Here is a 115,343-nt window from a genome sequence, read left to right as displayed (position 1 = left end):
GTTAATGATAGAAAAGAATTTTTTAATACAGGTTCTATCATTCAGAATAATGTTTCATACGGAGATAAAAACTTCTTCTTAAGCTTACAGGATGCAAACATCAAAGGAATTGTTCCTGATGACAAAAACCGTAGAACAGGTATACGTTTAAATGCATCTAGAGAATATGGCCGTTTAAAAGTTGCTTTGAATACAAACTATATTCAGCAAAACTATAATATCTTCGATGCAGAAGGTATGTCTGACTTTAACGCTTCTCAGAACATCGGTTTAAATCAGGGTTTAATGAACTTGTTGTTTAACACCGCTGGTTATATTCCTCTTAATAACTATAAGGATTTTAAAAACGATCCTTATGCTTCATATAACTATTATTACACAGATTACGGGTTGAATCCTTATTTCGCTATCGATAACTGGCGTAAAACAGGTAAGAGAGCAGATTTAGTTACCAACTTAAATTTAGATTTTAAAATTACCGACTGGGTTAGCTTAAGCTACCGTGCTGGATTAACTACTCAGGCTACAGACGAAAGAAGAACTTCTCAAGGTGAACAACCAAATGCATTTGGTGTAGCAACAAGAGGTTTTGGAACAATTTCATCAAATGTAGAAGAGCGTTCGTTCAGATCAGAAAGATTATCATCAGAGTTATTTGCTAATTTTAACAAACAGATTAATGATGATTTCAAAATCACTGGTGTTTTAGGTACGTACGTTCGTCAGGATAAAGCGCGCGATACACGTGTTGGTGCTGTTCAATTGGTAGTTCCTGATTTATATAATATTTCTCAACGTGTTGGTGAATTAACAGGAACTTCTCCATCAAGACAAAGCCGTTTATTCGCACTTTATGGTAGTGCTGCTTTGAGTTATAAAGGATGGGCTAATATTGAGGTTACAGGAAGAAATGAGCAAACATCTGTTTTAGCAAATACTCTAAATAGCTATTTTTACCCAGGTGTTACTGCTTCATTTATCGTAACAGATGCGATTGACGCATTAAAAGGAAGTAAAGTACTTTCATATTTAAAGTTAAGAGGTGGTTGGAATAAAACAGGTAATGCTGATATTTCTCCTTACCAATTAGCAGCAACTTTCTCTCAGGGTGGTGGTTTCCCATATGGAACAACACCTGGATATAGTGCTGATAATACTATTTATAACCCATTATTAAGACCAGAATTTATTAAGAGTATTGAAGCTGGTTTTGAGGCAGGATTTTTAAATAACAGAATTAGTCTTGAGGCAACATATTTCCACCAAACAATGACTGATCAAATTATCCCGATCAACTTATCATTGGCTACTGGTTATTCAAGTGCTTTCGTTAATGCTGCATCTTTCATCAACAAAGGTGTTGAGATGGATTTAGGATTAACTCCACTAGTAGATTTAGGTCAGGTGAGGATTAACTTTAAGGTTAATGCAACTTATAACAATAGTAATGTTACTGAAGTTTATCCTGGTTTAGATCAAATCTCTATCGGTGGTTACACTTCAGCAGGTAACTATGCTATCAAAGGTTATCCAGCTTTTATGGTTAGGGCAACAGATTATTTAAGAGATGAACAAGGAAGGGTAATTGTTAGTGCATTAACAGGTGCACCAACTGCAGATCCTAATACTAAGATTTTCGGAAACTCAATGCCTAAATGGATTGTTGGTTTAAATCCGTCTATCCGTTGGAAAGGCTTAAACATTTCTGCATTGTTTGAGTATAAAGGTGGTTACATGGCATACAGTGATATAGGTAACGCAATGTCTTGGACTGGTGTTTCTGCGCTTTCTGCTATTAATAACCGTGAGAGATTTGTTTTCCCTAACTCTTCTATATTAGTTAACGGTCAATATGTAGCAAACACTAATGTTACCTTAAACAACCCTGAAACATTCTTTACAGGTGTTGCAAGAAATGTGTCAAGTAACTATTTGTTTAGTGCTGCATCTTGGAGATTCCGTGAATTATCTATCGGTTATGATATTCCAGTATCTGTTTTCGGTAGTCAAAAAGTAGTTAAAGCATTAAATGTTGCATTAACCGGAAGAAACTTATTTTTATGGTTGCCAAAATCAAACATGTACACAGATCCAGATTTTACATTTAGCCCGGCCGCAAGCAATTTCGGTAGCGGAAGTACAACTGGCGTAACAACAGGAAATCAAAGTGGTATTAGTAACTCAACCATTAATCCTCCTGTAAGAACTTTTGGTGGTAGTGTTACAATTACATTTTAGTGATTAAATTAAACAGAAAAGAGATGAAAAAAATAATAATTCCAATTTTTGCAGCAGCTGTTCTACTTGGTGCGGGCTGTAAGAAAGAATTTTTCGATATAAATACAAGTCCTAACTCACCAACTGAAGCTTCGGTAACTCCTCAGGTTCTTTTACCTAGAACACTTCATAATGTTGGATTGAGGGTAGGAACAGGATTTGATTATGCGGCTGATTGGACGGGTTATTGGAGCCGTTCAGGTTCGTATGGACAATCAATCGAACTTGAGTCGTATAACATTACCTCGACTACATTAACAGCACAATGGACCAACTGGTATGATATCTTAACAGATGTTAACTTAATGGAGAAAAAGGCACAGGCTTCAGGCTTACCTTTTTATCAAGGTGTTGCGAAAACAATGAAAGCAGTTGGTTTCATGTACCTTGTAGATCAATATAATAACGTTCCATATTCTAAAGCATTCGACTTTGTTGGAAATATCACTCCAGGTTATGATAAAGGAGAAGATATTTATGCAGATCTTTTTGTGCAGTTAGACGCAGCAGGAAAATTGTTTGCTTCTGTTACCACAATGGACGCAGCGACTCAGGCTTCTGATGTTATGTTTAAGGGCAATCTTACCTTATGGCGTAAATTTGTAAATACCATGAGATTAAAATTATTAATCCATGAGTCACAAGTTGTATCATCTGCTACTGTAACTGCGGTAGTGGCCCAAATTACGGCAGATGGTTCGGGTTATCTTGGTGCTGGTCAATCGGCTTTGGTAAACCCTGGTTATGTTCAGGTTGATACCAAACAAAATCCTTTTTATAATACCTATAAATTATCTGCCTTAGGTGTAAAGGATACTTACAACAGAGCTAACAACTATATATTGAAAAAATATTTTGGTCCAGACGGTCACGCTGATAATGCTGTAACACCAGGTACTGATGATGATCTTCGTTATAAAGCTGTTTTTAGTGTGGTTGATACTAAATTAGCTGCATTCCCAAGTGCAACATATGATTATGTTGGTACTAACTTTGGAGAAGTTGTTCCTAATAGTGATCCGTTCAGAGCGGTTAATCAATCGGATGTTGCTGGTCCAGGTCTTGCTAAAAGCCCAACTCAGTCTCAACCTGTATTAACATCAGTAGAAAGTTTATTCCTTCAGGCAGAAGCTGCTCAACGCGGCTGGATTACTGGTACACCGCAAACATTGTTGACAAGCGCTGTTAGAGAGTCGTTTACTTACCTGGGCGTTTCGGGGGGTGCTGGTGCTGCAGATGCTTACTTAGCACTTGGTATTCCTATCGTTGATTATACAGGAGCGGCAAATAAAGTTAACTTTATAGTAATGCAGAAATATTTGGCATTAATTGGGTTGGCAAACTTTGAAGCTTATGTAGATTATAGAAGATTAGGCGTTCCTACAGATTTGCCATTGTCATTAAATGCAAACAGAATCAATAATGTAATTCCATTGCGTTTACAATATCCTCAAAGTGAGTTTAACTTCAACGCAGCGAATGTTGCCGCTCAAGGAACAATTAACCCACAGACTTCAGCAATTTTTTGGGATAAATAGATTTGACTTATAAAAGAAATTGAAATGAAAAAAATAACAAACATATTATTGCTCGCAGGCTTAACTTTAAGCTTGTCTTCTTGTCTGAAAGATAAGGGAGCCGAGTCAAACTTGTATGGGATTAATCCATCATTAGAGGATAATAAAGTGGTAAACATTCCTACAGCAGGTACTACTTTTACTGTTTCGGGTACATATCCGCTTACAGGTACACCTGCTACCACTCCTGTAACCATTACTATTCCTGTGCATCTTTCGGCGAAAGATGTTGCAAGCGAAGAAGTGAATGTTACTTTGGCAGGCGATCCAACTGATGCCCGAATTACAGCTTATAACGCTACTATTGCAACTAATCCAAAATTCATCAGGCTTCCTGCTGATAAATATGTTTTATCAAATGGTGGTGTAGCGAAAATTGCTCAGGGAAGCAGAGATGCATCTGTTACCTTAACTTTTACACCTTCGGCATTAACACCAGGTGTTCGTTATGCGCTTCCTGTTAGTATTGCAAGTATAGATAAGTCGGGTTATATTATCAGTGGAAATCAAGGATATCGCATGTTTCTTCTTACAATAAGATAATCTTGTTTTCATACAGAGAATTAAAATTCTTATAAAAAACGGCCGTTTGTAATTGTACAAACGGCCGTTTCTTTTTGTAGTAGTATTTGCAATTAGGGATAAAAAATAGCATTATAAAGCATTAAAGTGATCAAATAAAATTGTTAGATCACCATCCTTTTTTATGTTTAATTTGTTGCTGGATATATAGCTGTCAACTTCAGCTTTATTTTGAGATAGAATAGGGTATATGGCACTTTTCTCTCTCTTAATTTTCTCTAATTTTCCTGCTTTTTCAATAAAATAGGTGTCTATAGGTTTCATTTTTTTTACAGAATAAAGCATTCCTGCTTCTCTTTCATCTACCCTTTTCATCTGCACTCTTTTCAATAAAGTGGTTTTCCCCTCCGATAGAATTTCGTAAAAAGTTTTTTCGTTTCCGCCGTCTATTGAAGGATACCCAGATTTAAATTTTTTACTGGCTCCGCCATTTTCTGGAGATGTAATGGTAAATTCTTTCACTGCAAGTTTAAACAATTGAGGTAAGCCATTATCTGCTTTAAATATCAAACGGTCGTTGCTTAAATCATACATGAGGTTCATTCCTTTGTATAAACTATCATTAGATAATTTTACCGATCCTTTGTTCCATGTTTCGTATAAATATGAAACATCATTATTTCCTTTGGTTGTGTTTCCTGAATAATTTACATCATTATTTGCCAGTTGCAGGTTTACCCCTAATTGTGCATGACTTGCTAAATAAGGCAATACAAGAACTGATGACAATACGATTGTTTTTTGAAAGAGATTTTTCATGTTAATATGATTATTTATATAAACTTACAAATAATCATATCCTTTTTCTATTGAATGCAGATTGTAATTTATAAAAAGTAATTTTTTTTAACGATTGAAGATCCTGAACAAAACATTTCCCTGTCTTCAGCACATTGTAGTTAATTGTTTTTTGAAAGAAGCCTGAAAATTTTTGCTTTAGCTAAAACAAATCGTTAACTAAATAGTTAGTACTAAAATTTAACTGAAACACCGTAATTAAAATGTCATAATTTAGTTAAAGTCACGATTTATATGGATTTCGAGACTTAAAATTTGAACTGCGCTTCAATTATTTTATAAATTCGAACCTCATTAATTCAATTATCCCTAACTAACTTAAATTTCATGAAAAAACTTCTACAAAGTTTGTTCGTGCTTTTGTTAATCGCATCATCTGCAATTGCACAAAACCGAACAGTCTCAGGTACAGTTACTTCAAAAGAAGATGGTTTACCTCTTCCAGGAGTGAGTGTAAAAGCGAGTGGCACAAGTGCTGTTACTCAAACCAACGTTGATGGTAAATACACAATCAGTGTTCCTTCTACCGCAAAAACATTAGAATTCTCTTACATTGGTTATACTAAACGAACGCTTGCCATAACAAGTGTACTAAATGTTTCTTTAGTTGCCGATAACCAATCACTTCAAGATGTTGTGGTAACGGCTTATGGTACGGTTAAAAGACAAAACTTTACTGGTACTGCTGCAACTGTTGGTAGTACGCAGATTAAAGATCAACTGGTAAGTAATATTGGTAACGTATTGCAAGGTCAGGCGAGCGGTGTTATTGCTGTTAACAGTACTGGCCAGCCGGGTGCAAACCCAACAATCCGTGTACGTGGTATTGCTTCTGCAAATGCTTCTGCAGATCCTTTAATTGTTTTAGATGGCGCAATATATGGCGGCCATTTAAATAACATTAATCCGAATGATATCGAAAGCATTACCATTGGTAAAGATGCGACCGCAACATCATTATACGGATCGAGAGCAGCAGCCGGTGTTTTGTTTATTACATCAAAAACAGGATCGGGCAAGCCGAAAATAGATATAAATATTAACAGTGGTTTTTCTAACAGAGCTGTTAAAGATTATGAGTACCTGGGTTCTCAGGGGCTTTACGAAACTACCTGGGAAGGTCTTCGTAATCAAGCATTAATTACCCCAACTTTGGTTACTTCTTCTGGTTCTGCATCTGCAGCAGATTATGCCAGCAAAACCGTTGCCCCTACATTAGTGTATAATCCATATAACATTGCTCAGCCAGTTGGCTTAGACGGTAAATTGGTTGCCGGAGCTAATGCATTATGGAACCAGGATTGGGCTGATGCTTTATTAAGAACTGGTAAAAGAACAGATATCAATGGCGCTGTTTCAGGTGCTTCTGATAAAACACGTTATTATATTGGCGGTGGTTACCTAACAGATCAGGGTTTAGCAACAGAGTCTCAGTTTAAAAGATATAGTGGCCGTGTTAAATTAGATAACCAAACCACTAGCTGGTTAAAAGTTGGTGCAAACGTAAGTGGGTCTTTTTCTACTCAAAATTATCCAAACCAGGCGGGTTCTGGTTACTCTAACGTAATTTCCTGGATCCGTACGGTATCAAGCATTTATCCTGAATACCTTTTGACTCCAACAACTGGTCAGCCGATTTTAGATGCCAACGGTAATAAACAATACGATTTTGGTAACAATGGTCCATTGCTTCGTCCGGTATTAAGACCAGGTAACCCAGCGGCTACTACCTCAATGAACCCTACTACTTACGATCGTTATTTAACTTCACTTAACGGTTACGCAGAAGCTAAAATCATTGATGGTTTAACTATCCGTTCTCAATATGCTTTAGATTACTATCAATATGCATTTGATCAGTATTATAACCCGTTTGTGGGTGATGGTGCTGCTTATGGTGGCAGAAGTGAAAAATACAGAGAAACAACGATTACGCAAACTTTAACCAATACCGCTACATACGATAAAACATTTGGTGTTCATCATCTTAACTTATTGGCGGGCTGGGAAGTTTATAAATATAAAGACAATTACACTGATGCAGAAGCAAGAGGTTTTACTTTTCCAGGTACTACCGAGCTTTCTTACGGTGCAACACCTTATACTGCAAGCTCAAATACTTATCTGAACAGACAGACCAGTTTCTTCGGTAGAGCAAGCTATGATTATAAAGATAAATATCACGTAACGGGTTCGGTTCGTGGTGATGGAAACAGCCGTTTTGCAGAAAATGTTCGTTGGGCAACTTTCTACTCAGTTGGTGCTTCCTGGAACGTTAACCGCGAAAGCTTCCTTTCGGATGTTAAAGTGCTTAGTGATTTAAAATTAAGAGCAAGTTATGGTACAACTGGTAATCAGGCGTTATTAAACAGTGCTGGTAACCAAAGTTATTTCCCATACTTAGGCGTATATACTGGTGGAGCAAACATTGCAGGATATAGCGGTTCTTACATTTTAAGTGCAGCAAACGATGTTCTTACCTGGGAGAAACAAACGGATCTGGATTTAGGGATCGATTTCGGTGTTTTGAAAAATAGAATTTCAGGATCATTTACTTACTTCGACAAAAAATCAAAAGGATTATTGTTCAACAGGCCATTAGCTCCCTCAAGTGGTTTAAATGGTGTTAACGATAATATCGGTCAATTATCGAACAAAGGTATTGAGGTTGAATTAACCACAAGAAACTTTGCCGGCAAAGATTTCCAATGGACAACCTCGATCAATTTTACGCACATCAGAAATAAAATTACATCACTTCCTCAGCCTACAATTACCGGAAGTAACTTCTCTCAGCTTTCTGTTGGAGAATCATTATACAATTTCTACCTAAGAGATTATGCTGGTGTTGATCCTGCTGATGGTCGCCCAATGTGGTATTTAGATCAAACAGATGCTAATGGTAATGTTACACAAACAACCACTAAAACCTATAGTGCTGCAACCCGTTACTATAAAGGAACAGCGTTACCAAATGCTACAGGCGGTATTAACAACACATTCAGCTACAAGAACTTCGACTTGAATGTACTGGCATCGTTCAGCTTTGGTGGAAAAATTTATGATTCTGATTATGCAGGCTTAATGCACGCAGCTATTGGTACAAACCCAGGTTATAACTGGAGTGTTGATATTTTAAACAGATGGCAAAGTGCAGCTAATCCTGGTGATGGTGTAACTCCACGTTTAACCGGTACAACAGATGATCAGGCAACTTCGGCTTCAACCCGTTTCTTATATGATGCGAGTTATGGCCGTATCCGTAACATTACTTTAGGTTACCGCTTGCCTCAGCGCTGGTTAGATAAGGTTAAATTTGCCCATGCCAGAATTTTTGCAGATTACCAAAACCCATTTACCATTTTCGGTCGTAAAGGTTTAGATCCGGAGCAAGGTATCGCTGGTGTTACCAATAATGCTTCTGTTGTTTACAAAACCTTATCATTCGGTGTCAACTTCGGATTTTAGCAGGCCTATTTAAAAAAGATTATTATGAAATTTAAAAAATATTTATTGATCGGTTTAAGTGCTATAGCACTTTCATCATGCACCAAAGATTATCTTAATGAGCCTCAGCCTGCTGATGGTAATGTTTCGGATGTATTGGTCTTTAATTCTAAAGTTGGTGTAGATAACGCCATGACAGGTATTTATTACCTGATGCGTAACTATCAAGGTGCTCAGCAAAATATGTACGGTTGGAAAACGGTACAATTGAACTTTGATTTAAGGGGTAATGATATGATCTCTGATGCCAGCAACTGGTGGTTATACGAAAATAACTGGAGTGATAATACTTACGGCCGAATTGCTACCGCATCACGTAATACCCAGATCTGGAACCTTTGTTATAAAGTAATTAACAATGCCAATGCTATTATAACAAACATTAATAAGTTACCGGAATCTGATGCTGTAAAAAATGCTTTTGTTGCAGAAGCCAGGGCTTTAAGGGGTTGGGCTTACTTTCAACTGGCAAGAGTGTATCAGTTTACTTATGCTAAAGATATAAATGCAGCAGGTGTGCCAATTATGTTAGAGGCTACAACAGCTACTACAACAGGCAAACCACGTTCTTCAATGAAAGATGTTTATGCACAGGTAGTGTCTGATTTAGAGTATGCAACTGCAACATTAACCACCACACGTGTTGATAAATACCGCATTAACAAAAGTGTAGCTCAGGGTATTTTGGCTGAAGTTTATCAGGAAATGGGAATGGCAGATGCTTCTTTATGGACAAAAGCGGTTTCTAATGCACAGGCAGCCAGAACCGGTTTTACTTTAATGACTGCCGCAGATTATAAAGCGGGTTTTAATACTGTTTCTAATGCAGAATGGATGTGGGGCTTACAATTTAATGCATCACAATCATTATCTTATGCATCTTTCTTTGGTTATATCGAACCTTTAAATACACCAAATACTTCTTTCAAAGCAAGATATAACGATTTATACATCAATAATACATTTGTAAGCTTATTTACAGCTACTGATATTAGAAATACTTTCTTAGCTGCACCAGGACAATCAAGCGCCTTAACCTGGAAAAAATTTGTAACCTACAAATTTCAGGATAATGCGACCCAAACAGGCGATTTTGTAATGATGCGCGCTGCTGAAATGTACCTGATCGAGGCAGAAGGCGATGCGCAGCAAGGTTTATTAGAGCCTGCTAAAGATGTACTTTTTGTATTGCAAAAACAAAGAGATCCTAATGCTGTTCGTTCTACTGCTACAAGTAAAGATGCATTAATTAATGAGATTCTGGTAGAACGCAGAAAGGAATTATACGCGGAGATGGGCGTTGAATATTTTGATTTAAAACGTTACCAGAGAGGTTTAGTTCGCAACGGTATCCAGTGGAGTTTATTAAATATCGCTGCAACCGATAACCGTTGGAGATGGCAGATTCCACAAACAGAAATGGACAATAATAAGAGCTTAACCAGCGCTGATCAAAATCCATTATAGATTTAAAATATAAGTTTCAAGCCCTGTAATCAAAAGTTACAGGGCTTTTTTTTGGAAATAACTCTTGATTATTTTTAACTCCGGTATTGTTTTTCGTTCTTTTGATATTTTTCTTTCTGTAGCCAATCATTTCTAAGATGGGCTATTCGTTTTTATCAAAATTATTTTCTGACCTTTACCGGATTTTCATACGTTATTTTGATTGTGATGTTCATCTTCAAATTTTCTACTGATTATATATCGCTCTATAATCATAATTTTTCTAATCCCATTTTAATGTAATTGTATCTTTTTAAATAGATTATTGGCTGCTAATAGTTTAATTATGCTGCCTTTTTAGCCTTTTTAGCTGTTTTTAACAGGTTTTGTGAGTGGTTTTTAGCTTCTTCCTTAATAATCACAAAAAAAATAAATCATTTTTTATTTTGTAAAATTTGCATGACGTTTTTCTAAATCCTATATTGGATTATTAAACGGAAACTAAACTATTATTTATGAAACAACTCACGCAGAGTTTGTTCTCATTGATGTTCATTGCAACAGAAGCAAGGGCGCAAGAAAGAACAATCAGAAGCACTGAAGTGGTCAAAGAAGGCTACAAAGATCCCCCGGAACCAGGTGTTAAAATTAAAAATGCGACCTAAAGAACCACCATTGGCGCAATTGAAAGTTTAACTTAAATCACCCTATTCATTTACTCAAAATAACTCAATCATTAACTTTTAATATTTAATCTTTAAACAGGCAATAAAAACAGGTGCAGTTTTTATTGTTGAATTGTATTGCAGAATACAAACCCATTGCACGATTATTAACTAAACTAAACTAATTTTTTTTATGAAAAAACTTCTACAAAGTTTGTTCATATTGCTATTTATTGCCTCTTCGGCAATAGCGCAAGAAAGAACAATCACTGGTACAGTTACGGGTAAGGAAGACGGAATGCCGCTTCCTGGTGTAAGTGTTAAAATTAAAGGCGCAACAGGCGGAACCACAACTGGCGCAGATGGTAAATACACAGTCCGTGTAACATCAAGATCAACAACATTAGAATTTTCTTACATCGGTTACAGCACTCAATCAAGAACGATTGGTGGTGGATCAGTAATCAATGTGGCTTTAGAAAGCGACTCTAAAACATTAACAGATGTAGTGGTTACGGGTTATGGCGTAACCAAGAAAAAAGATTTTACCGGATCTGCTTCCAGCGTTAAGGGTGATGATTTAAAAGATAAACCAGTACAAAGTTTTGTACAGGGCTTAACAGGTCAGGCTGCCGGAGTGAGTATTATCCAGCCAAATGGTTTGTTAAACAATCCTCCGGTTATCCGTGTAAGGGGGGTAAGTTCAATCTCTTTAAGCTCTTTCCCTTTGGTCATCGTAGATGGTATCCCCTTTCCGACTGGTGACGCTTCAGCCAACTCTGCAGCAAATAACCCTTTGGGTGATATTAACCCAGCGGATATCGAATCAATTGATATCTTAAAAGATGCTGCCTCAACCGCGTTATATGGTTCTAGAGCTGCAGCAGGTGTATTGGTAATTACTACTAAAAAAGGAAAAACCGGCGATGCCAAAGTAACCTACGATGGTTGGGTGGGTGTAAATAATGCTGTTCGTTTACCAGAAGTGTTAAATGCTCAGCAATATATCGATTCAAAAAATGCTGCTGTTAAAAATGCATTGGCAATCAATCCTAATGCGCTTACTGCTGCCCAAAGAGATGCAAACGGATTGAGTTTCTTCCCGAGCTACAACGCAGATGGTTCATTGGTAGATACTAAATGGTATGATGAGGTTTACAGAACGGCTTATTCTCAAAATCATAACGTAACCATAAGCGGAGGAACAGCTAAAACAACTTATTATATTTCAGGCGGTATTACTGATCAGGACGGCTTCTTAAAAGCAAACTCTTTTCAAAGAAACTCGGCCCGTGCTAATTTAACGCATAAGGCAACAGAATGGTTAGAGTTAAACTTAAACCTGAATTACAACAACAGTTTCAATAAATCACCACAAAGTGGATCTGCTCCTGGTTCAGCATTTTCATCTTCTGGTTTGGGCCGTATTGCTGTTGCTGCTGCACCAAACGTTTCGGTATATAAACCAGATGGTAGCTATAACTTAAGCGGCCAGTACATAGGTAACAATGCCAACCTTATTGCAGGAACATGGGCACACCCAACCGTATTAGTAGAAAAAGATTTAAACACATCAGAAAATACCCGTTTTTTAACTAACCTGGGTGCAACTTTCAAAATTGTAGATGGATTAACTTTTAGGTCAAACTACTCATGGGATAGAAGTAATACCGAAAATATTCAATTCTGGAATCCTTTATCTGGTGATGGTTTTACTTATACTGGTTATGCATACAATAATACTGCACGACGCAATAACTGGAACTGGATTAACACCGTACAGTATAACAAAACTTTTGGTGGTGACCATAATTTAAATTTAACCTTAGGTTCGGATGTTCAAAAAACAAGAACAGTAAACTGGGGGGCTATCCGCCAAGGCTTGGGTGATCCTACTTTCTTCAATCAGTTTCAAGGTACTTATGTAACCAATGTTCCCGGAGGAAACAGCATTAACCAAATTTCTTTCGAAGCTTATCTGGCAAGCGTTAGCTATAACTACAAGGGTAAATATTTCTTAAGTGGTAATTTTAGAAGAGACGGTAATTCTGGTTTAGCACAAGAAAACAAATGGGGTAATTTTGGTGGCGGATCAATCGGATGGTCTATCTCTCAGGAAGATTTCTTCAAAAATTCATCTTTAGCAAATACAATCAGCAATTTACGCATCCGTGCAAGTTATGGTAGAGTTGGGAATGCAAACGTAGGTTCGTACAACGAATATACTACCTACAGTCCTGCTTTATATGGTGCTATTCCTTTTGCCTGGTTGTATGGACAGGCTGGAAACAAGGATCTGAAATGGGAAACCAGTAATCAAACCGATATCGGTTTAAATATCGGGTTCCTGAAAGACAGACTTACCTTTGAAGCCGATTACTTCCATAAAGATATCAACAACTTAATTTTGGATGTTCCTCAGGCACCATCTAAAGGTATCCCTGGCGGAAGTATCCTTGCTAACGTAGGTTCGATGTATAACAAAGGATTTGAATTTGCAATCTCAGGTATTCCTGTAAAAACAACAAACTTCACCTGGACTACAAACCTGAACTTTACCACGATTAAAAATGAGGTAACTGCATTAGATCCTAACGTAAAACAGATTATCGGTACTACAAGTACTTTGGAATCGGCAAGTATTACCACTGTTGGACAACCAATCGGAAGTATATATGCTGTTAGAACAAATGGTGTTAATCCGGCTAACGGACGCAGGATTTTCATTAATGGAGCAGGTCGTGAAGTTCAATACTTACACCTTGGAGGTACAAATGCATGGACGTATTTAGATGGCACCCCAGCTTCGTCTCCGGCAGGTGATGCTCAGGTAATTGGAGGAACTTTACCTAAATGGTACGGTGGATTTAACAATACATTTGCTTATAAAAACTTCGACTTAAACATCATGTTTACCTATTCTGGCGGAAATTATATCTATAACGGTTCGCGCGCAGGATTATTAGACCAACGTTTCTGGAACAATTCAACCGAGATCTTAAACGCCTGGACTACACCTGGTCAGGAAACCAATATTCCAAGAGTGGTTTACGGGGATAACGTTTCCAATGGTTCATCATTCCCTATTGATGCCAATGTTGAAAAAGGAGACTTTCTCCGTTTGCAGGCGGCAACCCTGGGATACAAAATTCCAAAATCTGTATTTGGTAAGATCGGTATCAACAGCGCAAGGGTTTATGCTTCTGTAAACAATGCTTTTATTATTACGGGCTATACAGGTGTTGACCCAGAGATATCTACCAACGGTAACTCAAACCTTGCGAGTGGTATCGAACGTAATAGTATTCCTCAGGGAAGATCTTTCACCTTCGGAATTAGTTTAGGATTATAATTTTAACTACAAATCAACATGAAAATTTTTCATATCAATTCATACAAACAGAAGGTTGCTATATTGGCAGTAACAGCATTGCCATTAATAGGTTTTGTATCTTCTTGTAAAAAAGATTTTTTGGTGGCTGCACCAGAATTGACCCTTCCCGATCAAGATGCATTTGCCAATCCAACAAGGATTTTAGGACAGGTAAATGGTTTATATGTATCACTTAAATCTGGCTCATTTCTTGGTGGCAGATACGAAATTTACAACGACATCAGGGCCGAGGAATTTACGAACAGATTAAGTAATAATGTTACCGGTTATGATGTTTATGGGGGTACAAACAACTCCACAAATACCTATATCGCCAGTTTTTGGTCGCAGGGTTATTTAACCATTAACAGGGTAAACCTATTTTTAAAAGGGATAGAAACCAATTCTACTGTTTTAACTCCCGCTTTAAATGCCAACTACATCGGCGAGGCTAAGTTTGTCAGGGCATTGAGCTATTTTTCTTTAATACAGATTTTTGCTAAACCTTATGTTCAGAATAACGGTGCATCGCGTGGTTTACCATTGCGTTTACAGCCTGAAACATCACTGGCCAATAATGCGTTAAAAAGCAGTACGGTTGCAGCAGTGTACGCACAGATTTTAAAAGATCTGGATGATGCAGAAGCTGGCTTGCCTGATACTTATTCTGCGTCAGGTGCCGCAGAAACAGCACTTCTCCGTACAACACGTGCGCATAAAAACACGGCAATTGCATTAAAAACGCGTGTTTATTTAGCTATGGGGAACTATGCAAAAGTAATTGAAGAAGGTAATAAACTGGTTCCGCAAGTTGCTCCTTTTATCAACGCAGCAAGAACACCTCATGCTTTACAGGCAAACGTTGCTAATGTTTTTGCAGCTCCATATACCACTTCCGAATCGATTTTCTCTTTACCAATGGCAGATACCAATGCGCCTGGAACGCAGAATCAGCTTGGGTATTACTATAATAGTAACGTAGAATATTTCCTAAACCAAACCGGTGCGGGTATATATGTAGATGCAGCATGGCCTGCAACTGATGCCAGAAAATCTAGTTTAACAGGGAATGTGGCCTTATCTTCTACCAGTACAGTACGCAGGGTAATTAAATTCTCAGGAACTTCACCATTTATTGATTATGTTCCAATTATTCGCTATGCAGAAGTATTGCTTAATGTTGCTGAGGCTGAAGCTTTGGTTACTGGTGGTAATTTAGTTCGCTCGAGAGCCATATTGCAAGCTGTGCGTACACGTTCTGATGCTGCTTATGTATTTGGTGTGTTTGCTACTTCAACCGATCTGGTAAATGCAATTCTGAAAGAAAGAAGAATTGAGCTACTGGCAGAAGGATTTAGGTATAATGATTTGGCCAGGAAAGCCACACCACTTCCTTCTTTTGGTATCGGTGCAGCTGTTCCTGTTACAGATGATCGTTATACTTTCGCAATACCGCTTGCAGAAATTAATACCAACTCAGAAGTTAATAACTTTTAATTACAAGAATAATGACGGGGCTATCTGAAAAGATAGCCTCTTTTTATCCCTCCTTCTCTGATCTGAAAATAGCTCGTCAAAGCTAGATTTTATAATATTTCGGTCGCCGCCAGTACTTGGCTAGTTTTACTCTCTAGCCCCTGATCCTCAGTTTATTTCATGTTTTAAGTTGTTTTAGAAAATAGTGTAAAATTTTTATTTTGTAAAATTTGTATTACAAAATACTAAACCTTATCTTGTACTATTATTAACTAAACTAAACTATTTTTTTATGAAAAAACTTCTACAAAGTTTGTTCATATTGCTATTTATTGCCACCTCAGCAATAGCGCAAGAAAGAACAATCACTGGGACAGTTACGGGCTCGGAAGACGGAATGCCGCTTCCTGGGGTAAGTGTTAAAATTAAAGGAATATCCAGTTCTGGTGTTTCTACCAATGCCACAGGAAAATTTTCAATCAAAGTAAATGCCGACGCTAAAACTTTAACCTTTTCTTCTGTTGGATATTCGACACAGGAAATCGCTATTCGGGGAAGCGTAATCAATGTTTCTTTGGAAGCTGATTCAAAATCTTTATCAGAAGTTGTGGTAACGGCATTGGGTCAAAAAAGAGAAGCTAAATCTTTAGGTTATGCAGCCACTACTGTTGATGCCTCCAAATTAACGGCAGGCCGCTCTACCAATGTGGTAAATGCATTGGCGGGTAAAGTAGCGGGTGTAAAAATTCTGTCTACCGGTGGCGCAACAGGAGCATCATCAAACATCAATATCAGGCAGGCCACAACCTTTACCGGATCGAACCAACCGTTATGGGTATTAGATGGTATTCCAATTGATAATGGTGGAGGAACCCAATCTGTAAATACAGGCAGTACAAATTCGAACAGGGGGATTGATTTAAACCAGGATGATATTGAGTCGGTAACGATTTTGAAAGGACCAGCTGCCGCCGTACTTTATGGCTCCAGGGCTGTTGCCGGGGCAGTGATTGTAACCACTAAAAAAGGAAGTAAAGGGCAGGCCGGAAAAGTAGAATTAAGCAGTAACTATAATTATATAGAAGTTAACCGTTTACCGGATTATCAAAATCAATATTCTCAGGGTGCCAATGGATTATATGATTCTTTTTCACAAATGTCGTGGGGGGCTAAAATAACAGGGCAAACGGTTACCAATTACCTTGGTAATCCAGAAACCCTAACGGCTTATCCAGATAATGTTAAGGATATATTTAAAGGAGGTTATAACCTGCAGAATAACGTTACTTTTTCTGGTGGTACTGAAAAAACAGCGTATTACTTTAATTATGGAAATTTTAAAGAAAGTGGATATATCGATAATAATACTTTAGCTAAAAATAACTTTACCGTTAATGCCAGTACACAATTGAGTAAAAACCTAACCATTAGTTCTTCCATTCAGTACATCCATAATAATTCTGTGGGTACCCCTACAGGTAATGCAAGGTCTAATCCTTTATTCGATGGTATGACTTTACCACGGACCTATAATCTTGCAAATTATCCATTTGAAACGGCAGCAGGTTTAAATAATATACCAAGCAACCGTGTTAACAATGCAGGTTATACCTATTATAATGTTTTAGGTACAGATAACCCGCTATGGTCAATTAAATATGTTCTATTTAAACAAAAGATAGATCGTGCTATTGGTAATGTTGGTTTAGATTATAAAATAGCTGATTGGTTAAGTGCCAATTATAAAATCGGTATCGATCAATATACCAATGTCTCTAAAACAATTAACGAAAAATCGGCAAACAATAATCAATCTGCCAGTAGATCCGGCTCTATTATCGATAACACCACCAATAGACGTGAGGTAAGTTCTTATTTCAATTTAGTAGCTAACAAAAGGTTTTTAAAAGACTTTGGTGCCAGATTTTTATTGGGTAACGAGATTAACTATAGAAGATTAGATCAGCTGCAGGTTACGGGTAATGGAATACAGGCAGCGCATAATTACAATATCTCTAATACCTTAACTTACGTTCCGGCTCAAGCCATAACAGAACAAAGTTTGGTAGGGGTATATGCTGATATTAGTTTAGATTATAAATCTTTTGCATACCTTTCATTTACAGGTCGTAGAGATGTTTCTTCAACTTTCGCGCCTGATAAAAGAAGTTATTTTTACCCTAAAGTAGATGCCAGTTTTATTGCTACAGAGGCTTTCCCTGAGTTAAAACAAAATGATATTTTAACTTATTTGAAAATCAGGGCCAATTATGCAAAAGTGGGTAGAGAAGCATCAGCTTACAGTACTGGTACCTATTTTGGTACTGTGGGTCCTTCTGATGGTTTCGGACCAAATCTGATCTTTCCATTTAACGGAGTAAATGGTCAAACTTTTTCAAATGCAGCAGGTAACATTAATATCAAGCCCGAATTTACAGCTTCAAGAGAAGTTGGTTTAGAAGCAAAATTTTTAAAAGACAGATTGAGTATTGATGTTGCTTATTATAGCACCAAAAGCACCGACATTATATTTGCTGTTCCCAGTGCGCCGTCTTCGGGCTTTACCAGTACCCTGTTAAATGCCGGAACATTAAAAGCTCACGGTATTGAGTTGTTGATCAGTGGAACACCGGTAAAATCAACAAACTTTAACTGGGATTTATCTGTAAACTTTACCAAAGGAAGAAACGAAGTAGTAGAACTGGCTCCTGGTGTACCATTTATTGGCAACGGTGGTTTTACCAATCCACAGGGACGTATTGTTACCGGATATCAGTATGGAACCTTATTCGGTCAGGTATTTAAAAAAATTAATGGCAAAGATGTGGTTGATGCGAATGGCAGGTTAAGTTCTGGTCAGATCAATACCGCAGAATTGCAGCCGATTGGCGATCCAAACCCAAAATGGACGGGCGGTGTAAATACCACCTTCTCTTATAAAGGTTTATCATTAAGTTTATTTGCCGATATCCGTTATGGTGGCGATATTTATTCGAGAACAATTACCGATTTAAGAAGATATGGTGTTGCTGCAGAAACAGGCAACAGAGATCGTTTATATGTGCATAATGCAGTATATGCCGATGGTACGCCAAACAATACCTTAATTACGGCTGAACAATACTATAGTGATTTGTATTCTTCTGCAGCCCAGGAGTATGCGGTTTTCGACGGTTCCTGGATCAGGTTACGGGAAGCGACATTATCTTATCGCATCCCGGGCAAATTATTAAACAAACTAAGCTTTATAAAAGGAATTAATGTTGGATTAACAGGAAGGAATCTTTTGATGTATGCGCCAAATTTCCCTCACCTGGACCCGGAGAATAACCTTTTAGGTGTTGGTAACGGACAGGGGATTGAGTATAACGGCCAGCCTCAAACAAGAACCTATGGTGGATTTTTAAAATTATCATTTTAGTATTAGGAGAGTTTAAATATGAAAATTAATATAAAGAAAATAGTTTTTGGATTGGCATTGGCCATGACAGGACTGAGCTCGTGCAAGAAATTTGTAGACATTAATGATGATCCTACGCGATTAAAAGATCCTGATGCAAGTTTGGTTTTACCTGCGGCGGAAGGTAATCTTGGCTTTACAATGGGTTCTGATATACACCGTTTTACGGCGTTATGGGTGCAGCAGTTTGCGGCGCAGGGCGGTGGTGCAGCCCAGCCCACGCAATATGATAAATATGCCATAGGCGAAAGTGATATCAATAATACCTGGGCAGCAACTTTTGCAGGTACTTTGGCTGATTTGCAAAAGGTGATCGAAAAAACCAAAGCAACAAGTCCAAAATATGCAGGTGTTGCAGAATTGGTAAAAGCGTATGTTTATCAAACCCATGTTGATGCGTTTGGAGATCTGCCTTATACAGAGGCTATTGGCTATGAAGCGAATTTAAAACCTAAGTTCGATGGATCTTCAGCTATATATGATAATGTATTTGGTTTAATTGATGAGGGCATTGCAGATATCAAAAAAGCATCTTTATTGGCCCCTACAACTGATGACCTTTTTTATGGCGGTGATATGGATAAATGGGAACGTTTTGGAAATGCTTTAAAACTGAGAATGTATATCCACTATTTTTCTACCAATGGAACGGCTGCGGATGCAACAAGAGCTAAAACAGGTATAACCGCTATACTGGCTGCCAATAAACTGTTAAGGGCAAATACCGACAATTTTCAAATGCGGTTTTTAACTTCAGCCAATCAAACTAACCCTATTCACCAATTTGAAGGATCAAGACCAAACCAGTTTTTTCCGAGTAAAACTTTGGTTGATATCATGAATGCAAAGAGCGATAGCAGGAGAAATTCATTTTTTACCTTACTGGGAACTACGTATGTAGGAGCCACTAATGGAAATGGTGATATAGTAGTAAGTACTTCCTTTTCGCGCATGAGCACTTACCTTAGAGGAAAGCTTTCAGCAGGTGCATATTCTGGCGAAGCACCAATAAGAATGTTAACTTTTGCTGAGCAAAATCAGATTTTAGCTGAATATTTTGCCAGAACAAACGGAGGAAATGATTTAACTACGGCAGATACTTATTATAAAGCAGGTATAAACGCTTCATTTGCAAGTGCGATTGAGTTTTCAGATGGAACAGAAGCTGGGGCTGTAACCGCTGGTTTGGCTACTTATCTGGCTTCAACAAATGGAACTTTGCTTACCGGGAATGCCCTGCAAAAAATTATCGAAGAAAAATTTGTCTCTAACTTTGGAGTTGCCATAGAGCCGTGGACGGACTGGAGAAGAACAGGGTTTCCGGCACTATCGCCGGTATCTCCTTCAACTGCAATTCCGCGCATATTGCCATATTCATTCAACGAAAGAAGCTACAATCCTAACACACCAGCCCGACCTTCAGTATTTGTAAAATCTGTATTCTGGGATAAATAATTATAACTATGAAAAGAATTTTAATCATATTATTTGCATCAATTTTAGGCCTGGCCTCATGCAAAAAAGATCCAAAGCAGCCTGAAACACTTGATACGGCCGCTACCATTACTTTTGATGGTAACTTAAACACGGTATCGGGTACATATTCAAGTTATGCCGCAGCTACTCCTACCGTAAAAGGAACAGGAACTGTAAATATTGTAATTACTTACAGTGGAGATGTGAAAACACTTTCATTTACTACGCCAACAGGTACGGTTATTAACAACCTGGGCACCGCGACAGTAAGTGGCGGTTCTTATACCTTTACTAAACTGGTAAAAGATTTACGTGGTGCGGCTGATGCTCCGCTCCCTACCTCTGGTACAAGTGGAGCGGTTGTTTTAACAGTTACGGCCACCCTTGGCAATGGACAGACGGTAAAACGCTTTTTTACCATTAACATTACCGGATAGGTTGATAAAAAAGGGCCTGGAAATTTTTCAGGCCCTTCTTTTTATTGAGAACAATTAAGTTTACTTTTTATCCACACTATACTTTCCGGGGCCGATAAAAATCAAACCGAAAAATACAATGCCTAATTCTATTGCATGACTGGCGCCGCCTAATCCATCTCCTTTGCCAAAATGCACTAAAGCCGCAATAATCATGGTGAAGATCAACAAAATCAGAGCAGGCCGGAAAAACAGACCTACAATTAAAAGAAAACCTCCAAAAGTTTCTGTAGCTGCGGCCATAAATCCCCAAAATATCGGTAGAAAATCAATGCCGATTACTTTCATACTTCCACCTAGGTTTGTCCAGCCGTTTGGTCCACCAGCCAACTTCGGAAAGCCGTGAATAATAAACATTACACCTATGCCTAAACGCAAAAGTAATAGTCCGGTATTGCGGTATTTTCCTAAATTATCTAAAATCGCCATCTTATAAATATTTAAATTGAACGTTATTGGTTTCTACATTTAATGCTACTTCAGCACCTAAAGTCATGCATAGGTTGTTTTCAATATGCCCGGTAGGGAAATTAAAGCAAACCGGATAGTCATATTCCTTAACAATGTCCCAGATTACCTCATCAGCTGTTTGCCCGAATGAAATTTTTTCTTCCGCTATTTCATTAAAAGCACCAACAATTAGGCCTTTTAACTTTGATAGTTTACCAGCCCTTTTCAACATGCGCAACATTCTGTCAATACTGTATTCGTGTTCACCAACATCTTCCAGGAAAAGAATTTTGCCTGTAAAATCCATCTCCGAAACCGAACCTTGCATCATGGCCAGTAAAGTGAGGTTGCCACCGATTAAAATTCCACTGGCTTCTCCCGCCCTATTTCTAAATGTACTTTGATAATTATACTCCTGTTTTTCGCCAAATAAGGCTTTCTGTAAAGATATTAAAGCTTCAGCGGTAGATTCTTCAAAAGTATAAGGCATTTGTGCATGCAGGCATTGTGTGTGGCTTTGCGCAATCAGGTGAGAAAGGAGTACTGTGATATCGCTGAAACCTACAAACCATTTCGGGTTTTTGTCAAATTCAGTAAAATTAAGGTCATCAATGATACGGATGGCTCCATAGCCTCCACGACCAGAAATAATCGCTTTTATAGATGGATCATCTAAAAATCGCTGAATGTCTTTGGTTCTTAAATGGTCGCTTCCGGCAAACTGGTGGTGACTTGCATATACACTATCGCCTAAAATAACCTCTAAACCCCAGCTTTTTAATATTTCAATGGCATGGTCTATAGGTTTAGGTAATTTTTTTGCCGGACAAACGAGGGCAATTTTATCTCCTTTTTTTAAATACGGGGGCTGCTTAATCATCTTCAAAACACTTATCTTTGCCAAATTAATAAAAATTGTTTTGGATAATAGTAAAATAAAAAGATATACCGTAACTGCAGCCCTTCCATATACTAATGGACCGGTTCATATTGGGCACCTTGCCGGTGTTTACATTCCTGCAGATATTTATGCCCGTTACTTAAGATCGAATAAACGTGATGTGAAATTCATCTGCGGATCTGACGAAAACGGCGTTCCAATTACTTTAAAGGCCAAAAGAGAGGGAATTACCCCTCAGGAAGTGGTAGATAAGTACCACAAAATTATTGGCGATTCTTTTAAAGAATTTGGGGTTTCTTTTGATATTTATCACCGCACCTCTTCGCAAACCCATCACCAAACTGCCGCCGATTTCTTCGAAACGCTTTACGAAAAAGGTGTTTTTACAGAAGAAATTACCGAACAATATTACGATGCTACGGCGAAACAGTTTTTGGCCGACCGTTACATCACGGGTACCTGTCCAAAATGTGGCAATGAAAATGCTTATGGCGATCAGTGCGAAAATTGTGGTTCTACACTGAATGCTACTGATTTAATTAATCCAAAATCTACCCTATCTGGCGATAAACCTATTCTGAAAGAAACTAAAAACTGGTTTTTACCGCTTGATAAATATGAGGACCGTTTACGGACTTATATCGAAAGTCACAAAGAATGGCGTCCGAATGTTTACGGACAATGCCAAAGCTGGTTAAATGCAGGTTTACAGCCAAGGGCGATGACGAGGGATTTAGATTGGGGTGTACGCGTTCCGCTTCGCGATGCAGAAGGTAAAGTGCTTTATGTGTGGTTTGATGCACCAATTGGCTATATTTCTGCTACCAAAGAGCTTTGTAACTATGCTAAGCTAGATGTATGGAATCCAAAGGCTGAAGAATATTACATTAGTAGCTACGAAAACGATAAATGTGGCTGGGAAGAATACTGGAAAAGTGACGAAACCAAGTTAGTCCACTTTATTGGTAAAGATAACATCGTTTTCCACTGTATTATTTTTCCTGCAATGTTAATGGCGCATGGCGAATATACTTTAGCCGATAATGTACCTGCAAACGAATTCCTGAATTTAGAAGGTCAAAAAATATCGACTTCTAAAAACTGGGCTGTTTGGCTGAACGAATATTTAAGGGAATTTGAAGGTAAACAGGACGTTTTGCGCTACGTATTAACGGCAACGGCACCTGAAACTAAAGATAACGATTTTACCTGGAAAGATTTTCAGGCCAGAAACAATAACGAACTGGTGGCCATCCTGGGCAATTTTGTAAACCGCGTAATGGTGCTTACACATAAATATTTTGGCGGCTCAGTACCCACCTGCATGGAAATTACCGAGGTAGATCAGGCAGTTATTGATGAATTGGCTGGTTATCCTGCTAAAATCTCTGCTTCTATCGAAAATTATCGTTTTAGAGAGGCCTTATCAGAAGTAATGAATGTTGCGCGTTTAGGTAATAAGTACCTGGCAGAAACAGAACCATGGAAACTGATTAAAACCGACGAAGACCGTGTGAGGACGATTTTGCATATTGCGCTTCAAATTGCAGCCAATATTCAGATCCTGATTGAGCCTTTCTTGCCATTTACTGCAGAAAAACTAATGAAAATGCTTAAAAATGGTGGGCATGACTGGGAAAATGCAGGTACGGTTAGCTTGTTAAAACGTGGTCATGAGATTGGTGAGGCTGTTCTTTTATTCGAAAAAATAGAAGATGCAGAAATTGATTTCCAGATCGAGAAACTAAACCAAAGCAAGGCGAGTAATGCGGCGAGTACAGCAGTTGCTGTTCCGGCAAAAGAGAATATCCAGTTTGACGATTTTTCTGCCATGGACATCCGCGTAGCGACCATTGTTGCTGCCGAAAAGGTGGAAAAAACAAAAAAACTGTTAAAATTAACAGTAAATACGGGTATTGATGAAAGAACAGTGGTTTCTGGCATCGCCGAATATTATAAACCTGAAGATATTGTGGGTAAACAAGTAAGCATGATCGTAAACCTGGCTCCACGCGAAATTAAAGGGATTTTATCGCAGGGAATGATCCTGATGGCTGAAAATGCTGAAGGAAAACTCACTTTTGTGGCTCCTGTAGAGAAGTTTCAAGAAGGTAGCGTAATCCGGTAAGACTATCAATCAAAATAAAAAGCCATTTAATCGTTAGATCAAATGGCTTTTTTTATGGGGATAAGAACCGAATTAAGGATTCATCCTGTTAAAATATTCACTTATCGTGTCATTATTCGCTTTTGCCCTATCTTCACTTGTACCGAAGGTCAGTTCTGTTTTACCTTCCTTCATCTGTTCAAAAACCGATTCAACAAAATCGCTCACTGCAGGATGTGCATCATGGATGCCTTTTCCGCCCAAATCAGTATTCAAAGCTGGGGGGATCATTTCAATTACCTCTATTTTCGAGTCTTTAAGACTATGGCGCAATGAGAGTGTAAAAGAACGCATAAAGGCTTTTGTTCCACAATAAACCGGTATTTGAGAAAAAGGCACAAAAGCCAGACCTGAAGTAACATTAATAATTGTATCTAAAGAATCCAGCTCAGAGAAGAGTTTTGTTAAATGAATTGGCGCCACAACGTTGGTCGTGATTTCATCATTTGCTTTTTCGTAGAAATCATCATCACCAATTTTCATCCAGTTTTGGATACCTGCATTGTTTACCAGTACATTTAAATCGCTATGATTTTCGGCAATCCAATTGTAGAGTTCAATCCGGTCGGTTTCATTGGCCAAATCGCATGCTTTAGTTATTACTGAAGGTAATTTTTCTTTTGCCTCCTGTAGTGCCGATTCGCGTCGGCCACAGATGATTACCGTGTTGTTTTCTTTTATAAATCTTTCGGCCAGCCCGAAGCCTATGCCACTTGCGCCGCCTGTGATCAGGATTTTGTTGTTTGCTAATTTCATATTCTGATAAATTGATGGGTCAAAGATGAAGCTATTAAAAAAATTTATTATGGTGAGTAGTACAGTTTTTTCGTAGGCACTTAAAAGATAGCGTTCACTAAACAAAACAGATTTAATCCTCCAATGGTAACCATTAATGCTTGTTAAAATGAATTCTCTTGAGACGAAACTTTTGTTATATTTGCGCAATCAAAATAAAATGGTCCCGTAGTTCAACGGATAGAATAGAAGTTTCCTAAACTTTAGATATGAGTTCGATTCTCGTCGGGACCACTTCCTTAGATTCAAACCAGAACATTGTCGTGCAAATCGTTGATTTTCAAGACTTTGTTTTGGTTTTTATAACACATTAAGACCCGTTTTTGACCATTCTGAATGGTTAATTTTGGTGAGTCGAAAACTGATGATTTTTTGTAAAATACTGTAAGTCAGTAGATTGATTGAGATATCAAAACCGGAATTATTCCGAAATGTTCGGGTGCTGCATTATTTTGTAAGATATTGATTTACAGCTCGTTCGACTGACGAACATCTTGATGACTCACTGGCTCAAATGTACATTTGTTTAATTTTAAATGTATCATTATGAGTTACAATTTTCATCTTTTATTCTATCTGAAAAGACCAAAAAATTTTATCAAGGGCGAGATGATGCCCATCTATTTACGGATTACCGTGAAAGGAAAACATTCGGAATATTCTGTCGGCAGGGAAATTATTCCCAGCTTCTGGTCTGCGCTTAAAGGAAAAGGCACTGGCCTGCGCGAGGAGATCCGGGAACTTAATGATTATCTGGACACGCTGGCCTCAAAAGTCCGGCGGTTTCATACCACTCTTGTTGAGAAAGAAGATGAGGTGACAGCGGTGATCTTACGGGATCATCTTACCGGTAAGAATACGTCTAACCATAGCCTGCTGAGAGTTTATCAGAAGCACAATGACAATATGGAAAAACTGATTGGTAAAGGATACAGTTATAGCACGTTTCAAACTTATCAAAGTTCCATCAGGCATGTTAAACAATTTCTTCAGCTCAAATATGAGGTTCAGGACATTAACATCAAAAAGGTGGATTTTAAATTTATCACCGATTATGAGTTATTTCTTAGAATAGATCGAGGAAATAATGCAATGTCTGCCCGGAAATATATTGTTCACCTGAAAAAAATCATTCTGTATTGCCTTGGTGCGGGGTGGATCGTTGGTAATCCATTTATAAATTATCGCAATACTGCTAAAGCTAAGGCTAGGACTTTTCTAAATATGGAAGAGTTGGATAGGATCAAAAGCAGGGAATTTCCACTTGAGCGCTTAAACATCGTTCGTGACATTTTTATTTTCAGTTGCTATACAGGCCTTTCTTATATTGATGTGAAGCAGCTTCGGTCGGATCAGATCACAAAAGGTGATGATGGTAATTTATGGATATTCATCAAACGGCAGAAAACGGAAACACCCTGTCACATCCCCTTGTTGGATGAGGCGAAAGTAATTCTTGACAGATATAAAAATCACAGGATATGCAGATGGAGAAAAGTGGCGTTGCCAGTGCTCACTAATCAACGCATGAATGGTTACCTGAAAGAAATCGCCGATCTTTGTAACATCACTAAGGTACTTACTTATCATCTCGCTAGGCACACCTTTGCAACCACTATTACGCTTTCAAATGGTGTGCCGATTGAGACAGTATCCCAAATGCTTGGGCACAATAGCCTGAAAACAACCCAACATTATGCGAAGGTGATCGATACGAAAGTTAGTACTGAGATGTCTGCATTACAGGAGAAACTGTTAGACCGAGATAAGAAGGAAGAAGATGCTGGTGATATGAAAGTTATGAAGCTATTTAGATAGATTGCTGGTAATGTAAACGGAAATCGATTGTAGTTTGTCTTGTCAACCTTAAATCATTTCTGATGTATTTGATTCAAGGAACAATCAGATTAAGAAATTTTAAAATATGGTATCACAACTGACCGACATTGATGTCGGTCAGTTCGATCAAGATTGGGATTTCGCTTGTTGAAAGGCAAATGATTAGATTCTGATCCGATCCTTTTAAAGACGGCATTTGATTACGTGAAAATATACTGCTAATATTGACAAAAGCAGTGTATTTGTACAGATAAATATTTACAGTCATAAAATCGAAAAGTATTGTATCTTTTTTTAAGGATAACAACGTTGAAAGTTCCTCTAGAACTTTATGAATGCGCAATAGTTGGGTGGCCGTTACCCGGTTCGTCCAACATGGGTTTCATTGTTGGTGTTGTGCACCTAATGAGAGCTTAGTTGTTATCATTAAGGGTTACGTAAATGGCCCTTCCATTATAAACCTTACCGTTAAGCAAAATAACATTAAGGTTACTGGTCGAGCAGCACTTACGGAATGAGTTCGTCGACGCTTCAGGTTCAGGAGAAAAATGGTGATATTTGGTTAAACAAACGGATTTTAGAATTAAATATCAGATAAAGCGTTGTCAACCTCATGAGTGAATTTGGTCTGTATATTTTTTTTACTTATAGAAGTCTTAAATATACCTGTTTTACTTGCTTGTAATCAGTTTTACTCAATAGCTAATTGATTTTATTCGTTTTACAAACACTAGATTTGTTTTACTTAATGGAAGCTCTTTCATACTAATTTTATTGATTTTTTAATTGTTTTACTGGTTTATATTGGTATTTTATTAAATTTACTGAAAGAATATACGTTTTACTGAAAAAAATGGCAAAGAACAAAGTAGGTAGTGAATGGTTAAAAGAACATTTGAATCTGGAAGGGTACGGAGTAACAAAACGGTCTTTTATTGGGACTCAAAATAAGATAGAGATGGCAGCTGATGGTACTATAGATCAGCAGTTTGGGCCGAAATACGCTCCTGGGGGCAATACGGTACCGAACCATTTAGAGTTCCTTCTAAAATATGAGGATATTAATCTTGACTTTCTAAATGCGGTATTTGCACGTGCAGACCGAAAAGAACTGGATAAGTTTATTTCCGCTAGCCCCTCAGGTAAATACAGCCGGAAGCTGGGGTTTCTTTATGAATGGTTGACTGGTAAACAACTTGACCTTACTACTGAACCCAGCGGCAACTACGTGAATTTATTGGATGAAGAACAATATGTTACAGGAAAGCAGATCAAGAATAGCAGGTGGAGAATTAATGATAACCTCTTAGGAGGACGAAAATTCTGCCCGATTGTCCGTCGTACAAAGGCCATAGAGGATGTATTAGATATTGATTATAGAGCAGAGATTGAAGAATTAAAAGAAGAGTTTTCCCCTGAAGTCTTTAAAAGGGCAACCCAATATTTATATAGGAAAGAAACCAAGTCCTCATACGAAATAGAGAGTGAAAAGCCGTCGCCTGAAAGAATCGACCGCTTTATAGCCATTTTGTATAAAGCTGGAACTACTCCGAGCGCTGAAGTGCTTGATGTCAAAAGCCTAACTGAATTGCAAAATGCCATTGTCGATCAACGCTATGCTCAAAAAGGTTTCCGAAATTTTCAGAACTTTGTTGGGCAAACCAACTATCGCATGGAGGAAATTTATCATTATATATGTCCTCCGCCTGATATGGTTAAATCTATGATGGAGGGTCTAATTGAGTTGGAAGAAAAAACAACTGGTGGGCCTGCTGTAGTGAGGGCGGCTATCATCGCATTTGGGTTTGTATTTATTCATCCATTTGAGGATGGTAACGGAAGAATCCATAGGTTTTTAATTCATGACATGCTGACTCGTGATGGACTGTCGGAGCATGGGTTAATCATACCTGTATCTGCGCATATGGTCAACAATATGAGAGATTATGATGCAGCGTTAGAGAATTATTCCAAACCTTTAATGCAGAGAATAAAGTTCAAACGGGACGAACGAGGAGAAATAATAATCACTAATCCCAAGGAAGTCAATGCGTATTTTCGATACCCTGATCTAACTCAACAATGTGCTTATCTCGCTACTACTATACAAGCGACAATTAAGCAGGACCTATCTGAAGAACTTCATTTTTTAGAACGGTATGATGAGTTAAAGCGGGAACTACAAAACCTAATAGACATGCCTGATAGAAGATTAAACGAAGTTATCATCTTCTTACATCAAAATAAGGGTGTTTTCCCAAAACGCAGGAAGAAAAATTTTGAGGAAATAACTGAGGAAGAGTTTGCGGAAATGGAAAAAATCTATAACGACATCTTTGATAACAACTAAACCAGAAATGCTTGAATTAGGCAGTATATATTGGGTATTTCACAATCCTATTTCCAGCGTTCAATTTAAAAGATTTTCAATTCGCGAATCGCGAATTGAGCCAAAAAAGGTAGTAGAAACTGTCACAAATATTTCATGAATTTGTGACAAAATAATTTATTTTAACAAGAGATATTCAGCACACAATCAGGCAGTTAATGTGATGTTTAAGAATAAATGCGGAAAGATATTTTTTCCATCCGAATTTTCAGATATTGGTAGTGCTGATGCGACCAGCAGCATCCTGTACAGACTTGAAAGGGATTAGTATTGGAACTTGCGCAGAGCATCAGCCCTTGTGTTGGATTGATAGCCATATCCACACGCCTACCAGATATACTATTGGTAACACTGAAATTATCTGTAATCCACATGGCTATTTGAATGAGAAGTATAATGGCTATGAGAAAGATTTGATCATTGAGATTTAGTTTAAAATGCGACTATCGTATTACTATTCTGGAATATTAGAGGCTTAATAATAATTAGTGTTTATCTATTGGACAAACCGCAACCTCTTGACCCCATACAACCAGAAATTACATTTGAATTAAATCATTAATTATCCTGCGATTATAGATTTGGCGAAATGGGGTCAACTAGATTGGTTTTTCCACCGATTGCTTTTGTGCTTTCGATAAATTAAGTTTAATAAATCCTACACCGATATCCAAGCCGCTTCAAATCTATTCCTTAAGCGATTCAATATAAGCAACAATATCTCTTGTGAGCTTCGCCAGTGGTCTTTTTTCAAGCTCTTCAGATAAGAGGTAATTTGAATAGAGCATTCTCTTTGCCTCATGAAAATCATTGAATAGGGTACCTTTATACTGATTATAGATCAATTTGATATTGGCGTCATTATAAATCCTTGATTTTTTGATGACCTCATCAACATAATCCTTATGTTTTTGATAAATTTCAATTACCTTAAACATCTTGTAGGTTTCAAAAGTTTTGTCAACCTGTTCATCACTTGCTGTGGAAATAATTGACTTCCCGACCGTGATCGAATAAGATGATGCTTTTCCATTTAGAAAACCGATATCTTTTGTATCCAGAGAAAAAAGTACGTCATCTGCCGTATCATCTACATAGGGATGGATGTATTTGGTTAGACTGAGAAATGTATCCCCTTTCAAACCGGAATTGCAGGTACTGCATGAAGGAATAAGATTATAAAAGGAAAGGGAAAAGTAAGGTGCTTTTGCTTTGTTGATAAAATGATCATATTGAGGCCTAGTGATCTTGTTTAAATCTGTTCCAACGGTAAAAGTAAACTGCCGGTTGCAATAAGGACAGACATTAACCTGTAGCTGATCTGCGAGCTGATATGCATTCCATCTGTCATACTTATCATAAAAAAAGGATTTGCCCAGCTTTTTCAGGAAGTCTTCATCGCCTTTTAGATGAGAAAATTTTTGGTTGTATTCGAGATATTTGGTCTCTAATGTTTTTGGACTGCATGTAATGATACTGGACTCATGATCGTCTTTTTCCATCTCGATATCCTCAAGAAGGACATCGATAAATTCTACCTCGTAATCGCCGTCGTGATATGAGCCCCTTAAATTTTCCAGATGCTTTGACAACTTCCACTGATTCTTACCCGGGTTTCCATTCATCACCGTTTCATAGTGAGTCTGGGCTATTGAATGGGTATTCTTTCTTTTAATCGTGATCATCTCCAAAAAGTTTATTTTCAATTCTTTTCAGTCGCTGATCAAATGAATTGTCGATCTGTTCCTTGATATGATACATTTCTACTAACCTGTTTTTCAGGATGGGCTCTCCGATCATTTGTATGATTTTTTTGATTTCGGTTTTCCTTTCCTCTGATAAAACTTCAGTTCCACGTAGCTCGTCAAATATTTCATTGATTATGCGGACCGCGAAATCACCGGTAAAGCCATCCTGGAGAAAAAATGAATCCGCATAAAGATCAAAAATATTCGCTGCAAAAGTCCGTTTTCCTTGCTCGAGGCTATCCTGAACAACCGATTTATCGCCGTCTTTCCTCAAAAAAACGATATTGGTGTGAGGTAAATCCGATATAGTCAAAGGATTATTAGAGGTCATTACCAACTGCACTGTCCTAGGCGCTTGTTTATCACTACTATAAATTACCGGTATAAATTTGCGTAAATTTTCCATCAGTTGCTTTTGCCAGGCCGGGTGCAGATACAGGTCAGGCTCATCCATTAGTATCAGCACATGTTCTTTTAAAGGATTACCGCTTTTCAACATTTGGTCTGAAAGCGAATAGAACCTGGCATAGATCGAAAATAGCGCGCGCTCACCGCTACTCAGGTTCCTCCAAGTGAAATTCAAATAGGGTCTATCCAGGTAGCTTTCTCTATAAAGCTGATAGAAAGAATAGAAAGACTCTACCTCTTTAAGCATATTAAATACGATAACTTTCCCATCACCATCCCCGACGTGATTATTGGTAAATTCCATTTTTTTGACAAAGGTCATATAGGCAAGCATTTTTCCAGCTTTGGTATTCAAAAAGTGCTGTTCGAATCCCTCGTTAGCTACGTCTTTCATCAGGTTCATATCTTCCAGTGCAAAATTTGTCGTGAGATGCTCAATAAGCTCAGTAAAACTCCATTCATTCTCGTTCATTCTTTCAATAGCACTGTTAACAAAAGGTCCGTAACCATCATATTGATGAATGAATTCTGAGAGAAAATTAAACATGGCCGCTCCGAGGAACTGAAGTTTTATTTTCTTTTTAATGTCTTTCAAAGTGGAAAGTTCCTCGGAAAACACTTTGTAAATACTGTAATAAAAATCATAAGAATTAGGATCCGTTAGCAGGTTGCCATCCTTATCAAACACATAACGCTCGACGTAATCATAGCGTATTTCCACAATGAGCTGTTCAGGGGTGGTAAAAGGTAATATATCGGCTTTGAGTGAAGATAGCAGATCAATTTGTCCTCTGATCTCCCGAAACCTAAATTCTTCCTTATCACTAGCCTCGCTATTCAGTAATTTATTCAGATCCGGCACTTCCTTTCTTCTTTCTGAAAGAAAATTCGTACTGATATTCCGCAGATGTGTCCCACTGCTTTCCACTGCCAGATCAAAAATATTCGAGAAGAATACGATGTCAAGTTTATCCAGACCGGGAATAACAGGAAATTCTTGAATAATTAATCCGCCAAGAGGCAGATGAGGTTGGCTTTCTTTGATGTTAAGTTGCTCGAATCTACAGCCAAATGCAGCTTGTTCAGCCGGAACTTTAGAAAGTAGTCCTTTGGTATGATAAACGATGACCTCTTCATTTTTTTTAATGGCAACGATTATCTTGGATTTCAGTCCGACTCCCGTATTTTCCAAAACCTGAATAATATTATTTAGCGTACTGCTTTTTCCAGCCCCATTTTCCCCCACTATGGCGCTAATGTTTAAAAGCTGAGCTATTGACTCTTCCGAATTTCCTTTGGTTTGAAAGAAATCTTTTACGTAATAAGGATTCAGTGTAATAGAGATCTGTTTTGCTTGCGTTGAGTATTGAAAAAGATGACTGCCACCAAAATTGAGGTTTGCGGGCATCATATTTCCCGTTTCTGAAAAGTAAATGTATAGTAGTTCCATGCTTTAGAGTCTATGCTTAAATTTGTATTCCAAAACCATTTTTGAATAAACCAGTAATGGCCGAATAAATTTTATTTATGTTATTAGCCCAGTTGTCCTTTAGCAATAAGAGTTCTGATTTCCCCATTCGATAGATCAAGGTATCATCCCCCCGTAACCACTTGTTCTCCCATAAAGATTTAACTGCTCTGGAATGACCGTTCACATTTGTTTTTAAAAAGTGGTTAACCGAGTAGCTTCCATTGATCCAGATAAACAGCTCCAGTGCGAAGGGAACATTTCGCTCAACAGCATAATATTTTCCCTCGCTGTAATCAAGTCTGACATAAAGGTATGCCTTATCTCCATGTAGTCCTACTTTAAGCCGCTCTGTTAAAAAATTCTCTATCAATATAGAGTAGGTGTTTTTGGCCTGATGCGTAGTTCTTTTTTCTGAGCGGAGCATGATAACTTCTCTCCCTTTATCTCTCCAAAGAAAGTTCCCGTTACTGGCGTAATTTAATACCTCGGGGTATTTGATCATTGGGTAACGGAAATCAGCCATGATCTCTGGATCATTCATTCGCTCATCTATGATTTCCTGAAATCCCATATGAGGATTATCGTCCAAAAACTTTTCCATTTGAATAAATGCCTCACTTTCACGCATGAGGTTAAAATTCGAGAAGCTATATTTCTCTCCCCTGATCTGATGAGTGCAGTCGCCAAAACAGAGCAGTGCCCTGGAAAGTAAATTTGCATTTTTCACCCGATATTCGGCGAATAACCGTTGTGCATGTGTAATGGCAGTACTGGGCCGATAAAGCGAATTAAGGTGTCTGGCAAATACGATCATCATCTCTTCGCTATGCTGCAGGATATGCTTTTTCCCCCAGTTCCGGTGCTTCATCATTAGGTACTGTTTAATACTATCTATTGGTGTAGTAGAGGTGTATTGTTTTGCCTTGGTATCGGGAGGATAGTTACTGAACCTGGAATTCTTTTCATGACTGATCAGGCACAGATTTCCAAAATCATGCAGGAGACTCGGATCCAACTTTTCGATCTCATCATTAATAGGAGTCTGTGGATAATAGTGTTCGACGGAGCTACGGAAGGTAAATTCAAAATTTTTCACCCGTGGATCTGTTTCCACATCTTTAAGTTCTATCCATAATAGGTAGTCCAGAAAATTGAAAACCAGGTTATTTTCGATCTGGTGATATCTCATTTTCTCGTTGTTTATACCTGCCATATTTCTAAGCATCCTGGCCCCACTTTCAAAAATCAGCTGTTGGTATTCCCCTTTTTGTATCCCAGCGTTTGGGGATGCAAGATAACGGTCGAAGACAAAGCCCTTGGCAATATGTTCAAGATAGCTGATGTAATGCTGGCTGCTTACTTCAAACTCGTGGTATAGGTAAGATAGTGCCGCGCTGAGCCAGTATTTATATGACATTGCAGGCATCGATACATGAAACATCGATAGCAACATCAGTATACGCCTATTGTCTGAGGCCAGGGGATCCGCATTTCCATCATAAAAAGTATTGCTGTAGCTGGTCTGATGGGCTGAGCTGGTACGATGGAGGCTTTTTAGGCTCCATCGATCTATATTGGCGGTAAATTCTCTTTTGATGATATAGCGGTCAAATAGCAACTTACTTCTCAGAAGATCAAAAATGAATTTCTTTACAAAAACTATCCTGGCATTCGCTTCCTTTGGAATGAACTTGTCAAATATAACGATGAGTCGTTTATCATCGAGCGCAGCTTCAACATTTCCTGTTTGAACCCTGAGCACATGGAGTAGAAAATTCTGAAAATTAACTACCGTACTAAAGCGGTCAGGGATATCGTGGTCCTGATCTGGCTTTGTTCTGGAAAGCGTTGCATTTAAAATCTCATCGATAGATTGCTCCTGGTCAGTATCTGTGGTTTTCAATGTGGGAGAGATTTGCCGTACAAATTCATCAAAATCCGAAACAGACAGCCGGTCCCAACCCGCACCAAAAATTATGTTCCGCTGTTGTACCGAAAAACCGTACTGGATATAAGTTTCCATATTGGCGCATCCCTCCCATATGAGATCAAAACTAGCCTCCAAGGTGTCCCGATTGTCCTGTTCCTTAAAACATCCCATTAGCGTTGCCTTAAGGATCTCGTGTTTTTCTAACTGCTCGCCCCGACTGTTCATGATCTCGAAATAATGGTTGAGGTCAATCCCTTTGGATAATGGAACCCTTAGAATTTTGACATACTCGTATAGGTAATCGGCAAAGGCCCTGACCGTTATGTTCCTTTCCTCAGTCTTTTTATCAAGTTGCTCTAAGCACACTTGATAAGCATTTAGCATAAAACTATCTTTAGCATCCTTTGGGTCTTCGGACTGGCTTATATTACCCTCAAAAAGCGAATTGAGCGATCTGGTTGACTTGGTTCTGCTTAAGTATTTTAGTCTGGTATCTTTAAACCATTCCATATCCACTTCAGCATATTCATTTCGGATAACAGCGCTAAGGATATATAAAGTTGTTAGCCTTTGTTGTCCATCAATTGTATTGAGGAATTCCTGTCCATTTTTCTCCTCATGGGAAACCACCAAGATGCCAATATAATATTCGTTTGGTGAATCCTGCTCTGCATAATCAAGAATATCCTGAATGAGCTGTTCTATCTCTTTCGCGCCCCAGGCATAGTTTCGCTGGTAAATTGGAATTGCATAGTCCGTGCCACCATCCAAAAGCGTTTTTATTTTAAATGGCTCAATCTTCATAATATTGCATTTTAATAAACAGGTCTTTTATTGCTTCTGTCTTTTCGGTGATATGTCCGCCCTTTACCCCGGGAAACTCCAGTCTAATAACATCTTCACTATTGATAGTATCTCTGATGATGCTAAAGATATTCTGATCCCTCACGACATAATTGTCTACAGAGGCAAACTGAAGACTTTGCAATCTTAAACGGGGAGTGTATGCCCAGATGAAAAGTTTCTCTATTGCAATAGAGATATCATGGAAGCCAAATTTATCAGTGTAATAAAGAGTAGCGCAATTAAAAGCCATACGAACATAACGATCACCCGTTCGGTTTCGACCCGGATAACTGTTCAGCACTTTTATGATTTCGTTGGCCTGAACATCCAGTTTAGCGAACTGATTTTCGATACTGTCAAAAACCTTCTTATAATGCTCAACCATTTCAAAAAAGTGTCTTCCATTGATAATCATCTGGTCCAATTGGAAGGGGAAAAATTGTCTGTCCGTTTTATTCTGGCTGATCAAATGCTGCTCAGCGAATTCATAGATTCTAACATAAGGATAACAATCGGTCTTTTCCAGGTTGATCCCCTTGAAAAGGGCAACATCGTTCTTTGAAAAATATCTTGATGATTTACCCTTTGACCATCCTCTTATCCGGTAAAGGAAATCAGCAAATAGCGCGGATAACTCTCCCTGATTCATATTCTCCCAGCTATTTACCAATAAACCGGTTTCTTCCTCAGACAAGGGCTGTCGAAGCGATTGAAGCTCTCTAAGGTGGAAAGCTTTCAAAAGGTCATGTGGCTCAAGCTCTTTTCCCCTAGCATTTTGAGAATCAAAAAACTGAAATGCTTCCGAAACCTGGTCAAGTACGATATAATTAACCGTACATTGATCAAGGAAAAAAGTAACGAAGTCTTCATCGAGCTGAGATATTCTCCGGTTAATTTCCCGGAAGTTATCCTGAATATTGGATTTGGAAACCATACTTTTAAAAGCTGGCTTAAATACATTTCTCTCGATTTCCTTTACCCGTTTTATAATTTTATCTGACATTCCCGTTTCTGGTTGCAGTCGGCTCAATGCCTTGATGATCAGCAGAAAGGTTATCGTGCGCTGCTGACCGTCGACTAGAAAATCGCCTTCCCCATTTCGAAAGATAACTATCGTACCAATGCGATAAGACGGCTGATTTTTAAAACGGTCGATATCCTTCAATAACTGGATTACATTTTTAACTGCCCATTTGTACGGGCGCTGAAAATGTGGGATCAATAACTTTTTATTTTGTATAAACTCCGCTATTGGGACAATATGTGCAATTTGGATTCCCATAAAATTTTAAGTGTTTGCTTATATCAGTTGAGTGCAGGCCTTACATTTTTAGCTGTCCGGATGGAATTTCAATCTGATCACGCTGTGTGTTAGTAATAGATTTAAGGAAATACTTTACTTGAAGGCCAATAACTGAACCATAAGCACACCGTAATACTCCACCATCGCCCCAGGCACCATTCACCACAGATGCATAAGAAACTCTATTCGCGAATTTACGATGTAACCAGCGCTGAAAAAGCTGCGTCGATAGTGCTTCAAAGGCCTGATCGGGCGTACTGTTGTAATTATTCAGTTTACTGATATCCATATAGATAAGTATTTTGGTTAGCAGAGTACTATTCAATAATCAAATGGCTATTGTAAATTACACTTGGTAATTGTGCAGTACACAATAGTATTTCTACTCGATTTTAAAGGTAAGGAATTAAATTCCCATCACTTCTTGAGTGCCCTACAAAATCAAAAGTTTTATTACATTATCTTCAATGTTGGATAAAGATCAGATTATCAATCGAACTTCAAGTTGCTTGACAGCTCAGAGTATTCGGAAAACCGACATACTATTTCTCAAATCCGCTTTTTCTGGTAATATCCTTGAACATTATTCTTTAATACATTCTCAAAATTTAATACCGCTCCACAATCCTCATACCGCATTACTCCGAAATACCCAGAAGATACCTAGCCACAAAAGACATTTACAAGTCTTGCTAATCTTTTCGCTCCTTTACCATTGTTAACTATAGACCGCACTTCTCTTATTGTACATTCTTGTGGAATAAACTTAAACCAAGGACACCCACTTAATTTCGATAATGCAGATCCATTTCATGATCTGCCCTAAAGACTCTGAACTACTAATAATCTCCAATTGGATATTTACAAGGAAATTAACGCAATTTCTCTTACCTCAAAATAATTCTGCGATAGCTTTGCACCTTTTGTTTTATCTACAGCATTACTACCAAGATGACTGATCCATGAATAACCAAAAAAGGTATCTGTACTATAGTTCTCAGGCATAAATTTGATTTCAATTTTAGTTGGAATTGGCTCCGCAAATGGATGATAATCAAAAGAATTCTTATGCCTATATACTTCAGGAACCAAGACGGCCAGATCTAAATCGTTAGGCATTTGGTTATCTAAAACAAGAAAGCTTCCTCCAATCAGTACCTGAATTTCAGCATCAACACCTTCTTTTTTCTTCAATCGTTTTAAATAGTTTTGGAAACTATCAAATAAAATCCGCTTTCTATCAGAATTAAGGAATTTAGTTTTGAAGGCATCTAAAATGTAAGGTGTTGCAGCCGGTGTGAATGGAAAATTTACCTTAATGTCCTTTTTCAACCTTAATCCCAACCAGCAATAAAACCGGTATTGCAAATGACTGTAAATTTCCAAACTATGGAGAAATTCATACAGCTCTTCCAAGGTGTGTTCTTCATTTTCAAAAACAAGACCATATTGTGTCCGCTTACTATCGATCAATACATTACATTCGTGTTCTGTCATTATTTTATCTTTCATCGAGTTTTAAAGTACGATGCTGTCAATATATCAAAAATCGCTTTAGATCTGAATACATTTAACAGGAAACAAAATAATAGATCCCTAGCCCATAAACACTTATCACTCCCAACATCGAAGCTGTTTTTTTACTTATCTTCGGCTCAATAATCTGACTAACGTTTCGAAAAAGCTTTTAAATGTCTTTAGGGTTTATAACGCCCGAAATTACATCTTCGCCTGAACGCCCCCATGCTTACCTAATAAGGCATATCCTTATGCGCGACTTGCTGACAGCAGGCGTTTTTAAGAACTGGTGTGTTCTGGAAAGACCAGGGTGCATTGATCCCATCTCACCAAAAGACGACAGTCCGATAATCTACTGGTTTACAGCAAATTTATACACCAATAAAATTGGCGAAACGGCGTTAATACACTCTGGTTTATGCAACCAAGCTTAAGGGATAAACAGTTAAATCTCCTTACAAATATTACTCGTTCCAAAATTTGACACAATTGGAGTTACCGGTTTCGCCTACTTCTTATGCTGAAAAGAAATCGAGTTTGCGATTGATAGATAACATCATTTTGAAGATCAAATCGAAATAAGAAAGCGCAATTTCTCTTGAGAATTCTTGTTGATATAGCTGAGAAAATGTGGATGATAAGGTCGTAATTTGTGTTTTCTGACCTAGTTTGACTTCTTTCCCAGATTTGAGGGAATTTTTTACCTCCTCAAAACTGAACATAAAACCCGAAAATTTCGCTGGGGCATCCTTGATAATCTTTTTGGTCTCAGCATGGGAATAAGGATTCCGGATTTTATTCTTAACATCCTCCAGCTGATCGAAATCTTGCTGACTCAACAGCCCTTCTTTCAATGCTAGCTTCAAGGAATCAATCAGATTTAAACCATCATATTTCTTGATAGCCTCTTCGGTAAGCTTATTGTATAGCTCAGACTGAGCATAGTTTACTCCAAGCGTGTATTTTTGGATTAGAGCCAGTTTGATCAGCCGCTCCAGAAAATGATTGGTAGCAAAGATGCTCGCCTGAAACAGCTCTAACATAAGGGTTTTGAGAATTTCTAATCGGAGCGATGAAAGTGAAAGAAAATAATCTGCTTTAGGCTCCAAATATTTTTCTATCACTTTGTAATTTAACTTTGTTTTCTCAGCGAAATCTTTTGCAAACAATTGTTCCATGACTTTAAAATTGACTATTTAATTGTGCATTTTATTAAAAATTTTGACACATGAGCGTGTTGAAATAGTTATTAAATTAATATTTGATTACAATTACCCCATCAGGCGCTTAGTCAATACCCATCCAAAAACCTGTTCAACTATGCAATTGGCTATTTCGATCATTCCGATAACTGCCTCAAGCTTGTTTTCCTCAGAAACCTCGTTATCTGTCCGCCCAATAAAAGTCTTCACTTTTCCATCTTCCATTTTATTGAAAGCCGTTGCGCCATGGATATGCTTACTACTGAAATGTACAAACGCCGAGGTTTCCTCATATACTTTTTTCATCCAGGGATATCGTGATGTTTCTTTTTGAACCAAATAACGATCTGTCATCTGCTTATTATCCTTATCCCTCATCAAATCAATCCGTTCTCCTAAAAGAACTTTTCTGGCAAACTCGTGCGGATTACTTACTAACCAGCTTGCTGTAAGGCGCAGGTATGTATCCAAAAAAGGTCTTACCAAGTGGGCCGCAGAAATGTAATTTGAACTTCCCATTAGCGTAATAAATCCAAAACTGAGTGACATGGCGCGATTAAGGATACCTGCCACATAAAAATCAAGATCGTAAAGAGCATTTCCTGAATACATCACCTCTTTACCCAGAGTCAGGAATCTTTTATCGAAAGTTTCCAGGCGCTGCAGATAGAAAGCAAGCCATCCTCTTAGCTCATCATCTCTAGTGTCAGCCGGGATGACATTGTCTTTTAACGCTAAGCTTTGCCAGAATTTTCTGGCATTTAATTTAATAAACTTTTCATTCCCTATATGCCAATACTTCTCTCCTTTCTTATTCAGAACTAAGCAGCCTAAATCGCATTCAACCTCATCACCCTGGTCTGATTGGCTCAAGAATACAGGTTTCATTTCCTCTGGAATTTCTTTTACAGTCTCTTTCCAATTCATAGAAAAATAGCTTTTATTTTTTGTTAGTTTGATTAGCTGCCTTGATAAGGACTCCAATCCATAAAAAAAGGCCTCGTATAAAGCACAACATAAAATGTTCTTGCCTTGGGAAAATGACGCACAACTTGAATTTCTTTTTTATAGCGGAACTCAGCAGAAGAATCATAGCAGTATTGCCTGATTCTTCTAAGCAATTTTGTGTACAAATGAAATATAGCCATCGTCTTGTGAAATATCAATGTCCATTCTTCAAAAGAAACTCCATGTTTTGATCCATCCTTATCCTGCTCAAAATTATTAAAGCTGATAGATCTTCCTAGAATAGCATATTGAGAATGTGATATTGCGTTTCTGATTTGAGGGAAATGGCATTCTTCAAATCCCTTACTGAGCTCTGGCAGGTATTCCTTCAGACCGGCTTTAATCTGTTCTAAGAGTTGGCTACGTGAAAAACTTCCAGGCTTCGCCTTTCCAAAACCATTTATGCTGCAATGCCAATCATAACCTTTTCCCTCAACTAGCCTTACCAGCTGATAAAACTTCTTCAAAAAAGTTTCACCTTCCCAAATTTTAATGTAAATGAGCATCTCAATCTGAATGGTTAGCTCCTCAGCCGCTATTACATCCTTTAGCTCAGTGTTTTGCTCCGATCCCGCATCAACTGCTTTTTGATAATCCTCAAAACTCGCTATATCTGCAGAATTACCATAATAGGCAATAAATTTGTAGTTAGTCGTCTCACAATGCCCTGCCATGTCATCACCTATATTATAGTATTGCATAAGTTCCTTGATTCCGGGATTTTCGAAGTCTTCCTCTTCTGATAAAAATGCCCCTTCCATAGCCAGAAGTAGGTCTCCGGGGTGTATTTGGTTCTTATTTGCAAGCTCGAAGAGCAGTTCGAAAGCAGGTTCGAGCTTAACTTCAGTCTGAAGTATGAGATCTTTAAAGAGCATTTTGTTAATCTATTTAGATAAAAGTCAAATATAAGCGATTCCAAGTATCCTTATCGTTTGACAATTCATTATATTTGTGCTTTAAGGCAAAGGACCTTATGATTTTAGGAGAACCAGTAAATGACTTCCCACGAAACAGCAAAGTAATTTGGTTACATTCTGATTTTGTGTTGATCCTATTGATATAAGAGTGCTTATTAATCAATACAGAGAAAGTCTTTAGTTCGAATCCCATTGTGTTTGCCACTCTGGGATTTTTTAAATTTTAATATGCTCATCTTTCTACAATTTACGCTCACCGATATCAGAGGTCTCAATCAAAATTTGGATGAGCTGCTTCATAAACCTGCCTGGCCACTACCCGATCCTACACAGTTTGTCAGGGGAACTGGTAAAATAAGACCACGAAGGAAAAAAGGATTAAGGAGCTGGGTACATGAAGGCTATCTCTGTGATGTTAAGAAGGGAATTTCGGCACCTGCCATTTATCCTAGTGCTCAGATTCAATTAAAAAATGTTTACCGAAATTTCTATTCTGGAGATGAACAGGTATTGAACCGCTATGAATTTGTTTTCCGTACCAGCAAAATTCAAAAGAAGGTTACTAATCAACAAATCCATCAGATTCTGGAGAGTTTAGCAAAAACTACGCTCAACATTAAGATAGGCGGCCTTCAACATTCCCAATCTTTATTCGCTATCTCAGGGAATCTTAAAAAATTTTACAGGGCAAGCAGTACCTTTAAAGCCAAACAATCTACAGCGCAAAGCTTAAGCGACATCAAAATTTGCATCCCCCAGATTTATCTTTTGTTAGATGAAGGTGAGCAGGTGGATGAACAGGCGATATCATTGGATAGTATTTCTGGGCCTGATAAAAATTATCGCCTGTTTACTTCCTGGCATGAGCATGCTGGGCAAAACTTTAGGATTTGGCTCCATGAGCGTTTTAATGAATCAGTTCCTGAAATACATCGGCAGTTAAGGATAAGTACCCAGCGAATCTTCGCTGAGCATTGTTGCCTGAAACATGTTTTTGCATCCATGAACAGCGGCAAAATCACAACAATACGCGGAACTAGGCAATCTGACAAACTCCAGCGTTACTTTAATACTGCTATTTCTTCCTTTTTGAAGGAGGAAAAAAGACTTCAGCCATCAAACGATCTAACCGGATTGTCTGATGAATTTTCAAAAATTTTCGATAATTTTCAACCAGGGGAACTGGAATTATTGAGGCAAAAAATATTAGCCTCTGATTTTAGGCCAGCCATTCTCGATAAAACAAAAATAATTATGTCTAATTACACTTTTAACAATTCTCAGATTGGGGCTGCTGGTGATCAAGCCAGCTCCAATAATGCTATTTTCAATCAGCAAACCAACTCTTTGCCCGCTAACACTGATTATCTAACTTTAGCCAATGAGCTAAAGAAGTTAACGGATTTTTTGACTGCTGAGGCAAAAACTGAAGAACAGCAGGCTGCTGTTACCAGCATCACCCAAGCTCAGCTTGCCGCTGAACAAAAAGATGGAAACGCTCTTCTTCACTATGTAAAAGAAGGAGGAAAGTGGGTTTTCGATACCGCGGTTAAAATTGGTGTCCCTGTTCTATCAGCCATTGTCAAAGAACAAATTGGCATGCATTAATACCACGTTTAAATCAAGTGCAGATCTTATCAGTGACTTGCACTTGATTAACATTATAGTTTTCCTGATCATTAACTATTCCGGTGCAGCTGTTCTTCCGTTTCGGAGATTTTCTATTTTATCGTGTAGCACCTCTATACGATCTGGCAGGATGAATAAAAATTCTATTAAGTAATCTAAAAGATCCATCAAAAGGATTGACGTCTCTTCATCCGGTTCCATCTCCTCACTAAAATGGGCTCCCATATTTCCCATCTTACGAATGCCGTCGGCAATGGTAACGATAGGTTTATTCAAATCCACAATTTCAGTTAATCGATTCAGCGCTTTGCTCAGATTAAATGATCCATTTTGCTTTTCTGGTTGTAACATCTGAATCACTCCCTCCAAGAGCCTTCGGCTCATCACTGCGGCAGCTCCCCATTGATTGGTGTTGAATGATGTCAAGGTAGACTGGTAAGATTTTTTAATCTGTGGTGTTAGTGATTTAACAGAGTCTAATCCTGGAAGCGGCTGACGGGCACGGGTGCTGGGATAAACATAAAGCAATCCTTTATCCATATTTGATGGCGCATTTTCATCAACCACATAAAAAAACTTCATTTCTCCGGAGCAGTGCGGACAAAGTGCCGTACCAAAATTTCCTATCTTGTTTAGTTCTTTTTGCCACCTGATCTCTAAGCTTAGAAAAATGACGCAATGAGAACAGTGGATAGCAACACGCGAAGGTATGCTTACGTGATTACTGGATAGCGGTGAAGTAAATTGAGATGGGCTAATTTGAGATACCATTATATTTTTATGCGTTAAGATAGAATTAAATTCTGATAGTTTAAAGCATACATACAGCACAAAGCTACCAACTATAAGGTCCGCACTATAGCTAAAACTCCATATTTGAGAAGGCGGCCCCAAATATTTTTTCTTTTATCTCTGTAGAACTTAAAGATGAATGGTCGGCTCAGCTTTTAAATTCTTTTTTCCTCGTTCTGCAGTGCCTTATATTTTTCATCAAATATTTCTCTCAAAATCTTATAGACCTCTTCCAGTATTAAACGTAAGTCTTGATTGAACATTTCTAACGATTTTTTAAAATCCGCTACGACACGGTCTGTCTGCGTTTTGGCCACTACCTTGAATTTTGAACTAAAATCAGGATCATCTCCCCTATCAGAACGAAGCAGTGCACTATACATTTCAACTGGTCTGAGCTCTCCATAATCGATATTTTTATGATGGGCAACCATATTTCTGTCTTCTCTATAAGGCTCAATACATACCTCAACTTTTACAAGCGCCCGGTATAAACCTGGGTAACTCTCTATTTTTCTTCGATATTCCAATTTCCCACTTTTCGGAAATAAGAAAAATGCAGTTTTACACTTCTTTTGCTCTGCCCCAATAATCAAAATTATATTAGTCAAGATTAATAATCTATCCAATACACTGGTGGTTTTAAACAGATGCATCTCCATGTGATATACAATATGATCATAACGTGTGATTTGGCTTTTTTTGAACGCCGGTATTGCCCGATATGATGAGAGATAAAGCGTTGCTTGCCCTAACTGCTTCATTAGCGTTTCAACCTCCGACAATGCCAGCAAGCTGTTTCTCACATACTCTTCACTCAAAGTCAATGCTCTCTTGGGCGTGAAGCCATCCCTTGCCCTTTGAACCAATGTCTGATCTTCAATCATCGGTAATGATAGTTCAGTAAGGTGCTGCAATAATGAGTCATCGATCATATGTCTATCTTTTGCTTCTTTTAAACCATCGAGATTGGACCAGGTAATCGAATAAATATGATCTAAATTTTAGCTACAAGCTGTTTTAAAAAGCTCCCTATTAAGATTCCTTGGGAAGTGTAAGTACCTTAATTAATTCTTTTTGTGGTTTGTAATCTGAAATATACCCTAGGTCTTTTAATTTCATGATCAGCTGTACGAATAAAGGCTCTGCTCTCCACTCGATAACCTGGCCTTTGATTTGAATTCCTTGATAAGGCTCTGGCATGATTGATAATACCCTCATTGTTTCCTCGAAAGAAAAATTATCTATCACTTTGATTAAAAGCCTTAAACTATCATCCTGGCCGATCACTTTTTTTTCGAATATCGAGGACAGCACTTGATTATCTATGTTTAGCTGCTCTTGAACAATTTTCTGAAGACCTAGTGCTTTTAATATTTCCAAACCTGGAGTTTTCAACAGTTCTGACGCTTTGCTCAACACTATATTTTTTTCCTCAACTGTAAACGTTGTTGATTTGATGATTCCCATAAGTAGAAAATCATCAGGAATGTAGTTATCGATCTCAGTGACAAAGTCATTTTTCCATTTTTCTGCCAACAGGACTTTCAAAGTTGAAAGCTCATCTTTTAAACGTTCAAAATTTTTAGATGTGAGCCTTAGCTTTTTCCGTAAAACCAATGTTTTTACTTTTTCCAAATTCAACCCTTCCAAGTTTAAATCCCTATAATGGTAAGGAATTGATTTCAGAATTAAATCATAGCTCGCATCCGAAATCCCTTTATCTATAATTAGTGCATGGCAAAACGCTTGGACAGTTTTCTCATCTGGGATTGGATTGCTGGTATCTATTTTGGACTTCGATAGAACTTCGACGTTTTTATTAACAAATGCTCTAAAATGATCGTCTGGAATATCGGCATTTCGGTGGAAATAGTTAATCAAACTAGCCCAGTTAGGCTCTACTTTTTGCTCCGAAAGTAGAAATCCAGCAAAATCCAGATCAGTAATCTGAGACAAGTCTGCTATTTTAGTTTTAACATGTTCAATAATTTGCTCTTTCTTTTCCGGACTTATGTTTTTGTGATTCATAAGTTTGATAAGCCCCTCTTGTTCTTCCAATTTATTTTTACCTAACTTGAAGTAGAGCTGATCTAAATAGCTATCCATGTTAGCATCAACATAATCAATCAGATTCCCGCAACCACTCCGCAAAATGGCTGTGTAATTCGATTCATTGAATTTCTTCTCATTATAATTACCAAATTTGGCCATTACTTCTCTCAACATTCCCTCATTTATTTGGTAGGCATCATGGTCATAGAGATAATTGCATAATTCGAGTGGTGCCTCATACAAACCATGATTTGCGAATTTGATATTGAGTGCTTCGATAACCGCTATAAGTTTTTCTCTCCTGACCTCAATTTTTAGAAAGTCGGAACTTTTAGCAATTTCGACTGACAATTTTGATTTATAAGCTAACCCCTTAATATCATCGACATCGCAATAGCTGACCACTTTGCTCATCAGGTCTGCAGTTTCTATGTTCACATGTGTTTTACTATTGAGTATCTGCCACATTTTTGGCCAAACTTTTGCCAATTGCTTAAAAAATGTGGCTTCGTCTGCACAATTCTGAAGGTATTTATTTACAAAGTCAAGTGAATATGGGGTTCCATCGGCGATCCTTCTTAGCACCCTGTTGTATTGATCCTCAAAGGCCACATCACTAAGCAGAAAATCCAATAGTTGAAAATTAAGAATAACAGGATATGAAAATTCAACCAGATCAATCTTTGCTACGAGCTTATCAATTTTGTCTAGCGGATAATCAAAGTCAGAGAATAACTGTGCCTTCACATTCAGTAAAAACTCCTTATCCGTCTTTGTAATTGTTCCCTCGTAGAAAATAGATATATAATCCTGATAATCTTCATCTATATATCCCTTTCTCATCAGGATGCTTGTAAGCTGCAACTGTTTTGGATCCTTAATTTCCAACTGCATTTCACTTAAGGCCATTACCTGTTTGAGCTTCGTATGCCTCGCTTCTATCTTGTTCCGTTCTAACTCTGCGATTTCTGCTTTTAGTTCTTTTATTTTCTGTTTCACTCCGACACCCAGTAGTTCAACACGATCTTCATAACTGTAAACAGGATCAACCAAACGCTCAATTTCGGAGAATTCAATATTAATTATTGATGGGCTATTGTATCTAAACTGTGTACTATAATCACGTGTATAGTAACTAGCCGATGCGGTCTTATCCATCAGATGCTTAAACTGATCGACTTCCGCCATTTTAGATGGTGTAACCTGGCTTCCGTTTATATAAAAGCTATTAAAGTTGGAGATCTTTTCAATAAACTTAAGCACATACATCATGTTCAGTTCAGCAATGCGCGGAACACCTAAATCTTCTAATGACGTTACTTCTTTTTGGAGCTCTGCTATCTTCTGATCTAATGTTTCTATAGCTTTGGCTATGAAATTATTTTTCTGAGCAAATGCGCTATGAAGTACCCCCTCATTCATCCCTAGGGAAATAAAATCATTTGGATAGATGTTCTTGTAAACAATCATTGCCAGCAGCTTTCCAGGATCTAATTTCTCTAAGCGGTTATGATAGATATGATATTCATTGGTAATGTTGAATAGCAAACGCATATCATCGATAAAAAAAGAAACATCTTCTATCAGATCTGGGCCAATTGGATAATGATTTTTAGCGATAATATCCTTTAGTTTTTCATTTGAATTAGAAGAATTGATCACCGGAATAATCGGAATGATGAAATCGAAAAACTTCGTTCTATCTTTATCCTTGAACATATTATCCCGCACCGCATACACAAAGACGATATCTCGCGTGATATTCTTAGAATTGTTAATTAGCAGATTTAGTTCCCTAAGTTTTGTAAAAATCTCTGTTTGCTCAAATCTATCCAGATCCTCGATTACCACCACCGTGTAGTCCGTGACTTCAAAAAAATAGAGGATTTCATCCAAGTGATTATTGAGAATTGATTTGTTGATGTTCTTACTGATCTCTATCTCTGCGTTATTGATATTAAGTTTGCTGATCGTTAAACTGCTAATTAACCGCAGGGATTTCCGGATCAAAAGGAAATAACCTGAGATCACAATCAGAAGTGATAAAATCAATATGATGGTATTGGTAAGCTCATAAAAGGGATGTCCAATGATATCTTCAAGAAAAGTCTTATTGAAGAGTTGGATGGTTGCTAGTATCAGGAGAAATATCCCTGCAGTTAACCAGGAAATATTGGTATCATCAAAGCTTTTGATTTTTTTAAATCTGGAATCTGGGATAGTCTCGTCGGCTTCTCTGTAGAAAATTTGCTGAAGTATACTCAGCTCAATCAACCTTAACATCTCGCCATCATTCAGGTCTTCTCCTTTCTCTTTTGCCTTTTCCCTTTCCTCTTTAAAAGTTGCGAGGGAAATATTTAGAAATGATAAATCAGGATTTTGATTATGGTTTTGAAATGTTTTAAGTACTGTACTCTTGCCTGATCCATAGGTCCCTGTAATAGCAATATTTTTGATGTCTTGAGATCCTCTGTTTTCTAAGGCCCATCTCAATGCCGTGGCATAGGCTCCATCTGGATCTGCATCTCCTATTGGGGATAACGAATGGTATGCATGCTGGTCAGGAGCTATGATGGCTACCCGGGTTGGAGCCTCAAGCTGAATAATGTTACGGTTTACTTTTTCAGAAATAAATTTGAGTAGCGCTAATTTAATTTTCTTCATTTCAAAATTGATGAATAGCAAATATAGTTAAAGCTCATATTGACTAATAAAAACATAGTCAAAACAAGTTACTTTTTCATGAAAACGAATTCAAAAGTTATCCGACGCAGCCGATTGAGCGAGGATAATTACCAGGGTGAGTACAAGGAAACTTGGCTTTCTAATTTGGTTTTTTTTTTGGTCTCATCGTCTTTATCATTATTGAATTGAGGAATGCTATTGAAAAATAATCATCATCTTTATAATTGCTAATTCAAGGCATTCATTGCCTCATTAATAGGCTGGGTGTTATCTGTTGTCAATCTTAAGGTCCAATTGATTAAGATTTGGTGAAGTAATGGCGTATCACCAAAGATTGCCTGAACTTCGGGAAACAATCTTATGTAATCTGAAATAAACTTACTAAGCATCGCTGTAATGTTTTTGGTATTAAACATAGCCATACTGATGTGATCATTTCCCTTGGTGTTAAAAAGATCACGGTATTGAAAAACACTTACATTTGATGGATGGGCATATAAAGAAAAGTAAGTATAAAGCGATCCGGTAAGCTGAGCTTTAAAGCCCATAAATTGGATCATCTGTTGCCAATGCATTTTTGATGCTCTACCATTATCGAGATTGACCCGATATTCTTTTGCATCTATTGTTTTATCAATTAACTCCCTATCTTTCTCTGATAATACGGTATACGGTTCACATGTTTTGATTCGTTCGGTAATATCCGCAATTTCTGATGCTTCGATTGCCGCTTTCTGCTTATTTTCCTCTGAGGAATTCTCTCCGACAAATCTTTGCCTGTATTTTAAGCCTGCAAGAACCCACATTTGATAAAGCATGTCTTTCTCTGCTTCACTATATTCTGAGCGGTAGATGAGATGAAATGTCGCAGTTAACTCAACAACACTGCGTCCGGCGGAGGCAACAATAGTAGGATCAATAAAATTCCGGAGGCCGTTATGCTCTCCTGCATAATTGAGCCCATCTATGAGTTGTCGCAGGTTAAGCATCTTGGTAAATACCATTTGCAGCACGAGTTTAGCTTCTCTCTTAGCTTGGCTTGCGGGCTGATCTGTATGTTCGTTTATTATTTTAAATAATAAATTGATATAAATATCAAGTACATCTTTGGAATCACTTAAATTTTCAGCAAACATCAAACGCTGGGATTCTTCTCGTAATTGGTCTCTGGTCATTATTTTTGATCGCGTTAGAAGACAAATATATTGATAATCCTCTATATGGTTACTCATCTCAAACCAAGACAAGGCATTGAAGTCAAACAAACTTTTCAACTTGACCCAAAACCCGTATTTAATATATTGGGCAGTAATCTGATGGCATTTTTTCGTAGACAGCGATTAGCTTGATTGCAATGATGAGAGGAGATTGGCGTCATCAAAGTGATAAGCCAATGTCGATAAAATCTGAAATCGTTATTCCCCGTATTGCCTCTCCTGCCTCAAATGGATCGTCTAATTTGAATTTCCCTTTCGCAGCTCCATTTAACGCATAGTCATAACCACTGATACTGACAATGAGCCAATAATTCCTTCTCTTTTCTACAATGACTTCTTCAGCATAAAAGGGCCATTGTCTTTCAAAATCCACTTTTCTAATTTTTTTTGATTTGATATTTGGATTGAAGCGCCTATTCAGCAAATCCATTAACGTTCGTTTATGTACGCGCCTGGGCTGTTGTTTAAACCTAGTAGTATCCTTTCTGTAATCGGTTGTACCGACCTTATCTGGATAAAGCATAGCAAAATCAAAGACATTGGCTGAAAAACCCCTTGCATGATCTCCCAACGTCCCGAAATTAAACTGTCGAGCAAGCGCGGATACGAACTTTTCGAAGATGATGATCACAACGCGGGCAATGTCACCGAACATTTCGTCCTCAAGGTCTCTATTCTTATATTTAGAAATCCCTAATTGATTGATAATCTTGACCTCAAAAACCTCCCAAAGTTCTTTAGGGTTTACACTTGGTTTGACTTTTCCTGTAATGACATCAAAATTATGGTATCTCGCGAATTTCCCGAATTCTGACAAAATGTATATCAGTTCTTTTAGATCTCCATCTTTTTCAAGGAAGCGTCTATCTTCAATCAAATAGTAACGCTGGTGATCATTGAAAAATTCCAATAAAATGCGTCGAAGTAAAGCTTCTAAATCATGACCTAGGTCTTTGATATATTGAAAATCCGGATATTTTCCATTTTTATTGTAGTATCCTAAACATATATACGACTTCATCAAACGCTCAAAACCTTGGGAAAGTAACTGGAAAGGAAGGAAATAAAAGTTATTTACAAAATCAATATTTTGGATCTCTCCAAAACCCAGCCTGATGAGCCTATTTGCTGTTTCGATTTCTTCTAGAAGAGAAATATTTTTAAAACTGCTTGAATTATTATCCATCGGTTTTATGATTGATTGTTAGTATTTCTTCCCAAATTAATATGCTGGGATTAATTTATGATTGATTGGAAATCATCACAGCTTCATGAACAGGGAATAAGGCTATATTCGCCAGGGTAATATTAATAATTTTTTTAATGTGCTTCTACAACTCCTATACCGCCACCAATTAAATTGGAATTAAACCATTAATTATCTTGCGAATATAGATTTTGCAGGATGGAATCAACTGGATTGGATTTCCCAAGTAATATAGCGTAGGTAGTTATCACTCACTATTTCCTTTAAGCCTTCTTTTTCCGATATTGCCCCTCAACCTTGTTTCTAATCACTTTCTCGAAATTTACTATGGCTTCGCGATGCTCATACAGGGTCGATTTTCCCCCCGATTAACCCTACAACGATTTACCGAGTCTTATGCCAATTTTGAAAATATAAAAATCTTACTTTCATGGATAGCCAGGAAAATTTAATGGTAATCCATATCTCGGTAAGATTACTTTTCTGGGTATAGAAGAAAGAAGTAGGTTTCATTTGACATCTCTCAAAATAATATGTGTATTTCTATCCAAAGGTTGTACTGTTAAAAACCAAATTCAGAAGTGGCGAAAGCCGGAAGTTGCCTGAGGATCTGAATAGTTGTATATTGCTATCAATTGTTAACAGTTCCCTAGCTGGTTACTGAAAGGGAACTCCCACTCGCTAATTTATCATGACAGAACGTTTTTTTAAATTTCGGGGGAGATTTGACTTTTCCCCACATCCATATGAGATCGGTAACCCAATATTCCATAACAGAAAATTAGAGGATAATTTCTTTGCGCTGAAACTTTACAGTCTGCCTGATGGTGAATACAAAGCGTTTTACGATTTTCATCTTAACCATTATCTGCTACGGTATCCAGATGGTCGTGAGGCCTTCTTCCGTAAAGTAAACCGGAGCATTCAAAGAAGAATTACTTTTTATTCAGGTAAGGATCCATTCAGATCCGTATATGAGATTCACTCGGCCAATCTTGATAAATTAGAAGCCTTCCAAGGATTCTTAAATACTATTGATGAGTGGAACGTAAACACATCGATGGAAAAATTGCTAAGTCAAAAGGATGCAGAAATTGCGCAGCTCAAAAGTAAGGTAGTAGGTCTGCAGGCTCAGCTCGATGAAATGCTGCAGTATGAGGCGAGTGAAAAAATTGTAATTAACAGCGGGAATTTAGCGGCATTTATGGATCTTATGCGCCAACTGCAAAAACTCATGTTGCCAAATGAGAAAAGGCTGGTGAGCACTCAGGGCCATAGTCCGTGGTATAAAATGGTTGCCAAAAATTTTGTTCATGGAGATAAGCCAATACCGCTGGCAACTGCCCAGAATTATTTTTCTTCTGAAGACTCTTCTAAATATATTTTCATATCCGACAAGGATAGGGTTTTTAATATTGTTCCGGTTAAGCCTGTTGATCGCCATTAGGCTATTTTAATACACAATGATGCCCAAACACCTCCATTGGGCATCTGATTACATGTTTCTGTTCTCACCTTTGATGTGAAATCTCCGTACGGATAGGATTTTGTCTGTAGCATGCCGGAGATAATTGATCATTAAATTTTAAGAGACATGAATTTAGACCTGGTAACCAAAAGTGATCTGCTTGAACTAAAAAGCGAGCTGATCGAAGAGATCAAAAAAATTATTCCGCTCCAAACTGCTGCGCCGGATGAGTACCTCAAAAGTTCTGAGGTCAGGAAGCTGATGAAAATTTCTTCAGGTACTTTGCTGCACTTGCGGGTTAGCGGTAAACTGCCCTTTACCAAAATTGGCCGCATTGTATATTTTAGTCGTGAGGATATCAGGCGCATACTGGGTAATGGTACGCCTGAAAATGCGGTTGTCAAAAGATTATTTCGAGAGGAGGCGCATGGGGAGCGTAAATAAAAACCTTGATTATCTCAAAGAGTGGATTCAGGCGGATCAAAGGCTTTCGGCGTTTCACGTTAGCCTGTTGGCTGCGCTGATCTTTGCCTCAGAAGATTCTGGGTTAATTCACCCTTTTCAGGTGAGCAGAAGCAAGCTTATGCGTTCATCCAAGATCTACTCAACTTCGACCTATCACAAGTGTATTGGTGAGCTTCAGGTTTTTGGGTATATCTTTTATAGCCCATCCTATAACCCTTTTCTTGGAAGCCGGGTATCCTGGAACCTGGAAGACGAAGCTGTGTTGAGCTGCAATTTATCTTAAGGACGACTATGGACTTTGTGAGTGCAACATAATAATTGAACATTTAAAATAGGTTTTTTGAATAATTCTTATGGGAGATCTGTTGGGATCGGTCTCCCACTAAAAAACTCTGAGAGGTTAAAGCAATATGCAAAAGGTCCTTTTTCATTTCCAGAAAAAGGAGCAAGCGGTGGTTGGGCAGAGCCTCACCATCTGGCCTTTACGCTAGCGTAAAGGCTGTTTGGAGAACCCTCCAGGGGTTCTCTTGGCCGCTGACGGCGGCAGGATTAAAGAAAAAGGAACCCTAGACAGGGTTGTAGATATGCAGATATGTGCATGCTTATATAGCTGTATATCTATAGGGCAATATATATTACGATATACATAACAAGTTACTTAACGAACAATGAAGAGCTGAAATGGAAACATTAAGAACCATAAAATATAATACGCAGACCGCGGTCAAAATGGATAAGATCGCTCAAAAGCTTGGGCGTCCGAACCGGCTGGTTTTTGTGCAGATGGTGGATTACTTCTTTCGGAGTAAGAAAGATCCGCTTGATATTAATGATGAGCTGTTAAAGAATACACTGCTCAGACAGCACAAGGATTACATCGGTTTTATGAAGACCCAGGAAAATGACCTGCTTATTCCGATCAAAAGAGAAGTGGATAGGATGACGAGTAACCAGAGGGATCTCAATAACCTACTTAAAGAGTTGGAGAAAAGAAGCGGTAAGCTAGCTATTGGACAAGGTGAACTTTTATTGGATGGAAAAAACTACAGTAGCAAACTATTGAATACCGATGAGATACTAAAAAACGTCCTGGTGAAGCTATCTACAGGTGAGCAGCTTAAAAAGCAGTTTCACTATATACTCGGCACTTACATCAAAAGCAGGGATGCCTTTGGTATGATGACTTCAGCTAGGGAGAAAGAGGAACTGGCCAGGATAACCAGAAACCAGATTGATCTTTTATAACCATGTACATCAATATTACAGACAATAAGGAAGCCAGTAACAAGGGCAGCAGTGGAGGTTTGGTAAATTACCTGGAAAAGGAGAACCGTACGGAGGAGCTAAAGCAGCCGGAACTATGGTTCAATGGAAACCGTCAGGATGTGGAGGCCTATGAAGTACGCCGGGCATTGGATGGAAACAATGCAAAGCTGGGAAGACATGAGGCCAAGTTTTTCCTGATCAACATCAGCCCTAGCCAGAAAGAACTGGAGCATTTGAGGAAATCGGTTGGGGATCCTGATATGAAAAATGTACTGAAAGCATATACAGAGAAAGTAATGGATGAATATGCAAAGAACTTCAGACGCCCTGGGATTGGTAGTAATAAGGATCTGCTCTGGTTTGGTAAGATGGAGCATAACCGATATTATAGCCATAAGGATGCAGCGGTTAAAGATGGTAGCCGGAAGCGCGGTGAGAAAAAAAACGGGAATCAGCTGCATATACAAGTGATCATCAGCCGCAGGGATATCACCAATAAAATAAAGCTGAGCCCCATGAACAGCTCGAAAGGTAGAAATGCTGAACACTCCAAAAAAATGGGGCAATTTGATCGGATGGCTTTTAAGCAATGTGGGGAGCGTTTGTTTGATGAGCAGTTTGGCTTTGAGCGAAACCTGAGGGATACCCTGGCCTATGCGAATATTTTAAAGAATGGTACTTTACAGCAAAGGGAACAATTGGATGTTTTGCTGGAGGCGTCTATGAAAAATTACCAGAGCAAATCTGTGGTTAATGAACTTGCTTTAGGTGTCGCTGAGGGAATTTTTTCTTCTGTTGGCAACATGCTCGAATCTACCGGTAAAACCGTAGGCGAATTTTTGGAAGTTTTGATGGAGCCAGTACATATTCCGGATATCGCATCTGATACTATTGAAGAAGCAGAAAAGCGAAGAAAGAGAAAAGCGAGACAACAAGAGCAGGGTATGCAGCGTTGAGCGGATGGGCTATAGTTTTATAAAAAATCAAAAGGTCAGAAGAAGAAATCCCCTCGCGCCTTGCGGCCTGCGAAACACCCCGGGTGCACTATCCCAGCATGTTTCGCTTTAGCTTCTACAGGAAAAAAATAGTGGGGGTTAGTCAAATGAATTTATTTCCCCCACCTGATCATTCTTAGATCTTATTCGTACAGGATATTAATTTATTCCTGCCAGATTACAGTAACCGGTCGTTCCAGAGGACAGGACTTTCACTTTTACCCACTCTCCCTTTTTTGCAAGCAGTTTCACTTTTTGGTTGCGCTTAAGCGTTTCAATAACAGGATAGGATAATCCTGGCCCTGAGCGAAGACTGATTTCTTTGAGCTTTACCGCGGATAAAGATTCAAAAACGTAACTTTTCATATTGTTCTTTTCAGCACTGAAGGATTGCTTTTTCTGCTGACCAGATGCAGATGATCTCGGCTTGTAGCTAGATGCTTTTTTGCGGGGGCTTGAGTATACTGGGGTTTGCGATTCAAGAGGTGAGCATATCCCACAGGTGCCTCCACTCCCGCAGTGGGCACAACGGGAACAGTTTTTACACGCAGAACAATAAGCTGAACCGGTGCATCTTCCTAGCTTGCTCTCATTGACTGTGCCAAGTGAAGATATCTTTTGGCAATTGCCAAGAAAATAACAGCACATCAGTGCTATTGACAAAATAAATGCTTTCATGATTATGTTTTAATATAACGATATAAACGTTGCTAAAGTAAAATGTAATTGAAGATATGCCTGGCAGTCTATTTATGCTGCCAGCATCTGCCACCTCCGACAACCATCCGTTTGCAATAGCCTCCGGTCTTGTTTTTTGCCCCGCAAACTGAAGAGGTTGGAGCGGTGGTTCCACCTGAGCTGTTCCCGCCGGTTGGGGTGGTGGAAACATAACTGCCAAAACTTGATGTGCCGTTTCCAGAAACGGTGTTATAGGAAAGATCCGCACGGTTATAACCGAGATTTCCGTATACAGCTTCCTCGTCCTTTAAGATATAAGCCTGGATGGTCTGATAACTTGAAATGATTGATGAAACGTTTAACTTCAGATCAAAGGAAACCTTTTTCTCAATTTTATAAGTCCATTTGCCTATGTTGCTCGTTACCGTTTTGGTCTGATTGCTTGCATCGATGTAGGAAATGTTACAGTAATCACAGGTCACCTCATAAGAAAAAACTACCGGAACTTGCTCCTGCTCCTTTGCAGTTTCCTGCGCTGCTTTCTTACAGGAGCTGTGCATCATCACGGCTAAAATAACTAGTGCGGTAGACATTACTGATTTTGTAAAAATTGTGCTCATATTTCTGATTTGAATTAATAGGAGCCAAGGTATGAGAAACTAAAAAGACATCATTACGGGTTTCCGTAAAGTTGTGATAAATCCCTCGCAAACTTTACTAAGAGTCTGTTTTTAACCAGTCTATAAATCGAGGGGCTTTTGAACGGCTCACATTTATAGGTTCTGGGGTTTCTGGTTGTAATCTTACTTTAAGGCCTTTGTGTGGAATCTTTACATAGCCATCTACTGCCGCAGATGAGACAATATAACTTCTTGTTGCTTTGAAAAAAGATGCTTCGTCTAGTTTTTTATAGATACTGTCTAAAGCTATAAAACACACATCAAGATCACTGTTATGATGCTGGATATAGGTTGTCCCGTTTTCTACATAAATATAGGCAATAGCTGCGGTTGCAATTTTCTTCTCTCCCTTCCCATCAGGAATAAATAGATACAAAACTGGCGCTGGTTTTGGTTTTCCAGCCGTACTATTTAGCCATTCCGAAGATCTATACATATAGTAATAAACCACATGTAGGAGATTGATCATGATACAAATGAGTACAAGTAAGCTGGACATATTCCGGATATACCTTGTTGAGCTGATATTGACGTTGAGGAAATAAAAAGAAATCCAACTGAAAAAATAACAGATCAGTATAGGTGCCATAAATCCTAATAGAATCTGAAAAACAAGCCTTTTCCATAAATCTTTCTCCCAGAGCCACTTTGAATCCAGATAACTTGTGAAAATATTGGTAAAGGTTATCATGATGAAAACGGTTGCAAATGTATTTGCACATGCAATGTGATACCAATCTTGGGTGAAGGTATGCCAAAACCGTGAGTTCATAGTTGGCCAGTTTAAACAAAGCGTTATGAATAGCGAGATCAGCATCATCCAGCCAAAGCTGAAATAATCCGGAAGATTTTTGCCATCTGATTTCTTGCTATGCATAAACTGCCTTATTAGTTTCATAAAAATACAAAAAGACCTTTTTATTGGCCAGTCATTGGGGGCAATTCATCAAAGTGAGGGACAGTTCACCCCCGAAATTGGTGCAGTTGACGGAAAAACGTCCTTTTTGCCTCTATTTTTCTAAATGGATAGGCCTAAATTTATTCAAGTAATCCGATAGGCAATGAACAATGACTTCAATGAACAGCCGTCAGGCCCTGAAAAAAAAGAGTATAAATTTCTTTGGATGAGATTTAAAAAGCCGGAACGCGGAGAAGTTTATCGAAGCCTTTTTGGCATTATCGCAGTTGTCATTGGCGTTGGACTGGCAGCACTATTTCCTCAGAAAAATTGCACATGCGAGGATCAGATAACAGACCTGCGACTGGAAACACTGGCTCGCGAAGGTAATAAACAGGTCATGCACTATCAGGGGGAACGTGAGAGTGTCATTATTTGTGCCGCTAAGAGGGAAGAGCTCCTCAAAAAGCTTGAGCAAGAGAAAAGACGACGTCCCAAAAAAGAAAACAGCCCCCATTGATTTGGGAAAAAATATTGAAATATGGTGGGTAGCACCTGTTTTCAGCCGCCCTTCCCGGGCGTTAAGTACAAAGCGCTAAGATAATCTGCCCAGAAGTTGATTAGGTTATTGGTGTGGAAACCGGCAGGTGCTCGCAAGTTTTGACCGGACTTTATACAGGGGACGCAGGCGCAGCGATAAGCGCGTATATTTTTAGAGTGGGCATGCAACAGCCAGGTTGTTGCAAATGGGTAAATGTTAGGCAAAGACAGGAATTATGAAAACATTAAGGGTAGTTATATGGATTGAACGGATACCGGAAATAATTTTCCGAACCGGCCTTTCTGTGCTTGCAACGCTAATCCTTAAAATGATTAAGAAACGTTTAGCTAATGTAGAGGCAAAATTAGGTTCGCCTGCATTAAGTGAGCCCAATAAATACCACGCCAAAAAGAGAGTAGTTGTTTATTTTCCACATGTTCGAAAATATGCGCTGTTCCCGGCGAGGCCGTGAGGCCTGATAAAAAGAAAAAGGCTGTCCAAAGCTGAACAGTCCTTTTCGGAATGCCCGCCACAAGGGCGACCATAATTAAATCATTTTAAATTTAAACAATATCGGTATGTATACCAAATCATTTAATACTAAAAAAACATGGCTTGGAGCTATGTTTACATTTGCTCTTATAGCAATCATGGGTTTGACTTTTGCATTTAAACCATCGGATAGTAGTGCCAATAACAAGAAAGTACAGCCAAATCTGTACTGGTATCAGATCAGTTCTTCGGGTACATTACAGACGCAGCTTAACAGCACCCCTCAGACAAAGGATGATTCTATGCCTGGTGGCAGCAATCCCCTTACCTCTTGTGAGGATCAGACTGCTGCTGATTGTATCAGAGGCTACGAAACTGTTCAGACGATTGATGATATCGCTCCCGCTCCAGCGGACAACGACCATCGCGTAAGGTTCAGTAATTAATGATTAAGGGGTGGTAATGGATGGTTATTCCTTCACCACCCCTTTTTCCCTTATTACCAGGACATCAATTGGCCTTTTCTGTTCAACAAGGTCGAGCCCATATTGCTTTAACTGTGCTCTGATTTTTCCCAGATTAAAACTATCAACAGCATTTCCGTTTAATTCAATGTCTATGTTTCCTGAATAACCGGTTTCGTCCACAAATGGCTTTTCTAGTCTAAGCGCTACCCAGGAACCTAAAATATTTGAAAAAGTCTTAAAAGGACGGTTGATAAGTCTCCTAACCGAATCAATTTGACTGGTCCGGATATCAGACATCCTAAAATTTGAAGGCCCTGTTTTCTGAGACTTTAGCTTATCCATGTTTCCTACCTTTACTAAAATCATACTACTAATCAATTTTTTTTCTACTCTTGCATCAAATCCAAGATATCGCTTCAGATCTGAACGCATCATAATGAACCTTTCTTCGGCCATATTTTCCGGCAACAGCAGTGCATAGTTGTATAGATTTTTTCTCTTCCAATCGTGAGCCAGTTCTTCCTCTTTAGGTGAAATAAACCGTTGAGTATCGTTCACATCCAATACAATGTTCCATTTCTTGGAAAAATCGTATTTCCCCTGTTCCCCGAAAGCTTCCCTGTATAAATTCATGAGGTCATAGTTATGGAATGATAACCCATTCTTTCCTATCGATCCATTTAAATTCACCCCTGGAATCGCTTTTGAAAGATAGGAATAGCTAATTACGCTAGGCTCATATTCCTTGTCAAAAAGTGATGTCAAGTATTTACGCCTTTCCCGGTAATCCTCTAAATTCACCTTGTTTCCGGCAAGGAAGCGACGAATGGATGCTGCCGTGAGTTCATTGGTCATCTGGTGAAACTTCCCTTCTCCGTCTATCCATGCATAGGCAGGATTGGCCCGATTCGGGAATAATTTGTTGATCGTGACGTCACTGGTTGCAAATGGAATCTGTGGCCTGAAAAGAAATTTGCGGGTCTCAAAAAACCTTCTTGTTGAATCAAGACTTTCCTTGTTAACCAGCACAATTGTTACCTCATCTGCGAAGAGTCGCTGCAGGGAATCTATTTTTGGAAACGACTTTAAACAGGAAATACAGCTTGGGCTCCAAAAATCGAATATGATCAGCTTTCCTCTAATCTTATCAAGGTCAAACGATTTCTTAGGGTAGTTATAAATATTTTGAAGCACGATATCAGGAATCTGTTCGCCTTTTTTTAAAGCGGCCTGGGCCATACCTATCCGTGGAAAGAAAATCAGCATTAAAATTAGGAGAATTAAATGTTGGGTTTTAGCTATGTTAAATTGTCTAATTTGCATATCCTGGATTTTGGGTTAAAAAAATATTGGTCTGTGTTTCTGAAAAAGGAATGGGATATAATGACATGAAAGGTTTCCAGGTTGGCTTAAGGCTAATAAGTTTTTGGTCAGCCCTACCGCTTCTTTTCAAATCAAGCCATCGATGGCCCCACTCACAAAAGAGTTCGCTCTGACGTTCATGATATATCGCTTCAGTCAGCTCCGCTTTAGTCAGTATATTAGAAAGGTTTGGGAGTGGATTTGTTATGGCAGGTGTTGCTGCTGCCCTAGCTCTGGTTCGAACCACATTCAGATCCGAAACCGCCCCATTAAGGTTGTCCTGAGCTATACGCGCTTCCGCTCTAATCAGGTACTGCTCAGCCAGGCGCAGGATAATAAGACTTTCACTTACCGTGGAGTTGGCCCTAATCTTATATTTGTATGGATAGCTATAACTTACACCATTGACAATATTGCTGGACAACCACCTGCTTTTTCGAAGATCTCCTGCCTCAAATTCATTTAGCAGGTTATCCCTGATCACAAGAGCAGGAACAATAGTACCGGAAGACGGAAGGAAAACGGCTGCTTCCGCGGTATTAGCCGTTTCCCTTACCAACTGCCAGATGGTTTCATTTGAGGTGTTCAGGAAGGTTTTGTTTAGATCCGGCTCTATGTTATATAAACCGGAGGATATTACTGAAGATGCTTCAGCTTCTGCCTCAGCCCATCGCTGGCTGTAAAGATAAACCCTGGCCAAAAGTGCTCTGGCCGCGAATAGATTGGGCCTTGCTTTTGCGCTACTCGGGTAATTTGCAGTCAGGAGAACTTTAGCTTCCTCAAGGTCTTTAACAATCTGGGCGTAAACAATGGCTGATGACGTTCGTGGCATCACTGCGTTCTGCTCAAAGTCGCTTGTGAGCGTAAGAGGAATATCACCAAAAAGATTAACCAGGTAAAATAGATAAAATGCCCGAATGGTAAGGGTTTCACCTGTTAACTGTTTTTTTGTTGCTGTACTTAATGAGTTTGAGGCAGCCAGTCCTTCCAGAATGGCATTTGCGTGGTAAATGTTGCGGTATGCCGTGCTCCAGAAGTTATTGCTGATTATCCCGTTTGAAGAAAGGAGCATATTACCCGAAAAAGGATCATAACTGCTACTTGGCGCAGGATTGAACAGTTCATCCGCCGACAAGCCGGAATATACACTCAGCCCGCCATTACTCATGCTCAGGTTTAGTGTCACCATCTTGCTATAGAGCCCCATCACCGCTGATGTTGCGGTCTCATTTCCAGAAAATACATCTTTGCTCAGGATCAGATTTCCGGCCTTTGGTACCTCAATTAGCTTTTCACATGCACTCCATAAAAAAGCGGTTAATAGCAGGCTCCCAAGAAGCAAGCGCCTAAGATGGGAAATAGGCCCTGGGTATATTTTAATTACTGTTGTTTTCATAATTATAGTGTTAATTGTAAACCAGCGGTTATTGTCCTTAAGGGTGGCAACACAAACAGATTCTGGCTTTCCGGATCTGCTCCTTTATATCCTGTCATGGTTAGTAAATTCTGACCATGAACGTATATACTCAGCTGTTGCAGTTTGAGCTTTTTCACCCATCGCTCCGCAAAGGCATAGGTCAGGGAAACATTTTTGAGCCTGATAAAAGATGCGTCACTAAATACAGCACTTGAAGCCGGTAAATAATTTCCCGCCGGCGCATAAGCAGAGCTGCTGCCGGAGGCTACGAAACGCTGAATATCTGCAAGGTCTCCAACAGCTTGCCACCGATCCAGTACAATAGTGGGCTGGTTGAAATAAAAGTAGCCCGGTATGAAGGTCGATTGGGTATATAAGTAGTTGTATCCGATCTGTTTTCTGAATTCCAGGAAAATGTCCAGCTTGATATTTTTATAGGAAAAGCTGTTTTGAAGGCCTCCATAGAAATCAGGCTGAATATTTCTTACCAGAATTCTATCAGAAGCGTCATATAAGCCATCGCCGTTCAAATCACGAAAGGAGTAGATTCCTGTTGATGGATCTACCCCAAGGTATTCGAGCACTCTTTTTGTCGAAAGTGGTTCGCCGATGATATAGGTATTGGCATAGCTGGAGCGATCGAGGCCACTGAATTTAACAAGTTTGTTTTTTGGAATGCTAATATTTGCATTAGAGGTCCATTTTAAAGCGCCACTCAGAAAGTTGGTACTTTCAAGACTGATTTCCAGGCCTGAATTCTGCACTACAGCATCGAAGTTTCTAAGAATCGAGGTAAAGCCTGTTTGTATTGGTAGCTGATAATTGATCAGCTGGTTTCCGCTATGGTTTACAAAGTATGCCGCGCTAAGCATGATCCGGTTTTTCAGCAGCCCTAGCTCTAGTGCCACTTCAGCTTTATGGTTTGTCTCCCAGGAAAAATCCGCATTATACAGGCTCGAAGGCTGGAGCCCTGCATTTCCCTGATAAGGCAAGCTGGAATTCGTCCAAGTATCCAGGAACTTATAATTCCCAATCTGGTCATTACCGGTTGTGCCGTAGCTGGCCCTTATCTTTCCGAAACTAAGCCAGGATAGTTTTTCCCTTATATAATCCTCTCCTGTAAATATCCATGCCGTTCCAAGGGCGCCAAAGTTTGCAAAACGCTTTCCCGGTCCGAATCTGCTTGATCCATCACGTCTTCCCGTCAGGTTGATGAGATACTTATCCGCAAAATTATAATTGATTCTTCCATAAATGGCCGTATAGCGGTAAGCGTAATCACTATTGCTTGTGGTAACATTCCCGGCTGCGGCTATTGAGGAAAGCAGGATATTATTCCTGTAATTCTGTGCGGATACACTCAAGGTGTTGCTGCTTGTATTCTGTAAGGTTCCCCCGGCAAGGATGTTCAATTTGCCCTTACCTGATGTATTGGTATATTCGAGCTGCGGCTCCACAATCCAGCTGCCTAAAAATGATCGGCCAAAGTTGGAATAAGGAAGTGTTCCTGAGTTTGGATTTATGGAACTTGAGGGATTAAGCGCCTGGTCATTACCAGATAAGCTATTGTACCCCAGGCTTACCTTTCCTTTTAGTCCGGCTAAGATTTCATATGCCATATTAACGCTTGTTGTCAGGTTACTGAACTTTCCGGTATATTGTCTGTTGGCTGCGGCCAAAGGGTTGGTAATTGCCCCGCCAAAAAAAGTGCCGCCCTCTTGCCAGTTCAGGTTGCCCGCATCATCGTATAATCGCATATTTGGTGGCATATTGATATAGGCCGTAAGATCGCCCGAACTCATCTTATTGCGGTCATATAAAAGCCCGCCATTAAAATCGAGGCTAAAGCGCTCGTCCGTTGAGCGATGATTCAGGCTAATCCGGCCTGATAGTTTATCGTCACGCTGTTCACCAGGAAATACAGAAGTCTCTCCATGGTAGCCCCCGGAGATCAGAAACCTGGTTTTCTCGGTCCCGCCGCTTATTGATGACTGCACATCGGTGGTTTTTGCATTTCCTCCAATCAGAATATCCTTAAAATTGGTATACCTGGTCTGGTTCCATAGCAGAAGATCCGGGGCGTTTGCATTCGTCAAAGCAAGCCCGTCGTTTTTAAAGCCTTCCTTGCGCATCTTAAGGTAATCTTCTGTTGCCAGCATATCCATTGTTCTGGTGATATGGCTATATCCATTATACACACTAACATTTAATTTGCTCTTACCTGCCAAACCTTTTTTTGTCGTGATCAGGATTACACCATTTGCTCCGCGGCTACCATATATTGATGTTGCATCAGCATCCTTTAATATTTCAACACTCTCAATTTCCGAAGGGTTGATTGTACTGAAGGGACTCAATCCGCTACTTCCTGTTGCATTGGTAACGGTGTTGATGGAATTGTTGCCTGGAGAAAAGGGAATGCCGTCGATAATAAATAACGGTTCAGAGCCTTGCATCAGCGATCCCTGGCCTCTGATCTGTACCTTCAGCCCAGCGCCATTGATGCCGCTATTTTGTGTGATGGCAAGTCCTGGTATCCTGCCTTGTAGTGCACTTAGCGGATTTGATACAGGTTGAAGCGCGATTTCTGAAGCACTTACCTTTCCGATAGCGCCAGTGTTCAGCTTTTTAGTCGTAGTGCCATAGGCGATCACCACCACATCATCCAGAGATCCTGCTGTCTCATTCAAGATGATCTCAAGTGTTAATTTTGGTCCATAGGGGATATTAACAGTCTGGTAACCGACGCTGCTTATCGTAAGCATGCCATCAGGTCTGGTATCCATAATGCTGAACTTTCCATCTTTGTCTGTGAGGGTTATGCTTTCTTTTTCGGAGACTCTTATGGTAGCATCAGGAATAGGTTTCCCTGCTTTATTCCTCACGGTACCGGAGAGTTTTATCGGAACAGTTTGTGCATCGGCCCAAAAATTTAGGCATAGCAAAGCCATTACGACTATGTTTATTGTTTTTTTCATGAAGTCGGTTAGTTAGTTAGGAAAAAGGCTTATAAAAAATCAAGGCAGGCTATTATCAAAGAACCATTAAATTCCCTGCCTTGACCATAAGGATTATTCAGGTGCACAGATCACCAAGGAAATAAGGTGATTAAAAAGATGTGTTGATTTAAAATTCATGCTCGTATGGGTTTATACGAGTCTTGTTTAGATTGCTAATACCTGTGGGGCCGCAAACCATCACCACTTAAAAGTTTCTGAGGCCTTATGTTGAAATGGAATTACAGCAGTCCCCACAGTTATTTTAATGCACAAATATAGCACATACAAAACAAGCTGTGGGTATTAATCTGCTGTCTTGCTTCAACGGCCTCAGATTTTGTGATTGCAAGACTCTTATTAATACCTAATTATAATAAACAAATATATTATTTTGACATCAAAAAACAAACAACTATTTAATTGTTGTCTCCAAAGTTATAATCTTTTTTGCTTTTAATGGACAATAAAGAATATACTTTGATTAAAAAGCAACTGATTTCCTTAATGGATCAATCAGACTTAACAATAAATGGCTTAGCAGAGGGAACAAATTTGTCATCAATGACTATCCGTAAAATATTATTGCAACAAACAAAACCTTCAGTTCAAACTTTAGAAAAAATAACTGCGTTTTTTGAAATTACAATATCACAGCTCTTTTCAGAAAAATTAATAAAAATCAAACGGATTGAAGATATTGAAGCTTTAAAGGATTTTTATGAAGACAATAAGTCAAATCCGGAATATTTTAATTCACGTTCAAAAGAGGGAATTGCTACTTATTTTTTAAGAAATGTATTAATAAAAGAACAGTATTTTTCAGAACCTAGACGAACAAAAGAGATTCACTTATTTATAAAAGAAAACCCAAAGTACTCCAAAAATTTAAATCCAAAAGTTATTGCTAAAATATTAGAGAGGATGTATAATGAAGGTATTTTAAAACGAATCGATAAAACAGGTAAAAAATCGGTGTTTTATTATAGTATTAATAGTTAAAATATCGATCAATAAAACACAAATTACATTAACGTTGCCTTTGATAAAGCATCCATAGGGGATGACGCGGTTGCTAACGCTTCCTTAATAATAATTACACTTAGGAGGTCACTAGCTAGCGATCCGATGAGTTTCGCGATATCCAGGATTCCTATTCCCTGGCAAATGCTTCAGTTGCCCCCGGAATGAGAGAGCTGCACTGGTCTATCCTTTTTGATTCCAAGCACCATTAATAACTCAAAGGACACAACCTGTTTAGTATTTCTTAATTGTCAACCTATTGGTATATTTCCCTAACCAATCTATGAAAAACAAAAAATTCATTATATTGAATCCGTTTATTATCTAAATCAAAACTAATCCTCTCCATATGGGCTTAACTACAGTACTTAACTACAGTAGCTGTATACAACATTACCATTCACAAAAGAAATCAAAGCATAAAAGATCTTGAAGTCCTAAGCGACTTCGATTTTGGATCTGACCTGATTGAACTGTTTCAAAAACTTCCTGCCCTTTTAAACGACGGTACAAATACTTTCGCCCTTTTTGAAGACAAAGTAAATCAGAAACGGCTCCGGATCAATACCGATGCATTCCAACCCTTTGGCAGATGTATAGATGGGGAACTGGAAACGGGAGACTATGGAGTTGAGTCTATCTTTATCGACGGAAAAGGAAAGGATAAAGGGACAATAGGCAAAGATGACTCGCCATTGATGCCTTTTTATTTTCTATGCGATATTCCAAAAAATGAAAAAAAAGGCTATATACTGCTTCAAAGATTCAAGCAGTTTGGTGTATTTACTTTATTTGTAAAAGCATTAAGAGGCGAGTTTATGAAAACGCACCCGGAATATACCATATCGTTTGACCCGATCACCTCCCACCGGGAATTTAACAGGATATTGGACGATGCCGAGATCAAAAAGGTAAGTTTTCAGTCTAGAGATTCACAGCAGTTCTCAAACGTATTCAGGTCTACCAATCCAAATGACGATTTTAATCCTGCAGATACATACCTTGAGGTAAACCTAGTTGCAAAAAGAAATAAAAAGATCAATCTGATGAATTCGGTGCGTAAAATTATATCCAGCGACAAGACAAAGGTTGATTCTTATTTTCAGGTTTCCGGACTCGCAAACGTGCCCCTAAAAGTGTATTTTAAAGCTAACGGCAGACCTTACGTACTTGATACCACCCATATGGACAACTTTAGTCCGGATATCGACATTTCTCATCTGGTAAAGATAAATAGCAAAGGCTTTCCCGAATTATCAGATATAAAAAAAGCATCGATAAAATTACTTTCGGACATCAAGGCCGAGCAAAACAACAAACGATGAAAAAAATCATAAAGGCTTTAGTTTATCTTTTCCTTTTCATTGGCCTTATACTGCTGGTCTCATTTATCCTAAAGGTCTGGAGCGACGGAAAAGTCGTTCCCTTTGGAAGGATCGATTTAGCTTACACAAAGCTTCTAGGAGAATCAGCTCAGGTACTAGCAATAACCTGGTCCATAATCGGCGTACTGTTGATCATTATGACCTTAAATATCCAGAAAGACCAGTTCTCAGATAACCAGAAGTTTATCGAAAAACAACAGTTTGAAACTACTTTCTTTAATATGCTCAATGTACTGCACAATATTAAGCTCTCGATGAAGAAGAAAGTGGTCATTGATACTATTACGGAATTATATGAAGGGCAAAATTTTATAGATTACGCACTTGGGGAGCTTGCCAAAGAATACGATAAATCCTATAATTTAATAGACCCGGATTCATCTCTTGGAACGATCTTCACTAAAATAAGACTTAATGAAAAAATTGAATCCTTGGAACAAGAGATCATTAGAGATGATTTCAATATCGCGTATATGAGTTTCTATAAAAACTTTCATTCCGAACTCGGCCATTATTTCAGGTACCTTTATAATCTGCTCCAGTTTACGTTAAAAAACCGAAAACCTGCTAATGACCATTTGAATTACATCAACCTCATTCAGGCGCAGTTATCCAATAACGAGCTGGCTTTGATCTATTATAACGTACTGAGCGACAAAGGACTAAATAGAAGCAAAACCTTCAATTTCTACAATCTATTGGATGAATATAATTTCTTCGAAAACATAGACGAAAATTCACTCATCAAACGCGCTCACCACGTACTCTATCCGAAGACAAAATTTAAATTCCTGAATATTGATGAAATCAAAACGTATCATTCTTAAAGATTAGATGGTATTCAATTCAACTTTATCTTTCCACTTTAAAAACCCTTCTTCAGTTTCCGAACTAACTCCGTCGTGCTCTATTGAAGAAAATGAAAACCCAGTCATCTTGTTTTCCTGCCTATACTTCCGTTTATATGGTTCTCTTCCGTTCTGTTTGATAAAAGCAATAGCGCCTTCTACTTCTTTTAATTGCTGTTCTGTACTCCCCTCTTTGCTATCAAAGCTCCAGATATAGGTAGCATTCGTATTTAACAGCTCCCAGACAAAATGGTTGTTAAAGCCGCCCCTGACAAAAAATACAAATCCAAAACTGGGGGCCAATGTAAACCTAAGCTTTACATCTTTCGACTGCCTAACACCTGATAAATAATCCAATTGCTTGTGGTTTCTCGTCTCCGTTTTTTTGATCAACAATTGTAATATATCTTCCTCCTGTTGCAAGAAAACGTTACCCGCTGCATCACCGGTCTCATTGAAAACCTCCATTGCGGTAAACAGAGACCTGTCCCGCTCTGGGCCTCCCAAAGACTTTGTGAGCGCTACAGTCCGTTGCTCCCTTACCCGATCAATGAGCTCTTGATTGATCATACTAATTTCAGCAGATTCAGCGCTCAGCCCGGTAACTTTTCCGTCAGTTTGGATAATCACCGCATTCACTATAAACTTCTTCGTTTTGAACCATTTTCCAAACCAGGATTTGATGTGATCGAACTCGGCACGAAGGTGGTTGTTTACGATTTGAAAATTCAAAGACTGACTAATTTCCTTTGTTTTCTTGCTAAACTTCACCAAGCCATCTGAAAACTGTGCATCCTTGAAGTCAACAGAAAAAGTGATTTGATGTTCCTTTATTTGTGGCAGATGACCGAAAGACATATCATTCTCTTTGCTTAAATGTTCTCCATTATCTGTAAAAGACTGCCGGGATGCCCCCTTAAAGAAACTCGATTCGGAGTCTGGAAAATCATGCCTACCTGGATATAAATTGTATAGCATATCCTGCATGCCCATTTTGTGATAGCTTGAGAGCAAACGCTCTAACCTGTTCCAATCAAATCTTTCAAAGACAATCTTAGAAATTTCCCTGGTTGACTTCTGACGCTCAAAGCTGGATATGTCGATAGAAGAATAGCCTATTACCTGAATGTGCCAACACCTCGAGTCTTCCATGTACCCCAAGAGTTCTACTTCCCAGAAAACATCCCGGTGTGAACGTAGTTTACAATGTCGATAGGGAAAATTTGTCTGGATTAAGGGAATAGTTGTATTTGGACTTAAATAGACATTCTCATTATCTATCTTAATGGTCAGTCGTTTCATCTTAGATCATTTTTACCCAAACAATATGCTAATTATCTTTTGAACGTATTGATCCAACGCTTGTTTTCATACAACGTTGAGCGGTTGATCCTACTATCCGGATTGCCCCTTAAACCTTTAAGGTAGCCCTTAATCGTTTTGTAGATCGGTTCCGGCATTTGCTGACTTATCGTTATTTTCTGTATGACATCTAACGGAATGTTTATCTCAAAAAAAGTATCCTCATTATTCGATTCCACAATGATGCGGTACTCTTCTTCACATCGATACGGCCAGCGCTTAGTAAATGGGATATCATCTAGATCTATTACCGCGTCTTTACGCTCTACATCTGCAAGTTTCTTATAGGTTACTTTTTTATGGTAAAGGTTTGGAATGGACTCCAGAATAGGAAATAGTTTTTTGGCATCAAACTCTATCAGACAGCCACTGGTGCCATTAGAAAATGTCTTCCAATGGTGTATGGTCTCATCTCCCATGGACAGGCAGACAGCAAAAAGGTTTTTTAACCCCTTTCTCCTTTTGTATTCCAAAATGATTTCCGAATCATTCCTATCATCCCATAGCTTCGGATCAAGAAGGGTAAGTTTCTTTCTGTCCAATAGATCCAATAAAATTGGAAGCGTGGTAAACCTGTTCAGCTTTTTAATGCTATCCTGCTTCATAAAGTTCAATGTTTGTTTGATAAGTGGTTAGAAAACTGCTACAGTGTTTCTAGCGTGCTTCATAAAGCGAAATGTATCTGGAGCATATCTGCCAAATGGTAACAGATAAAAGGCTGAAATCTGAGCAATTAATCTAACCGAAACTAACAAATACATTTTGATTATGCAAGAGATGGCTCTATTTAACTCGCAAACTTTATCCATTCGAATCCAAAAATATACCATAAATCACTTATGCTTGAGAAAGTATTAATATAAACACTTTATTTAATGACGCCATTTTTAACCTAGAAAAGAGCTGTCTCTCGTCTTTGCTCAATCCTGTAAGCTAGAATTACGATTTGTGTATTTTGAATTAAACTCGCTATATATGTATAATATTAAATGTGCATGCATAAACTGAGCTTAGTCAGCAGCGGGGTTTTGCGGAGGAATTGTTTTTTTTTTGTAAATCAAAACGAGTTGTTCAGGGTCCATTTCTGCGCCATTTAAGTCCCACCAAGATAAAAATTCTTCAATTTCTACGTCGGGCTCATAAACCTGACCATCTCTTTGAGTGAACTCCAGAAGGTTATTCTCGACTTTACATAGTAAGCCATAATGAGTCATCTTGCTTCCTTTCTGAAGAAATACAAATTGAGCTACGGCATCCTCAATCTTTAATCTGCTGATAATAGCATCTAGCTTCGGCGTAATTTCAAAATTAATACCTTTCCCAAGTAACTTACTAAATTCAACAATTTCATCTTTGTCGATTTTGCAGGTGGCAGGCCAATTTTCTATTTCATTTTTAAGATTGTATTTGACGCAATAGGTAACATCGAGATATTCAGACATGAACAATGACATATTCACTTGGTTGGTTCCTTGGATGGAATCATCTTTAATTCCCTCTTTGATCTCATGGTCAGATAACTTAATATTAAAATGATTGAGAATTTCTATGGCACTGATGGTACCACAGATTCCTTCAACTGCGGCAGCCCTATTGCAAACATCAGCCCTTTGCTCGAGCGTTATCCCTAAATCATAGTCCTGGATTGTATTTTTCACTTTGATCGTCATAACGTAAAAGTAAGCATACAATGGATTTCTATGCAGAATCTTTGACCACTTTTGCCATATTTAATGATTCGACTGTATTAAGTTTTGAAAAACATTGGTAAATGTTTTAGGATAACAAATCCTTAAAATTACTATATATTTTCTTTTTTATTTCCAGCTCATTAATGCCATAGATAGTGGCCAGCCCTGAAACAGTAATTTCCAGTGATTTCCTGCGGGAATCAACCTGTTCATCGAATGTAAAAGGTGAATCGGTTTCGGTCAATATATTTCTCAATGGAATCTCTTTGATGAGCAATATTGCTCTTTTACTTCTCAACATTTTATGGTTAACGGAGAAATAGTAACCGTAGCCTATCGCCTGCATTAGCACATCAATATTTCCGGTATACCAATGCATGATGATCTTACAATTAGTTTTGGATAAATATTGATGCAACAGCTCAACGGTCTCTTTGGCTGCATTTCTGCTATGTACCGTTAATATCTTATCCCCGTACTTACCTATCTCGCCAAGTATTGCTTTAAAGTTACTTAATTGCTGGGGATATTGTTCCTTGAAGTCCTGCGAACCATCCAGCCCTATTTCTCCAATAAATCTTGAATCTGCAAGAAGTTCCGTTATCAGTGGCAGATGAACTTTTTGCTGAACGGCTAGCTCAGGATGAAGGCCTAATGCCACCCGGATGTTTTTGGCTGTTTTGAACAGGTTCAGATTGGGTAGGTAAAACATTGGACTATTGGTGACTGTGATTGTTTTGATACCAGTCAAATCTTCATCCCCCGCAAGTCTTTGGATTCCTTTCACCAGATCAAGGTGACAATGGGTATCAATCAAGGGCACGTTGCTCATATCACCACGCCACTCAACAGGTTCTCCACCTCCTTCAACCCCCTTTTATAAATGGAAACATAATCGTCAACATTCTTGCCCAATGGACCTGTTGCACGAATAAGGCCTTTGATATATACCGGGTTTTGACTATTTTTTTCTACCATATATTTAAAGGCTACAATATTATCCTTTTTTGTTTTGGTATCCAACTGCGCCGCATCAAAAATATCGGTCCTGTAATCCTTAACCTCAGTTTTCCCGGCCGCCTTGAACGAGGCCAATCGGATGATACAGGGTACGCAGGTTCCGCAATGACCGTTGCCCTTGCCCTGAAAACGGCCAGAGGGATGACTACAGGACATGGTTCTTGTTTTTTCGACAAGAGAAGGGTCAGCACATTCCCTTAACATTTCGCCTTTCGTTTTGAACTGATAAGGATTGTGAAGCCTAACCCCTAAGGTCAATTTATCCAGCAGGGATTGCATCAGCTCCAGGTAGTGCGGATGGGTTGTCCGGGTGCTGTGTGAACCTGTACGCATCGGTGTTAATGGAAGATTGAGGCTGATCAAACCGTTTTCCGGGATGATCAGTGTAGAGGGCATGCCCGGATTAAGCGCAGATGCGCAGATCGAGCCCAATGTCAGAAACAAAAATGATCTTCCGCGTTCGGTCTTTTCTTCCTGTCCGAACAGGTTTTTCTTTGGGATTCTGACAAAGGCATATAGGCGCTTAAAGCTCAAAGTGGGAAAAGCATTGGTGAGCGCCTGTTCACAGAATCTCTGGTTGGGCGAAACGTCGGAGGATTTTGCATGTCCCAGAAACAAAGGCTGGATACCTTTGGACAAAAGATCAATGCCGCCGATGAAGCTGTCCATACCGCCTGAAAACAGACAGACCGTATCAGTCTGGTATGGCATGCCAAATTTTTTAAGCCTGCTTATCGGTGTTATTGCAGACATCCCGCTACGCTCGCGAAAACTGATGTTCCATAGGTCACCGCTGAGAAACCCAAATATTTTCTTTAATAGCGGCACCTGTTCATTCCATACTGTGACATCACTTACCGGGATAAACAGGTCTATTCGCCTTGTCCAACTGTCGTCTGCGGTTTTAAGGCGATCAATCCTAGTGTCAGCACCGTACATGGCACAGGCAACCACCAATAGATCCATTGCTAGTTCATTGGGTTCAAGCTTGAGCTGCTTCATGCCCATGAAAAGTTTACTCAGTTTTACCTCATCCCTGCTGCCATTGCACAATATCTTGAGGTCGGCCACCTGACCATAGTCGGCAGCGTTTATGGTAACACCGGCATCGGCATTGCCAAGTTTAACGATCATCGCAAATTTTGCCATTTCTTAATTTTCTAAGGTTCCAGCTATGCAGTCAAATGCAATCCTGTAAATGTTTTCAATTTTCTTTTCAAGTTCTTCTTTATTGCCCCGATGGGTAGCAATGATTTCAGGCATGATCTGTACCCGGACCAATCCACTGACAATCTGGTAGACGTTCTCTTCTATATCGATGATCTCCGAACTCAGCTTGTCTTTCTTGAATAGGGTCTGTCCGATATCGCAGATCACGCGTGTGGCGATGGTTTCTTCGATAAATATTGCGGTCATCACTTCAATATTTTCATTGGAAAGGCTTCCAAGATCAATCTGTTCATCCTCCGCAATCCGGATAATGGTTTGTGAGTAAGCGAGTTTGTTGATGCTGTCGTCCTGGATGTTGGCATAGGGGCTATCCTCATCAAAGATCACATCCGTGAATGCTCCTAAGACTTCCAGCAGAGGCCTATCCTGATATTCAGTAAGGTTAAATAAAACAAGTGCGTTGCCCAGATTCTCCCTAACGGTATCCAACAGGTTTACAAAGCCAGAAACTCTGGCAGCGGCAGGACGCATTCGTTTGGAAAAGGTGCCCGGACCTCCGCCCGATTTGTTCACATAACTCCTGAATGCGTCACGTAAAGCGCCGCTATTGCCATTGGAAGAATCCTTAACGTAAGAACTAAACCTGTTTCTGGCTTCTGCAAACCTGTTTTCCGCTTTCTCGGGCTGTGGTTGTTCAGGAATTTCCGGGGCATCAGGATTGTCTGGTTGGGGATTGTCATTTGGCTGGAGCGATGGCTCCGGCCCGTTTTGATCGTTTATCCAATCAGGTATTAGTGGCGTGGCCGGTCGTGGCCCGGTGCCCTGTTTTGAAGTTCCCATAAATCTATTTTAAGGACGGAGATTGCCCGGCCAGGGTTTTAAGTGCGCCTGTCGCCTGGACTTTCCAGGTTTCTAACAACTCGTTAAATCTTTCTTTGGCAGCAGTGGTAATAAAGTTCGATTCTGTGATTGCCCAGGGGCCTAAACTGGTTGCTGGTCTGGTCGCAAGAAAATCAAGAAACTTGATCTCTAAGTTCGGAAAGATCTTGATCACTCGATAAAGTCCCTTGACCTCATTAGGCTGGGAGGTCAGCCGTTCCAGTTTCTTGGCGTTTTCTATGAGCTTATCGAAGATAAGGTTGGCATCCTGTTGGCCAATCTGCTGCAGTTCTCTTTCTGCCGCATTTAACTCCATTAATGATCCCGTACCTAGTTGCTTAAGCATAGAAACTACTGTTTGGGACAGCAGATTCTCTTTATCAAAGGAAATGGCTTTCTCTTTGGAAATAAAGATATAGGGCCTGAGGTCTTCATCTTTGAGTGAAGGTTCTAGCTTGTTCCATTTCACCATTGCAGGATTCAGTGCTGTATCATCCAGTTCTGCATCTTCAAAAACCGCCGCTTCCGAATACTTGCCATCTTCCGCCCCGGAGACCTGGTTGACCAGCTCCTGATATCTTTCGTCGTTGAAAATCTCCAGCAGCATGAGTTTAGATAGAACATCCAGCCGGATCAAATCTTTCAGGCCATGAATCGCCCCTATCTTCATTCTAAGAAAAAGAGAATTGAGGAAGCGTTTGGTATTCCGGGGGTTACCTTTCAGGCCGGTTGACAGCACTGGATATAAGGTGTCGCCGACAAGTAAGGTCTTGCGCAACTGTTCTGATGCTCCGCCAAAGGCTTCTTTGACAATGTCGTAGGTAAGTTCAACGCTTTCATAGGGCAATTTTTTCTTTGATTCATATACTCCATAGATCCGTTCCATCTCTTCCATGTTATTGCCGAGATGGTTCTGCAGCATCAGGAACTTAATATAGTTTCCGGTCTGTAGCTTGTTCATTAATGGAACCCTGATGGGAATCTGGATAAGTTTCTCCAGATAGTTTCGGGTATAGTCTTTATAATCCGAGGGAAGATTCGGAAAATGGTCCCTTACGGCATATTCGATCATGCGCTCATCTGCCGAGATTACGAACACTGTGCCCTCCACAAACAGGAATAACCGAATGGCTTCAAGAATTTCAATAACGGCTTTGGGAAGGCAGCGGTCAAGATCATCCACCAGTATGATCAGCTGTTCGATTTGTGAGGTCTCGATGAGCTCCTTGAACTCTTTTCGGAAGGCATGGATTTGACTCGGTACAGTCTGTTCCTCCTCTTCCTTAAGCCATGCATCATCGCCTGAATCTTTCGCATAACCAGATACCCCAATTTTTTCACCCACACCTTTAACAAAACTTACGGCCTCTCCGACAAGGCCGGGATGGGGGATTCCAGTCATGCCGGTCCAGAGTACCCCTGCGGATACTTTTGCTACCTTCAGCCAGTTGATTCTTTTGAGCAGCGATTTGGTTAATGTTTTGATCTTTTCAACATTTGGCTGGAGTCGGGCAAGATCGGTTACGATGGTTTCCATCAGGGCCGACTTGGTGTCCTCATATCCCTGAAAAAGCCATCCATTGAACATAATGGTATGGATTTTTTTTTGTTCCTGCTTATCAAGTTTTTTAACCTTCTTCTGCAACAGGGCCAGTATTGAGGATTTGCCTACCCCCCAGTCCCCATACACACCAATTGTAAGCGGCCTCAAATGATTGTCCTTTACGATTTCATATATGGTCTCAGCTATCTTTTCATAGCCCAGGAGATCTACATCAGTTTCTTTGTCGTTCCACATATCTCTTGATATTTCTTATAATCCGGCCCGCGGTCGTGCCTGTCTTATTTTTGTGCAATGTAAAATAGATCTCAGCTGAATTTTTACGGAAACCCGTAATCAGCCAATAAATGTAAAATTTAGTTAAAGTGCAATAAAGTCTTGATTGCGAAAGTTCACTGTAAAGAAATCTTTTTAATCCTTATCACTATTGCGAATAATCAGATTTTGTTTAATGTTTGGATATATATCCTTTATATAGATTACGATTGGATAGAAAAGATTGAGGCGGTTCGGCAAAAGTCAAATTTGATTGCATAAAGCAGCCGCCTGGGAGGTGAATGAAATTGTTCATTATGTTTGAGTCCATTAATTTTTCAAAAAATTACGGAAAAGAATTTTAAAAAAAGAAAAATGGATATTTTATTTAAAATCTCCATCATCTCAGGTTTTGCAGAGTTTCCAGACCAAGATGGATAATGTTTTATTACCAACCGAATGTCAAAGACCAATTGTTGTTGATTAAAATTCATGAGGAAAAGAATGGAAATTGAAACTAAGCAGGAGGTGACGACAATAAGTTTAAAAATCAAGATAAATCATTATTATGATGAGTCTCAATTCTTATCAAAGAAAACATTAAATTGCGTTAAAATTACTTATGTCTAGATCAATCTCTCAAGGTTTCGATTTTTTAATTAATTCGATTAAACCCTTAAATTCGGAACATGAAAAAGCTGCATCTCATAAAGATTCGGTAAAACGATGCTTAGAAAATAATTTTGGTTGCTCATATTTCTTTGAAACAGGATCATTTGGAAATGGAACCGGTGTTAGACATCATAGCGATACCGACTATTTTGCTAGATGTCCCGGTGGAAACTTTTACTTAGATTCATCAAAGACATTAAGAATTGTCAAAGAAGCTCTCCAACGAACATTCCCCAGAACCCCTGGGATTGAGGTAAAAAGTCCTGCAGTTAGAATACCCTTTGGCAAATATGCATCTGAAAGACTAGAATTAACGCCTGCTTATTATAATGCTTTAATTGAAACCCCTGTTGGCAAAAGACATGCCTACAATATTCCGAGCCATGATGGTGGGTGGATGAAATCCAGTCCTACTGCCCATATTGCTTATGTAAATCGAGAGGATCTACGATTAGGTGGGAAATTAAAACCGTTAATTCAACTAATAAAAGCTTGGAAGTTTTACAACGAAATCCCCATCTACTCATTTTATCTTGAATTACGGGTAACAAAATATGCCGAGTTGGAAAATTCAATAATATTTGATATCGATATAAAAAATATTATAAAATTTCTTTACGAAAATGATTTGCCTCGTATACAAGATCCAATGGGCATTTCAGGTTATGTTAACCCTTGCAAGAGCCCTGCAAAAAAAGATATAGCACTTTCAAAGCTGAAAACTGGCTATGGTCGTGTTATAAAGGCCTATAATGAACGGGATGGAAATGTGGATAATGCCTTTTATTGGTGGAACTTATTTTATAATGGGAAATTCCCAAGCAGATAGTAAATGGAAAGAATAAGAATTGTACCGTTCAAGATAAACTTTGAACAGGTAAAAACGATTGATAAATATTTAAATTGGTTCCTTTATCTAATTCTAATCTTGGGAGTAATTGTACTCACATTATCGCAAGTATTTCAAGTTGGCGAAAAAGAGAGCTATTCAGAAAATTTGAATTATGTAATTGGGATTTTTTCTCTTTTTTATTTTATCGGTGATTTGTTAAAAAAATTTTTACTTCAACTTGCTGAGCAGCGAAGAAGAAAAGATTTCATTGATAACAGTCTCAACACCAATTTGGCAGATTCTCGATCTGAAGGATACTATTCTAACGAAGAGTTCGAACCAGGAGTATACAAGATGGGCATCAACTGTTTTGAAAACTCTTTTTTCTCGATGACAATTTCGGGCAAAATGATTAAATCCTTACTAATAAAAAGTTTGCTAATAATCCTATTGTTCACGCTTTTAGTTATGGTTACTGATAAAATTACAGTTGCAACATTTTTGCAATTTGCATTACCATATACTATCTTTCAGCAAACTATTGTTGTTATAATATATTACTTTCAGGTTCAATCCATATTTAACTATTTCAAGCTTTTATTTAGTTCTGCACAACAGGAAAAACGAAACCTTTTACTCATACACAATGTAATCAATTACGAATCTACGATTTCGTGGGCAGGTATCATATTGGACGATAAATTATTCAAGAATCTAAATGAAATGCTTTCTGCGAAATGGGAAGAGATAAAAGTCGATCATGGCATTACTTGATTATTTCTATGGTATAAGAAACCTTCCTAATGTATTTCAGTCCTGTGCAAAATAATATTATTTCTTGTTCGGGTTAAGAAAAATTCATCTTTAGACATCAAAAGCTTAATTATTAATTTTCCGAACATCGAATTGTTTAGATTATCTTGAGAATCATAAGAAAAACGATTGGGGTTCTTCACCAGTGCATTTCTTAATATTTCTTCCAAGATTTCTATTTTCAATGAAGACTTTTTCCTAAGCGAAACAACTATAACTTCTTCATCTAAGTCGTGAATTATTAAATCTTCATTGTAAACAGAAATTAATTCAGTAATTTGTTTTAGAACTTCCTCGTATAAATTTGCATCTAAATAATCAGATCTTCTTAATATTGTTAAAAGTCGGTTAAGATATAATGAGAGTTCTCCTTTTTGGGCAGCATCTTTATGAACATAAAATTCCGGGTCGCTACTGAATTCTATTGCTTGGTTCCAGACATTAATCCAGTTTTTATTCTGTTTATAAAGCGTATAATCATCTTTTATACTTGAAGAACGATCAATTAAATAATTTGCACAGAAGAATTCTTGAAAGAATACATGCGAAAAACTCCACTGTCCATTCATAATATTTAACAAGCCTGTCGTTTCCTTTATTTCCCCTAAAATTTCAGTCATATCTATCCCTTCTAACTTCATAGGTTTTATCCCATCTGCTTCTTTAACAGAAAATTTATACTTATGATTTGTATGAAGAAAGTAAGATAGACGACTTAAAAAACTTTTGGTCAAAGAGGAATTTAAATTTTGATACCTATTAATATTTCTATTTAAGTCCCAATTATCAGTTAAATGATTTACAACTTCTTGGACGAGTAAAGTCAAATTATTGGGGAAAACTTTTTTTGTGAGAAATACGCCAATTGATAAACTGAGTAGCAAGGGATTTGATAGTAGAGACAATAAAGACTTATTTTCGCTAATAGTATTATAAAATTGTTTACTTGCATATCTGTCATCAATTAACCTATGGCAATATTCAAGTATCTGACTTTGTGAGAACGGCTCTATCCTGATTTTCTCAAATTTTTTCAGTTCCTTTGACTTCAAGGCGGATATATCTCTCGATGAAATGTAGATTCGATAGCTTTTTTTCTGTACCTCAAGAAAATCTATCCACTGCATAAATTTTGGTACATGTCTATGTTCTATTTCGTCCAACCCATCAAATAAAAACAGAAACCTACCTTCCCGCTCAGTTGAAACAGCGTATGCAGGATCGATTTGAGAATACAGTGAGGTAAAATACTTGTGTATGTTATTCGCATGAGAATCAAAATTCAAATCTCTCAATTGGATGTATACTGGCAAAAGGGTGCCATTGCCATTCTTTTCATTTATTTTAAGAAGTTCAAAGGTTAATTTTCTCATTAATGAAGTCTTTCCTGAACCCGGCCCACCCAATATCAGTAACCGGCTGTAAGTACTAAGCTTTTTATAACTTAAAAGATCTGGAACTAAGCTTGAACTAAACTTTAGAAATGGTGTAATATAATGATTATCAAGATGGGTAAAAAGTGTATGATAAAAATTTTCGGATTTCTTAGTCTGCATTAAATATGCTTCAACCCAGTCTTTACTTGGCTTTGAAATGGACTTATCAAGATATTGTAAGGGTATTCCATCTGGATCGACTTCTATAAAAGAGGTATCATCTATATCTTTGTTAGGCGATAAAATTTTTGCACCTCCATAAAATGCTCCTGCGAGAACTACGTCAGCTACCGTAAAATGAAAATGTCGTGCAAACATCTGATCATACTGTTCAGATTCGCTTTCATCAAATACAATTTGATTATCAAAATTTGGATGTTGCTGAAATACCCCATCCTTAATCTCAAGCGGCAGAAAGTGTCTCATACTTTTTAGGATTTTAATTCAGTAATGTGAGCATCATAGAATTTCATCCAAATCTCTTCACACCCACAGTTTGTCATATTCATTCTCGTTTTTTGAATAATGTCGTCAACTTCGTGTATTGGATTTTTTTTTAATAATTGTGTCTTGAATGTGCTGATTCTCTTTAAATGCCCCATACCTGAAAAAAGCGGAATATATTCTTTCTGTATAAGTTTCAGTGACTCATCAGTATAATCGTATCCACGGTTCATGAATTTAAAAAATCTCAACAGTACACTCGCTTTATTGTAAACAGGGTGTTCCGCGGTCAAATCCTTTACAATATGAATAATTTTATTTTTTGAATCAACTATCCCTCTGCCAGACGGATCTATATAAAATTTATTTATGGGATCATAATAGACAGAATTGCAAGCGAAATCTCTAATCTTGTAATCTCGATTTAAATCTGAGCCAAACGTTGCGGAGGTAGTCCCCGGAGCAAAAAGAAAGAAATTCTTCAAATCAATACTCGGATCATATTTGTCCTTACAAGCAACACTAATGAAGCCATTCTGTGGTGATCGACTATAATTTCGGTCGCCATACATCGATTCTATTAATGGTATGATCAATTTAAAAGGCATACTAGTAACCAAGTCAACATCATTTGCCGTATTACCATTGATAACATCTCTGACAGTACCACCCACTAAATATATTTCATATCCTCTTGACCAAACTTCTGTTATCAAATCCATATAAGTTGGACCTGGTGGAATTCTTGTCTCCAGAATATTGTTGAATGCCTCAACTTCTGGAACTGATGCCTCTATTGTCAACCCTGAAGCTTGGAATTGCTCCCAATTGGCAGATTGCCTTTTTAAAGGATTTTTTGGCCTAACCTTTAGGTAGTCATTGATAAAAGTCGTGTTTCCGAATTGATTTTTGATAAGAAGTTCATCGGAAAGGCCATATCCAATAAACTCGCCTTCCATTTTAGTAAGGCCAGTATACGTTACAACCATTTCACCCGGTCTTGGGGTAATGCAATCAGGTAATTTCATTTTAGAGCGTTATAAAGAATCAAATTTAATTGATATGATTCAATTTTTTAAATATAGAAATTAATGGTAATAAAATACAAAATGATCTTGTTTTACCTAATATCATTTTTGAGTGCTGACGGAATATATTTATCCTTATTTGAAATATATTTTAGTATTACAATTTTCATTTTATCTAAAACCGTGTATAGCTAAGATTCTTTCTCCTTCCAATTGAAATAAATTTTCAGCAGGCAACACCAGATCTATAAGTGGAAAATGACAGACGGGTGCTTAGCACTAAATTAGGTATTATGCAAGCCAAAAAGGAAGGCCGTTGTACATGAAAGCACCTCTTGAATAGATTAATAGAATTATGAAAATGAGAGAAAAATATATAATACCAAAAGTGCCGCAGAAAAGATAATGCGATGGGTTCGCAAATGTAACTTTTCTAAAAACAGCGAGTTACGAGCAAAAAAAATGCGACAAAATCATTAAAAAATGTCTTTGTTCCATAGGGGAAGCTAATAGTCTCGAGCCTTCTAAGATGCTTCGTCTTGCTGCTTTCTTGGAGGTTGGTCTTTCAGCTATCAATTAATCTGTTGAGACAAATGAATTATAGACTCTTTTCCTTAATTCAATTCATTTTTGTAAATTTGCTTTGTAATATTTGAGTCCGAAAACAGTCATTTTGACAGTTAGTGAGTCGGATTTATGTTTTTCAAGTATTTGATAGTCAGAAAGTTATTTAAATAAAACTTGTTCTGGTTTCGTCGGGACCACAAAACGTTAAGCCTTTGGATAAAATCTAAAGGCTTTATTATTTTATTTCCCGCACCTGACTCCTTTAAAACCTTCCTCTAACAAAATATTTAACTTCCCAAAATAGGTTTTTAATATCTAATTAAAAATTACTGCAATTTCTACCAATTTAGTCTGTCTATATTTACAGTTTTATTAGAATAACGGTGAATTTTTGGTGGTATTAAGCATTAATTTAAGCTTTTTGTTGAAATTATAGGTTAATATCATTTGTTTTACTACATGAATGATGTTAGATTTGATAATCAACAATTCCTAAGAGAAACCAAATAAAAGAAATTGGCAACTACAATATTCAGGTCTGCAATTGCAAAACATTCGATATTTTGGATATTATACTGGCTATACGAAATAGCCATCGTTTTGGTATTGGATGCCACAAAGCTTTTATGGCAGGAAACCATTTTAATGGCTATTTTAAACACTTCTGTATTTTATTCCAGTGCTTATTGGGTAATGCCACAAAGAGGAAAGCAGATTTCATATTTTAAATCGATTAACAAGATTCTTTTAGTGCTGTGTAGCTATTTGGCTTTTAAAACAGGAATAACTGTATTATTGTTACATCTCAATATAGTAGAACATACAAACTTATATGAGAACTCTTTCGCCTATATTATATCGGCAATATGGCGGAGCAGTTACTTTATTTTTCTTGGAATAGCATTTTGGTTTTCCCGGATGTCGATTTTAAGTGAGCAGGAATTAAGAAAAAAGGAGGTAGAAGAGCAAAAATTAAAGATGAGTATTCTGGATATGAAAATCGCATACTTTAAATCGCGAATCAACCCACATGTACTTTTTAACGCGCTAAACTTCTTATATTCTGAATCGCTTGATTTATCTAAAGAACTTTCAAAAGGAATACTAACACTGTCAGAAATCCTGCGATATTCTTTAAGGGATATCGAAGATGATGGAAAATCGTTGTTGGTTGAAGAGATTGCGCAGATCAAAAATTTGATTCTTTTAAACCAGTTCAGGTTTGGAAAGGAAATCCATTTTGTACATCAGGAAAAAGGAGTTACCAAAACACATAAAATAGTACCGCTAATTTTAATAACACTTGTAGAAAATGCCTTAAAGTTTGGTGAAATGACAGATGAACACAACCCCATTAAGCTTAACATTGAGGTAAATAACGGGAAGTTGCTTGTCTGTTTAGAAAACAAGAAAAAAACGGAAACTTTACTAAGTGTTGAAGGATATGGAATTGGCCTTAAATTTATAACTTACCAACTTGACCGATATTATCAAAAAGATTACCTCCTAAAAATCGATGATAAAGAAGAGTTTTATACTGTTAAACTGGAAATAAATATTTAACATAAACAATGTCCCACCATGATAAAATGTTTAATTGTTGATGATGAGCCTCACGCCATAGAAGTACTCAGGAAATTTTGCCAGCGAACGCCATACCTCGAAATTGCTGGTACTTTTAATAATGCCATCGAACCGATAGCACTCATCGAAAGTGAAAAAATAGACCTGATTTTTTTGGATATCAATATGCCCAATTTTACCGGTTTAGATTTTGTGAAGAGTTTTGGCAATAAAGTGAATATTGTTTTAACAAGTGCATATTCTAATTATGCAATAAACGCATTTGATAACGATGTGATAGATTACCTGTTAAAACCTTTTTCTTTCGAAAGATTCCTGATCGCCACACAAAAGGTAATCAATCGGTTATCAAAGCCAGTTGCAGCTGTAGAACATGCCAAACCTGAAAAAAGCGAGCATATCTTTGTAAAAACGGATAAAAGTAAAATTGTAAAAATCAATTACGACGAAATCGTTTATATTGAAGGGCTTAAAAATTATATTTCCCTTTATTTAACAGGTAACAGAAGGGTGATTACACTTTTGAATATGAAAACACTCGAAGAAAAACTCCAGTTACATGGGGTGTTGAGGGTTCATAAATCCTACCTGATTGCTCTTGATAAAATCATTTCATTAGATGGTGGCGTGGTTAATTTATCTGGGGCCGAAAAACCTATCCCGATAGGAAGTACTTTCCGTACTTCGTTCCTGGACAGTTTAAAAGGAAGGATGTTAACATAAAGACTATTTGATGATCCGATCCATATCTTTTTTATTTACAATATTTTTAAGTACATATTCTTTGGCCCAATCTGTTTCTGCACCAAGAGCCTATTTAAATTCGGCTTTGGCATTAATGAAATCGCATTCCATTCGCAAGAACGAACTTAACTGGACTTCTATTTATGAATTTGCTTACAAACAATCTGAAAAATGTACTACTATAACTGAATTATACCCGGTTATAGATAGCACTTTAACCATGTTGAATGATCAGCATTCTAGTTTCTATGCGCCCGAAAAAGTAGCAGGATTATTCAAGGGGTATAAGGCAAATGGTGAAGAACCACCAGTGGTAAGCGCGAAAACCATCAAAAATGGATATGGCTATTTAAAGGTTCCACATTTCTATTTTGCCAATAACGAAGAATGGGAAGAATTTGTGGCAGATGCTTACCATAAGATAAAAAAGCTGGATGGTTTAAAGCCAAAAGGCTGGATAATTGATTTACGTGATAATGACGGAGGAATGCTCGCGCCTATTTTAGGTGCAATAGCGCCATTTATTGAGGGATCGAAATCCATAGGGATAAAAGATGCGGATGGTACCATTAAACATTATTACTATTCGGCAAATGCTGTTAAATATGGCGATTCGGTTGTTTATCAGTTTAAAACACCCTTAATTAAACTCAGTAGTAAAACAAAGCCTGTTGTAGTGCTGATCAATAATCACACAGGTAGTTCGGGAGAGTTTGCTGCAGCAGCCTTTATAGGAAGGCCAGATACAAAACTTATGGGGTCAAAAACCAATGGTTTAACCTCTTCCAATACAGAGTTCAAGCTTGCTGATGGAGCCTATCTTGTAATTACCAATGGTACATTGGTAGATCGTAACAACTACGAGTACAAGGAAGTTGGCGCGGGAATAAAGCCGAACATCGAAATACCAAAAAAGGACCTGAATACCGACAAAATATTTGATATGGCAATAAAAGCAATGAAGTAGTTAGGCATATTTTAGCACTACTTTACCCATTCGGTTTTTATCGTTAAACGCCATTTCTATAAATGGACCTAAATTATCCAGTTGATAAATGTTTTCGATATTTACTTTTATCCTGCCGCTCTTTAAATCTTCAATTCCGTTTAAAAGATCTCTTGTATTGCCCAGGCAGTTGCCTATTAACTGCACATTTTTCATAATCATGTGGGCAAGCAGATAACCAAGAGATGCGCTACCCGGCTGATTTAAGGCTATAAATTCGGGCTTTTGTTTATATAAGCCACAGGTAATATACTTTCCGTTTACATTAACAAAAGGAAGTAATTTTTCAAAAAATACATCCGAAAATGGATCAAACACAACATCAAAACCATTATTTAATCCATTTGATTTTCTGAACGCTGTTTCAAGGTCTTCAAGTTGGTTGTATAAAACCACCTCGTTTCCTTCTTTTTTCAATGCATCAAATGTATTCAGACTACTTGTAAGGATTGTAGGCAAATATCCTTTCATTCTAAGTGCTTCAATAATAAATAGGGAGGTGTTAGAACTTCCCGAAGTAACCAATATCCTGCTGTTCTTCTTTAATTTTGCCTTTCTGATCATAGCGTAAGAGGTTTGAAGCCCTATAGATATGGAGGCAGCGACTTCATCACTTAAACCATCATCAATTTTGATTAATTTATCTTCAAGCAGAAATTCATAAGCCATCGAAGCCCGGTTTGAGGGGATACCTTTGCGCGAAACACCCCGCAATGGTTTAATAAAATAATCGCAATTTGGAATTACCCTGTCCCCTACCTTAATCGATCGTACTTTTTTACCTACTCCTACAACTTCAGCAACAAAATCAGACCCAAAAAAATGATGGCCCGATGGAGATTGTTTTAAATTGTTGTTAAGCGTAAATAACATAGATAAATCTCTGAAATTTATGGATATTGCTTTTTTTGAAACGAGAACCTTATAATCTCCAAGTTTATCTTCATCATCAGGAATTGGTTTCGGTGTTTTTAATATCCCGAAATTGAAAGGTTGATGATGAATCAGGGTCGAATACTTAAATCCAAGCCGTTCTGGGCCATTTGGAGGGAATAATGCAAGTGATTTCATATTACATCAGAAATATTTTGGTCCATGAAGTTTCTTTAGGTGTTAACCGCTCATTAAGCCTAATGGCGACTGCCCCTAAGCCGGCTTCAAAAACAAAAGGAGATTGATAGGGATTAATTTCTTCGTATTTTGTCGAAAAAAGCGAGAACTGTTGCTTTGTAAATTCTTCGCACCAGGTATTTTTACTAATCGCAGAAAGCTTTTGTAAAAGCAATAACTGTCCCGCAAGTCCATGCCTCAGCCCAATTTCCATTTTATCGGTTTTATAGTTTTTTGTTTTTTCGGTCGCAATTTCGAAAAGCTCTCCGCAAAGGGTATGTAAAGCATTGTCCTTAAACAGGGCAGCAAGGGTATAAAGTAAGCACAACACGCCAAAATCGCCATAACTCCAGCTTTGGCTAGCCGAATAGGTAGGCGTTGAACCTGTTTTTTCAATTTTTATGGGGAATACAGATTGTTCTGATAATGTAATTTGCTCTTTTAAATATTTTAAAGTTTGATCAAGTAAATCCCAAATCTGGTCTTTTTGCTTAACCCTATCGTCGGTTACTGCTTTACTGAGTACGAGTGCTGTACCTGTTATGCCATGGGCTATGCCCAGGTTAACATGTGAAAAAAAGCGGTTGGGTTCGATAATCCGCTGTCGCGTGATCTGGTTTTTTTCTACACCATTAATCAAAGCAGAGAGGATACCATTAATGTATCCTGTATTTGCCATATCGGCTTTTTGATTTAAAAAATAAGATAGCGGGCCAGAACAGCCAAATAAAAAATCGGTATGCCCTAAATTAGCCTGAAGTGTTGCGCCCTTGAATATGATTTGATCAATATCTGTTAATTCTGTTAAAACCGAATCATCAAAAACCTCCTGTTCTATTAAATAGGCAATTACAGAGGTAAAGCCCGAAAGCCCGGTACCCATTGAGGTATTGGTGAGTGAAGAACTACTGGAAGATAGTCTGTCAAATACATCTGCAACAATATCGAAAGTCCTATCAGTATTCAATAGGTCTTTGTTAAGCTGAGAAATGAGGTGCTGACAAATGCAATGGCCCATTGAACCAGCCAATAGCGAATCGCCCGAATAATCGCTTTTTTGAAGCGAATCGGAAAACAATGTAGGGTTAAACATATAGGGAGAGGTGATCGGTTGAATAAAAAAGGATATCCGGTTTTTTCAGGGATACCCTTTTAGGTTTTTGAAATTAGCTACATGAGTAGTGGATACTATCGCTTTCAAATGCTTCCTCTTTTGGTTTAGGCTCGATAGTTACTTTTGTGCAGCAAGTGAAAGTAACACCACCTTGAATTTGGTCAAGATTTGAATCGTCTAATTTAGAGATTGATTTTTTGTTCAATGACAATTTTCTGTCTGTTAAGTTTTTCTTTTTCATGTTGTTGTTTTTTAATTGGTTCTAATTATTTACCACAAGAATAGTGTACACTGGTATCTTCAGCTAACTCTTCTGAAGCTTTTGTTTTGATTACAACTTCTGTGCAACAAGTGAAAGTTGCGCCACCTTGAATTTGGTCAAGATTTGATTCGTCCAGGTTAGAGATCGCTTTTTTGTTCAGTGACAATTTTCTGTCTGTTAAATTTTTCTTTTTCATGTTTTTTGATTTTTATGGTTATAGATTTAATTGTTTTTAACTTTATTAGCTCCCGCAAGAGAAATGGATGACAGTAGTTTCTGGTTCTTTTAATATATGTGCATCACCAACCTTTGTACAAAGGCAGAAAGTATTCCCACCCTGAACCTGGTCAAGTGCCAAATCGTTCAAATTTGAAATGGCTTTCTTTTTTAATGAAAGTTTCCTATCTGTTGAGTTTTTCTTTTTTTCCATTGCTGAGTTTCTTTATCGTTTTGACAAGGGTAAAATTATGGCGATTGCAGCCTGGTATTTATAGTTAGAATTAATCATTTTGAGCAATCAAAATAGTAACTGCCGAAAACTGAGGGTACCTCTCTTATGCTTATCTTGCATGATGTAATTCGCTAACAGCCTAAACCTTAAAAACATGTCAAACTTTAAAAACAACTATTCATTTACAGATAATTTTGTAGTCAGGCTCCCTGTTTTTCCTTACCAGACAGCTTATACGGGAGAAGAAGTGAAGACTTATTTCAAAACCTCCGAATTGTTTAGAGAAGCTGTTTTTCTCGCTTCACCTATTCTTTATGCGGAGGCAGATAAATGGATAAATAACCAAATAGAATCAAAACAGGAGGCCGACAAGATTTTGGTATCCTTAACAAAATACCTGATCAGGATGAGTACGAGGTGTACACCTTTTGGACTATTTGCTACCTGTTCTTCGGCAAAATGGGAAAATCGGAACGACTCAGCAATCAGTGATAAATTATCCCGGAAAACAAGGTTCGATATGCTCTATCTGTGCGAGTTGGCAAAAAGTTTAGAACAGCACGACAATATCAGGCACGCTTTAAAATATTATCCAAACAGTTCAATTTATCATCTTGGGGATGAAGTGCGGTATGTAGAATATCGTGTTACAAATGCTAAAAGGTTTCACCAGATTAGTTCGGTTTTACGGTCGGAGGAGTTGCTGGCACTTTTAAATGCTTCAGCAGATGGAAGTACAATCAAAGTGCTTGCTGATGTTATTCAGCAATTAGGATATAGCTTCGAAGAAGCACAAGAGTTTGTAGAAAGCTGTATATCATCGCAGGTTTTAACAAGCGAACTGGAGCCGGAGATTACCAACGAAGATGTGCTGCAACAGATTATCAATATTTTAGAAACAATTGCTGCACAAGGAGTAGATATCGCTTTCGAATTAAAAACATTGCAGCAGTTGCAACAGCATTTACAGGAGCTTGACGGAACCGGTACCAACCAACCCGAAGCTTATCGCTCCATTATCGAAAATGCAAAGAAACTGAATGTTCCCATCAACGAAAAGTTCTTCTTTCAAACAGATGCCTTCCGCAAAGAGAACCAGCTTAGTCTTGATAAAGGGATGCAGGAAGATATTTTAGAAGCACTTCATGTGCTTTCTGCAATTAATCCGGTAAAGGAAAATAATAACCTTCAGCAGTTTGCGAAGAAATTTTATCAAAGGTACGAAGAAAGAGAAGTACCCATTCTTGAAGTGCTCGATACAGAATCAGGCATAGGTTATCTGGCAAAACAAAAAAATGGTTATTCACCCTTAATTGATGGGCTAACGTTAAATAAAAGATATACTGATGCACTAGGGATGGATATTTACCAGCAGGAACTTTTTTTGATAGCTAAGCTGGAAGAGGCCATGAGAAAGGGGCTTAAAGAAATTGAAATAACCCGCGACGATTTAAAAGCCGCTGGAATTGATGTGATCAATAACGACCTTCCAAATAGCATGTCGGGTATAATTTATCATTTAGGAGGGCAGAAAATTCATATAGAATCCTTTGCCGGTAGCAGTGCGATAAATGTGCTTGGCAGGTTTGGACATGCAGATGAGCAGATAAAAGAGACCATTCTCGATATTACCAGGCATGAATCGGAATTGGAAACAGATGCTGTGATTGCAGAAATTGTTCATTTACCCGAAAGCAGGGTTGGAAACATCCTGTTGCATCCTAAGTACAGGAAATATGAAATTCCATATCTGGCCAAAAGCTCAGCCAGTCCGGAAGATACCATTAACCTGCAGGATATTTTGGTATCGGTAAGCAGGGGAAGGATTGTTTTAAGATCAAAAAGACTTAAAAAAGAAATCCTCCCCAGATTAAGCAATGCACATAACTATGTGTATAATGCCCAGCCGATATATCAGTTTTTATGCGATATGCAACAACAAACAGGAAGAAGGGGTTTGTCGTTTAACTGGTTCGATTTAGCTAAAAAGTACAAGTTTTTACCTAGGGTAACAGTTGGTAATTCAATTGTTTCATTGGCAACGTGGACGCTTAACAAGCAGCACATGGCTGATTTTTCAAAGGCCTCTAAAAATACAACCGACCTGGAATCGTGGTTGAAACAGCTTGGACTGCCTGAAATTGTAACACTTGTAGATGGCGACAATACCCTTTTAGTTGATTTTAGGGAGCAAAACTCCATTCAGTTGTTTTTAGACCTGATCAAAAAGCGCGAAACCTGTATCTTAAAGGAACACCTGGTGGCTAGCGGGGATTATCCGTTTAAGGATGCCAAGAACCAGACTTATCTTAATCAGCTTATTGTTCCGATTGTTAAAAAGCAGCAAGCTAAAACTGCATCTACAGGGCGAACGGAGGCCGATGTACAGAAAGCCCAGAGAACATTCTCTATCGGTTCTGAATGGTTATATTTTAAATTTTATTGTGGTGCCCAGATTAGCGAAAGGGTTGTAGCAGAGGCTCTTGCTCCTTTAACACAAATTTTAAAAGAAAAAGGCCTGATTAAAGAATGGTTTTTTTTAAGATTTGCAGATCCAGACCTGCACCTTAGGGTAAGGTTTAAGCTAACTGCAGTTGAGCGGATTGGTGAGGTGATCGCGATTGTAAATGAAAACCTATCACATTTTACCAGTAAAAAACTGATCTATAAGGTTACAACAGATACCTACGAAAGGGAAATTGAACGTTACGGAGATGAATATATCGAAAGGGCTGAAGAGATTTTTCACTACGATAGCGATAGTGTAGTGCAGGTTTTAGGAAATATTGAAGGCAGTGAGGGCGAAACCATCCGATGGCTGTGGGGAATGAAATCGGTAGATGCCCTTTTGAATGACTTTAACTTATCAACTGAAGAAAAGCTTATTTTCTTAACTCCTTTGAAAAGTGGTTTTGCTAATGAATTTAATGCTGATAAGAGTACAAATATGCAGATCAACAAGAAATACCGCGATTTTCGTAACGAAATTTATGATATTATGGGGAGCAATAAAGAAAATGAACATCCCTATCAGCCATTGTTTGAAATTATCGAAAGCCGTTCTAAGCAGATTGGCGAAACCGTTATTCCAAAAATGCGTGCTTTGACAGATGTAAAAGAAAATCAACGGAAATTGTTCGATCTATTGGCCAGTTTTACCCATATGCACATTATTCGCCTTTTTCCTTTTCAGCAGAGGTTACACGAAATGATTATATATGAGTTCCTTTACACTTATTATAAAACACAATTGGCGATAAAAAATGGTAAAACAAAAGAAAGTGCATTGACCTTGGCATAGTAAGTCAGATCATGTTTTATCAATAAAGAAGGGCCAATTTGGCCCTTCTTTATTATTGTTGGTCGCAATCGCGACCTCTTAGCAGCGTATCTGCCTGGAATTATAAGTTTATGGTTTCACCAATTTCTGGTAATAGTAACGTTTTCTTTTCGCGCTCAAATTTATCCACAGCAACTTTGGTATCAATTTCAATTACCGGGAAGGTATTATAGTGCACACCGATTACTTTATCGCAATTAAAATATTTAGTGGCAATTAATGCATCATCAACATCCATGGTATAGTTTCCACCGATAGGTAAAATGGCATAATCCAGGTTATAAATATCGGCCAAAACCTTCATTTCGATGGTTAAACCCGTATCACCTGCAAAGTAAATTTGTTTGCCATCCACTTCCAGCACAAAACCGGCAGGATTACCGCCATAACTTCCATCAGGTAAACCAGAAGAATGTGTAGCAGGCACCATACGTACCGCCCCCCAATCGAAGGTAAATTTACCGAAATTCATTCCGTGCACTTTTTCTACCCCTTGTTTTGTAGCCCAGTCAGTAATTTCCGGCATTGCGATAACAGTTGCCTGTGTCTGTTTAGCCAGTGCAACCAAATCGGCTACGTGGTCGCCATGACCATGACTCACCAGGATATAATCAGCTTCGATCGATTTAATATCGATATGTTTAGCTAATGGATTGTGTGATATAAACGGATCGAATAATAATTTTTTGCCACCAGCTTCAAGCAGGAAGCAAGATTGACCATAATAGGTGTATTTCATGATTATAGTATCAAGTGTGGAGATTTATGTAGATTTTAACGATATTATTGCCCAAACATGCCGCCTAAGCCACCCAGCATATCTTGCGCAGATGCCTGCATTTCGGCAGCACTAACCTGCTCGGCACTTGCCATGGCTTTGTTAATCGCGGTTAATAATAATTCTTCCAGTTCTTCTTTATCGGCGCCTTTTAAAAATTCTTCATCAATAGCAATTCCGGTAATGGCTTTGTTTGCTGTTGCAGTAATTTTTATAGCTCCATTTTCAACTTCGCCATATACCGATATGGTATCTAAGCGCTTTTTAATTTCTTCGGCTTTTTGTTGAGCCGCAAATAATTTATCGAACATAACAGTTTTGTTTTATAGTAAAACTAAATCCGGCCTAAAATAGTATTGGCTTCATCAAGAAAGCGCTCAATTTTTTTAGTGCCTATAAAGCTTTTAAGGTTTAAAGTTGTTGTTTTGTTTTTGGCAGGTAAGAAAATCTCTGCCCTAACTTCGGTACCTGAATAAATAAGATTAGTTGTTTTGCGGATCACCTGAAAGCGGATCAGGTCATCAAACGGATATTCTTTTTTAAAACGACCAGCAAAAGTGGAACGGATAATTTTTCTTTGGCTTTTATCAAAACGGATATTGGAGGTTGCTGCAAAAAGAAGCGCTAAGCCAATTGCCGCTGGAAAATAGGTGAGGAGTATTTTTTGAACAGATCCTTCGTTTGCTAAAAAATCGGGACTAAACAATATCGCAACAGTAGCGCCGATCAAAATCAAGCCAACAATAAAACTTCCTATCTTATTATCACGCAAAAGGTAAATGCCTCCTTCTTCTCTAAAAAATCTAAAATCGTAAATGGTCTGTTTAGGGATTACAGGTGCATTGGCGAATACCAGCTCATCAATTTTTGGTAATACCTCTTGCTGATAAGCAATCAGATTGGCATCATTGGCTTTGCCATATCCGGAAGAAACAAGTAAGCCTCTGCCGTGCCTGTTACTTTTTTTGAACAGTTTATAATTGAAACCGCTTCCGAGTATTTCGTATGGTTCTACTGAGGCAATATCATCAAAAGGGATTGATCCTGTAGGCAAAAACGCAATCTTTTTATATAAAACCCTGCTGTTGCCATCAAAAATTACTTTGGTTTCAGCAATAAAAATCAGCAGTAAAGGAATTAATAATAGGAAGCCATAATACCCTGCGGTAAGGCCAGCAGAATAACCTTGTACCGATCTCGATAAATAGAAAATAAAGGCCGCGATTAATACAAAAAAAATAAGCCCAACTATCCTCAAATTTCTTTTAGGATAGATGGTTAATGTACCCGGCCCAATAGTCCATTTTGTTTTTGCCATAAAATTAATCTTCGTCAGAACCAGGCAAACTTCCGTTGCCATGGTAAGCACCCTTACGGATAATCGGCATGTCGAAGTGTTTATAAAGATCATCGAGATGCATTAAACTTCCGTTGGTCAGGTTGCCTAAAAACACAATAACAATGTTTTTGTTTAGATCTCTTACGTAAATATGGCGGAAACCATGCCACCAGCCCGTATGATACACCACTTTGTCCATTTTTTCGCCATCGAACATTCTCCAGCCGTAACCGTAGTTAAAGTGTCCATTTACAGGTTTATTGTGGCCGGTATAGGCGGAATCGAGGCTCTTTTGGGTTAATAATCTTCCGTTTTTTAAGTATTTGTCGAAAAGCACTAAATCGTGCACGGTACTATAAATCCCTTTATCTCCAACCGGGCCATCCAGAAAGTTCTGTGCTACCGAATAGCGCCAGGTACGGTCGTGACCAACCACATCAACAGGGATTTTTTCGTATTCGGTTGTGCTATATACGTGAGTATGCTTTAATCCTGCCGGTTTAAAAACATGCTCCATCATATACTGCGAATAACGCTGTCCGGTTACTTTCTCTATAATCGCACCCAAAACCATAAAATTTGAGTTATTATAATGAAAACGGTTATCGGGTTTGGTATAAGGATTAGGTTTACGTTCGGCAATCACATCCATTACTTCCTGGTTGGTTACCCCTTTTTTCATGTTCCGTTTTTCTTTACGCCAGATATCGTCGATAAAGTACACGTAATTCATCATGCCGCTGCGGTGCGAAAGCAATAACTTCACCGTGATACCCTCGTAAGGAAAATTAGGGAAAAACTTTTTTACGTTGTCGTTTAACGAAAGTTTTCCTGCTTCTACCAATTGCATAATGGCCGTACCGGTAAAGGTTTTGGTAATCGAAGCCAATTCAAATTCAGAGTTGATGGTTAGGCTGTCGCGGTGCAGGTAATCGGCCCATCCAATCGCTTTTTCATAAAGGATTTTTCCGTCTTTGGCTACCAGCATATTTCCGTTAAAACCAAATTTCTTGTGCAGGTTATCTACAAAATCAGCAATCCATTTGTCGCCTTTTTGTGGATTGTATACTAATAAAAGGCTGTCTGCTTTATCGTCTTCTTTAGTGCGTATCTTTTTTTCAGCTGCCTTTTTTTCTTCAGCTTTTTTGCCTGAACATGCGGTTAGTAAAGTTGCGGAGAGGGCTAATGCTGAACATATATATCGAAAATTCATTTATATCAGGGATAGTGTATTTAAAACCCGAAAATTAAAGAATTTTAGACGGTAAAAACGAAAGAGTTTTACACATTTTCGCATTTTTGATTGTACCAGCACTCAAATAAATGGCCTTTGCTACCATAAACAGGATCGCTATCGGGATTTTTTACCTTGGCAATGTCTTCATCCGCTTCCGGACGCTCTTCTGCCCTGCCATATTTCATATTATATTCTGCACCATTTGGATAAGCACCAACTACCGTAAAGTCGTCGCTGGAGTTTAATTTTTTATGGGCTACACCTGCCGGAATGATGATCACGTCACCTTTATCCAGCTCAACACAAACACCATGTTCTCCTCCAAACTGTACATCAGCCTTGCCGCAGAACACGCCCATTACTTCATGTGTATTGCTGTGGTAATGGTGATAATCGAAAATGCCATCAACCCACGAATTGGTGTAGCCATTCTGTGCAAAAACCTTTCTGATCACTTCTTCGGTATCATCAGGATGCAACCTGAAAGTACCTTTATATATCATTAATGGCAAAGTAGGGTTATTGGGGAAATTGCCATTCTCTTCTATCTTGTGCGCAACCAGGTAAGCTTCTTGTATCAATTTTTCTTTGTCCATGATTTGGGTGTTTTAATAATTAACAAAGGAATTGGAAAAGGGTTTCGGGATTTGATGAATAGCTTTTTTAATTATCCCGCAGATTTAAGAAGATCAGCGCAGAGCGGTTCTACTTGTGCATAAACCAAAGTTATAATTTTGATAATTACGGAGATTATGGTATTTTTAATTAATCATCCTGATTTAAGAATGCCATTAAATTTTGATATTATGGATGAGAACGATATCTCCTATCTGATTAGGGGGGCAATATTTACAGTTTACAATGCATTAGGCCCTGGTTTATTAGAATCTGCTTACGAAACAGTGCTATCCTATGTTTTAACTGAAAATGGCCTAAAAGTTAAACAGCAAGTACAATTACCAATAGTTTTTGAAGGCATAATATTAGATACAGGCTATCGCATAGACTTATTGATAAATGATTTGGTGATTATTGAAATCAAATCTGTAGAAACAGTTGCTCCGGTACATCATAAGCAAGTGCTCACATATCTCAAGCTTTCAGGCTTAAAGCTAGGATTGCTTGTTAATTTTAATTCTTCAAACATATCTGAATCTATCTGGAGAAAAGTAAATGGTCTTTTGTGAATGTTTTCCCGCAGATTTAAGAAGATTAACACAGACCTAGGTATTTTATCTGCGTTTTTTGCGGTATCTGCGGGAAAACTTAACAAATTAAAGGGCTTTTCATGCATTCACAATGACAAAAAGGATCTTACTTCTGGCTTGCTGCCCAGGCATCCATTTTGGCTTCAAAAACCGATAAAGGGAAAGATCCGTCTTTTAACACTGCGGTATGAAAAGCGGCAAGTTTAAATTTTGGTCCCAGTTCTTTTTCATATTTAGCCCTTAGCTCGCGTATTTTCATCGCACCGGTTTTGTAACCTAAGGCCTGTGCAGGCATGCCCATGTAACGTTCTATTTCTGCGGTAGCACCTTCAGTACTGATGGCTTCATTATCCGTCATGTATTTAATGGCATCTTCCCTGCTCATATTCTTGCTATGGATGGCCACATCAACCACCAAGCGAATGGCGCGGTGCATCTCATCACCCAATGCGCCCATGTGCTGATAAGGATCCTGATAAAGCCCCAGTTCTTTACCCAGCGATTCGCAATAAAGCGCCCAGCCTTCTACATAGGCATTGTGTCCACCAAAACGGCGGAAATTTGGTAACGATTTGTTCTCCTGCGTTAAAGAAATCTGGTAATGGTGACCAGGGATAGCTTCATGAAGAAAAAGCGATTCCATGCCCGAAGTAGTATTGAATGTTTTGGCATCCAAAATCGGCACGTAAAAGATGCCTGGACGTGAACCGTCTGCTGAGCCCTGATTATACTCCGCACTGGCTGACGCCGCCCTGAAAGCTTCGGTCTGACGGATTTCGAAAGGTGTTTTAGGCTCTACCTCAAACATTTTTTTGAGATTAGGTTTCATGCGCTGGTGAATATTCTCAAAAGCAGCTAAAATTTCTTTCGACGTTTTATAGGGCATGAATTTTTTATCCGTTTTCATGTATTCGAAAAAGGCCTTTAAATCGCCCTTAAAACCAACCAGGTTTTTAATGCTATCCATTTGCCCTTTAATGCGGGCAACCTCTTTTAAACCGGTCTGATAAATTTCTTCAGGTGTTTTATTAGTGGTGGTTTGTTGTTTTACCAGATAAGTATACCAGGCCAATCCACCTGGCATAGCAGAATAACCAGAAGTTGCACGGCTTTTTGGCAGGTATTCATTTTGTAGGTAATCGCCTAGTTTTTTATAGGTTGGGATAATCACATTGGTAATCGAATTGCGGTAAGCTGCTGTTAAGCGTTGTTTGTCTGCCGCAGAAAAACTGTTTGGAATTGATTTAATGGGACCATAGAATAAACTTTCTTCTGGTTTAGCCACCACCATGCTTTGCATCTGCGGGATCATTTTTACCACCAATGCTTTTGGCAATACAATGCCTGCTGCCACACCTTTTTTGAAGTTTCCAATCGCAGTATCTGCCCATGCCGAAAATGCATCAGCACGTTTTAACCAATCCTCATAATTTTTTACGGTTTTAAAGGGCTGGGCTCCCGTTCCGGAACCCAATTGCCCAATGGTTAGGGGCAAAGCAGTCATTTGGTTAAATGGCAGGTATTCTGAATGATATTTCAAGCCTTCTAAATTGATTTCCAATTGATCTTTCAGGTAATCAAAAGATAATTTATCGTTTGCACTCAGGCTTTCGCGGTCGTATTTACCCAAGCTATCCAGATAACGCTGATTGTAGCTTCTAAACTCTTTTAAATAAGCTTGCGACCCATCGTTTGCCAAAAGATCGTTATAACGTTCATCACCAATGTAGGTGGCGTTTAAAGGGTTTATTTTTAATCCATCCTGATAATATTGTTCGCAAAGGGCAGCAAAAGCTTCATTTTCTGCACCACTATCAGAACTGTTTTTTTGCTTACAGGCGAGCATTGCAGTAATGCAGGCAGCAAAAAGAAGAGTTTTTTTCATTTGTTTTGGTTTAAGGTCTTTAATCAAAAATAGCAAATTAAGTCGCCATTTACGAAAAGCCTTAAACGCAAAAAAGCCATCCAAAAAGGATGGCTTTCAATATGTAGTCAGTGTAAACTGTGAATTGCTAACTGATTACGCTAATAACCTGATCGGCTCTTCCAATAAACCTTTTAACGTTTGTAAGAATTGTGCTCCTGTTGCACCATCAACCACACGGTGATCGCAACCTAAAGTTAATTTCATTACGTTACCAGGAACAACAGCACCGTTTTTAACAACAGGAACCTGTTGGATAGCACCTACTGATAAAATTGCGCCATCAGGAGAATTGATAATTGACGTAAACTCATCAATACCAAACATACCTAAATTAGATACGGTGAAAGTAGAACCTTCCCAATCTGCAGGTTGCAATTTTTTAGCTTTTGCTTTTCCACCGAAATCTTTTACTTCAGCAGAAATGTGCGACAATGATTTACCATCAGCAAAACGTACCACTGGCACCAATAAACCGTCTTCAACAGCCATGGCTACACCAATGTTGGTGTGCTCGTTAAACCTGATTTTATCGCCACCCCATGAAGAGTTAACCGCTGGGTGTTTTTTCAAGGCAACAGCAACCGCTTTAATTACGATATCGTTGAAAGAAACCTTAACCGGAGCAACTGTGTTAATGGCAGTACGTGCAGCCATTGCGTTGTCCATATCAATACTGATGGTTAAGTAGAAATGTGGAGCAGTAAATAAACTTTCGGCCAAACGTTTAGCAATTACTTTACGCATTTGCGAAACCGGAGCTTCTGTATATTTAACTTCGCCAACAAAAGTAGGAATCACTGGTGCTGGTGCAGCAGCTTTCTCAGCAGCAGGAACTGATGCAGACTCCGCTTTAGCAGGCGCAGCCGATGGTTTAAAGTTTTCGATATCTTTTTTAATGATACGACCACCTTCTGCACTACCTGCAACCTGTGCTAAATCGATCCCTTTATCTTTAGCAATTTTCTTAGCTAAAGGAGATGCTTTAACGCGGCTATCTGAAGAACTTTCTGCTACTGGAGCAGATGTGCTAGCATCAGCAGTTGCAGCTTGTTTTTCTTCTTTTGGTGCTTCTGCGCTTTCAGCTTTAGGGGCTGGAGCTGAACCACCTGCTAAAATTCCGCTAACATCGGTTCCTTCCGGGCCAACAATGGCGATAATTCCGTTTACTTTAGCAGCCTGACCTTTTTCTACACCGATGTGTAATAAAGTTCCGGTTGCATAACCCATTACTTCCATAGTGGCCTTATCGGTTTCTACATCAGCAAGAACATCGTCATCCTTAACTTTATCGCCAACTTTTTTATGCCATTCGGCAATTACGCCTTCGGTCATGGTATCGCTTAATAAAGGCATGCGGATAACCGTAACACCTTTAGCAGCCAATTCTTCTTCGCTTAAGCCACCGCCTTGAGCAGGGGCAGCTTCTTCTTTTTTATCTTCAGCTTTAGGAGCTTCGTCTTTACTTTCAGACTTCGGACTTGCCGACTCCTGACTTCCAGACTGTTCTGCTTCCAATGCCGCTTTATAATCTTCGCCTTCTTTACCGATAACGGCCATGATGGCATCAACCGGAACAGCTGATCCTTCTTCTACACCTACGTATAAAAGCGTACCATCCCAATAAGATTCCATATCCATTGTTGCCTTGTCAGTTTCTACTTCTGCCAAAACATCGCCGCTTTTCACTTTATCGCCCACTTTTTTATGCCACTTCGCCAAAACCCCTTCGGTCATGGTGTCGCTCATTTTGGGCATTTTAATTACATCAGCCATTATATCTAATTAATTGAAATCTTATTTAATATTAGTCCATTACGTAAGGGTAGTTCTCGGTCATGTATACATCTTTGTATAACTCAGATGCTTCCGGCCAAGGAGATTCTTCAGCAAATTTTACTGCCTGATCAACAGTTGCTTTTACTTTAGCTTCTACTTCTTCAATCCATGCTTCGTCTGCATACTTTTCTTTCAAAATAGTTTCTCTTGCATGCTCAACAGGATCTTTTGCTTTGTAATCTTCTAATTCTTCTTTGGTACGGTATTTTGCCGGATCAGACATCGAGTGGCCACGGTAACGGTAAGTTCTCATTTCCAAGAAAGTTGGTCCTTCACCTTTACGTGCACGTTGAATAGCCTCATCCATTGCGTTGTGAACCGCAACCGGATCCATACCATCAACTGGTGCACATGGCATATCAAAACCTAAACCAATTTTATAAATATCGGTCATGTTGGTAGTACGTTGTACTGAGGTACCCATAGCATAACCATTGTTTTCGCAAACAAAAACAACAGGCAATTTCCAAAGCATGGCCATGTTAAAAGTTTCGTTTAATGCACCCTGGCGCACAGCACCATCACCCATATAACAAATGTTAACATTATCGGTACCTTTATATTTTTCTGCAAAAGCAACGCCAGCACCTAGAGGAATCTGACCGCCAACAATTGCATGTCCTCCGTAGAAGTTATGCTCTTTACTGAACATGTGCATTGAACCACCTTTACCTTTAGAGCAACCTGTAGCTTTACCGTACATTTCTGCCATAATACTATCGGCACTTACTCCTAAAGCTAAGGCATGGGCATGATCACGGTAAGTGGTAATCATTGAGTCGCCTTTTTGCATCGCAGATATTGCACCTGCAACTACAGCTTCTTGTCCAATGTATAAATGACAAAAGCCACGTATTTTTTGTTGTCCGTATAACTGGCCGGTTTTTTCTTCGAATTTGCGCATCAGCAACATCGACTCAAACCACTTTAACCAGGTATCTTTATTTATTTCTACTGCACTCATTTTAGGGTATTTGTTTTTTGCGACAGCAAATCTAATTTTTTTATTGTAATTTTTGGCACTTTTAAGTGTAAAAACATCATGGTATTAGGGCTAAAATCAGATTTAACAGTTGTTTTACAATTAAATACAAACCACAAACACTTTTAAAGATTTAATACTGATTTCACATAATTAAATCAATGCCCTTTATCATAATAAGTATTCAATTTATTCTAAAATTTAATTCTGCATAAGGGCGTATTTCCATAATTTAAAAATAACACTAACTTAAACCATATAGGAATATCCGAAAAGAAAAAAACATTTAAAAAAGATAATTTTAAGCCGAAATTTTACTCAAAAACGGTGGATAAAAAACAAAAATGTTAATAACTTTCATTTTTTATAACATTACATTTGGATAACATTTGTATAATCAATACTTTTGACAACCAACAATAAGCCCATGTGGTGTACGTTAATGTGTAAGTGAATACCCAAACATAACTGTATAACATGATTAAAAAAATTTTGTTTTCTACCCTAATCGCTATCTGCACGCTCTCAACCGCATTTGCGCAAACAAAAACAAAAGAATCTGGTAAAGAATTAAATGACCCTGATAACCTTGCATCACAATATTTTTCGCAGGTAATGGGTGTTGCGGTAGATGCGACCTCGAATTTAAAACTCTACAAGTTTATATACGAATGGATCGGAACACCATATAGTTATGGTGGAAACAGCAAAAGAGGTATTGATTGCTCGGCTTTTACTAAAGCGATTTACGACAAAGTTTTCAACACTACCATCAGAAGAAATTCGCGCGATATTTTTAGCATGGTAGATCCGCTATCTAAAGAAGATTTGAAAGAAGGCGATCTGGTTTTCTTTAAAATTAAAAGCAGAAGTATTTCACACGTTGGTATTTACCTCGGCGACAACAGGTTCGCACACGCATCCAGCTCGCGTGGTGTAGTGATCAGCAACCTGAACGAACCTTATTACAGCCGTTACTTCTACAAAGGTGGGCGTGTTTTAGAATCGTTTAAGAAAGAATTTGAAGTAGAATAGTTCAGTTAGCCTTAACAGTTAATAAAAATATAGAATCCTCCTAAAGAAATTTCGGAGGATTTTTTTTATACCACAAAAGTCCAGAATGAAATTTTTCAATACCTTAATATTATCATCCCTTACCGTAATTATACTAATCAGTTGCACCAGTAATAATGCCCAGGTTGCTGCGCCGATAGCTAAACAAGACACGGTGATCAGGAAAATAAAGGATACGATATCAATTACCGCGGTTGGTGATATTATGCTGGGCTCTGCTTTTCCATCCAAGACTAATCTTCCTCCTGATGATGCCATCAACAGTTTTAAGGCAGTAGATAGTTTGTTAAAAGGTGATATCGTATTTGGGAACCTGGAAGGCTGTTTTCTAAATTCGGGCAATTCGAATAAATGCAACGGCATCAACCCGAATAACTGTTATGCCTTCAGAATGCCCGAACGTTACGCCGGCATATATAAAAACGCGGGATTTAATGTATTGAGCATTGCCAATAACCACGTTGGCGATTTTGATGCCAAAGGAAGAAAAAATACGGCAAGAATTTTAGATTCATTGCAGATTCACTATGCGGGGCAGGTAAATAAACCTTTTGAGGTTTTTGAGAAAGACAGCATAAAATATGCTTTCTGTGCTTTTGCGCCAAACGAGAATACGGTATCCATTAATAAAATCGACAGCGCAAAAGCCTTGGTTGCACGTTTAAAAACCATGGCCGATATTGTAATTGTTTCCTTCCATGGTGGAGGTGAAGGTGCCAGATTTGAACATGTTCCCCGTAAAAATGAGATCTTTTACAAAGAAAACAGAGGCAATGTTTATGCTTTTGCTCATGCCGTAATCGATGCCGGGGCCGATGTGGTGCTTGGCCATGGGCCACATGTAGCAAGAGCGGTTGAAGTATATAAAAACAAATTCATAGCTTACAGTCTGGGCAATTTTTGCACCTATGGGATGTTCAGTCTAAAGGGCAACAACGGTATTGCTCCATTGCTTCAGCTAAAAATAAATGGCAAAGGTGATTTCCTATATGCAGATGTGGTATCCATTAAACAGGATAAAATTAGCCGGTTAACCTTAGATGATAATCATAGCGCTTTTAAACGTATAAAAGAACTGACCGATATTGATTTCAAAGGTCATCAACTTAAATTTGAAGAAAACAAAATCAGTTTAAAAGATTAATCTTCTGCGACACCAATCTCAAATTAATTCAGAATATTTGCCTTATGAAAACGGGATTAATACTTCACTATATTATCGGTATCGCAGCGGCTATTTTAGTTTTGGCAGCTGCTTACTACATTCAGCAAAACCCCAAAAACCTTTTATCTGCCGGGATTATCATTTTAGCAGGTTGCCTGGTCGCTTTTAGTCAATACCAGATCATCAAACACAAAAAGAAACAAAAATGATTGCTGTTCTTTTAGAAACTACAAATGCTGCAAACTTTAAAGATGGAATTTATCTTGGTTTAGCTATTGGCGCAGCGGTTGTACTTTTTCTTTTATCAAAGAAGTTTAGAAGGAAGGGGTAGCTAACCTTTCAATAACTCCTCAATAGGGAGATTCAGAACATTACATATTCGCATCACTCTTTCTAAAGGTACGTCCTTCATATTCCTTTCATTTATTGAATAAACATTCTGCGAGATATTCAGTTCTTGCGCCATATACTCTTGGCTATAACCCAATGCTACTCTAGTTATCCTGATCTTTTTACTTATAGCTTCGTATTTATTGTCATCCATTTATTTAGAAAATATAAGAGGCTTAGGGATGACAACCTCTTGGTTATAATATCCCAATATAGCATAAATTAGATTAAAAAGTAAATTATTTCCTAAAGCATCTATAGTTACTAGATATAAATCCTTAGTTAAAACCTCTAATCAATTAATCTACAATGCCCTCTTACGCTATGCCAACCATATTATCTATAATTTAAACAAATGACGGTTAGGAATATCGATTTACACACTATACTTTTAGTTATTGCTTCGCGAGCAAGAATTGAGAAACCACTTAAACTTAAAATTTAAACAAAATGAAAAAATTAGAATTTGAAAAAATAGAAAATTTAACCGGAGGAAAAAAAGCAGGACAAAATACTATGGATTGTATCAGTGATGTCTACTCTGGCCACGGTTGGGCTTCAGTATTAGCATGGGGTGTTTCAGCATTAACACCAGCAGGATTTTTTGCGTATGCATCAGCATGTGCGGGTGCCAATGGATTTTCATAAATAAACAAACATGAAACTTTTATCTTATTATATAATAATATTACTACCTTTTCCTTTTCTATACTGGTGCGCAGTGCACAATAGTTCATTGTTTTTTTTTATTTCATTCTGTATTTACGTGCTAATTTATAGACCATTTGTAGATGGGCTTAGATTGGTAGATCTAGGATTATTAAAAAAATCAGAAAGCTGGAAAATGTTTATTGCATCACCTTATTATCAACTTAAATATTTTAAAGAGTTGTATTTTGGCATATAGCAATATTTGGCAGTACTTAAATCATGTACTGCCAAGTTTTTGATACTCAAATAAGATTTTAATGAATAATAGTTTGAGAACTCCAATTCTATTTATTACCATTCTACTTTTAACCCTGACACTGATCTATATTTTCAATTCTCTTTTAATTACTCAAGAAGCATTTTATAATACATTTCAAAATCAGTTAGAAAATGAAACTATAGATGAAATTTTTGATATCGAAGTTAGACACCTTTGGATAAGTTATATTTTCATTCCAGTTTGGCTACTTTTGAAAATTTTTATAATTACCTTATGCCTACAAGCTGGCTTACTCTTAAACAACAGCAAACTAAAATTTTCTGATACCTTTAGAATAGCCTTAACTGCAGAATTTATTTTTCTGATCCCGCAACTGATAAAACTCATATGGTTTTTATTCTTTAAAACGGATTATACCTTAAGCGATATTCAGCAATTCTATCCCCTATCGGCTTTAAATCTCTTTAAAATAGAAAATCTTTCTGCGCTGTTTATCTACCCGTTTCAAACCTTTAATGTATTTGAGATTTTATATTGGATATTATTGGCAGGGGGCATTAAACAAGCAATGGGTACCGATATCAATCACGGAATTAAAGTAGTTTTTTCTGGTTACATACCAGCGTTGGTTTTATGGATCATCTGTGTGATGTTTATTACGGTAAGCATAAGCCCTTCAACATAAACTTATCTAAATAATATCCTTCTTTATTAAGCATTAATGAAAAATAAATTAATTATAGCTATTGGCTTACTGACTTTTAGCATTGGTATTTTTTTGGCTTACAACATCATAAAGAAATACAACAGTAAAAAAGCCATAGCATTGCAAAAACAGACCTTGCCTAATTTTCTATTGTATAATCAAGAAGAAAAACCTTTTTCTGCAAAAGATCTGAAGGAAGATAAACCTATTTGCATTTTTTACTACAATGCTGAATGTGAACACTGCCAATATGAAGCAAAACAGATTAGTAAAAACATAAATGCATTTAAAAATACCTTGGTGATAATGGTTTCTACCAATACGCCAAAAGAAACAACTGCATTTGCAAAAACTTATAAACTTGATGCTGCCGGTTTTATTTGGCTTTACGATAAGGATTACAGTTTTTACAAATGGTTCGGTAAAGCTGTTACTCCCTCTGTTTATATCTATAATGCTCAGCACCGGTTAATAAAAGAATATGCTGGAGAAGTTAAGATTGATGCTCTAATTAAATATTTGGATGATGATCAATAAGGCCAAACGAACATTTATTTTACAACAAGATGAAAGCGATTGTGGTGTAGCCTGCCTACTTTCTGCTGTGCGTTATTTTGAAGGTAATAACAACCTTGAAAATTTAAGAAAACTAAGTGGTACTGATGGTTTTGGTACAACCTTATTAGGCCTAATACAATGTGCTGAAACAATAGGGATTACTGCTGAAGGTTTTGAAGCAGAGCTTGAACACCTTTTTGATTTAAAACAACTTAGCCTGTTACATTTAGCACTAGAGAATGGTTTAGAGCACTTTGTTCTAAACTACGGATACAATGATAAAACAAGAAAATTCCTTATTGGCGATCCTGCAACCGGAGTATCTTATTGGGATAATTCAGAATTGCAAAAATTTTGGAAAAGCAAGGTTTTGCTTACACTCGAACCAAACGATACTTTTATCAAGAGCAAAACAGAAAATAATGCAAAAATAAAATGGTTGTTTTCTTTATTAAAAGACGATATCAACATCCTTTTAACAACTACTTTTTTAGGGATCGTGATTGCAGCCCTAGGCCTATCTACTTCGATATTTACCCAAAAACTGGTAGATGAAATTATACCAAAACAGGAAATAAAACGCATGTTTAGTGGTTTTTGCATTTTATTTATACTGCTTTTGGCAAAAAGTGGCATTAGCTTTATACGTCAGTTGTTTTTATTGCAGCAGGCAAAAGATTTTAACGAACGCATCAACAGCAGTTTTGTGGAAAAGCTCTTATGCTTACCTAAGTTATTCTTTGATAGCCGTAAAACAGGGGATCTAATTGCACGGTTAAACGATACCATGCGCATCCAGAAAAGCATCGCTTATCTTAGCGGTACATTTGTAATCGATTTTTTGATTATTGTGATTTCCTCCGTTTATCTTTTCACTTTTCATTATACTATTGCATTAACGGCTTTAACAGCTATTCCATTAATGGGATTCTGTGCATGGAAGTATAATGGGAAAATCATAACCCAAAATACCAATGTAATGGCCACATATTCAGCCAATGAAAGTAATTACATCGACACTATGCAAGGGATTGATGTAATCAAATCTCTTGGCAAGGAAAATCAGTACGCCAAAAAAATCCGCAACTTCTTTTCGCAGTTTCAATTAAATAGCATAATCCTTGGCAAAACAGGTAATAGGTTTAGCCTAATTGTTGAGGTTTTAGCTACGGTTATTATTATTGCTATAATGGCCGAAACAGCATTTTTAACCTTAGAAAAAACGTTAAAAATAGGTGAAATGATGGCTATTCTTTCAATAGGAATTGGCATCATACCTTCATGCACCAGATTAATGCTAACCAACTTACAGATTCAGGAAGCAAAAGTTGCTTACAACAGAATGTATGAATTCGCATCGTTAGGACCAGAAAAAAGCATTTCTTCAAACAATGAAGGGAACAGTTTATTCGAAAAACTAGAAATCAAAAATCTCAGTTTTCGTTTTGCTGGCAGAAGTCTTTTATTAAAAAATGTAAATGTAACCCTTAGAAAAGGAAACATAACCGTATTAATTGGCGAGAGCGGCTGCGGTAAGAGCACCATTCTCCAGCTATTGCAAAAATTTTATCAGCATGAAACAGGTAGTATTTTAATAAATGGAAATATTAATTTATTGGAGCTACCAACTAAAGGCTGGCGTGAAATTATTGCTACAGTACCTCAAGAAATAAAACTCTTTAACTGCTCTATTATTGAAAATATATGTTTGAGCAATAAAGAAGATGATTTTAAACTTGTTATAGACTTATGCAAGCAATATGATTTGGATAATTATTTTAATCAATTTCCTGCTGGAATATTTACCAAAGTAGGAGAAGATGGCTTAAATCTTTCTGGAGGGCAAAAGCAAATTGTTGCGCTATTAAGGGCATTATTTACTAAACCACAACTTCTTTTATTGGATGAAGCTACAGCGGCCTTAGATCCGAAAACAGAAACATTCATTTTAAATCTACTCATAGGACTGAAAGAACAAATGGCTATTCTCCTAATTACCCATAAAGAAAGTACAACTAAAATTGCAGACGAAATTTACATGGTAGAAAATGGAGAAATTAGAATTTATACCCACAATTAAATATTATGGAAACAAATAGAATAGAAAAAGCTATTGATTTTCTAACAAAGAAAATCTCATATCGTACATTAATGATAAAAAGATATTCAGCTAATGCTAAAACAATATATTATGGTGGTTTGGTTGTAGTCGCGTTAATTCTTGCAGCAGCTATGTTTTGTTGTTGGTACTATAAGAATTTTTACAGTACATCTCTATTATTTTTATTGTCGATTATATATTTTACACGTAAAAAGAGTGGCAAGGAAAACTTTAAAGTCTTAAATGAAGATTCTAGACATTTAAATTTCCAGATACAAAACAATGTTTACCATAAAGATGATTTCTCTCGACTTCAGCACAAACTATTTGAAAAATATTGTAACAAATGTAAGATTAGCATTGACATTTATAACATAATAGAAGCCGACTTTATCAGTAATTATTCAACAGATAAATATGATTGGAAATGCACAAAAATTATTGGCTGGTTAGCTGTATTTATAATATCTGGATGCCTTATTCCTAGATTAACGCAAGATTTAAAACCTAGCTCCGTTGCTTGGTTATCATTATTCGCTGAAGTTTCTTGCTATCTTATTGTATTAATACCATTTATGGAATTTAATATTTTCAAATTATCACATGATAATACAAGAAATAAAAACATTTATTTAAAACGATTTCTACAAGAGTTTAAAATTGAATATTTTAAAGAAGGATAGCCTCTAACTCTCATCCTTCGTATTCTTCACCAAACCGATCCCTGAAACAAAAAATATCAGTCCGATGATACCATAAACCATCAGTCCCCTAGTATTTTGACTGTGGTTTACAAAGCCATATCCGGCATAAATTAAGCCGATTATACCTAATATGGTTAATACTGTTCCAAAAGTACGTTTTACGTTCATGATTCTATTTTTTAACATAAGACAAAATTTTCAGGCTTTTGTTTGAGCGCTGTAAAATGGAGTATTAATCGTTTGTGTTTATTTTTTTATAACTTCATAAAAAAATCTAATTATGCAATACACCATTTACGTTGTAGCTATTGTAGCATTTATTATCCTACTTAGCTCGTTCGTTACCGTTAAACAGGGAACCATCGCGGTGGTAACAGTTTTCGGTAAGTACCGCCGTCAGTTAAGACCAGGTTTAAATTTTAAAATCCCATTAATAGAGCAGATTTATTCTCGCATTTCGATTCAGAACCGTTCAGTAGAGCTTTCGTTCCAGGCGGTAACACAAGATCAGGCGAATGTATATTTTAAAGCCATGCTTTTATATTCTGTGGTAAATCAGGATGAAGAGACCATTAAAAATGTAGCATTTAAATTCGTAGATGCCACCAACCTGATGCAAGCGTTAATCAGGACCATTGAAGGTTCAATTCGTGCTTATGTAGCCACACAGAAGCAGGCAAACGTACTGGCTCAACGTAATGAAATTGTACTCCATGTTAAAGAACAGATTGATCAGGTTTTAGATGGCTGGGGTTATCACCTACAGGATCTTCAGCTGAATGATATTACTTTTGATGAAGAAATTATGCGCTCCATGAGCCGTGTAGTAGCGTCGAATAACTTAAAAGCAGCTGCTGAGAATGAAGGTCAGGCTTTACTGATTACGAAAACCAAAGCTGCAGAAGCAGATGGTAATGCGATTAAGATTGCTGCAACGGCCGAGCGAGAAGCAGCTCAGTTACGTGGACAGGGTATTGCTTTATTCCGTGCAGAGGTTGCGCATGGTATGAGCAAAGCTGCCCAGGAAATGGAACAGGCTAATCTGGATATTTCAGTAATCTTATTTACCATGTGGACCGAATCAATCAAGCACTTTGCAGAAAATGGAGATGGTAATGTAATTTTCCTTGATGGTAGTGCAGATGGGATGAATAAGACCATGAAAGAGATGATGGCCATGCAGTTAAATAAACAAACCGAGCCATCAGGGAAGAAATAAACTGTTTTAATTATAAAATAGACCTATAAGGTTTGATAGGCCAACTGAATATCGATTTAGACCTATGAGGTTTAATGGGCAACCTGTATATCAAACCTCATAGGTTTTTTATTAGTGTTTAAGATGTTTCTATCGGTCACTATAAAATTATCGAAATTTAGACCTATGAGGTTTGATAGGCCAACTGAATATCGAACCTCATAGGTTTTTTATTAGTGTTTAAGATGTTTCTATCTGACACTATAAAATTATCGAAATTTAAACCTATGAGGTTTAGTAGGCAACCTGCATATCAAACCTCATAGGTCTAGAATAAAAAAGTCCTCTTTAGTTGGAAACTAAAGAGGACTTATGCTTTAAATATATTTCTGAATTAGTTATTCTTTGGCATCAAACCTAAGTTCATTACATAACTGCCTGATTGCTGCATAAAATCGCCCATTACTCTTAACGATTCGTCTTCAATAAAATCGAATGCATCTTGCTTGGTTACTTTATCTCCTTTTTTAATTGCAGGTAATCCTCTTAAGGCCCTTAATTCATTTTGTCTTGCTAAGGTTTTAGCTTCCTGAGCCTCGCGTTCTGCTTTAAGCTTGGCTTCGTTTAAGGTTACAGAAACTTCATTATCACGTTTTTTAAGATCTGCGATATCCTGTTTAAGGTATTTGAAATCTAAAGAGTTTGCGATACGTTGTTCGCTATTTTTTGTCAGCTGGGCTTTAACAGCAGTTAAATTGGCAACAGCCTTAAAGTTAGAACTTGGAATTACGTCCCATGGCAAAGCAGATGGCTCAGTATCCTCACCAATTTTATCCATCGGATAAATAGAAGGGAAAACAACATCAGGTGTTACCCCTTTATGTTGTGTACTGCTACCTGCTACACGGTAAAATTTAGCCATGGTTAAATTGATCTGACCTAAGTTAATATCAGCAGCACTGGCGCTGCTAGGTGATGTTCCAACAGTTTTATCTTTAGAAATTAAACCTGCTACCCTTTGCAACATGCTTGGGTTTACCAGCTTGTTTAAATCGATAGAAGATTGAACGGTTCCTTTACCATAGGTTTGGCTACCCATAATAATACCACGGCCATAATCCTGAATGGCTCCGGCAAAAATTTCAGATGCTGATGCACTTAAACGGTCTACCATTACACCAAAAGGACCATCCCATGCTACACCACTATTTTCGTCTTCGTCAACTTCAATTTTACCACGTAAATCTTTTACCTGCACTACAGGACCTCTATCAATAAATAAACCTGTTAATGAAATAGCTTCAACCAAAGAACCACCACCGTTTCCTCGTAAGTCCATCACAATGGCATTTACTTTATCGTAAGTTTTTAACGAATCGATCAGTTTTCTTACATCACGGGTGGTACTTTTATAATTTTTATCTCCGGCATTGGCTGCTTTAAAATCAGCATAAAATGCTGGCAAAGTGATGATACCTATTTTAATGTCTTTACCGTTGCTGTTGATGGTTTTTACTTTTTTCTTGGCAGACGTTTCTTCCAACACAATTTTATCACGAACCAATTCTATAATTACCGGTTTCGACGACATTTCTTTTCCAACCGGAATCACCTTTAAACGCACCTTAGTGCCTTTCGGGCCTTTAATTTTCGATACCGTATTATCCAATCTCCATCCTACCACATCAACAAATTCACCATCACCTTGTGCTACAGCAATAATACGATCGCCAGCACTTAATTGTTTACCTTTAAAAGCAGGTCCGCCGGCAATGATTTCTGAAATTTTAACCACCTCGTTTTCCAATTGTAAACGGGCACCGATACCTTCAAAAGAGCGCGACATATCTTCGTTGAAAGCAGCGGCGTTGCTTGGATTGAAATAATTGGTATGTGGATCAATAGATTCTGTAAATGCATCCATCAAAATCTGGAAAACATCCTGATTATTCATTTTAGATGTTTGCGACTGTAAATTCTGATAACGTTTGGTTAAAGTTTCTACATTTTTCGCTTCGGCTGTTCCGGCTAAATTAAGGTTAATCAGCTCGTATTTAACACGTTTCTTCCAGGTATCATTTAAGGCAGTTGTAGAAACTGGCCAAGGTAATTTTTCCCTGTCGTACACATAAGTATCGGTTTGGTTAAAATCGAATTTGGTTTTAATCTGCGTCAGCGAATATGTGAAATATTCGTTAAGCCTTTTAGCATATACATTATAGATAAAAAATGGACCACTTAAATCGCCGTTTTTAAAATCGTCGTCTAAAGTATATCTGTATTTTTCAAATTCTTTGATGTCAGATGCAAGGAAATAATTTTTACCCTGATCTAATGATTTGATGTACTTATCTAAAATAATGGAAGATATAGAATCGTTAATCTGAATTTTCTTATAATTATAACTCTCGATCAGATTCACAACCTCCTTAATCACAAGCTGTTGCTGCTGATCCGGCTTTATATTGGTAATTCCCTCAACTATCGGCTGAGTTTTAGGTGCAGCATGGCAGGCAAGTACGGCTCCGGTAAAAATTACAAAAAATATTCTCTTTAACATCTCTTTAAATGATTTAAAATCCATTTCCAATTCTATATAGCCAATATGATACCATTTTAGCAAAAAAACAAAAAAGAGACAGCATTATTACCGTCTCTTGTTAAAACTTTATCAAATCTAACTAAAAGCTTTTTATTTAACAATTTCTTATAGCACAACGTTAAGAGATATTTTTTGTTTTGTGCAACATTTAAAATTTGACTAAATACAGACTTATAAGCGCTTTTAAGGCAATACCTCAAGGTCTTTCTAGAAAATTACGGGTAAATAGATCTTTTAGCTGAATTATCCTTTTTTAGTAGTGGTTTTGCTGGCAATTATTTCCCTGGCATCTTTAATTTGTGCTTTATATTGGGTAGTTTTAATTGAATTGGCTAACCACTCTGCAGATTTTAGATCTCGTAAGGCAAGGGTAAAATCTTTCTTTTTGATTTTAACCTGAACAATACCCAAAATAGATTCGATATAGGCATTATTGCTTTTTAACTGTTTAGCCAAGATGCCCTGTTGGGTGTAAAACCACATGGATTGGGTATATTTTGTGTTGGCGAGGTAAACTTTGCCTAAAAGGCTGTAGGTATTCATTATGCCTGCCCTATTGCCTGTTTTAGAATAGTTTTTTAAGGCAACATTTAAAAGAATTTGTTCTGCATCGGTAAAACGGCCCAATTGGTAGTGCATGCTGCTCATTTTAATGATGGCCTGCCCGTACCTGTTGAAGTTTTTTACAGAATTATATTCGAAGGCTGCTTTTCCAAACAATGTTAAGGCTTCATTGTAATCACCTTTTCGCTCTAAATCTTCAGCTTCTTCAAAAAAAGAATTCCCGTCTTCCAGATCAAATTTAGATACCGCTATATTAATAGCACTACCTCCATTGGGTTCCTGGATGTCTGTTTTGTCTATATTTTGAGCCTGAAGTTGTAACGATGCAAAAAGGCCGATTAAAGCCAGTACAATTTTGGTCATGCAACAAAAATAATACTTTAATTCTAATATTAGCTAAATACCTGTAAATTAACATCAAAAGATGCCCAAACCATGTATGGATGAGAATCGCAGTGGTATACTTCGCCACCTGCGGTGATGCCTACAATGCCCGCAAAGCCATCAAAAGCCTTAAGTTCGGCGAATGATTTATCTGATGCGTCTTTTAAAGAAAAACCATCGGTAACACGAGTAACGATTTTAGCAGCCAGGGCACTACTTACAATGTCTTCGCCAACACCCGTGCAAGAGATGCCCGCATATTGGTTAGCATAATTGCCCGCAACCGTTGCCGAATCGCTTACGCGGCATGGTATTTCGAATCCTTTACCTCCTGTAGAAGTTGCAGCGGCTAAATTTCCACCGGCATCAAGTGCTACACAACCTACGGTTCCTTTATTGTTTTTCTGGTTTAATTTAGCTTCATATTCAGTTTGGCGCTGTGGCGTAATGGGATTGAAATAGTCAAATCCATTTGCTCTGGCAAATTGCTGTGCACCATCGCCACTTAACACACGGTCATCGTAAGTCAAGAGGTTTTGGGCAATTTCGATCGGGTTTTTAACATCTTCTACATTAATTACACCACTAAACTTTTCAGTTTTACCGTCCATTAAAGCAGCGCTTAATCTCACTTTTCCATCACTTTGGATCTGCGAACCGATACCCGCGTTAAACAATTCGTTATCTTCTAACAAGCCTACGGTATAAACCACAGTTTCTAAAGCGGTATGCGTTTTTAAATATTCATGTCCAAGCGTAACAATCGAAGCTAAAGCATCCTGTTTTGCTTTTTTTGTTTCCTGGTTGGTAGATGATTCGCTGAAGAAGCCACCGTGTATAATTAATTTCATTTTCTAGTATTGAGATGTTAGTAGCAAGTGTCGAGGAAGTAGTATCAGGATTTGAGTAGCAAGATGTAAGTTACTTAAACTGAAAACCGCCCGCTGTTAATTGCTAACTGAACTATGCTATGGGAATAACCTTAGGGTGATGGATCACCAGGCTATGATCATTTAAATCATAAACGTCGCCATCGCACATTACGTGTACCACCATGTTTTTTATCGAAACCGGTTGGCCCATTTCTACATCGGTTAAATTGGTATCGGCCATATTACGGCCATCAACCAAAATTACCATACCTGAGCCAATGGCTTCCATGGTATGCCCGTCTGATATAAAAAGACCAGTATCTTCACCTAAACCAATGCCTAAAATACCTGGATTACTGGCTGCTGCATATAACAAACGACCAATCCTACCGCGTTGTACAAAGTGGGTATCTACAATAACATCATCGATAAAACCTAATCCACCGGTAATTTTAACTTCACCTTTAAGTAAGGCATCTTTACTGCTGCCCTGGTAAATCATATTTTTAGAACTTGCGGCCGCTCCTGCGGATGTACCTGCAATTACCACAGGTTCATTTCTATATTTTTCTAACAGGATCTGGTGGATTTTTGTACCTCCAAAAATGGATGAAAGACGAAGTTGATCGCCACCGGTAAAAATGATTACTTCGGCCGCTTTGATACGCTCATAATTTTCGTTAGAATTTGCTTCCTCACGGTTGGTGATATTTAACACACCAACATTATGAACATCCAATTGTGCATAAGCCTTGATGTATTCTTCACCAACTTTTTCAGGCATTAATGATGCGGTGGTGATGATCTCGAAACGTGATTGGGTATCTTTAATTGATTCTGTAGTAATCCTTTTTAAAATCCCACGCTCAAAAAAG

Annotated in this window: 94 protein-coding genes and 1 tRNA gene (2 of these 95 running past the window's edge); 43 read left to right on the top strand and 52 right to left on the bottom strand. The window is 38.0% G+C overall.

Annotated features, from left to right (window positions below; all coding sequences use genetic code 11):
- The 3 genes in view from U859_RS0101015 to U859_RS0101005 are tightly spaced (at most 24 nt apart) and all read left to right on the top strand, a layout consistent with a single transcriptional unit that may run on beyond the window.
- Positions 1-2,238, top strand: partial view of a SusC/RagA family TonB-linked outer membrane protein gene (locus U859_RS0101015; protein WP_025141585.1) — the 3' portion only. Its footprint begins 957 nt before the window's first position; the window shows 2,238 of its 3,195 coding nt (coding positions 958-3,195); its start codon lies beyond the left edge, outside the window; the stop codon is at positions 2,236-2,238.
- Between the two features lie 23 nt (positions 2,239-2,261).
- Positions 2,262-3,815 (top strand): SusD/RagB family nutrient-binding outer membrane lipoprotein, encoded by a 1,554-nt coding sequence (locus U859_RS0101010; RefSeq protein ID WP_162799832.1) that lies wholly within the window; start codon positions 2,262-2,264, stop codon positions 3,813-3,815.
- Positions 3,816-3,839: 24 nt separating this feature from the next.
- On the top strand, positions 3,840-4,397 hold the full coding sequence (locus U859_RS0101005) for a DUF1735 domain-containing protein (RefSeq protein ID WP_025141583.1): 558 nt from the start codon (positions 3,840-3,842) through the stop codon (positions 4,395-4,397).
- Positions 4,398-4,508: 111 nt separating this feature from the next.
- Here U859_RS0101005 and U859_RS0101000 read toward each other — a convergent pair whose 3' ends face one another.
- Entirely contained in the window at positions 4,509-5,195 is a 687-nt protein-coding gene (locus U859_RS0101000) for a hypothetical protein (protein WP_025141582.1), read from the bottom strand.
- Between the two features lie 366 nt (positions 5,196-5,561).
- Here U859_RS0101000 and U859_RS0100995 point away from each other — a divergent pair, with 366 nt between their 5' ends.
- From U859_RS0100995 to U859_RS0100955, 8 genes are all read left to right on the top strand, one after another.
- Positions 5,562-8,702 (top strand): SusC/RagA family TonB-linked outer membrane protein, encoded by a 3,141-nt coding sequence (locus tag U859_RS0100995; protein ID WP_025141581.1) that lies wholly within the window; start codon positions 5,562-5,564, stop codon positions 8,700-8,702.
- Between the two features lie 24 nt (positions 8,703-8,726).
- Positions 8,727-10,208, top strand: a complete 1,482-nt coding sequence (locus U859_RS0100990; RefSeq protein ID WP_025141580.1) for a RagB/SusD family nutrient uptake outer membrane protein — start codon at positions 8,727-8,729, stop codon at positions 10,206-10,208.
- Between the two features lie 494 nt (positions 10,209-10,702).
- Positions 10,703-10,852, top strand: a complete 150-nt coding sequence (locus U859_RS31895) for a hypothetical protein (protein ID WP_162799831.1) — start codon at positions 10,703-10,705, stop codon at positions 10,850-10,852.
- A gap of 193 nt (positions 10,853-11,045) precedes the next feature.
- A complete protein-coding gene (locus U859_RS0100975) occupies positions 11,046-14,204 on the top strand; it encodes a SusC/RagA family TonB-linked outer membrane protein (RefSeq protein WP_025141579.1) in 3,159 nt (1,052 codons plus the stop codon).
- Between the two features lie 18 nt (positions 14,205-14,222).
- Positions 14,223-15,722: a RagB/SusD family nutrient uptake outer membrane protein gene (locus U859_RS0100970; RefSeq protein WP_025141578.1), complete on the top strand. Its 1,500-nt coding sequence runs from the start codon at positions 14,223-14,225 to the stop codon at positions 15,720-15,722.
- Between the two features lie 271 nt (positions 15,723-15,993).
- Positions 15,994-19,122 carry a SusC/RagA family TonB-linked outer membrane protein gene (locus tag U859_RS0100965; RefSeq protein ID WP_025141577.1) on the top strand — a complete coding sequence of 1,043 codons (3,129 nt, stop codon included), beginning with the start codon at positions 15,994-15,996 and terminating at the stop codon, positions 19,120-19,122.
- A gap of 18 nt (positions 19,123-19,140) precedes the next feature.
- Complete coding sequence (locus tag U859_RS0100960) at positions 19,141-20,616, top strand: SusD/RagB family nutrient-binding outer membrane lipoprotein (protein WP_025141576.1); 1,476 nt, start codon at positions 19,141-19,143, stop codon at positions 20,614-20,616.
- A gap of 8 nt (positions 20,617-20,624) precedes the next feature.
- Entirely contained in the window at positions 20,625-21,074 is a 450-nt protein-coding gene (locus U859_RS0100955) for a hypothetical protein (protein WP_025141575.1), read from the top strand.
- 60 nt (positions 21,075-21,134) lie between these two features.
- Here the strand turns inward: U859_RS0100955 and U859_RS0100950 are convergent, their stop codons facing one another.
- On the bottom strand, positions 21,135-21,542 hold the full coding sequence (locus U859_RS0100950) for a DoxX family protein (protein ID WP_025141574.1): 408 nt from the start codon (positions 21,540-21,542) through the stop codon (positions 21,135-21,137).
- 1 nt (position 21,543) lies between these two features.
- The gene (locus tag U859_RS0100945; RefSeq protein WP_025141573.1) at positions 21,544-22,443 is read right to left on the bottom strand and encodes an LD-carboxypeptidase; all 900 of its coding nucleotides are present in this window, start codon (positions 22,441-22,443) and stop codon (positions 21,544-21,546) included.
- Positions 22,444-22,483: 40 nt separating this feature from the next.
- Here U859_RS0100945 and metG point away from each other — a divergent pair, with 40 nt between their 5' ends.
- Entirely contained in the window at positions 22,484-24,592 is a 2,109-nt protein-coding gene (gene metG / locus U859_RS0100940; protein ID WP_025141572.1) for a methionine--tRNA ligase, read from the top strand.
- Positions 24,593-24,664: 72 nt separating this feature from the next.
- Here metG and U859_RS0100935 read toward each other — a convergent pair whose 3' ends face one another.
- On the bottom strand, positions 24,665-25,387 hold the full coding sequence (locus U859_RS0100935; RefSeq protein WP_025141571.1) for an SDR family oxidoreductase: 723 nt from the start codon (positions 25,385-25,387) through the stop codon (positions 24,665-24,667).
- Positions 25,388-25,588: 201 nt separating this feature from the next.
- Between U859_RS0100935 and U859_RS0100930 the strand changes: the two genes are divergently transcribed.
- The 3 genes from U859_RS0100930 to U859_RS0100920 all read left to right on the top strand — a co-directional run bounded on the left by U859_RS0100930 (position 25,589) and on the right by U859_RS0100920 (position 29,615).
- A tRNA-Arg gene (locus U859_RS0100930) sits at positions 25,589-25,660 on the top strand.
- Positions 25,661-25,972: 312 nt separating this feature from the next.
- Entirely contained in the window at positions 25,973-27,244 is a 1,272-nt protein-coding gene (locus tag U859_RS0100925; RefSeq protein ID WP_025141570.1) for a site-specific integrase, read from the top strand.
- An 874-nt stretch (positions 27,245-28,118) separates the two neighbouring features.
- Positions 28,119-29,615, top strand: coding sequence for a Fic family protein (locus U859_RS0100920; protein WP_025141569.1), 1,497 nt, complete (start codon positions 28,119-28,121; stop codon positions 29,613-29,615).
- A 725-nt stretch (positions 29,616-30,340) separates the two neighbouring features.
- Here U859_RS0100920 and U859_RS30825 read toward each other — a convergent pair.
- From U859_RS30825 to U859_RS0100875, 9 genes are all read right to left on the bottom strand, one after another.
- A complete protein-coding gene (locus U859_RS30825) occupies positions 30,341-31,339 on the bottom strand; it encodes a hypothetical protein (RefSeq protein ID WP_025141568.1) in 999 nt (332 codons plus the stop codon).
- Positions 31,326-33,260: an AAA family ATPase gene (locus U859_RS0100910; protein WP_029985329.1), complete on the bottom strand. Its 1,935-nt coding sequence runs from the start codon at positions 33,258-33,260 to the stop codon at positions 31,326-31,328. The genes U859_RS30825 and U859_RS0100910 overlap by 14 nt, the downstream gene beginning before the upstream one ends.
- A 16-nt stretch (positions 33,261-33,276) precedes the next feature.
- Complete coding sequence (locus tag U859_RS0100905) at positions 33,277-36,015, bottom strand: DUF262 domain-containing protein (protein WP_025141566.1); 2,739 nt, start codon at positions 36,013-36,015, stop codon at positions 33,277-33,279.
- The gene (locus tag U859_RS0100900) at positions 36,005-37,339 is read right to left on the bottom strand and encodes a DUF262 domain-containing protein (RefSeq protein ID WP_025141565.1); all 1,335 of its coding nucleotides are present in this window, start codon (positions 37,337-37,339) and stop codon (positions 36,005-36,007) included. Before U859_RS0100900 ends, U859_RS0100905 begins: the two co-directional genes overlap by 11 nt.
- A 40-nt stretch (positions 37,340-37,379) precedes the next feature.
- Positions 37,380-37,649: a hypothetical protein gene (locus tag U859_RS0100895; protein ID WP_025141564.1), complete on the bottom strand. Its 270-nt coding sequence runs from the start codon at positions 37,647-37,649 to the stop codon at positions 37,380-37,382.
- 572 nt (positions 37,650-38,221) lie between these two features.
- Positions 38,222-38,872 carry a DUF6932 family protein gene (locus U859_RS0100890; RefSeq protein ID WP_025141563.1) on the bottom strand — a complete coding sequence of 217 codons (651 nt, stop codon included), beginning with the start codon at positions 38,870-38,872 and terminating at the stop codon, positions 38,222-38,224.
- 521 nt (positions 38,873-39,393) lie between these two features.
- The gene (locus U859_RS0100885; protein ID WP_025141562.1) at positions 39,394-40,056 is read right to left on the bottom strand and encodes a hypothetical protein; all 663 of its coding nucleotides are present in this window, start codon (positions 40,054-40,056) and stop codon (positions 39,394-39,396) included.
- A gap of 93 nt (positions 40,057-40,149) precedes the next feature.
- Entirely contained in the window at positions 40,150-41,007 is an 858-nt protein-coding gene (locus U859_RS0100880) for a hypothetical protein (protein ID WP_025141561.1), read from the bottom strand.
- Between the two features lie 32 nt (positions 41,008-41,039).
- Positions 41,040-41,963, bottom strand: coding sequence for a hypothetical protein (locus tag U859_RS0100875; protein WP_025141560.1), 924 nt, complete (start codon positions 41,961-41,963; stop codon positions 41,040-41,042).
- A 270-nt stretch (positions 41,964-42,233) separates the two neighbouring features.
- On the opposite strand from U859_RS0100875, the gene U859_RS0100870 reads away from it, so the two are divergent.
- A complete protein-coding gene (locus U859_RS0100870) occupies positions 42,234-43,613 on the top strand; it encodes a hypothetical protein (protein WP_025141559.1) in 1,380 nt (459 codons plus the stop codon).
- Positions 43,614-43,688: 75 nt separating this feature from the next.
- Here the strand turns inward: U859_RS0100870 and U859_RS0100865 are convergent, their stop codons facing one another.
- The 5 genes from U859_RS0100865 to U859_RS0100845 all read right to left on the bottom strand — a co-directional run bounded on the left by U859_RS0100865 (position 43,689) and on the right by U859_RS0100845 (position 51,569).
- Complete coding sequence (locus U859_RS0100865; RefSeq protein WP_084152995.1) at positions 43,689-44,405, bottom strand: DUF4145 domain-containing protein; 717 nt, start codon at positions 44,403-44,405, stop codon at positions 43,689-43,691.
- Positions 44,406-44,581: 176 nt separating this feature from the next.
- On the bottom strand, positions 44,582-45,361 hold the full coding sequence (locus U859_RS0100860) for a Cthe_2314 family HEPN domain-containing protein (protein ID WP_025141557.1): 780 nt from the start codon (positions 45,359-45,361) through the stop codon (positions 44,582-44,584).
- Positions 45,362-45,461: 100 nt separating this feature from the next.
- Entirely contained in the window at positions 45,462-49,145 is a 3,684-nt protein-coding gene (locus tag U859_RS0100855; protein ID WP_025141556.1) for a hypothetical protein, read from the bottom strand.
- A gap of 248 nt (positions 49,146-49,393) precedes the next feature.
- Positions 49,394-50,341 carry a hypothetical protein gene (locus U859_RS0100850; protein WP_025141555.1) on the bottom strand — a complete coding sequence of 316 codons (948 nt, stop codon included), beginning with the start codon at positions 50,339-50,341 and terminating at the stop codon, positions 49,394-49,396.
- 202 nt (positions 50,342-50,543) lie between these two features.
- Entirely contained in the window at positions 50,544-51,569 is a 1,026-nt protein-coding gene (locus U859_RS0100845) for a hypothetical protein (RefSeq protein WP_025141554.1), read from the bottom strand.
- 712 nt (positions 51,570-52,281) lie between these two features.
- On the opposite strand from U859_RS0100845, the gene U859_RS0100840 reads away from it, so the two are divergent.
- The 4 genes from U859_RS0100840 to U859_RS0100820 all read left to right on the top strand — a co-directional run bounded on the left by U859_RS0100840 (position 52,282) and on the right by U859_RS0100820 (position 55,745).
- The gene (locus tag U859_RS0100840) at positions 52,282-53,037 is read left to right on the top strand and encodes a hypothetical protein (RefSeq protein WP_025141553.1); all 756 of its coding nucleotides are present in this window, start codon (positions 52,282-52,284) and stop codon (positions 53,035-53,037) included.
- 147 nt (positions 53,038-53,184) lie between these two features.
- A complete protein-coding gene (locus tag U859_RS0100835) occupies positions 53,185-53,502 on the top strand; it encodes a helix-turn-helix domain-containing protein (RefSeq protein WP_025141552.1) in 318 nt (105 codons plus the stop codon).
- A gap of 702 nt (positions 53,503-54,204) precedes the next feature.
- On the top strand, positions 54,205-54,768 hold the full coding sequence (locus U859_RS30820) for a BfmA/BtgA family mobilization protein (RefSeq protein WP_025141550.1): 564 nt from the start codon (positions 54,205-54,207) through the stop codon (positions 54,766-54,768).
- Positions 54,769-54,770: 2 nt separating this feature from the next.
- Complete coding sequence (locus tag U859_RS0100820) at positions 54,771-55,745, top strand: DUF5712 family protein (RefSeq protein ID WP_025141549.1); 975 nt, start codon at positions 54,771-54,773, stop codon at positions 55,743-55,745.
- Positions 55,746-55,943: 198 nt separating this feature from the next.
- Here the strand turns inward: U859_RS0100820 and U859_RS31520 are convergent, their stop codons facing one another.
- The 3 genes from U859_RS31520 to U859_RS0100805 all read right to left on the bottom strand — a co-directional run bounded on the left by U859_RS31520 (position 55,944) and on the right by U859_RS0100805 (position 58,040).
- On the bottom strand, positions 55,944-56,462 hold the full coding sequence (locus tag U859_RS31520; protein WP_084152994.1) for an SH3 domain-containing protein: 519 nt from the start codon (positions 56,460-56,462) through the stop codon (positions 55,944-55,946).
- 68 nt (positions 56,463-56,530) lie between these two features.
- Positions 56,531-57,082, bottom strand: a complete 552-nt coding sequence (locus U859_RS0100810; protein WP_162799830.1) for a hypothetical protein — start codon at positions 57,080-57,082, stop codon at positions 56,531-56,533.
- A gap of 97 nt (positions 57,083-57,179) precedes the next feature.
- Positions 57,180-58,040 (bottom strand): LytTR family DNA-binding domain-containing protein, encoded by an 861-nt coding sequence (locus U859_RS0100805; protein ID WP_025141546.1) that lies wholly within the window; start codon positions 58,038-58,040, stop codon positions 57,180-57,182.
- A gap of 163 nt (positions 58,041-58,203) precedes the next feature.
- Between U859_RS0100805 and U859_RS0100800 the strand changes: the two genes are divergently transcribed.
- The 3 genes from U859_RS0100800 to U859_RS0100790 all read left to right on the top strand — a co-directional run bounded on the left by U859_RS0100800 (position 58,204) and on the right by U859_RS0100790 (position 59,519).
- Complete coding sequence (locus tag U859_RS0100800; RefSeq protein ID WP_025141545.1) at positions 58,204-58,560, top strand: hypothetical protein; 357 nt, start codon at positions 58,204-58,206, stop codon at positions 58,558-58,560.
- Positions 58,561-58,816: 256 nt separating this feature from the next.
- Positions 58,817-59,053 carry a hypothetical protein gene (locus tag U859_RS31890; protein WP_162799829.1) on the top strand — a complete coding sequence of 79 codons (237 nt, stop codon included), beginning with the start codon at positions 58,817-58,819 and terminating at the stop codon, positions 59,051-59,053.
- A gap of 151 nt (positions 59,054-59,204) precedes the next feature.
- Positions 59,205-59,519, top strand: a complete 315-nt coding sequence (locus tag U859_RS0100790) for a hypothetical protein (RefSeq protein WP_162799828.1) — start codon at positions 59,205-59,207, stop codon at positions 59,517-59,519.
- Between the two features lie 24 nt (positions 59,520-59,543).
- Here the strand turns inward: U859_RS0100790 and U859_RS0100785 are convergent, their stop codons facing one another.
- From U859_RS0100785 to U859_RS0100775, 3 genes are read right to left on the bottom strand one after another with little or no spacing between them, the layout of a single operon-like run.
- Positions 59,544-60,863 (bottom strand): DUF3738 domain-containing protein, encoded by a 1,320-nt coding sequence (locus U859_RS0100785; protein WP_025141542.1) that lies wholly within the window; start codon positions 60,861-60,863, stop codon positions 59,544-59,546.
- Complete coding sequence (locus U859_RS0100780; protein WP_025141541.1) at positions 60,853-62,298, bottom strand: RagB/SusD family nutrient uptake outer membrane protein; 1,446 nt, start codon at positions 62,296-62,298, stop codon at positions 60,853-60,855. The genes U859_RS0100785 and U859_RS0100780 overlap by 11 nt, the downstream gene beginning before the upstream one ends.
- 2 nt (positions 62,299-62,300) lie before the next feature.
- Positions 62,301-65,297 carry a SusC/RagA family TonB-linked outer membrane protein gene (locus U859_RS0100775; protein ID WP_025141540.1) on the bottom strand — a complete coding sequence of 999 codons (2,997 nt, stop codon included), beginning with the start codon at positions 65,295-65,297 and terminating at the stop codon, positions 62,301-62,303.
- 477 nt (positions 65,298-65,774) lie between these two features.
- On the opposite strand from U859_RS0100775, the gene U859_RS0100770 reads away from it, so the two are divergent.
- From U859_RS0100770 to U859_RS30815, 3 genes are all read left to right on the top strand, one after another.
- Positions 65,775-66,317, top strand: a complete 543-nt coding sequence (locus U859_RS0100770; protein WP_025141539.1) for a helix-turn-helix domain-containing protein — start codon at positions 65,775-65,777, stop codon at positions 66,315-66,317.
- 839 nt (positions 66,318-67,156) lie between these two features.
- On the top strand, positions 67,157-67,663 hold the full coding sequence (locus U859_RS0100765; protein WP_162799827.1) for a hypothetical protein: 507 nt from the start codon (positions 67,157-67,159) through the stop codon (positions 67,661-67,663).
- Positions 67,660-68,550 carry a putative phage abortive infection protein gene (locus U859_RS30815; protein ID WP_025141537.1) on the top strand — a complete coding sequence of 297 codons (891 nt, stop codon included), beginning with the start codon at positions 67,660-67,662 and terminating at the stop codon, positions 68,548-68,550. The genes U859_RS0100765 and U859_RS30815 overlap by 4 nt, the downstream gene beginning before the upstream one ends.
- 3 nt (positions 68,551-68,553) lie before the next feature.
- Here U859_RS30815 and U859_RS0100755 read toward each other — a convergent pair whose 3' ends face one another.
- The 7 genes from U859_RS0100755 to U859_RS0100725 form a co-directional block, all read right to left on the bottom strand.
- Positions 68,554-69,873, bottom strand: coding sequence for a hypothetical protein (locus U859_RS0100755; RefSeq protein ID WP_025141536.1), 1,320 nt, complete (start codon positions 69,871-69,873; stop codon positions 68,554-68,556).
- Between the two features lie 32 nt (positions 69,874-69,905).
- The gene (locus U859_RS0100750; RefSeq protein WP_025141535.1) at positions 69,906-70,538 is read right to left on the bottom strand and encodes a hypothetical protein; all 633 of its coding nucleotides are present in this window, start codon (positions 70,536-70,538) and stop codon (positions 69,906-69,908) included.
- 405 nt (positions 70,539-70,943) lie between these two features.
- Positions 70,944-71,603 (bottom strand): hypothetical protein, encoded by a 660-nt coding sequence (locus tag U859_RS0100745; protein WP_025141534.1) that lies wholly within the window; start codon positions 71,601-71,603, stop codon positions 70,944-70,946.
- A gap of 106 nt (positions 71,604-71,709) precedes the next feature.
- On the bottom strand, positions 71,710-72,441 hold the full coding sequence (qatD, locus tag U859_RS0100740) for a Qat anti-phage system TatD family nuclease QatD (RefSeq protein ID WP_162799826.1): 732 nt from the start codon (positions 72,439-72,441) through the stop codon (positions 71,710-71,712).
- Positions 72,442-72,452: 11 nt separating this feature from the next.
- Positions 72,453-73,793, bottom strand: a complete 1,341-nt coding sequence (gene qatC / locus U859_RS0100735; protein WP_025141532.1) for a Qat anti-phage system QueC-like protein QatC — start codon at positions 73,791-73,793, stop codon at positions 72,453-72,455.
- Positions 73,794-73,796: 3 nt separating this feature from the next.
- Entirely contained in the window at positions 73,797-74,654 is an 858-nt protein-coding gene (locus U859_RS0100730) for a hypothetical protein (RefSeq protein ID WP_025141531.1), read from the bottom strand.
- 4 nt (positions 74,655-74,658) lie between these two features.
- Positions 74,659-76,491 carry a P-loop NTPase fold protein gene (locus U859_RS0100725; RefSeq protein ID WP_025141530.1) on the bottom strand — a complete coding sequence of 611 codons (1,833 nt, stop codon included), beginning with the start codon at positions 76,489-76,491 and terminating at the stop codon, positions 74,659-74,661.
- A 640-nt stretch (positions 76,492-77,131) separates the two neighbouring features.
- Between U859_RS0100725 and U859_RS0100715 the strand changes: the two genes are divergently transcribed.
- Together U859_RS0100715 and U859_RS0100710 are read left to right on the top strand one after the other, a co-directional pair.
- Positions 77,132-78,010, top strand: a complete 879-nt coding sequence (locus U859_RS0100715) for a nucleotidyltransferase (RefSeq protein WP_025141529.1) — start codon at positions 77,132-77,134, stop codon at positions 78,008-78,010.
- A gap of 3 nt (positions 78,011-78,013) precedes the next feature.
- Entirely contained in the window at positions 78,014-78,787 is a 774-nt protein-coding gene (locus U859_RS0100710; protein ID WP_025141528.1) for a hypothetical protein, read from the top strand.
- A gap of 26 nt (positions 78,788-78,813) precedes the next feature.
- On the opposite strand, the gene U859_RS0100705 is transcribed toward U859_RS0100710, so the two are convergent.
- The gene (locus tag U859_RS0100705) at positions 78,814-80,688 is read right to left on the bottom strand and encodes an NACHT domain-containing protein (RefSeq protein WP_025141527.1); all 1,875 of its coding nucleotides are present in this window, start codon (positions 80,686-80,688) and stop codon (positions 78,814-78,816) included.
- Between the two features lie 5 nt (positions 80,689-80,693).
- The gene (locus tag U859_RS0100700) at positions 80,694-81,734 is read right to left on the bottom strand and encodes a hypothetical protein (protein ID WP_025141526.1); all 1,041 of its coding nucleotides are present in this window, start codon (positions 81,732-81,734) and stop codon (positions 80,694-80,696) included.
- 1,083 nt (positions 81,735-82,817) lie between these two features.
- Between U859_RS0100700 and U859_RS0100695 the strand changes: the two genes are divergently transcribed.
- From U859_RS0100695 to U859_RS0100685, 3 genes are read left to right on the top strand one after another with little or no spacing between them, the layout of a single operon-like run.
- Positions 82,818-83,864, top strand: coding sequence for a sensor histidine kinase (locus U859_RS0100695; protein ID WP_162799825.1), 1,047 nt, complete (start codon positions 82,818-82,820; stop codon positions 83,862-83,864).
- 18 nt (positions 83,865-83,882) lie between these two features.
- Positions 83,883-84,608 (top strand): LytR/AlgR family response regulator transcription factor, encoded by a 726-nt coding sequence (locus tag U859_RS0100690; protein ID WP_025141524.1) that lies wholly within the window; start codon positions 83,883-83,885, stop codon positions 84,606-84,608.
- Between the two features lie 10 nt (positions 84,609-84,618).
- Positions 84,619-85,596 (top strand): S41 family peptidase, encoded by a 978-nt coding sequence (locus tag U859_RS0100685; protein ID WP_025141523.1) that lies wholly within the window; start codon positions 84,619-84,621, stop codon positions 85,594-85,596.
- On the opposite strand, the gene U859_RS0100680 is transcribed toward U859_RS0100685, so the two are convergent.
- From U859_RS0100680 to U859_RS0100665, 5 genes are all read right to left on the bottom strand, one after another.
- Entirely contained in the window at positions 85,597-86,706 is a 1,110-nt protein-coding gene (locus tag U859_RS0100680; RefSeq protein ID WP_025141522.1) for a zinc-binding alcohol dehydrogenase family protein, read from the bottom strand.
- 1 nt (position 86,707) lies between these two features.
- Positions 86,708-87,838, bottom strand: coding sequence for a lanthionine synthetase LanC family protein (locus tag U859_RS0100675; RefSeq protein ID WP_025141521.1), 1,131 nt, complete (start codon positions 87,836-87,838; stop codon positions 86,708-86,710).
- 73 nt (positions 87,839-87,911) lie between these two features.
- Positions 87,912-88,100, bottom strand: a complete 189-nt coding sequence (locus tag U859_RS31885; protein WP_162799824.1) for a class I lanthipeptide — start codon at positions 88,098-88,100, stop codon at positions 87,912-87,914.
- Between the two features lie 25 nt (positions 88,101-88,125).
- Entirely contained in the window at positions 88,126-88,317 is a 192-nt protein-coding gene (locus tag U859_RS0100670) for a class I lanthipeptide (protein ID WP_025141520.1), read from the bottom strand.
- Positions 88,318-88,362: 45 nt separating this feature from the next.
- Positions 88,363-88,551: a class I lanthipeptide gene (locus U859_RS0100665; protein WP_025141519.1), complete on the bottom strand. Its 189-nt coding sequence runs from the start codon at positions 88,549-88,551 to the stop codon at positions 88,363-88,365.
- Between the two features lie 175 nt (positions 88,552-88,726).
- Here U859_RS0100665 and U859_RS0100660 point away from each other — a divergent pair, with 175 nt between their 5' ends.
- Positions 88,727-91,873 carry a lantibiotic dehydratase gene (locus tag U859_RS0100660; protein WP_025141518.1) on the top strand — a complete coding sequence of 1,049 codons (3,147 nt, stop codon included), beginning with the start codon at positions 88,727-88,729 and terminating at the stop codon, positions 91,871-91,873.
- Between the two features lie 100 nt (positions 91,874-91,973).
- On the opposite strand, the gene U859_RS0100655 is transcribed toward U859_RS0100660, so the two are convergent.
- The 5 genes from U859_RS0100655 to U859_RS0100635 form a co-directional block, all read right to left on the bottom strand.
- Positions 91,974-92,651, bottom strand: a complete 678-nt coding sequence (locus tag U859_RS0100655) for a metal-dependent hydrolase (RefSeq protein ID WP_025141517.1) — start codon at positions 92,649-92,651, stop codon at positions 91,974-91,976.
- Positions 92,652-92,695: 44 nt separating this feature from the next.
- Positions 92,696-93,001, bottom strand: coding sequence for a YbaB/EbfC family nucleoid-associated protein (locus tag U859_RS0100650; protein WP_025141516.1), 306 nt, complete (start codon positions 92,999-93,001; stop codon positions 92,696-92,698).
- A 23-nt stretch (positions 93,002-93,024) separates the two neighbouring features.
- Positions 93,025-94,008 (bottom strand): hypothetical protein, encoded by a 984-nt coding sequence (locus U859_RS0100645; RefSeq protein ID WP_025141515.1) that lies wholly within the window; start codon positions 94,006-94,008, stop codon positions 93,025-93,027.
- Positions 94,009-94,012: 4 nt separating this feature from the next.
- Positions 94,013-95,242 carry a serine hydrolase domain-containing protein gene (locus U859_RS0100640; RefSeq protein ID WP_025141514.1) on the bottom strand — a complete coding sequence of 410 codons (1,230 nt, stop codon included), beginning with the start codon at positions 95,240-95,242 and terminating at the stop codon, positions 94,013-94,015.
- A gap of 68 nt (positions 95,243-95,310) precedes the next feature.
- The gene (locus U859_RS0100635) at positions 95,311-95,862 is read right to left on the bottom strand and encodes a cupin domain-containing protein (RefSeq protein WP_029985317.1); all 552 of its coding nucleotides are present in this window, start codon (positions 95,860-95,862) and stop codon (positions 95,311-95,313) included.
- 156 nt (positions 95,863-96,018) lie between these two features.
- On the opposite strand from U859_RS0100635, the gene U859_RS0100630 reads away from it, so the two are divergent.
- Positions 96,019-96,453 carry a GxxExxY protein gene (locus U859_RS0100630; RefSeq protein WP_240182997.1) on the top strand — a complete coding sequence of 145 codons (435 nt, stop codon included), beginning with the start codon at positions 96,019-96,021 and terminating at the stop codon, positions 96,451-96,453.
- Between the two features lie 127 nt (positions 96,454-96,580).
- On the opposite strand, the gene U859_RS0100625 is transcribed toward U859_RS0100630, so the two are convergent.
- From U859_RS0100625 to pdhA, 3 genes are all read right to left on the bottom strand, one after another.
- On the bottom strand, positions 96,581-98,359 hold the full coding sequence (locus tag U859_RS0100625; protein ID WP_025141511.1) for a DUF885 domain-containing protein: 1,779 nt from the start codon (positions 98,357-98,359) through the stop codon (positions 96,581-96,583).
- Between the two features lie 135 nt (positions 98,360-98,494).
- Positions 98,495-100,174 (bottom strand): pyruvate dehydrogenase complex dihydrolipoamide acetyltransferase, encoded by a 1,680-nt coding sequence (locus tag U859_RS0100620; protein ID WP_025141510.1) that lies wholly within the window; start codon positions 100,172-100,174, stop codon positions 98,495-98,497.
- A 31-nt stretch (positions 100,175-100,205) separates the two neighbouring features.
- Positions 100,206-101,201 carry a pyruvate dehydrogenase (acetyl-transferring) E1 component subunit alpha gene (gene pdhA / locus U859_RS0100615; RefSeq protein ID WP_025141509.1) on the bottom strand — a complete coding sequence of 332 codons (996 nt, stop codon included), beginning with the start codon at positions 101,199-101,201 and terminating at the stop codon, positions 100,206-100,208.
- A 495-nt stretch (positions 101,202-101,696) separates the two neighbouring features.
- Here pdhA and U859_RS0100605 point away from each other — a divergent pair, with 495 nt between their 5' ends.
- From U859_RS0100605 to U859_RS32440, 4 genes are all read left to right on the top strand, one after another.
- On the top strand, positions 101,697-102,254 hold the full coding sequence (locus U859_RS0100605) for a C40 family peptidase (protein WP_025141508.1): 558 nt from the start codon (positions 101,697-101,699) through the stop codon (positions 102,252-102,254).
- Between the two features lie 85 nt (positions 102,255-102,339).
- Positions 102,340-103,437, top strand: a complete 1,098-nt coding sequence (locus tag U859_RS0100600; RefSeq protein WP_025141507.1) for a CapA family protein — start codon at positions 102,340-102,342, stop codon at positions 103,435-103,437.
- A gap of 44 nt (positions 103,438-103,481) precedes the next feature.
- Positions 103,482-103,667, top strand: a complete 186-nt coding sequence (locus tag U859_RS0100595) for a hypothetical protein (protein WP_025141506.1) — start codon at positions 103,482-103,484, stop codon at positions 103,665-103,667.
- On the top strand, positions 103,664-103,789 hold the full coding sequence (locus U859_RS32440) for a hypothetical protein (protein WP_262496775.1): 126 nt from the start codon (positions 103,664-103,666) through the stop codon (positions 103,787-103,789). Before U859_RS0100595 ends, U859_RS32440 begins: the two co-directional genes overlap by 4 nt.
- On the opposite strand, the gene U859_RS32610 is transcribed toward U859_RS32440, so the two are convergent.
- Positions 103,790-104,002 (bottom strand): helix-turn-helix domain-containing protein, encoded by a 213-nt coding sequence (locus U859_RS32610; protein ID WP_025141505.1) that lies wholly within the window; start codon positions 104,000-104,002, stop codon positions 103,790-103,792. It lies immediately after the preceding gene.
- Positions 104,003-104,298: 296 nt separating this feature from the next.
- On the opposite strand from U859_RS32610, the gene U859_RS0100580 reads away from it, so the two are divergent.
- The 5 genes from U859_RS0100580 to U859_RS0100560 all read left to right on the top strand — a co-directional run bounded on the left by U859_RS0100580 (position 104,299) and on the right by U859_RS0100560 (position 108,827).
- Positions 104,299-104,496 carry a hypothetical protein gene (locus tag U859_RS0100580; protein ID WP_025141504.1) on the top strand — a complete coding sequence of 66 codons (198 nt, stop codon included), beginning with the start codon at positions 104,299-104,301 and terminating at the stop codon, positions 104,494-104,496.
- 320 nt (positions 104,497-104,816) lie between these two features.
- Positions 104,817-105,464 carry a hypothetical protein gene (locus U859_RS0100575; RefSeq protein ID WP_025141503.1) on the top strand — a complete coding sequence of 216 codons (648 nt, stop codon included), beginning with the start codon at positions 104,817-104,819 and terminating at the stop codon, positions 105,462-105,464.
- 36 nt (positions 105,465-105,500) lie between these two features.
- A complete protein-coding gene (locus U859_RS0100570; RefSeq protein WP_025141502.1) occupies positions 105,501-106,022 on the top strand; it encodes a peroxiredoxin family protein in 522 nt (173 codons plus the stop codon).
- Positions 106,009-108,123, top strand: coding sequence for a peptidase domain-containing ABC transporter (locus tag U859_RS0100565; protein ID WP_029985315.1), 2,115 nt, complete (start codon positions 106,009-106,011; stop codon positions 108,121-108,123). The genes U859_RS0100570 and U859_RS0100565 overlap by 14 nt, the downstream gene beginning before the upstream one ends.
- A 5-nt stretch (positions 108,124-108,128) precedes the next feature.
- Positions 108,129-108,827, top strand: coding sequence for a hypothetical protein (locus U859_RS0100560; RefSeq protein ID WP_025141501.1), 699 nt, complete (start codon positions 108,129-108,131; stop codon positions 108,825-108,827).
- Between the two features lie 3 nt (positions 108,828-108,830).
- Here U859_RS0100560 and U859_RS0100555 read toward each other — a convergent pair whose 3' ends face one another.
- Positions 108,831-109,016 carry a hypothetical protein gene (locus tag U859_RS0100555; RefSeq protein ID WP_025141500.1) on the bottom strand — a complete coding sequence of 62 codons (186 nt, stop codon included), beginning with the start codon at positions 109,014-109,016 and terminating at the stop codon, positions 108,831-108,833.
- A 112-nt stretch (positions 109,017-109,128) separates the two neighbouring features.
- Between U859_RS0100555 and U859_RS0100550 the strand changes: the two genes are divergently transcribed.
- Entirely contained in the window at positions 109,129-110,067 is a 939-nt protein-coding gene (locus U859_RS0100550; protein ID WP_025141499.1) for an SPFH domain-containing protein, read from the top strand.
- Positions 110,068-110,440: 373 nt separating this feature from the next.
- On the opposite strand, the gene U859_RS0100545 is transcribed toward U859_RS0100550, so the two are convergent.
- The 4 genes from U859_RS0100545 to U859_RS0100530 all read right to left on the bottom strand — a co-directional run.
- Positions 110,441-112,606, bottom strand: a complete 2,166-nt coding sequence (locus U859_RS0100545) for a carboxy terminal-processing peptidase (protein ID WP_240182996.1) — start codon at positions 112,604-112,606, stop codon at positions 110,441-110,443.
- Between the two features lie 285 nt (positions 112,607-112,891).
- Positions 112,892-113,575, bottom strand: a complete 684-nt coding sequence (locus U859_RS0100540; RefSeq protein ID WP_025141497.1) for a hypothetical protein — start codon at positions 113,573-113,575, stop codon at positions 112,892-112,894.
- Between the two features lie 29 nt (positions 113,576-113,604).
- Positions 113,605-114,447, bottom strand: coding sequence for an isoaspartyl peptidase/L-asparaginase (locus tag U859_RS0100535; RefSeq protein ID WP_025141496.1), 843 nt, complete (start codon positions 114,445-114,447; stop codon positions 113,605-113,607).
- Positions 114,448-114,559: 112 nt separating this feature from the next.
- On the bottom strand, positions 114,560-115,343 hold the 3' portion of the coding sequence (locus U859_RS0100530) for a cyanophycinase (RefSeq protein WP_240182995.1). It continues 116 nt past the right edge of the window; only the last 784 of its 900 coding nucleotides appear in the window; its start codon lies beyond the right edge, outside the window — the gene reads right to left on this strand; it ends in the stop codon at positions 114,560-114,562.

It is taken from the genome of Pedobacter jeongneungensis (assembly GCF_000633455.1).
GTDB classification, from domain to species: domain Bacteria; phylum Bacteroidota; class Bacteroidia; order Sphingobacteriales; family Sphingobacteriaceae; genus Pedobacter; species Pedobacter jeongneungensis_A.
The sequence above is the reverse complement of the archived record's forward strand: the minus strand, read 5'-3'. Positions and strand labels throughout refer to the sequence as shown.

What these genes read in the sequence shown, in the direction of transcription:
- U859_RS0100865 (WP_084152995.1), bottom strand. Translation starts at nt 44,405, where the DNA reads ATGGTATCTCAAATTAGCCCATCTCAATTTACTTCACCGCTATCCAGT.
- U859_RS31890 (WP_162799829.1), top strand. Translation starts at nt 58,817, where the DNA reads ATGAAAACATTAAGGGTAGTTATATGGATTGAACGGATACCGGAAATA.
- U859_RS0100685 (WP_025141523.1), top strand. Translation starts at nt 84,619, where the DNA reads ATGATCCGATCCATATCTTTTTTATTTACAATATTTTTAAGTACATAT.
- U859_RS0100715 (WP_025141529.1), top strand. Translation starts at nt 77,132, where the DNA reads ATGTCTAGATCAATCTCTCAAGGTTTCGATTTTTTAATTAATTCGATT.
- U859_RS0100705 (WP_025141527.1), bottom strand. Translation starts at nt 80,688, where the DNA reads ATGAGACACTTTCTGCCGCTTGAGATTAAGGATGGGGTATTTCAGCAA.
- U859_RS0100605 (WP_025141508.1), top strand. Translation starts at nt 101,697, where the DNA reads ATGATTAAAAAAATTTTGTTTTCTACCCTAATCGCTATCTGCACGCTC.
- U859_RS0100665 (WP_025141519.1), bottom strand. Translation starts at nt 88,551, where the DNA reads ATGGAAAAAAAGAAAAACTCAACAGATAGGAAACTTTCATTAAAAAAG.
- U859_RS0100880 (WP_025141561.1), bottom strand. Translation starts at nt 41,007, where the DNA reads ATGAATTGGAAAGAGACTGTAAAAGAAATTCCAGAGGAAATGAAACCT.
- U859_RS0100570 (WP_025141502.1), top strand. Translation starts at nt 105,501, where the DNA reads ATGAAAAATAAATTAATTATAGCTATTGGCTTACTGACTTTTAGCATT.
- U859_RS0100660 (WP_025141518.1), top strand. Translation starts at nt 88,727, where the DNA reads ATGTCAAACTTTAAAAACAACTATTCATTTACAGATAATTTTGTAGTC.
- U859_RS0101005 (WP_025141583.1), top strand. Translation starts at nt 3,840, where the DNA reads ATGAAAAAAATAACAAACATATTATTGCTCGCAGGCTTAACTTTAAGC.
- U859_RS0100870 (WP_025141559.1), top strand. Translation starts at nt 42,234, where the DNA reads ATGCTCATCTTTCTACAATTTACGCTCACCGATATCAGAGGTCTCAAT.
- U859_RS0101000 (WP_025141582.1), bottom strand. Translation starts at nt 5,195, where the DNA reads ATGAAAAATCTCTTTCAAAAAACAATCGTATTGTCATCAGTTCTTGTA.
- U859_RS0100675 (WP_025141521.1), bottom strand. Translation starts at nt 87,838, where the DNA reads ATGTTTAACCCTACATTGTTTTCCGATTCGCTTCAAAAAAGCGATTAT.
- U859_RS0100845 (WP_025141554.1), bottom strand. Translation starts at nt 51,569, where the DNA reads ATGGATAATAATTCAAGCAGTTTTAAAAATATTTCTCTTCTAGAAGAA.
- U859_RS31885 (WP_162799824.1), bottom strand. Translation starts at nt 88,100, where the DNA reads ATGAAAAAGAAAAACTTAACAGACAGAAAATTGTCATTGAACAAAAAA.
- U859_RS0100840 (WP_025141553.1), top strand. Translation starts at nt 52,282, where the DNA reads ATGACAGAACGTTTTTTTAAATTTCGGGGGAGATTTGACTTTTCCCCA.
- U859_RS0100855 (WP_025141556.1), bottom strand. Translation starts at nt 49,145, where the DNA reads ATGAAGAAAATTAAATTAGCGCTACTCAAATTTATTTCTGAAAAAGTA.
- U859_RS0100690 (WP_025141524.1), top strand. Translation starts at nt 83,883, where the DNA reads ATGATAAAATGTTTAATTGTTGATGATGAGCCTCACGCCATAGAAGTA.
- U859_RS0100850 (WP_025141555.1), bottom strand. Translation starts at nt 50,341, where the DNA reads ATGACCAGAGACCAATTACGAGAAGAATCCCAGCGTTTGATGTTTGCT.
- U859_RS0100960 (WP_025141576.1), top strand. Translation starts at nt 19,141, where the DNA reads ATGAAAATTAATATAAAGAAAATAGTTTTTGGATTGGCATTGGCCATG.
- U859_RS0100920 (WP_025141569.1), top strand. Translation starts at nt 28,119, where the DNA reads ATGGCAAAGAACAAAGTAGGTAGTGAATGGTTAAAAGAACATTTGAAT.
- U859_RS0100835 (WP_025141552.1), top strand. Translation starts at nt 53,185, where the DNA reads ATGAATTTAGACCTGGTAACCAAAAGTGATCTGCTTGAACTAAAAAGC.
- U859_RS0100710 (WP_025141528.1), top strand. Translation starts at nt 78,014, where the DNA reads ATGGAAAGAATAAGAATTGTACCGTTCAAGATAAACTTTGAACAGGTA.
- U859_RS0100645 (WP_025141515.1), bottom strand. Translation starts at nt 94,008, where the DNA reads ATGGCAAAAACAAAATGGACTATTGGGCCGGGTACATTAACCATCTAT.
- U859_RS0100955 (WP_025141575.1), top strand. Translation starts at nt 20,625, where the DNA reads ATGAAAAGAATTTTAATCATATTATTTGCATCAATTTTAGGCCTGGCC.
- U859_RS0100975 (WP_025141579.1), top strand. Translation starts at nt 11,046, where the DNA reads ATGAAAAAACTTCTACAAAGTTTGTTCATATTGCTATTTATTGCCTCT.
- U859_RS0100575 (WP_025141503.1), top strand. Translation starts at nt 104,817, where the DNA reads ATGAATAATAGTTTGAGAACTCCAATTCTATTTATTACCATTCTACTT.
- U859_RS0100725 (WP_025141530.1), bottom strand. Translation starts at nt 76,491, where the DNA reads ATGTGGAACGACAAAGAAACTGATGTAGATCTCCTGGGCTATGAAAAG.
- U859_RS0100945 (WP_025141573.1), bottom strand. Translation starts at nt 22,443, where the DNA reads ATGATTAAGCAGCCCCCGTATTTAAAAAAAGGAGATAAAATTGCCCTC.
- U859_RS30825 (WP_025141568.1), bottom strand. Translation starts at nt 31,339, where the DNA reads ATGATCACGATTAAAAGAAAGAATACCCATTCAATAGCCCAGACTCAC.
- U859_RS0100790 (WP_162799828.1), top strand. Translation starts at nt 59,205, where the DNA reads ATGTTTACATTTGCTCTTATAGCAATCATGGGTTTGACTTTTGCATTT.
- U859_RS0100540 (WP_025141497.1), bottom strand. Translation starts at nt 113,575, where the DNA reads ATGACCAAAATTGTACTGGCTTTAATCGGCCTTTTTGCATCGTTACAA.
- U859_RS0100950 (WP_025141574.1), bottom strand. Translation starts at nt 21,542, where the DNA reads ATGGCGATTTTAGATAATTTAGGAAAATACCGCAATACCGGACTATTA.
- U859_RS0100620 (WP_025141510.1), bottom strand. Translation starts at nt 100,174, where the DNA reads ATGGCTGATGTAATTAAAATGCCCAAAATGAGCGACACCATGACCGAA.
- U859_RS0100970 (WP_025141578.1), top strand. Translation starts at nt 14,223, where the DNA reads ATGAAAATTTTTCATATCAATTCATACAAACAGAAGGTTGCTATATTG.
- U859_RS0100535 (WP_025141496.1), bottom strand. Translation starts at nt 114,447, where the DNA reads ATGAAATTAATTATACACGGTGGCTTCTTCAGCGAATCATCTACCAAC.
- U859_RS0100580 (WP_025141504.1), top strand. Translation starts at nt 104,299, where the DNA reads ATGAAAAAATTAGAATTTGAAAAAATAGAAAATTTAACCGGAGGAAAA.
- U859_RS0101010 (WP_162799832.1), top strand. Translation starts at nt 2,262, where the DNA reads ATGAAAAAAATAATAATTCCAATTTTTGCAGCAGCTGTTCTACTTGGT.
- U859_RS0100780 (WP_025141541.1), bottom strand. Translation starts at nt 62,298, where the DNA reads ATGAAAACAACAGTAATTAAAATATACCCAGGGCCTATTTCCCATCTT.
- U859_RS0100750 (WP_025141535.1), bottom strand. Translation starts at nt 70,538, where the DNA reads ATGAAGCAGGATAGCATTAAAAAGCTGAACAGGTTTACCACGCTTCCA.
- U859_RS0100670 (WP_025141520.1), bottom strand. Translation starts at nt 88,317, where the DNA reads ATGAAAAAGAAAAATTTAACAGACAGAAAATTGTCACTGAACAAAAAA.
- U859_RS0100745 (WP_025141534.1), bottom strand. Translation starts at nt 71,603, where the DNA reads ATGACGATCAAAGTGAAAAATACAATCCAGGACTATGATTTAGGGATA.
- U859_RS0100775 (WP_025141540.1), bottom strand. Translation starts at nt 65,297, where the DNA reads ATGAAAAAAACAATAAACATAGTCGTAATGGCTTTGCTATGCCTAAAT.
- qatC (WP_025141532.1), bottom strand. Translation starts at nt 73,793, where the DNA reads ATGGCAAAATTTGCGATGATCGTTAAACTTGGCAATGCCGATGCCGGT.
- U859_RS0100860 (WP_025141557.1), bottom strand. Translation starts at nt 45,361, where the DNA reads ATGATCGATGACTCATTATTGCAGCACCTTACTGAACTATCATTACCG.
- U859_RS0100885 (WP_025141562.1), bottom strand. Translation starts at nt 40,056, where the DNA reads ATGGAACAATTGTTTGCAAAAGATTTCGCTGAGAAAACAAAGTTAAAT.
- U859_RS0100730 (WP_025141531.1), bottom strand. Translation starts at nt 74,654, where the DNA reads ATGGGAACTTCAAAACAGGGCACCGGGCCACGACCGGCCACGCCACTA.
- U859_RS0100965 (WP_025141577.1), top strand. Translation starts at nt 15,994, where the DNA reads ATGAAAAAACTTCTACAAAGTTTGTTCATATTGCTATTTATTGCCACC.
- U859_RS0100900 (WP_025141565.1), bottom strand. Translation starts at nt 37,339, where the DNA reads ATGGGAATCCAAATTGCACATATTGTCCCAATAGCGGAGTTTATACAA.
- U859_RS30820 (WP_025141550.1), top strand. Translation starts at nt 54,205, where the DNA reads ATGGAAACATTAAGAACCATAAAATATAATACGCAGACCGCGGTCAAA.
- U859_RS0100545 (WP_240182996.1), bottom strand. Translation starts at nt 112,606, where the DNA reads ATGTTAAAGAGAATATTTTTTGTAATTTTTACCGGAGCCGTACTTGCC.
- U859_RS0100875 (WP_025141560.1), bottom strand. Translation starts at nt 41,963, where the DNA reads ATGCTCTTTAAAGATCTCATACTTCAGACTGAAGTTAAGCTCGAACCT.
- U859_RS0100700 (WP_025141526.1), bottom strand. Translation starts at nt 81,734, where the DNA reads ATGAAATTACCTGATTGCATTACCCCAAGACCGGGTGAAATGGTTGTA.
- U859_RS0100935 (WP_025141571.1), bottom strand. Translation starts at nt 25,387, where the DNA reads ATGAAATTAGCAAACAACAAAATCCTGATCACAGGCGGCGCAAGTGGC.
- U859_RS32440 (WP_262496775.1), top strand. Translation starts at nt 103,664, where the DNA reads ATGATTGCTGTTCTTTTAGAAACTACAAATGCTGCAAACTTTAAAGAT.
- U859_RS0100895 (WP_025141564.1), bottom strand. Translation starts at nt 37,649, where the DNA reads ATGGATATCAGTAAACTGAATAATTACAACAGTACGCCCGATCAGGCC.
- U859_RS0100600 (WP_025141507.1), top strand. Translation starts at nt 102,340, where the DNA reads ATGAAATTTTTCAATACCTTAATATTATCATCCCTTACCGTAATTATA.
- U859_RS0100565 (WP_029985315.1), top strand. Translation starts at nt 106,009, where the DNA reads ATGATGATCAATAAGGCCAAACGAACATTTATTTTACAACAAGATGAA.
- U859_RS31895 (WP_162799831.1), top strand. Translation starts at nt 10,703, where the DNA reads ATGAAACAACTCACGCAGAGTTTGTTCTCATTGATGTTCATTGCAACA.
- U859_RS0100990 (WP_025141580.1), top strand. Translation starts at nt 8,727, where the DNA reads ATGAAATTTAAAAAATATTTATTGATCGGTTTAAGTGCTATAGCACTT.
- U859_RS0100630 (WP_240182997.1), top strand. Translation starts at nt 96,019, where the DNA reads ATGGTATTTTTAATTAATCATCCTGATTTAAGAATGCCATTAAATTTT.
- U859_RS0100765 (WP_162799827.1), top strand. Translation starts at nt 67,157, where the DNA reads ATGAAAACGCACCCGGAATATACCATATCGTTTGACCCGATCACCTCC.
- U859_RS0100810 (WP_162799830.1), bottom strand. Translation starts at nt 57,082, where the DNA reads ATGAGCACAATTTTTACAAAATCAGTAATGTCTACCGCACTAGTTATT.
- U859_RS0100550 (WP_025141499.1), top strand. Translation starts at nt 109,129, where the DNA reads ATGCAATACACCATTTACGTTGTAGCTATTGTAGCATTTATTATCCTA.
- U859_RS0100625 (WP_025141511.1), bottom strand. Translation starts at nt 98,359, where the DNA reads ATGAAAAAAACTCTTCTTTTTGCTGCCTGCATTACTGCAATGCTCGCC.
- U859_RS0100770 (WP_025141539.1), top strand. Translation starts at nt 65,775, where the DNA reads ATGGACAATAAAGAATATACTTTGATTAAAAAGCAACTGATTTCCTTA.
- U859_RS30815 (WP_025141537.1), top strand. Translation starts at nt 67,660, where the DNA reads ATGAAAAAAATCATAAAGGCTTTAGTTTATCTTTTCCTTTTCATTGGC.
- U859_RS0100905 (WP_025141566.1), bottom strand. Translation starts at nt 36,015, where the DNA reads ATGAAGATTGAGCCATTTAAAATAAAAACGCTTTTGGATGGTGGCACG.
- U859_RS0100910 (WP_029985329.1), bottom strand. Translation starts at nt 33,260, where the DNA reads ATGGAACTACTATACATTTACTTTTCAGAAACGGGAAATATGATGCCC.
- U859_RS0100800 (WP_025141545.1), top strand. Translation starts at nt 58,204, where the DNA reads ATGAACAATGACTTCAATGAACAGCCGTCAGGCCCTGAAAAAAAAGAG.
- U859_RS0100820 (WP_025141549.1), top strand. Translation starts at nt 54,771, where the DNA reads ATGTACATCAATATTACAGACAATAAGGAAGCCAGTAACAAGGGCAGC.
- U859_RS0100595 (WP_025141506.1), top strand. Translation starts at nt 103,482, where the DNA reads ATGAAAACGGGATTAATACTTCACTATATTATCGGTATCGCAGCGGCT.
- U859_RS0100890 (WP_025141563.1), bottom strand. Translation starts at nt 38,872, where the DNA reads ATGAAAGATAAAATAATGACAGAACACGAATGTAATGTATTGATCGAT.
- U859_RS0100755 (WP_025141536.1), bottom strand. Translation starts at nt 69,873, where the DNA reads ATGAAACGACTGACCATTAAGATAGATAATGAGAATGTCTATTTAAGT.
- U859_RS0100805 (WP_025141546.1), bottom strand. Translation starts at nt 58,040, where the DNA reads ATGAAACTAATAAGGCAGTTTATGCATAGCAAGAAATCAGATGGCAAA.
- U859_RS31520 (WP_084152994.1), bottom strand. Translation starts at nt 56,462, where the DNA reads ATGAAAGCATTTATTTTGTCAATAGCACTGATGTGCTGTTATTTTCTT.
- U859_RS0100785 (WP_025141542.1), bottom strand. Translation starts at nt 60,863, where the DNA reads ATGCAAATTAGACAATTTAACATAGCTAAAACCCAACATTTAATTCTC.
- U859_RS0100635 (WP_029985317.1), bottom strand. Translation starts at nt 95,862, where the DNA reads ATGGACAAAGAAAAATTGATACAAGAAGCTTACCTGGTTGCGCACAAG.
- U859_RS0100640 (WP_025141514.1), bottom strand. Translation starts at nt 95,242, where the DNA reads ATGAATTTTCGATATATATGTTCAGCATTAGCCCTCTCCGCAACTTTA.
- U859_RS0100555 (WP_025141500.1), bottom strand. Translation starts at nt 109,016, where the DNA reads ATGAACGTAAAACGTACTTTTGGAACAGTATTAACCATATTAGGTATA.
- U859_RS0100680 (WP_025141522.1), bottom strand. Translation starts at nt 86,706, where the DNA reads ATGAAATCACTTGCATTATTCCCTCCAAATGGCCCAGAACGGCTTGGA.
- U859_RS0100560 (WP_025141501.1), top strand. Translation starts at nt 108,129, where the DNA reads ATGGAAACAAATAGAATAGAAAAAGCTATTGATTTTCTAACAAAGAAA.
- U859_RS0100995 (WP_025141581.1), top strand. Translation starts at nt 5,562, where the DNA reads ATGAAAAAACTTCTACAAAGTTTGTTCGTGCTTTTGTTAATCGCATCA.
- U859_RS0100925 (WP_025141570.1), top strand. Translation starts at nt 25,973, where the DNA reads ATGAGTTACAATTTTCATCTTTTATTCTATCTGAAAAGACCAAAAAAT.
- U859_RS0100655 (WP_025141517.1), bottom strand. Translation starts at nt 92,651, where the DNA reads ATGAAATACACCTATTATGGTCAATCTTGCTTCCTGCTTGAAGCTGGT.
- pdhA (WP_025141509.1), bottom strand. Translation starts at nt 101,201, where the DNA reads ATGAGTGCAGTAGAAATAAATAAAGATACCTGGTTAAAGTGGTTTGAG.
- U859_RS32610 (WP_025141505.1), bottom strand. Translation starts at nt 104,002, where the DNA reads ATGGATGACAATAAATACGAAGCTATAAGTAAAAAGATCAGGATAACT.
- U859_RS0100650 (WP_025141516.1), bottom strand. Translation starts at nt 93,001, where the DNA reads ATGTTCGATAAATTATTTGCGGCTCAACAAAAAGCCGAAGAAATTAAA.